Below are 115,343 nucleotides of genomic sequence, written 5' to 3' on the forward strand. Positions count from 1 at the left end.
GGCCGATGCGCTCAACAAGGTGCCGTCGGTGGCGGTCGATCCGGATGGCACGGTCACGCTGCGCGGCAGCACCAATGTGCAGATCATGGTCGATGGCAAGCCGTCGGCGATGTTGCAGGGCGAGAGCCGGGGCGCCAACCTTGCCGCCATGATGGCCGACAGCGTGGAGTCGATCGAGGTGATCAACAATCCCGGCGCCCAGTTTGGCACCGATGGCGGCGGCGGCCCGATCCTCAACCTGGTCACGCGGCGCAACCGCAAGCCGGGCGGCATGGCCTCGGTGGGCGCTAACGGCGGTACTGGCGGCCGGTACAACAGCTCGGCCTCGGGCACCTATAACGAAGGTCCATGGGGCGTCCAGGGCAGCATCAACGTGCGCCACGATGGCCGTAACAGCACCGGCGACATCGTGCGCGACCGCATTTCGCCATTCACCGGCGAGCGTTCGCACACGGTGCAGCGCGCGCGCCAGGAGGGGCTCAACGACTCGGCCGGCATCAACGGCGCAGTGACCTACAACCTGAACGCGCGCGACACGCTGCAGGCAAGCGCCTCGTACAATGCGCGCAGCAACGACAATCGCGGCATTGACTCGTATGTGCTCACCGACAGCCGCCCGGTCGTCACCAGCGATTACAGCCGCAGCAGCCGGCGCAGCGGCGACAACACCGGCTACAGCTGGGGCGGACGGCTCGATCACAAGGGCGATATCGACGGCGAGCTGCTCAAACTCGACCTGCGCGTGTCCGGCGCGGACAACAGCAGCAACAGCGCCTACGCCAATACCTACAGCGTGCGGCCGCCGGGCCGGCTCGACGCCCAGGCGCGCCAGGCCAACCTGAACGACAAGCGCGTGGCCGACTTCACCGCCGACTACGAGCGCCCGGTGGGCCAGTCGATGGTCAAGGCCGGCTTCAAGGCGGTCAGCACCCACAACGATATCGATGCCCGTTACTTCGACATCAATCCGCAAAGCCAGGTGGAAACCGTCAGCAGCACGCGCACCAACCGCTTCCAGCTCGACGAGACCATCGTCGCGCTGTACGGCACCTGGCAGACGCGGTTGAACGATCGCTGGGGCGCGATGGGCGGCTTGCGCGTCGAGCACACCGACCTCGACATCAACCAGGTCACTACCGGCGTGCGCGCCAACAACAGCTATGTTAACTACATCCCGAGCCTGTTCGCCACCTACAAGGTCTCGAGCGAGAGCAACCTGCGCTTTGCCTATGCCAATCGCCTGCGCCGACCCGGCGACTACGAGCTGAACCCGTTCGTGATCTATCTCGATGAATTCAATGTGCGGTCGGGGAACACGAAGTTGAAACCGACGCGCACCAACTCGTTCGAGCTGGGCTACGAAAGCCGTTTGTTCGGCATGGACGCCAATGTACGCGGCTACTACCGCAAGGACAGCGACGCCATTTTGTCGCGCCGCTACTTCATCAACCAGTCGGTGCTGCTGTCCACCAGCGACAACGGTCCCGGCTCTGCCGCCAGCGGCCTCGAATTCAGCCTCAGCGGCAAGCTGATGCCAACGCTCACGCTCAATGCCAGCGGCAACCTGGCGCGCAGCGAGCAGCGCATCCTCGACGAAACCGGGCAAAGCAACCGGCGCGCCACCAATTCGCTGAGCGGACGCGTACGATTGAGCTACCAGTTCACGCCGCAGACCACCGTGCAGTCGATGCTCAATGCCCAGGGGCGCACCCTGGTGGGCCAGGGCTACCGCGAACCGACCACCACCTTCAACTTCACCGTGCGCCACGCGTACACGCCGCGCCTCGACCTGCTGCTCGACATACAGGATGCCTTCAATGGCAACAAGATGGCGTTCATGAGCGACACCAGCACGCTCAAGGAAAACTCGCTGCGGCGCTACGACGGCCGCGTTATGTACCTGGGCATGCGCTACCGCTTCGGCGGCGCCACGCCCCCACCACGCCGGGCCGGTGGCGCCAATCCCGGGGCGCGGCCCGCAGCCGGGTCGAATGCCGGTGCGGGGACAGCCCCCGCCAGGATGCCGGGCGGCCGCTGACACCTGAGGCAATCAAACCAGGCGCTTGCCGGGCATCGGCTGACGTCGGCGCCAGCAGAACCCGGCGCATGCCCGGCAGTCGCTAACGCCGGCGCCAGCCGAACCAGGCGCAAGCCAGTACCGGTATGCCCAGCGCGACGGCGGACAGGTAGTCCCAGAAGCCGTCGCCCAGCAGCGCCGACAGCAGGCCGATCACGGTCAGCACGGCCATCACCAGCGGGCCGCCCCACAGGCGTCTGAAATGGTCGGTCATGACGGTTCTCCCGGGCTGATGGTCTGGACGCCGCGCTTGAGCCACAGGTAAATCCCGCTGCCGAGCACAATGATGGCGGCGATATCGAGCATCGCCCACAGGAACTGCAGCCAGCCGCCGCCGTAATCGCCGAAGTGCAGCGGCTGCGAGACCAGCAAGGCGGTCAGGTACCACGGCAGTTCGCGGCGGTCGGTGATCTCGCTGGTTTGCGCATCGACCAGCACTGGCTTATACAGGCGCGACGTCAGCGGCTGGTCGCCATGCATGAAGATGCCGTAATGGTGCGGACTGGAGAACGCGGTGCCGGGGAACGCCACGAAGCCGACCTGCATTGCCGGTTCGGCAGCGGTGGCGTTGGCCATCGCCGTTTCCATCGAGCCCAGCTTGCTTGGCGTGGGCATGCCCTGGTAGGGCGCAATCATGGCGGCCACCTCGGTGTACTGGTAGTACTTCACCAGCAGGTCGGCCCAGGTATTGATCATGCCGGTGGCGCCCACCACGAACAGCCAGGTGAGCGTGACAATGCCCAGCATATTGTGCAGGTCCAGCCATTTGACGCGCGGGCCACGGGTGCGCCGCACCTCGCCGAAATGCAGCTTGCGCATGAACGGCGCGTACAGCACCACGCCCGAGATGATGGCCACGATCAGCAGCAGCCCCATGAAACCGAGAAACAGCTTGCCCCACAGGCCCGCGTACAGGTCCACGTGCAGGTGAAACATCACGCCGAGAAACGTACCCTCGAAGCTGGGCTCGCCCAATACCGTGGCGGTGCGGGCATCGACCGCGATCGACTTGAACTGTTCCGACGTCGGTGTATCGCCCATGGTCAGGTACCAGATCTCGCGCTCGTCGGCCTCCTGCGACATATACATCATGACCTTGTTCGGATACAAGGCCTTGCCGGCGGCGATCACATCATCGAGGCTGGCCTTGGGCGTCGCCGCCGGCATGACCGGCGCCTCGATGGCGTTGCCGAGCAGGTGGTCGATCTCGTGGTGGTAGATCAGCGGCAGCCCGGTGATACACAGCAGCAGCATGAACACCGTACACACCAGGCTGCTCCACTTGTGGACCCAGGCCCAGCGCCGGACATTAATGGTTTTCATCGTTAAATAACATTCACGCAAGAGAATCGCAAATGATAATGCAAATCGTTACTGTTTAATAGATATTGCGGCGCAGGCGTTGCATGTGCAGGTCGTTCTGGTCGAGCCACAAGCGGGCGTCGTCGAGCTGGCGTTCCAGGCGGCGCAGGTGGTCCACCAGTTCGCGCCGCTCCTGTTCGCGGCGGCGGTTCTGCTTGTCCGATTCGTCGGTGGCCGGTTTCTCCTTGGTCGGCTGGTTGTTGCGGATGTCGCGGTCCAGGCGGTCGAGGCGCTTGCGGCCGTCGTAGATCCGCGCTTCGAGCTGGCGCGCGTCTTCGACTGCCTGGTGTTGCCGCACTTCGGCGCTGGCGAAGTCCTGGCCGCTGAAGTACGCGTGTTTGAGCTTGTCGCGCAGCGGCGGGCCGCAGACTTCGATCGCCATGCTGCGATTGGCGCGGCCGTGCTCGAAGGCGTTTTCCGGCACGCAGTAGCGGGCGTTCTCCGCTTCCCAGGCGCGGGTGTAGATGGAGCGGGTGTCGGGAATGGCGAACACGCCGTCGCGGCGGGCATTGGCAATGCGTTCTTCCAGCAGGAACGGTTTGCCGTAGCCGTCTTCCCTGCCCGCCTGCTCCCAGTATTCCATCAGGCGCTTTTCCCACGCCTGCCGGTACTCGGCTTCGAAAATCTTCAGGCCCTTTTGCCGCGCTTCGCGGCCGCGCACGCCGAATTCGGAACCGGTCACCGCATCGCGCGCGCCGAGGTTGCGCCAGTAATTGATGATCTCGCCGTTCCAGGCGGCGCGGTACACGTCTTCCTGCACTTGCACGCCAAGGCTGCGGGCGTTCGATGCACGCTTCTGCAGTTCGCTGTCAGGCACGCCGTTGCTGGCATCATTGGTGCCGGCGTCCTGCCAGAACTGGCGGTTGCCCACCTGCCAGCCGTTGCTGTAGGCGGCATCGTCGAAGCGGATCCCCGCTTGCGCGGCCTGGCTGCGGCCCGCGTCCCTCGCGGTCAACGGCTGGCCGGCCACGCCGTCGCGCTTGCCGATCCCTTCCCAGTACAGGGAATTACCCTTGAGCCAGCCGGCTTCATAAGCGCCCTGGTTGGGCGGGGTCTTGCGCTTACGCATGTCCTCGGCGGCAGCGCGCGCGGCAAACTGTTGCGGCGCGCCGCGCATGCCATCGGCCGCGCCCAGCCCCGACCACAGCTCGGCGTTGCCCTGCTGCCAACCGGTGGTGTAGCGGGCGGCGGCGTCGGTGGTGGCGGACTTGCCGCCATCGACGTGGTCATCGCAAAAATCCTTGCGCTCGGCAAAATTGGGCGGCGCCCCTTCCGCGCCGTCGGTCTTGCCGAAATGCTGCCAGTCGCCGACCTTGCAGGCGGCGATGCGCTGCTTGATCGCGGCGGAACAGCCGGCCAGCAGCACGGCAAGAATCAGGGGGAGTACACGGGTGGAGAGCGTCATGGCATTCAGATTTAAAGTTTCAGCTGCGCAATTATAGGGCCTGGAATCGCTATAATTGCCAATCTTTCACCGCATGGAACCTTACATGAGCTATCGATTGCGTTTTCTTTTCGGCGTTCTGGCGCTGGCCGGGCTGCACGGCGCGGCCGTGGCCGATACCTTCGAGGTCATCGAGTCCGCGCCGCTCAAGCAGGTGTGGCTCAATGCCGGCTTTTATTCTTACCATTTCGATCGCGACAAGGGGCTCAACAACAGCAATCCGGGACTCGGTGCGGAATATCGTTTCTCGACCGTGGCATCGGCAACGGTGGGACGCTTCTATAACAGCGACCGGCAATATTCGAATTACGTGGGCGTGTATTACCAGCCGTTCAGCATCGGGCCGGTGCGACTGGGCGCGGTAGTCGGCGGGTTCAACGGCTACCCGAAAATGCGCGACGGCGGCTGGTTCCCGGCCGCGATACCGACAGCCAGCTTCGAGTACAAGAGCGTGGGCGTGAACGTGGCGGTGGTGCCGAAGTACAAGGATCGGCTGTATGGGGCGTTGTCGATACAGTTGAAGTTGAAAGTATTCGAGTAAAAAAAATCCCCGCTTGCGCGGGGATCGCTTAGTTAAGCAGTTACTCAGTTGCGGGACTTCGACACGGCGATCTGGTCGAGGATGTGCTTGGGCACCGCCGCGTAGTGCTTGAACTCCATCGTGTAGGTGGCGCGGCCTTGCGACAGCGAACGCAAGGTGGTCGAGTAGCCGAACATTTCCGCCAGCGGCACCAGCGCGCGGATGATCTTGCCACCACCACCGGCAATTTCATCCATGCCCTGCACCATGCCGCGCCGCGACGTCAGGTCGCCCATGGCGTTGCCCATGAACTCTTCCGGCGTTTCCACCTCGACCTGCATCATCGGTTCGAGCAGCACCGGGTCGGCCCGGCGCATGCCTTCCTTGAACGCCATCGAACCGGCCATGCGGAACGCGTTTTCGTTCGAATCGACGTCGTGGTACGAGCCGAAGGTGAGCGTTACCTTGACATCGACCACCGGGTAGCCGGCCAGCACGCCGCTGCGCAAGGTTTCCTGCACGCCTTTATCGACCGCCGGAATGAACTCGCGCGGCACCACGCCGCCCTTGATCGCATCGACGAACTGGAAGCCTTTACCGGGTTCGAGCGGTTCGAGCGCCAGCACCACGTGGCCGTACTGGCCGCGTCCGCCCGACTGCTTGACGAACTTGCCCTCGACATCCGTGACGGCTTTCTGGATCGTCTCGCGATACGCCACCTGCGGCTTGCCGACCGTCGCTTCCACGCCGAATTCGCGGCGCATGCGATCGACCAGGATTTCCAGGTGCAGCTCGCCCATGCCGGACATGATGGTCTGGCCCGACTCTTCGTCCGAATGCACGCGGAACGACGGATCCTCCTGCGCCAGGCGATTCAAGGCAATCCCCATCTTTTCCTGGTCGGCCTTGGTCTTCGGCTCCACCGCCTGCGAAATCACCGGCTCCGGGAAGATCATTTTTTCCAGCACGATCACGTGGTCGGGGGAACTGAGGGTGTCACCGGTGGTGACGCCTTTCAGACCGACGGCCGCCGCGATATCGCCGGCATACACTTCCTTGATCTCCTTGCGCTCGTTGGCGTGCATTTGCAGGATGCGGCCCAGCCGCTCTTTTTGCGACTTGGTCGGGTTATAGACGGTATCGCCCGAATTGACCACGCCCGAATACACGCGGAAGAACGTCAGTTGGCCCACGAACGGATCGGTCATGATCTTGAACGCCAGCGCCGAGAACGGATCGCTGTCGGCCGGATGGCGCTCGATCGGCCGGTCCTGCTCGTCGGTGCCTGCAATGGCGGGCACGTCCACCGGCGACGGCAGATATTCGATCACCGCATCGAGCATGGCCTGCACGCCGCGGTTCTTAAACGCGCTGCCAGCGAGCATCGGCACGATTTCGTTGCGGATGGTGCGCAGGCGCAGGCCGGTCTTGATCTCGTCTTCGGTCAGCGGCTCGCCTTCAAGGTATTTGTCGAGCAGCTCGGGCGTGGCCTCGGCCGCCGCTTCCACCAGCTTGTCGCGCCATTCCTGCGCTTGCGCCTGCAAGTCGGCCGGGATGTCCTCGTACGTGAACTTCACGCCCAGGCTCTCGTCGTCCCAGTTAATCGCGCGCATTTTTACCAGGTCGATCACGCCGTGAAAATTGTCCTCGGCGCCCAGTGGCAGCTGGATCGGCACCGGCGCGCCCTTCAGGCGGTTGGCGATCTGTTCGCGCACGCGCAAAAAATCGGCGCCGACGCGGTCCATCTTGTTGACGAAGGCGATGCGCGGTACCTTGTACTTGTTGGCCTGGCGCCACACGGTTTCCGATTGCGGCTGCACGCCGCCCACCGCGTCATAGACCATGACGGCGCCATCGAGCACGCGCATCGAGCGCTCCACTTCGATAGTGAAGTCGACATGGCCCGGGGTATCGATGATGTTGATGCGGTGCTCGGCAAAGTTGCCGGCCATGCCTTTCCAGAACGCCGTGGTGGCGGCGGAAGTGATGGTGATGCCGCGTTCCTGCTCCTGCTCCATCCAGTCCATGGTGGCCGCGCCGTTGTGTACCTCGCCGATTTTGTGATTGACGCCGGTATAAAACAGGATACGCTCGGTGGTGGTGGTTTTGCCGGCGTCGATGTGGGCGCTGATGCCGATATTGCGATAGCGCTCGATAGGGGTTTTGCGGGTCATCACAGCTCCTCGTACACAACTGGTTTGGGTAGTCTCAGGTGCGGCGCACACAGAATATTTCAAGCAGTAAAGTTGTTTCCAAATGTGCGACGTACCGAACAGCAATTAATATAGTCTCTGGACTAAACTGCAAGCTTACATCTCACCGGGAATATCTGCATGACTGTCCGACCGAAAACCGCCCTTTTCCTATCCTTTGGCATGGCCCCCGTCCTCGCTTTGGCCCAGGTAGCCGCCACCGACACACCCGAACTTGAATTGCGCATCGAACGTTGCTCGGTGCTGGGCGACGCCAGCGCGCGGCTGGCCTGCTACGACGGCCTGGCACGCAAGACGCCGGGCGGCCAGGTAGCCGCCGCGCCGGCCACCGGCGGCCCGGCCACCGAGGCGGAAAAAGTGGCGGCGGCGGATGCTCCTGCCCGTACCCAGCCCGACGCCCCGCCGCCCCCACCGGAAGCCGTCTTGCCGCCGAAAGTGGCCGAGCTGACCACCATCCCTGCCGAAGACAAGGTCTCGCGCATGGTGCAGTCGTGGGAGCTGGACCGGTCGGCCAAGCGCGGCGTGTTCAATTTCCGTCCGCACCGCGACAGCTACCTGCTGCTGGCCAATTACAGCAGCGGCAATAACGACCAGCCTTTCAAGGAATTTTCGCCCGACGGCCTCGAAGCGCAGCACGTGGAACTGATGTACCAGCTCAGCTTCAAGATGAAGATGCTCGAGCAGGCGTTCGGCTACCCGGTCGATCTGTGGTTCGGCTACACCCAGGAAAGCTTCTGGCAGGCGTACAACCGGTCGGAATCGAGCCCGTTCCGCGAAACCAATTACCAGCCCGAGCTGATGGTGACCACGCCGCTGGCGCTCAACCTCGGTGGCGTCGATGTGCGCTTCCTGACCCTGGGCATGGTGCACCAGTCCAACGGCCAGACCTCGACGCTGTCGCGCAGCTGGAACCGGATTTACGCCCAGATCGGCGCCGAAAAGGGTAACTTCGCGGTCAACTTCCGCCTGTGGAAGCGCCTCGACAATTCACGCTCGGACAACGACAACATCGACATTACCGACTACCTCGGCCACGGTGACGTCACTGCCAGCTACCGATGGGATGGCCACGAAATCTCGATGCTGGCGCGCCGCAACCTGCACACCAACCACGGCGCGCTGCAAGTGGGCTGGGCGTTCCCGGTGGCGGCCAACCTGAAAGGGTATGTGCAGGGCTTCAGCGGCTATGGCCAGAGCCTGATCGACTACAACTATGCACAGAAGTCGATCGGCGTCGGCGTGAAAGTGGATTTCTAAGTCGTCTCAACGGCGCGCGCCGCCACCGAGGATGCGCGCCGGCAGCATGACCACGGCGCGCAGCAGCTCGAACACGCCCTCGACGCCGATGCCGATCAGGCGAAACGGCAACGTCAGCAGCCAGCACAGCGGATAGAGCACCAGCGCCAGCAGCGCCAGCGGCCAGCACACCAGCAGCAGGAACAGCCATAATAAAAAACTGAACATATAAAAACTCCCGGATCACAATGGTGTCGATGCTGATACTGTAGTGACCGGGAGTTTTTGCTGCAACGATGGTGCGACCGGTTGCAGCCAGGCGGGGATCAGGCGGGGAAAAGGCAGGATGAACGGCGTGGCGGACCGGGGTGGTGGACCGGGGTGATGGACCGGGTCGTGGACCTATTGTTTGTGGACCTGTTGGTTGTGGACCTGTTATTGGCCGACGCAGATGATCTTGGTTACGTACTCGTGCGCATTCGGCTTTTTCCTGGCCGACCACGCAATCGCCTCGTTGGCCTGGTCGATGGTCAGCACCGACGCCTTGTCCTTCGACTTGATGAACGAGACGCCCTCGAAGGCGCCTTCCTTGCTGCGCATCACCTTGGCAAACACCGGGGGCTTGGTGTCGCCGTCGGCAATCTTGTTTTGCTGGACGAGGTAGCGCTGGTCGATCTGTTCCATCTTCTTCAACTTAAAAATATAAAAGCGGAAGTATACGCTGTTCCCGTCCAGTCCACAGCAGCAACTTAGGCGAAAGCCGGCGCGTGTGCCACGGATTGCGTGGCCGCCTCAAAAACCAGCTCGGCCTTGAGCGACGCCTGCAGCGACGGAATCGAACCGCCGGCGCGGTACTGGAAGCTCACTTCCAGCACATCGCCCGCGCGGGCCTTGACCGGCAGCGCCAACGGCAAGGTCATGTAGTGGTTGAGCCAGTCGATGGTGGTGGCGCGGTCCTGCACCACGGCCAGCACATTCTTGGTCACGAAACGCATGGCATTGATCTCGCCGGTGCGCTCGACTACGAACTTGCCCTGCCACGTATAGGTCAGCTGGTTGGGCTGGCTGAAGTCGATGATACTGTACACGGCCGGATGGGCCATTTCCACGGTGCCCGGGTACACCACCTGGGTTTCCTGGAACTGCACGATCGGCGCATAAAAGCCTTCGAAATCGTATTCCTGCTGCAGCGGCTGCACTGCCATGATTACCGCTTCGGGCAGGAACACCGGCAGCGGGCCGCCAAAGCGTTCCAGGTAGCGGCGCTTGAACGATTCGATCACTTCCACCTGTTTTTCGCGCAGCATGGCCACGTGGATCATTTCGCAGATCACCACGTCCACCGGTTCCGGCGGCAGGTATTCGAAGGCGTCGGCGTGAATGACTTCCACTTTTTCGCCATTGGGATTGAGCGCCAGCATCTTGCGCGCCTCGCGCACCATGTCCGGGTTGAATTCCACGCAATACACTTTGGCAGCCTTGGCTGCCGCAAACCACGACAGCACGCCGGTGCCGCCACCGAGCTCGAGGACCTTGGCGCCGGGCCGGACCGCGTAATCGATCGCCGATTTGAACCCGTGCATGCGGTTTTGGTCCATCAACATATTGTGATGGTAGTGGACTGGAATGAATTGCCCCAGATAGCAGCTTTCGATCTCGCGTTCGTTCAGCATGGATGTCCTCGATTTCCTTCTATTAACAAACTATGAATCGCACTGTCCCTGGATGCAATGCGGATAGGCTCATTATCAAGAATTTCGCTTCGGCATGATGTTACGAGATGGACAGGAATTACCCGCCAATTCTCGATCTATCGGTATGATTCCAGCTAAATTACCTTTTAGTCACTATTGTCGGCACTTTCACCGTATACTGGGTGTTGCTTTCAAGGAGATAGTCATGTCGGTGCAGCAACGCAACAACGTCCATTGTCACGGCGATGGGGAACACACGATCATGTTCGTCCATGGCTATGGTTGCGACCAGACCATGTGGCGTTTCATCCACCCGGCATACAGCCGGCGCTACAAGATCATCCTGCTGGACCTGACCGGCCACGGTGGCTCCGACCTGTCCGCCTACGACCGCAATAAATACGCCGACCTGTACGGCCATGCCGAAGACATGCTTGAGATTATCGAACTCTATGCGAAAGGCAAGGTGATTTTTGTCGGGCACTCGGTGAGCGCCATGATCGGCCTGCTGGCCTCGATACAGCGCCCCGAGCGTTTCGCCGCGCAGGTGATGGTGGGGCCGTCACCCTGCTACATCAACGATGGCGATTACGTCGGGGGTTTCAATGCGGAAGACATCCAACAACTGCTCAAGCTGATCGACGACAATTATTTGGCCTGGGTCCGGCACATGGCGCCAGCCATCATGGGCGCGCCAAACCAGCCGCAGCTCACGCGCGAACTGCTCACGCGCCTCGAGCATAACGATCCCGAGATCGCCCGCCATTTCGCCCGCGTGACGTTTACCGCCGACCACCGTGCGGACCTGGTCAAGTCGACCATTCCGTCACTGGTCCTGCAATGCAGCGACGATCTGGTGGCGCCGCGCGAGGTGGGCGACTACCTGCGCGACCACCTGCCGCTCTCGACCGTAAAGGTGATCAGCAACGTGGGCCATTGCCCGCATTTGAGCGCCCCCGAGGACAGCTCGAACTATATCGACGCCTTCCTCGACGACATCGGCTATTGAGGTTTGATGCCCTTGGCCGCCAGGTGGGCGTCGATGGCCTTGGCGATCCACGGCTTGTCGGCCTTGCGCGCGAAGTCCGAAGCCGTCAGGTGAAAGCCGCCATCCTTGAGGGTCGCATTGGCCCCGCGTACGAGCAGCACCTTGACCGCGTCTTCCTGCCCTTCGCGTGCGGCCATCATCAGCGGCGTCATGCCTGAAGGCGACTCGGCATCGATCTGCGCCTTGTGGTCGAGCAGCAAGTTGGTGATCTCGGCGCTGCCGCCCGCCGCCGCGTAGTGCAAGGCGGTCCAGCCGGACTGGTTGACCTTGGCGCCGCGCCGTAGCAGGTCGATCACCAGTGGCTGGTTCTTGCGGTACGCAGCCATCATCAGGGCCGTGTTGCCGTTCGGCGCTTTCGCTTCGAGGTCGATGCCCTTCTGGTCCATCAAGACCGTGGCGGCGGCGTTGGCGTCGTTGCGGATGGCAACGATCAGCGCCGTTTCGCCGCCCAGGTCGCGTGCATTGGGATTGACGCCGGCCGCCAGCGACTTTTTCACGCTGTTGGCGCGGTCCTGCTCCACCGCGCGGAACAGGTCCACCTCGCCAGGCGGCAATGCTGCTGCCAGCGCCGGTCCGGACAACATCAAGGCAACGCTGGCCAACAGCCAGTGACGGCGTTTCATCAGGCGGCCTCTTTGACGTTGAACAGTTTGAAGAAATTGGCCGACGTCTGCGCTGCAACCTCTTCCACCGGGATACCTTTGAGCCTGGCGATGTACTCGCCCACGTGGGCGACATAGCCCGGCTCGTTGGTGCGGCCGCGGAACGGCACCGGCGCCAGGTACGGCGAATCGGTCTCGATCAGCATGCGTTCGAGCGGCACCTCCAAAGCCACGGCCTGCAACTCCTTGGCGCTTTTAAATGTGACGATGCCCGAGAACGAGATATAAAAGCCCAGTTCGATGGCGGCGCGCGCCACTTCCAGCGATTCGGTAAAGCAGTGCATCACGCCGGCGACGCCGCCGGCCTCCGGTGCGGCGCCTTCCTCGCGCAGGATGCGGATGGTGTCTTCACTGGCGCTGCGGGTGTGGATGATCAGCGGCTTGCGGGTAATGCGCGACGCCCGGATGTGGGTGCGAAAGCGCTCGCGCTGCCATTCCAGGTCGCCTTCCAGGCGGTAATAGTCGAGGCCGGTCTCGCCGATGGCAATGATCTTCGGATCGTCGGCCAGCGCGACCAGTTGTTCGACGGTGGGTTCGGGCGTGTCCTCGTAGTCCGGATGCACGCCCACCGACGCATAGATGTGCGGATACTGGTGGGCCAGCGCCAGCACCTGCGGAAAGTCCGGCAGGTCCACCGACACGCACAAGGCGTGGGTGACGCCGTTGTCGGCCATCTTGGCCAGGATCTCGGGCATGCGAGCAGCCAGCTCGGGGAAATTGATGTGGCAGTGGGAATCGATATACATGGTGCGATTGTACCGCGAGCAGCGTTACAAGGTGTGCGTGGCGCGGGCCGAGCGCAGCGCCGGCCCCAGGATATCCTCGATGCGCTGGCGCAGCTTCTGGCCGCCTTCGTCATCCGGGAAGTGGATGCCCACGCCCTGCGCCTTGTCGTGGTGGGCACCCGCCGGCGTGATCCAGGCCACCCGGCCCGCTACCTGGTATTTTTCGGGCTCGTCCATCAGGGTCAGCGCCAGGAACAGCTCGTCGCCGAGCTTGTACGGCTGCTTGGTGGCGAGGAACAGGCCGCCGTGCTTGAGGAACGGCATGTACGCGGCATACAGCGCCGCCTTCTCGCGGATCGCCAGCGACAGCACCGTCGGCCGGCCGGGCAAGCCCGGGGCGGCGGTGGAATCGAAGTGGCTGTCAGCGGGCATGGTCGATCTCTCAGTGGCTGCAGGCGGCGGTATAGTCGAGCAACATATCCTCCAAAAACAGCTTCGGCGACAGCGGGTGGTCCGACGTGGCGCGGCGGTCGTTGACGCCCTTGATCACCGCCAGCAGCCGGCTGATGTGAATTTTATCGGCCAGGCTGCCCAATTCGCGCTGATAGCGTGGATAGTAACGCACGTTGCCCGCCAGCTTGAGCGCACACACATCATACAGCCACCGCTGCAACCATGACACCTGCGCCGTGAGCGGCACTTTTTGCAGCTTGTCGGCCACTTTCAGGGCGCCTTCCACGCTGGGGCGGGCCAGCAGTTGCAGCAGGGTTTCCAGGTCGTCGCGGTTGCCTGATTCGGCCTGGGCCAAGGCCGCCAGCGGCGCCCCGCCCTGCTCGCGCAGCCAGCTGTCGGCGTCCGCGACGTTTTGCTGCTTGAGCCAGGCCAGCGCCTGGTCGTGCGACGGCATCGGCATGGCAAATTTGCGGCAGCGCGACAGGATGGTGGGCAGCAGGCGATCGAGACTGTTGGATGCCAGCAGGAACACGGTGCCCGCTGGCGGTTCCTCCAGGGTTTTCAGCAAGGCGTTGGACGCCGGCATATTCAGCGCCTCGGCCGGATACAGCACCACCACGCGCAGGCCGGCGCGGTGGGTGGAAACATTCATGAAATCGGCCAGGTTGCGGATCTGCTCGATCTTGATTTCTTTCGATGGCGTCTTGGTGGACTTGGCCGCCTTTTTGCCGCCATCGCCCTCCCCTTCCTCGCCCTCGGGCGGCTCGTCTTCGAGCGCTTCAGGCCGCACGCGGCGGTAATCGGGGTGATTGTGCTGGGCGAACCAGCCGCATGACGCGCACTGGCCACAGGCATGACCGTCGGCGCGCACGGCCTCGCACAGCAGCCCCTGGGCGAAGCGCTCGATAAAGTCGGCCTTGCCGATGCCGGCCGCGCCATGGAACAGGATCGCGTGCGGCAGGCGCTGGCGCAACTGCTGCAATTGTTGCCAGGATTCTTGCTGCCAGGGATAAATGGAATCGCTCATTCTTGGTATTGTGTTTTAAATCATGCGCATAAGCAAAGTAAAGATACTCCGCGCGGGTGAGCGATTGTACGCCACCGGGCGCCGTTTGCTTACTTTCTCTTTCTTACTTTCTCATGGGCAAAATGGTGTTCTATGCATCGATTCCGGCATCCACCGCCCAGCGCCTTACGGCCAGTTTCCACGACGCCCTGCCGCCGATCGATATCGACCAGGCGCCGCTGGTGTCGGAGGGCAGGGCTTTGCAGGCGATGCAGAAGCGACTGTCCGACATCGCCTCGCTTGGGTCGCAAGTGCGGGTGGGGCCGGCCGGTCAAACAACTGGTGCGCGACAAGCTGGTGTGGGTGGCCCTTTTCGAGCATAGCGGTTTCTTCAAATGGTTTGCCGACGGCGGCACGCCCGGCTACCTGACCGTCCACGCGCACGATCGGCGGACGTGCAACTGGTGATGGAACTCAATGGCAAGCCGCTCGGGCTGCGCTACCTGCTGTCAGCCTATTTCGGTGACCACGTCGAGCGCCACGCCTACCTGTCGGGCCGGGCCACGGTGGGCCTGATCGATTTCGAGCCGGAAATCGATGATGACGGCGTGCCATATTTCGTCGGCACCACGTACGAGCACAAGGTGGGCTTCTCCGGCAGCGAATCGACCGGCATCGTCACCGTCAATGCTGTCACTGGCGCCGTGGTGCGCTACAAGCCTATCGCTAAGCCCTGTTCTACAACTGTCATATTCAACCTAACCGTACAGGCAATCGCTGCTCATTCGACATTGTCAGCTGAAATGTACTACCCGGCGCGGCGGGACACCAGCCCAGAGCCAAGGCTCTCCGTACAGCCCTCTCAACGATAGCGGGGGAAACAATGCTAGCTTCAGCACACATCCAATTGTCTGGACGTGCCGAATCCAGACAAACCAGCAGGGTCGTTCGAGCTCCGTGCTCCAATTCAACGGCAAAGCTCATATTTTGTTGCGCTAATGCTTGGGAGTACGTCGGACGCGGCCTTACCATCCACCGATATGCCGTGGAATCTATAACAATCCGACGACTTCCTTTTTGCGGGATTGACACGATATTATTTCCTCTGCATGCTCATTGTGGGATGCTGCCCACAGGCCCAATAAGGCTTTTTAAGGCGCTCCTAATCCAGCAAAATATCCAGCATCCGCTTCGGATTGACCACGAAATCATGCATGACCTGAAAGTGCTCGGTCTCCTCGTACGTGACCTGGCGAATGCCGGTACCGGTGCACTGGTAGATCACGGCGTCCGGGTACGCCATCAGGATCGGCGAGTGGGTGGTGATCACGAACTGGGAGCGGTCTTTCACCAGGTCGTGGATGCGGGTCAGCAGCGAGAGCTGGCGCTGCGGAGAGAGCGCTGCTTCCGGCTCGTCCAGCACGTAGAAGCCGTCGCCGCCGAAGCGGTGCATCACCAGCGAAAAGAACGACTCACCGTGCGATTGTTCGTGCAACGACTTGCCGCCATAGGAATTGATGATCGGTGGTCCGCCCCAGGGCTCGTCATCGAGCTTTTCGATTTCGGTGGCCAGGTTGAAAAAGCTTTCGGCGCGCAGGAAAAAGCCGTCTTTCGGTTGCCGTACGCCTTTCGACAGCCGCAGGTACTGGTGCAGGACCGAATGCGAAGCGCGCGTGCCAAAGCCGAAGTTGCGCGTGCCGCCCTCGGCGTTGAAACCGAACGACACCGCGATCGCCTCCATCAGCGTCGATTTACCGGAGCCGTTTTCACCAACGATGAAGGTCACCTTCGGATGCAGGTCGAGCACGTCTAGATGGCGCACGGCAGGCAGCGAGAACGGATACCGGTCGAATCCCGGCACGTCGGACACGCGCAATCCTACCTGCGACACGAACTGGCTGGAGATCATGGTTGGCTCCGTGGGCGTGGGCGTGGGCTGCGGGATCTGCGGCTAGCGCTGCGCCAGCAGATCGTCGAGGATGCCGGTGATCTCCACCTCGATCTCGGCAATGGTGCGGGTGGCATCGACCAGGCGGAAGCGCTGCGGGAACTGCGCGGCGCGGCGCAGGTATTCGTTGCGGGTGGCGGCAAAGAAATCGGTCTTTTCCTGTTCGAACTTGTCGAGCGTGCGGGTGGCGTCCAGCCGCGCACGCGCCACGTCCAGTGGCACATCGAACAGCAGCGTCAGGTCAGGCTGCAGGTGCGGGTGCACCCACTGCTCGAGCGCGTCCAGCTTGGCCAGGTCCATGCCGCGGCCGCCGCCCTGGTAGGCAAAGCTGGCATCCGTAAACCGGTCGGAAATCACCCAGGCGCCGCGCGCCAGCGCCGGTGCGATTACCTGTGCAATATGTTCGCGACGGCTGGCAAACATCAGCAATGCTTCGGTTTCCAGGTGCATGGTTTCGTGCAGCACCAGTTCGCGCAGCTTTTCGCCGAGCTGGGTGCCGCCCGGTTCGCGCGAGCTCACCAGGTCGATGCCACGGTCTTGCAGGTACTTGCTGACAAACGCGATATGCGTGGACTTGCCGGCGCCGTCGATGCCTTCGAAGGTAATGAATTTGTTGTTGCGGATACTGGAATCGGTCATGGCTCTATCGTTGGTACTGGTTCACTGCCCGGTTGTGGTCGGTGAGGTTGTCTGAGAATTTGCTGGTGCCGTTGCCGCGTGCGACGAAATACAGGGCGGCGGTCTTGGCAGGCGCCATCGCGGCGGCCAGCGATTCCACGCCCGGCAGCGAGATTGGCGTGGGCGGCAGGCCGGTGCGGGTGTAGGTATTGAACGGCGTATCGGTCTCCAGATCGCGCTTGCGGATATTGCCCTCGAACTTGAGGCCCATGCCGTAGATCACGGTCGGGTCGGTCTGCAGCATCATGCCCAGGCGCAGGCGGTTGACGAATACGGCAGCGATCATGTTGCGTTCGGACTTTTGCCCGGTCTCCTTTTCCACGATCGAGGCCATGGTCAAGGCCTCGTACGGCGTTTTGTACGGCAAGCCGGCTTCGCGCTTGGCCCAGGCTGCCTCCAGGCGCTTGATCATCATCGCATGGGCCTGGCGATAGATCTGCAATTCGCTCGAACCCTTGGCGAACAAATAGGTATCGGGGAAGAACAGGCCCTCAGGGCGCTCGTACTCGGAGCCGATCGCTTTCATCAGCTCGGTGTCGCTGAGGGTGATGGTGTCGTGCTTGAGGCCCGCATGGGCGTCGATTGCCGCGCGCATCTGGCGGAAGCTCCAGCCTTCGATGATGGTCAACTGCTCCTGCGCGAATTCGCCACGCACCAGCTGCTCGATCAGCCGCGCCGGCGTGGTGCCGGGTTTCAGTTCATACGAGCCGGCCTTGATGCGGCTGCTCTTGCCGGTGCTGCGCGCCAGCAGGTTGAACAGCAGCGGCTGGATCGGCACGCCGGCTTCGGCGATTTGCTGGCCGACCGCGTGGGCGCCGCTGCCGGGCACGATGGTGAAAGCGATCGGTTCGGCGGCGCCGGTGAGGATGGGCGCTTGCTGCCAATACATGAAGTAACCGCCGACCGCGAGCGCGACAAGAATGCAGAGTGTGATTATTTTTTTAATAAAAGCCATTTCTACGCCATATTTGAATCAATCGACCAGCTTGCCACTTCCGGAGCCGATGCGCCAGTGTTCGGCACGCTTTTGCACCGTTGCCGACGCGATCGACGGGACATCACTATAATGAGCCCGTAATGATAATGCGTAATCGTCACCTACATCGTCACATACGTCGCTAAATATTGGAAATTATGTCATCCTGGACCGAACTGTTATCCGCCGCCGCGCCGGCGAGCCCGCTGACCACCGCCGCGCTTGCCGCCGGCTTTGTCGCACCGATCACCGACCAGGGCATCATTGCCCTCGATGGCGAGGAGTCGGCGAAGTTCCTGCATAGCCAACTGACCAACGATGTCGAACACCTCGGCGCCGACGACGTGCGCCTGGCCGGCTACTGCTCGCCCAAGGGCCGCCTGCTGGCCTCGTTCCTGATGTGGCGCAGCGCCACCACCATCTTCCTGCAACTGCCGCGCGAAATCCAGGCGCCGGTGCAAAAGCGCCTGTCGATGTTCGTGCTGCGTGCCAAGACCAAGCTGACCGACGCCACCGAACTGTCGGGCATGGAGGTGGTGCTGGGCTTTGGCGGCGACAAGGCCGAAGTCGTGCTGCAAAACTGGTTCGACACCCTGCCCGCCAAACCGTTCACCCGCATCGAGCATCCGCTGGGCACGCTGCTGCGCGTGGCCGACGCCTTCGGTGCGGCGCGGTACCAGTGGCTGATGTCGGCGGCCACTGCCGATACCATTGCCGCCGAGCTGGCTGGCAAGCTGGCCGTGGGCGGCGCCCAGGCCTGGCGCCTGGCCGAAATCCACTCGGGCGTGCCGCAGATCGACAAGGCTACGCAAGAACAGTTCGTGCCGCAGATGGTGAATTTCGAATTGCTGGGCGCGGTCAACTTTAAAAAGGGCTGCTACCCGGGCCAGGAAATCGTCGCCCGCAGCCAGTACCTCGGCAAGCTCAAGCGCCGTACCACGCTGGTCAGCATTGCCGATCCGGCCGCAGTGGCCGGCGCCGAAGTGTTTGCCACGGCCGATCCGGAGCAGCCTTGCGGCATGATCGTCAATGCCGCACCGAACGGGCAAGGCGGCGTCGATGCACTGGTGGAAATGAAGCTGGCGGCGATCGACGCGGCGTCGGTGCGCCTCGGCTCGGCCGCAGGCCCGGCGCTGACCTTCCTGGCGCTGCCATACGTGCTGGAACCGCTCGACCTCTAGCATGGATCTCTATATTTACTACAAGGTCAGGGATGCCGACGCGGCAGCCCTGCACTCGGCAGTTGCCGCCATGCAGGCGCAACTGGCCGAACAGTTCGCCGTATCCAGCGAACTCAAACGCCGTCCGGAAGCTGACGACGGCGTGCAAACCTGGATGGAAATCTATCCGGCCGCCCCCGGCAATTTCGCCGGCACGCTGGCCGCAGCAGTGGACCGGGCCGGCCTGTCGCAGTGGATCGTCGGCGCGCGCCACCTCGAAGCGTTCGTGGATGTTGTGCCATGTGCCTGATCGTCTTTGCCTGGAAAGTGTTGCCGACAGTGCCGCTGGTAGCTGCCGCCAACCGCGACGAGTTCTACCAGCGCGCCACCGCGCCGGCCGCGCCGTGGCCCGAGCATCCGCAAGTGTATGCGGGCCGCGACCTGCAGGCGGGCGGCAGCTGGATGGGCATCACCCATCCGGCCGAATGCCCCAACCACCACGGCGGCGCGCGTTTTGCCGCCATCACCAACATCCGCGCGCCCAGCGAGCACCGCGACGACACGCCGTCACGCGGCCAGCTGGTGGCCGACTACCTGGCCGGCTGCATGAGTCCGCAAGAGTACATAGCTGACCTGCGCCAGCGGGCTGATCAATACAATGGTTTCAACCTGGTGATCGGCGACCGCGACACCCTGATCTGGTACTCGAACCGGGGCGACACCGACCCGCGCAACGGCAAGCCGCTCGAGCCCGGCGTGTACGGCGTCTCGAACGCGCTGCTTGATGCGCCCTGGCCCAAAGTGCTCAAAACCAAGGCCCAGTTCGCCAGCCTGCTGTGCCTGGGCGCACCGGACGACGCTTTCTTCGAAATGCTGTCCGACACCACCCCCGCCCCCGACCAGCGCCTGCCGGAAACCGGCGTGCCGCTGGAAGTGGAACGCGTGCTGTCATCGGTCAAGATCGAAAGCCCCGGCTACGGCACCCGCACGTCCACCGTCGTCAAGCTTTACGCCGACGCCACCGCCACCCTGCAAGAAGAACTCATCCATTAACTTCGGGGTCAGTGCCGACATTTGGACACGAGCCCAACAGCCGTAAGGCCCAGCTCGTGTCTGAATGTCGGCACTGACCCCGAAGTGGGGTCAGAACTTGTGGTTCATATTGATGTGGCGGATGCCGGCCTCGAGGAATTCTTCGCCTTCGATGGCGAAGCCGTGGCGCTGGTAGAAGGCGGCGGCGTGGGTTTGGGCGCTCAGGGCGACCAGGCTTTCGCCGCGCGCGCGGGCTTGCGCCATCAGGCCTTGCAGCAGAGCACCACCGACGCCGGTACCGCGGCCCGACTTGCGCACGGCCATGCGGCCGATGTGGCCGTCGGGCAGCAGGCGGCCGGTGCCGATCGGCACGCCGGCAGCGTCGTACGCCACCGCGTGCAGGCACAGTACATCCATATTGTCCATTTCCAGTTCGGCAGGCACACCCTGCTCTTCGACAAAGACTTCGGTGCGTATCAGTTTGGCTTCGGCAGACATGGAGGCCCAGTCGCCGTAGCGGATCGTATGGTGGACGGTTTCGTTCATGGCTTCGGTTTGCTCAAGAAAAACAATGATTGTCGCACGCAAGGTGCTGTTCGAGGAAGTCCACGCACACACGCACTTTTGCCGAGCTTGCCAGGCGCTGCGGATACACGGCCCACACATTGGCTTCCTGCGTATAACCGGGCAATATTTGCACCAGTTCGCCGCGATCGAGATGCGGTTGCGCGTCCCACAGCGAACGCAGCACGATGCCGGCGCCAGCCACCGCCCATTGCAGCGCAATCTCGCCGTGGTTGGTCGAGAGCGGCCCCGTCACTTTCACCACCACGTCCTCGCCCGCGCCATGGCGCAGCTTCCACACGCCAAACGGCAGGTCGCGCTCCTTGATCGGCAGGCAATCGTGGCCCGACAACTCTGCCACCGCGCGCGGCGTGCCGCGCCGGGCCAGGTAGGCGGGAGCGGCGCACAGGATGCGGTGGTTGCTCATCAGCTTGCGGGCGATCAGGTTCGGCTCGATATCCTCGCCCACCCGGATGTCAAGGTCGAAGCCTTCAGCAACGATATCGACCAGCCGGTCGAGCACCTCGAAGCGCACTTGCAGCGCCGGGTGGGCGGCCACCAGTTGCGCGATGGCAGGCGCCACCACGTTGCGCCCGAAGCCGAAGCTGCTGCTCACCCGCAACTGGCCGCGCGGCACGCCCTGCCGTTCAGCCACCTCGTCGAACAGGCTGTCCAGGCTGGACAGGATAGCCAGCGCCCGTGCATACACCTGCTCGCCATCGGCGCTGACCACCACCCGCCGCGTGCTGCGGTGAAACAGGCGTACCCCCAGCGCTGTTTCCAGCACGGCAATGCGCTTGCTCACGTAGGCGGGCGACATGCCCAGCTCGGCTGCGGCGCCGGCAAAGCTGGCCTTGCGTACCACAGCGGCAAACACGCGCAGGTCGCTGTTCTCGATATCCTTATTCACGCTCATTGTTCACAATCTGTGATCCATGCATTTACAAACAACACCATTCTAAACGCGTTGGAATCACGCTATGCTGTTTTCCACACACAAGGAGATCGCCATGCACACCCATAAAATCGCAGTTATCGCCGGCGACGGCATCGGCAAGGAAGTCATGCCCGAGGGCATACGCGTGGTGGACGCCGCTGCGCGCCGCTTCAACATCAGCATCGAATGGACCACCTTCGAATGGGCCAGCTGCGACTACTATGTCCGGCACGGCAAGATGATGCCGGACGACTGGTTCGAGCAACTGAAGGGCTTTGACGCCATTTTCTTTGGCGCGGTCGGGTGGCCGGAACTGGTGCCCGATCATATTTCGCTGTGGGGTTCGCTGCTGAAATTCCGCCGCCAGTTCGACCAGTACGTGAACCTGCGCCCGGTGCGCCTGATGCCCGGCGTGCCGTGCCCGCTTGCCAACAAGCAGCCCGGCGACATCGATTTTTACATCGTCCGTGAAAATACCGAGGGTGAATATTCGTCGGTGGGCGGCAAGATGTTCGAGGGTACCGATCGTGAATTCGTGCTGCAAGAGTCGATCTTTACCCGCATCGGGGTGGACCGGGTGCTGAAGTATGCGTTCGAACTGGCGCAGTCGAGGCCCAAAAAACACCTGACGTCGGCCACCAAGTCGAACGGCATCTCGATCAGCATGCCTTACTGGGACGAGCGCTTTGCGCTGATGGGCAAGGATTACGCCGACGTGCGCTGCGACCAGTACCACATCGACATCCTGGCCGCGCGCTTCGTGCTCTCGCCCGAGCGCTTCGACGTGGTGGTGGCGTCCAACCTGTTCGGCGATATCCTGTCGGACCTGGGGCCGGCATGCACCGGCACCATCGGCATCGCACCGTCGGCCAACCTCAATCCCGACCGCACCTGGCCGTCGCTGTTCGAACCGGTGCACGGTTCGGCGCCCGATATCTACGGCAAAAACATCGCCAACCCGGTGGCCATGATCTGGTCCGGCGCCATGATGCTGGACTTTTTGGGCCAGGGCGACGCCAGCTACCGGGCCGCGCACGACGCGATTCTGGCAGCAATCGAAAGCACGATTGCCGATGGCGCCAGAACGCCTGATCTCGGCGGTTCGGCCAGCACGATCGAGGCGGGGATGGCGATTGCGGCGTTGCTGGAATAGATCTCATCCGGCAGTCGCTGCCGCGTCGTACCCGCGAAAGCGGGTACCCAGGTCGGCGATACTGCTTGCGATGCCTGGGAAATTGGATCCCCGCCTGCGCGGGGATGACATTTTGCGGCCCAGGTTACAACCGCAGCATGACGGCGCCGATTTATTTAGCCGCAGTAATCACACCGCAAGCGAGCCGGCCACCGGCATTGCCGGTCGGCTGGGTCTTCAGGTCGTCGGGCGCAGTGTGCACGATCACGCCGCGATTGAGGGCGTTGACCGGGCTGCCTTCGGTCAGCGTCAGCTGCGACAGCGGCACCTTGACGTCGAGCGTGGCTACGCCCTTGGCATCGGCAGTGATATTGCCGAAGTCGCCGCTGTGCTTGCTGGCGTGCGACGGATCGCCGTGCGGTGCGCTGGTCGGATTAAAATGGCCGCCGGCGCTGCTGCCGTCGGGCGCCGAGCAATCGCCTTTTTCGTGGATGTGGAACCCGTGCAAGCCGGGCGTCAGGCCTTCGACCTTGGCCTTGACGTGGACGCCGTCGGCGGTTTGCTCGAACGTGACCAGGCCGGACGTCTTGCTGTTGGCGGTTGGCGCCAGCTTGGCCTGGGCGGTGACGTTAGCTGCTGAAGCGGTCTGAATGGCGGCCAGCGCCAGGATGCAGCTCAAGCTTAGTGCGGCTGTTTTCATTGTGTGGTTCCTTGTTAACGTGATCGAACAAAATGCGCCGCCGGTTTGCGGCGACACAACGCGTTCAAATCATATCAACTTTACCAATTGCTTGCCAAAATTGAACCCCTGCAGTAAACCGATGAAAGCCTCGGGCGCAGCAGCGATGCCCTGCGCCACGGTTTCACGGTATTTGACCTGGCCGGATGCCACCAGTTCCGCCAATTCCATCAATCCCTGGTCCCACAATTCCATGTGCTCGGTGACGATAAAACCTTGCACCGTCAGACGGTTGATCAGCAGCAGGCGGGCATTATGCAGCGCCATGTCGGCGCCGCCGAAGCCGCCGATCAGGCCGCACAATGCCACCCGGCCGAAAGCGTTGGTGCGCGCCAGCGCCGCGTCCAGCATGACGCCGCCGACGTTCTCGAAAATGCCATCGACGCCATCGGGCGTGGCGGCCGCCAGGTCGGCCTCGAGCTTGCCGGCCTTGTAATCGATGCAGGCATCGAAACCGAGTTCATCGATCACGTACCGGCATTTGTCGGGGCCGCCGGCAATACCCACCACGCGGCAGCCTTGCATGCGTGCCAGTTGTCCCACCACGCTGCCCACCGCGCCGCTGGCAGCCGAGACCACGATGGTGTCGCCCCCTTTGGGCGCAATGATGCGGTTCAGTCCGTACCAGGCGGCCATGCCGGGCATGCCCACCGCGCCCAGGTAGGCCGATAAAGGCAACCTGGCCGCATCGACCTTGCGCAACCGGGCGCCATCGGTCACCGCCAGCTCGGTCCAGCCCAGCACGCCAACCACCGCATCGCCAACTGCAAAACCGGCTTGGCGCGACGCAACCACTTCACCGACGGTGCCGCCGATCATCGTCTGGTCCAGCGCCTGGGAGGCCGCGTAACTCCTGGCCGCGCTCATGCGGCCGCGCATATATGGATCGAGCGACAGGTAATGGTTGCGCACCAGCAGCTCGCCCTCCTGCAAGGCGGGCGTGGTCACCGTTTCGAGCCGGAAATTATCCGCCGTGACGGCGCCGCGCGGCCGGCTGGCGAGCACGATGCGCCGGTAGCTGTCCGGCATCGTCAAACCTCGTAGTCCATGCACTGGCGCTCCAGTCGGATGGCGCCGATGAATGGCTTGATGGCAACGTGCTCGGGATGGTCGAGGTAGGCGTTCAGTGCATCCTCGCCCGTGAACTCGGAGTACAGCACCACGTCGTAGGTCGCTTCCAGTCCAGGCTGGGCCAGCACGGCTTCGAACTTGACGATGCCCGGCACGATGGTGGCGCAGCCGTCGAGCAAGGCTTTCATCTTGATGGCATTGGCGGCGCGGTCGGCGCCTTCTGCGTGGTCTTTCAGTTTCCACATCACGATGTGTTTGAGCATAGTTTCTCTCCGGGCGAGGCGCCAAATAAAGGGCGACAAGAATAGCACAGTGCAAGCTTTCAACGACAGGTATGGCGGCTCGCTGGTTGTAAGTTTGGTGCAAGGTTCGGCGTTCACACTCGCTGCCAAGCTGTCGATTTGGAAACTGTCGAGCTTGTCTTCCGTTGGTTTGCTCAACCGGTTTTACCAGGTCTGCCGCTTAAAACAACACTAAAAAAGGAGACAAATAATGGCTTCATCGTCGGGTACCGCCGATCCGCGCAACCAGTCCAAGGGCGCGCCGATCACACCAGAGGAACGCAAGGTCATCTTCGCTTCGTCGCTGGGCACCGTGTTCGAATGGTATGACTTCTATCTGTATGGCGCGCTCGCGCCGATCATCGCCAAGCAGTTCTTCATCGGCGAACCCACCACCACCTTCATTTTCGCGCTGCTGGCATTTGCCGCCGGGTTTATCGTGCGGCCATTCGGCGCGCTGGTGTTCGGCCGCCTCGGCGACATGATCGGCCGCAAATACACATTCCTGGTCACCATCCTGATCATGGGCGCCTCCACCTTCATTGTCGGGCTGCTGCCGGGGTACGCGGCGATCGGCATCGCAGCGCCGATCATCCTGGTGTTCCTGCGCATCCTGCAGGGCCTGGCGCTGGGCGGCGAATATGGCGGCGCCGCCACCTACGTCGCGGAACATGCGCCGCCGGGCAAACGCGGTTCGTTTACGGCCTGGATCCAGACCACGGCCACGCTGGGGCTGTTCCTGTCGCTGCTGGTCATCCTGGGCACCCGCACCGCCATCGGCGAGGACGAGTTCCAGGCCTGGGGCTGGCGCGTGCCGTTCCTGGTCTCGATCCTGCTGCTGGGCGTGTCGGTGTGGATCCGCATGTCGATGCACGAATCGCCGGCGTTCGCCAAGATGAAAGCGGAGGGCAAGACGTCCAAGGCGCCGCTGAGCGAGGCTTTTGGCCAGTGGCGCAACCTCAAAGTGGTGATCCTGGCGCTGATCGGCCTGACCATGGGCCAGGCGGTGGTGTGGTACACCGGCCAGTTCTATGCGCTGTTCTTCATGACCGAAACGCTCAAGATCGACGGCGCCACCGCCAACATCATGACCGCCACGTCGCTGGCCCTGGCCACGCCGTTCTTCATCATCTTCGGCATGCTGTCGGACAAGATCGGCCGCAAGTGGATCATCCTCGGCGGTTGCATCATCGCGGCGGCCACCTACTTCCCGCTGTTCAAGGCGCTCACCCACTACGGCAATCCGGCGCTGGAAATGGCGCTGAAAAATTCGCCGGTGGTGCTGGTGGCCGACCCCGCCTCGTGCAACTTCCAGTTCAACCCCACCGGCCAGCGCAAGTTCCCGTCGTCGTGCGACATCGCCGCCGGCATCCTGTCGCGCGCCTCGGTGGCATACACCCACGAAGACGCACCGGCCGGATCGGTTGCCAAGGTCAGGATCGGCGACAAGGAAATTACGTCGTTCAACGCCGTCATGACGCCCGATAACCTCAACTTCAGTGCCGAAAGCAAGAAGACCGAGGCCACTCTCAAGAAAGACGTGGTGGACGCGATCAAGCTGGCCGGCTATCCGACCAAGGCCGACGAAGCCCAGATGAACAAGCCGATGGTGGTGCTGATCCTGTTCGTGCTGGTGCTGTACGTGACCATGGTGTACGGGCCGATCGCCGCCATGCTGGTGGAAATGTTCCCCACCCGCATACGCTACACGTCGATGTCGCTGCCGTATCACATCGGCAACGGCTGGTTCGGCGGCCTGCTGCCCACCATCTCGTTCGCACTGGTGGCGTTCAAGGGAGATATTTATTACGGGCTGTGGTACCCGATCATCATTGCCATCATCACGGTCGTGATCGGCGCCCTGTTTGTCGGCGAGACCAAGGATAACGATATTTACGCCAACGACTGATCGTCCAGGCTGACATCCGGGTGGCCGGTTCCGTGCGAGCGGGCTGGCCATTTTTTATTGCCGCAAATGGCGTCCGATTGACAAATACAGCGTCCAACACGTAGCCCGGCGTTGGCCTCGACGTCTGTAACGCAAAAAAAAAGCCGCCATCGCTGGCGGCTCAAACTCACTTTGTTGACTACTTGCTTGCTTATGCGCTGGCTTGCTTGTTCTTGCGGCGGCGGGCGATGAAGCCTACCAGGCCCAGGCCGCCCAGCATCATGGCGTAAGTTTCCGGCTCCGGTACCGCGGTCACGGCCGACTGACCGAATTCCACGCGCAGGCCGGTCGGGTTGCCGCTGTTTTGCGCCCAGTTGGTGACCACGAAGTCGAGCTGGTTGACGCCGCTCGTGAAACCGCTGGCTGCGGTGAAGTTGCTCCAGGTGGTGAAGCCGTTGCCACTGGCGATCTCGGTGTTGTTGAGCAAGACCTTGACCGTATTGTCGGACAGCACGCGGCCGGCGAACGACGCGGTGGCGGCGTCAAAACCGGTCAGGTCGAACGAGAGTCGGTAAGTATAAGTACCGTTATTCCAGGCGTCGTACGACTGGCCCTGGTTGGCCGTAGGCGTGATCCACTTCGACGTGCTGTCGTTGGCCAGCCAGGTATTCACCGGCCAGGTGTTGTCGAGGGTGATGACCGGGACGGTCGAGCCATTCCAGGTATCGCTCACAATGCTGAGCTGGTAGCTGGTGTCGTTAGCGCCGCCAGCGCCGATGCCGGTGTTGTTCAGGCCGGTGATGGACGCCGCATGCGCGGACACGAAGGCGGACAGGGAAATTGCTGCAGCGATAATGATGCGTTTCATGATGACCTCTAAAAAGTATATGGTTGTAACGAAGGCATCGAAGCGGATGCCGAACCGACGTTGCAACTCAAACCGTTTTTTAGGGTATCGCTGGCGGGTAGGTAGTGCCATTATAGCTTTGATTTGAAATAAATGCTCACATGCCATTAATTTTTCCTTAAGACATGTGAGAATACAACAACATTCACGATCAGCCGTTGAAGTTGCGGCCCTCCGCAGCCAATGTCACGAGCAAGGGCGCAGGCGTCCAGGCCTCGCCGTGGCGCCCGGCGGCATAGCGCTCGATGGCAGCCAGCACCTTGGGCAAGCCCACCGTGTCGGCATAGAACATCGGCCCGCCCCGGTACGGCGGGAAGCCGTAACCGGTCAGATACACCATGTCGATATCGGAGGCGCGCAAGGCGATGCCCTCTGCCAGGATGCGCGCACCTTCGTTGACCAGTGCATACACGAGCCGTTCCACGATTTCGTCGTCGCTGATGTGCCGGCGCGCCAGGCCCAGCTGCGCCGAGTGCGCCGCGATCATGGCATCGACGTCGGCGTTCGGATGCGGCGTGCGGTCACCGGCCCAGTAGTCGTACCAGCCGGCGCCGGTTTTCTGGCCCAGCCGGCCCATGGCGCACAGCAGGTCGGCGGTTTTTGAGTAGGCAAGATCCGGCTGTTCCACCGCGCGGCGCTGGCGGATGGCCAGTCCAATGTCGTTGCCGGCCAGGTCGGCCATGCGGAACGGCCCCATGGCAAAGCCGAACCGCTCAATCGCCGCATCCACCTGCGCCGGCAAGGCGCCCTCTTCCAGCAAAAAGCCGGCCTGGCGGCTGTATTGCTCGATCATGCGGTTGCCGATGAAGCCGTCGCACACGCGCGCCACCACGCCGGTCTTGCGCAGCTTTTTCGACAGCGCCAGCGCAGTGGCCAGCACGTCGATGGCAGTGTGTTCGCCCCGCACGATTTCCAGCAACTTCATCACGTGGGCCGGGCTGAAGAAATGCAGGCCCAGCACATCCTGCGGCCGGCCGGTCACAGCGGCAATCGCATCGACATCGAGCGTGGAAGTATTGGTAGCCAGGATGGCGCCAGGCTTCATCACGGCGTCGAGCTCGCGGAACACGGCCTGCTTGACGGCCAGGTTTTCGAACACGGCTTCCACCACGATACCTGCCTGCGACAAGTCGGCGTACGCCAGCGTGCCGCTGACCAGCGCCAGGCGCTGTTGCAGCTGCTCGGGTTTCAGTTTGCCCTTGGCGACGGCGTTGTCGTACAGCTTGCGCAGCGACGCCAGGCCCTGGTCCAGCGCCAGCTGCGAGGTTTCCAGCACCACCACCGGAATGCCGGCGTTGAGGAAATTCATGGTTATGCCTACGCCCATCATGCCGGCGCCGACCACGGCGGCCGAGGTAATCGGCCGCAACGGCGTATCGGCCGGTACATCGGGCACCTTGCCAGCGACGCGCTCGGCAAAGAAAGCGTGGCGCAGCGCCTTCGATTCGGTGCTCTGGATCAGGTGCATGAAACGTTCGCGCTCGAATCTCATGCCTTCATCGAATGGCATGGTGACCGACGCGCCGACGGTGGCAATGCATTCGAGCGGCGCCGGGTAGCCGGGCGCCCGGGTGCGGGCCTGCTCGCGCGCATACTGCAAGACCGCCTCGGCCTGCGGATGGTCAACCGACCGGTCGCGCACCTTGGGCAGCGGCCGGAGATCGGCAATGCCTTCGGCAAAGGCCACCGCCGAGGCGAGCAGATCCGCGCCGGGCTCGAACACGCGGTCGAACAGCGGCGTGTCGGCCAATGTCTCCGACAGCACCGGCTCGCCGGTGACGATCATGGAAAGCGCTTGTTCCAGCCCCAGCACGCGCGGCAGGCGCTGGGTGCCGCCGGCGCCCGGCAGCAAGCCCAGTTTAACCTCGGGTAACGCGATTTTCGCGCCCGGCAGCGCCACGCGGTAGTGGCAGCCGAGCGACAACTCGAGTCCGCCGCCCATGCAAATGGTGTGGATGGCGGCCACGACCGGCTTAATGGAGCTCTCCGCGGTGGCGATAAAAGTGTGCAGCGACGGCTCGGCCAGCGCCTTCGGGGAATTGAATTCGCGGATATCGGCGCCGCCAGAGAAGGCCTTGCCGGCGCCGGTGATGACGATGGCCTTGACGGCGACATCGGCGAGCGCGCGTTCGATGCCGGCCACGGCAGCGGTGCGCGTGGCCAGCCCCATGCCGTTGACCGGCGGATTGTTCAAAGTGATAACGGCAACGGCGCCGTGAACCTGGTATTCGGCAGTCATGTGTTGTCCCTGGATGGCCTGCTAGGCCCGGATCGTGATCGTACCTGAAAACTTGCCCAAACCGCCACCCGCTTTTGAATGCGGAGATAAAACTTATTCTGCGAGAGAATAATTCAACCGGTTTAATTCAGGCATTAATTCCGAGTGGAAAATAAAGCACATAAAACAGCGAAATTAATCGAACAGGCTTGAATTTGCGGGGCCAGACCTGAATAATGAAACGCTGTCGCAGATCGACATTGCGCGCTGTTGATTACCGTTTACATTAAATATTTGCCTTGAAATAATTCTCTCCAAATATAACAGGACTATTATGGACGCGCATACCCAGGTCATTCACTCCCGCGAACAGGATCTGCAAGCGATTAATACCGCGCTCAACCGTGTGCAGGCCTTGATCGAGTTCGACCTGGACGGCACCATCCTGCACGCCAACGAAAACTTCCTGGCCACGGTCGGCTACACGCTGGATGAAGTCCAGGGCCAGCACCATGCCATGTTCTGCGATCCCGAATACGTGCAGTCCGGCGCCTACAAGGCCTTGTGGGACAAGCTGGGGCGCGGTGAGTTCGACCGTGGCGACTACAAGCGCATCGGCAAGGGCGGCCGCGAAATCTGGATCAGCGCGTCGTACAACCCCATCATCGACGACCACGGCAAGCCCTACAAGGTGATCAAGTTTGCTACCGTGATCACCGACAGCAAGCTCAAGAATGCTGAGTACGAAAGCAAGGTCGCTGCCATCGGCAAGGCCCAGGCCGTGATCGAGTTCGACATGTCTGGCCATATTCTCAACGCCAACGATAACTTCCTCGGCGTAATGGGTTACGACATCGATGATATTCAGGGTGAACACCACCGCATGTTTTGCGAACCGGAATATGCCGCCAGCAGCGATTACAAGCGCTTCTGGCAAAAACTCAATCGTGGCGAGTTCGATACGGGACGTTATAAACGAATTGGCAACCATGGTAAAACAGTATGGATACAGGCCACCTATAATCCTGTGCTGGATCTGAACGGCAAACCGTACAAGGTCGTCAAATTTGCCAGCGACATTACCGCCCAGGTGGAACTGGAAACCTCGGTGGCCGCCAAGTCGCAAGCGGACAGCGTCAAGATCCACAGCCTGCTGCTGTCGGTCGAGCGCGCTGCCCAGGGCGACCTCACCAGCCAGATCGACATCTCCGGCGACGAAGCGCTCGACCAACTGGCCGAAGGCATCAGCAAGATGATCGCCGACCTGCGCAAGGTGATCGGCGATGTGGTGGCGTCCGCCAACGGCCTGTCCGACGCTTCGACCACCATTGCCGAGCGCTCCAACGCGGTGGCGGTCGGCACCCAGGCGCTGGGCGCCACGGTCGAGCAAATGAATGCGTCGATCGACGGCCTGAGCAGCTCGATCAACATCATCGCCGGCAACAGCACCAATGCCGACGCCCTGGCCAAGGACACCCAGCGCGAGGCCGAAGCCGGCGCCAAGGCGGTCGCCAAGTCGATCGAAGCGATGGACCTGATCAACCGCTCGTCCGAGGACATCGGCGAAATCGTCAAGGTTATCAGCGAAATCGCCACCCAGACCAATATGCTGGCCTTTAACGCCGCCATCGAAGCCGCCCGCGCCGGCGAGCACGGCCTGGGCTTCTCGGTGGTTGCCGACGAAGTGCGCAAGCTGGCCGAACGCTCGTCGCAGGCCACTAAGGAAATTTCCAAGCTGATTAATGAGTCCGTGAAACGCGTGTCGGCCGGCAGCGAAATTTCGCGCCAGGCCAGCGAAGCGTTCGACAAGATCGTCGCCGGCGTGGCCAAAACCACGGCCGCCATCTCCGACATCTCGATGGCCACCAACGAGCAGCAACTGACCGCGCGCGAAGTGGCCACCGCCGTGCAATACATTGCCGAAGAAGCGGAAAAATCGGCGGCGGCCTGCGACAGCATCGCCCGCTCGACCGAGGGCCTGAACCAGCGCGCTGGCGACCTCAACAAAACTGTATCCGGTTTCGTGGTGTAAGCGGGAGCGATGCGATGAACCTGGCCGCCGGCATCCAGCCCGAAACGCTGACTGCGCTCATCGCGCTGGTGCGCGAGCACACGGGGATTGCCATGTCCGAGCGCAAGAGCATCCTGCTCGAACGCCGGCTGCGTCCGCGCATGCAGGCGCTGGAGATCGGCAGCTACCAGGACTACCTGGACAAGGTGGTCCGGGACCGCGCCGAAGTGCCGCATTTTATCGACCTGGTGACCACCAACGACACCCTGTTCTTCCGCACCCAGCAGGTGTGGGATTACGTGGAGCAGGAATTTCTGCCGCAGTGGCAGCGCGACCACGCGGGCCAAACGCTGAAAATATGGTCAGCGGCGGCCTCGAGCGGTGAAGAGCTGTATTCGATGGCGATCCTGTGCGAAGAGTTCAAGGCCAGAACGCCGGGATTCACGTACCAGATTTACGCCACCGATATTTCGCAACAAATCCTGGCGCAGGCGCGCGCGGGGCGCTACGCGGGCCGCTCGGTGGAAAAAATCCGCACCAGCCACCCCGACTGGGTGAAAAAATATTTTCAGGCCAGCAGCCATGGCCTGCAAGTCGTTGAAGCACTGAAAAAAAATGTGGAGTTGGCCCAACACAACCTGCTCACTCCACTGAAGCACGCAAAACAGTTCGATCTCGTGTTCCTGCGCAATGTCCTGATCTATTTCGACCAGGAACACCAGGAGACCGTCCTGCAGCAAGCCCGCCACAGCATGGCGCCCCATGCCCGGTTAATCCTGGGTGAGTCCGAATCGATCTCTGGCCTCGACACCGCCTACCAGTTCGACCGGCCGATGATTTACAGGTTCGAAAAATAACGGCGCCGCCATGCACGCACAACCATCCCTCTTCCCCGCCGACCTCGCCTCCAGGGCGCCATGGTTCGATGCCGACGCCGCGCCGATTGCCGCCGCCGGCGGCCAGCGCTGCTTCCACGTCAATATCGGCGAACTGCGCGTGGGCGCCCGCACCGACCAGTTGCAGGCGCTGCTGGGCTCGTGCGTGGGCATTGCCCTGCTATGGAAAAAGCGCGGCCGCTGCGGCCTCGCCCATTGCCTGTTGCCCGAATCGCCGGTCGCGCCGACTGAGCTGGGCGCCCGCTACGTGAGCCAGGCGGTGCCATCGCTGCTGCGCCTGATGGGCGCCTGCGTGGCCGATTACGCCGATATCGAAGTGGTGGTGGCCGGTGGCGGCAATATGCTCGAAGCGTGCTCGGCGCGCTTCCAGATCGGCCAGCAAAATATCGACGCCGCCCAGAAACACCTGCGCCTGCACGGCCTGCACGTGCGCTTTGCCGAAGTAGGCGGCAAGTGCGGCCGCACCCTGACGGTCGATTGCGCCACCCAGGAAGTGCGCGTCAGCGCGATCCAGAAACCGGCGCGAGTGGTGCACCATGCCTGACACCGTGGAGAGCAGCATGGTGGTGACCAAGACACCGGCAACGGCGCAGGAACCGGGGCCGGGACCGGGACCGGGGCCAGAACTGTTCGGCTCTTTCCTGCTGGGCCCGGACGAATTCGCCCTCCCCGCCAGCTGCATCCGCGAAGTGGTCAATTACCCGGACAAGATGACGGTCGTGCCGCTGTCGCCGCCTTTCCTCGACGGCATGTTCAACCTGCGCGGCACGGTGATCCCGGTGGTCAATCTCAGCCGCGTGTTCGATCCCGGTGCACCCAAGGCCGACAACAGCCATAAAATCGCCATCCTCGATTACCAGGGGGTGCTGGTGGGCATCCTGTTTCACGCCACCGGCGAAATCCTGCGCGTGCGCCCCGAGCAGCGCAGCACGCTCAACTACGCCCCCGGCGCCGCCCACGCCGTGGTTGCCGGCACCATTCTGCTGGCCGACGGCGCCCGCCTGCTGCAAGTGCTCGACCCCGCGGCGCTGGTGCGCATTGAAAACGTGCCGCACGTGCTGGCATTGCAAAGCGCGGGACGCCAGGCCGCGCGCCGCCACCAGGGTGAGCGGCGCCAGTGCGTGAGCTTCCGCGCGGCTGGTTCCGCGTTCGCGTTCGACATGAGTGCGATCCAGGAAATCATTCGGGTTCCGGACATCCAGCCCTCCATCCTTAACAGCGCTCTGTGCCTGGGACGCATCAATTTTCGCGGCAGCCCGGTGGCCATCGTGTGCTTTGCCACCCTGCTTACCGCGCCCGGCGCCAGCAAGGAAGCTTCGAATGCCAGCTGCGCAGCCCGCGAGTTTTTGCCCGATCAGCGCATCGTGATTGCCCGCATCGACGACGCCACCATCGGTTTCCTGGTCGATTCGGTGGACAGCATCGTCAATTACCATGCCGAAGACCTGATGCCGATTCCGCTGCTGAGCCGGGCGCGCGCCGGCATGTTCGCCGGCTGCATTGCCCGGCCCGACCAGGCGGACGTGATCCTGCTCGACCACCGTCAAATCCTGTCGAGCGCGGAAATCGTCGAGATGCGCACCGGCCATGCCCGCCTCTACCCCACCGACGACACGGCAGCAGCGAGCCTGGCCGCGCGCGAAGCGCGGCGCAGCAAGCGCCAGGTCTATCTCACCTTTGCGCTCGAAAACATCTATGCGGTCGAAATCAAGCAGGTGCGCGAAATCATCGACTACACGCCGGACATCTCGCGCCCGCCCGGCATGCCCGACTTCATGCGCGGCATGCTCAACCTGCGCCAACAGATGATCAGCGTGATCGATCTGCGCAGCCTGTACGGCATGGCGCCGGCGGAAGCCACCGGCCAGACCAAGATCCTGGTGGTCGAGCGCGTGGGCGAACTGGGCGTGGAAAAATTCGGCCTGATGGTCGATGCCGTGCAAAACATCATGACCATCGAGGACAGCCGCCGCTTCACGGCGCCGCGCATCATGCGCGGCGCCGATAGCAACGGTCCCAGCAGTGACATGCCTGACGTGATCGACATCGAGTCCGACGGCGAAGGCCGTACCCAGCAACACCAGACGCTGAGCGTATTCGAATGCGACCGCCTCCTGCAACGGCTGGCACAGGAGCTGCCGGCACTGGCGGCATGAGCGCCGGTGGTTTACAGTAATGCAATCCCGGCGTTTGCCGGTTCTGCAAAACTGAAAGGTCGTCCATGTTTCCGTCCAAGTCCGTCGTCACCGCGCGCCGCGCGCTGGTCCTGCTTCCCCTCGGCCTGCTGACCGCCAGCGCCTTCGCGCTGTCGCTGTCCGACCTGAGCAACCAGGACGCGTCCGGCGGCGTGAAAGCCGCGCTCGAGCAAGGCGCAAGCTTGGCTGTCGCCAAACTGGGCGTGGAAAACGGCTTCCTCAACAACGAGCGCGTGCGCATCCCGCTGCCGAAAATCCTCGAACAGGCCAGGCCGCTGCTCAAGCTCACCGGCAAGGGCCAGCAGCTCGACGACCTGGTGATCCAGATGAACCACGCCGCCGAAGCGGCCGTACCGCTGGCCAAGCCACTGCTGCTCGACGCCGTCAAATCGATGAGCATCGCCGACGCCAAGAACATCCTGACCGGCGGCGACACCTCGGTCACCGACTTCTTCCGTGAAAAGACCTCGCCCAAGCTGGCCGTGCAATTCCTGCCCATCGTCAAAAAAATCACGGACCGCTCCAGCCTGTCCACCAGGTACAACAGCACCATGGCCATGGCCCCCAAGATGGGCCTGGTTACCAAGGAGCAATCCACCGTGGAAGGCTACGTCACCCAGCGCGCCCTCGACGGCCTCTACACGATGATCGCCGAAGAAGAAAAAGCCATCCGCGCCGATCCTATCGGTACGGGCAGCAAGTTGCTGGGCAAGGTGTTCGGGGCGATCAAGTAAGCGCCCTCCCTCGAAAGTCCAGGTCTCACCTCCTCAACCAGCCCCGACGCTGATTGCGCGGCAGTTTTGCCGCGTCCGCTTCTTATTCGAAACAATAATGCAACAAAGCAAACTGTCGCGGCGGTGTCATCTTCCTGTATTATTTGCCGTCGCCGCGACCCGGGACACGGGGTGCAATCCCGCCACCATAAAAATATCTGGAGCTTAATTTGAGCCTTTTTAGAACGAAGAACCTCGACGATATGATTGCCGGCGCCAACAAGCCCGGCGGTCTGGCCAAAGTACTCGGTCCATTCGATTTGATACTGATGGGCATAGGCGCGATTGTCGGGACCGGCATCTTCGTGCTGACCGGCACCGGCGCCGTGACTGCCGGCCCCGCCCTCACCCTGTCCTTCGTGGTCGCCGCCATCGCCTGCGGCTTTGCCGCCCTCTGTTACGCCGAGTTCGCCTCTTCGGTCCCCGTGGCCGGCTCCATCTACACGTATACGTATGCCACCTTGGGTGAACTGGCCGCCTGGATGATCGGCTGGGACTTGCTGCTCGAATATGGCCTGGCCTCGGCTGCCGTCTCGGTGGGCTGGTCCGGCTATCTGCAGTCGCTGCTGGCCAGCTATGGCTACCAGTTGCCGGTGGCGCTGACCGCTGCCCCGGGCGCCGTGCCGGGCGTGGCCACCATCGTCAACCTGCCGGCGCTGGCCATCATGCTGGTACTGACCGCCATGCTCGGCTGGGGCGTGCGCGAGTCGGCGCGCATGAACAACATCATGGTGGCCATCAAGGTCGGCGTGGTATTGCTGTTTATCTTCGTGGGCGCACCACACGTCAAGCCCGACAACTGGCAACCCTTCATGCCGTACGGCTACAACGGCATGCTGAGCGCAGCCGCACTGGTATTCTTTGCCTTTATCGGCTTTGACGCCGTGACCTCGGCAGCGGAGGAAGTCAAACGCCCCGAGCGCGATCTGCCGATCGGCATCATCGGCTCGCTGGCCGTGTGCACCATCCTGTACGTGATCGTGGCAGGCATCATGACCGGCATCGTGCCGTACAAGGAATTCCTCGGTGTCGATCACCCGGTCACGCTGGCGCTGCAATATGCCGGTGAAAACTGGATGGCGCGCGTGGTCGATGCCGGCGCCATCCTCGGCATGACCACCGTGATCCTGGTAATGGCCTACGGCCAGACCCGCATCATCTACGCCATGTCGCGCGACGGCCTGCTGCCGAAGAAGCTGTCCACCGTCCACCCGAAATACCAGACGCCGTTCTTTGCGACCTGGATGGTGGGCCTGTTCTTCGGCGTGGTGGCGGCGTTCGTGCCGCTCAACATCCTGACCGAGCTGATCAACATCGGCACGCTGGCAGCGTTCAGCCTGGTGTCGATTGCCGTGATCATCATGCGTAAGAAACGTCCGGACCTCAAGCGCACCTTCCGCGTACCGTTCGTGCCGCTGATCCCGGCGCTGGCAGTGATCTTCTGCGTGATGCTGATGACCTACCTGAGCTGGCATACCTGGGTGGCGTTCGCCATCTGGATCGTGCTGGGTCTGATCGTGTATTTCACCTACTCGCGCAAGCGTTCGCTGCTCAACTGATTCTCCCTGGAAACCGGCAAGCCGCTGCGGCTTGCCGGCATTTTTTTTAGTTCACGCTGATTTTCCCCGTCCCCGCATTATTCAATACCGATTGCTTGACCGACGAAGCCGACGCCGGATTGGCGGTGTACGGCGGCGTCCAGCCCACCGAGCTGCTGAAACTGCACTTGCCGGCCAGGTTCAGCGCCGCGCCGTTGAGCAAAGAGCCGGCATCGGTGATCGCGCCCGACTTGCTGGCCGAGCCCGGATTGTTGGCGATGTCCGCGCACGAACTGGCGCCGGCGATGTCAAACGCGTTGTTCTGCATGATGATCTTGGCCTTGTAGCCGACGCCCACGCTGTACTTCTGCGGATAGACTTTGTGCGAGCGGCTGCCTTCGAAATAATTGTTGAAGACGTGGACCTTGCCGAAGCGCACGCGCGGCGCCCGTTCCGAGATGTGCAGGAAATGATTGTTATTGAAGGTAACGGTCAGGTGGCCATCGTCCGAGGTGGTGCTGTCCGACGAGCCGATCAGGTTGTTCTTCTGGTGCAGCTCGAAGCGGTTGTTGGAGATGGTCACGTAGTCCGAGCCATTCTTGACGTCGAGCGCGGCATCATGGCACTGCTTGAGGCGGCCATTGGCGGTGGGCAGCTGGTCGTCGGTCTTGGGGGCGTCGGTAAACACGTTGTGGTCGATCCAGATGTTCTTCGAGTTTGCGATGTTGATACCGTCGTACTCGGAGTTCCAGTTGCCCGCACTGCCATCTTCCGGGTCCCAGATCGGGTTGATGTCGCACGGATTGACGATATTGAGATTGCGGATGATGACGTTCTGGATGCCGTTGAGGATCAGGCCGGCGTTGACGAGCTTGGTGTCGGAACCCATGCCGATCAGCGTGGTGTTGCTGGTCAGCTTGATTTGCAGCCGCGCTTTCTGGTCGGCAGCGCTCTTGTAGGGGCCGCCGTTGTCGGCCGTGGTTGGGTCGATGGTGCCGTACAGCTTGATAATCTTGGGTTTGTCACCCTGGGCCTTGATGGCGGCGAGCAATTGTGCTGCCGAGCTGACCTTGTAGGTCGCCGCCGACGAGGCGCCGGCGCCACCCTTGGTGCCGCCATTCTGGCCGGCCCAGCCGTTCGACGGTGCGGTTTGCAGGGTGTCGTCGGCAAAAGCCGGAGCGGCCGCGAAAGCTGCGAGGACAGCCAGGGCGGCGCCAGTCATATTGATGCTGATAATCATGTGTCTTCTCCGTTATTGTTATAGGGATAATTCCCTAAGGCAACGCTAGCAGAAAAAGACAACTGAAAGTATGAGAATATCTGTGTAGAAATAGATATCTTTTAAATAATCAATCAATTGATTGAAAGATTGCTCTAAATAACAACACTATATGACAACAAAGTCGAGCGCACGCAGGAAGCTGGCGGCCTGCGCATGCGAAATCACGGCGCCCTTGAACACGGCCGCATCCGACAGCTTCAGCCCTTCGATATCGGTCCCGCGCAGGTCGGCGCCCTGGAACTTGGCCAATTTGAGCGTGGCGTTGCGCAAGCTGCCGCCTTCGAACACGGACTCGCGGAAGTCGCAGCCGGCCAGGTAGGCGTCGGAAAAGTCGAGTTCCTTCAAGGTCGCCTTCTTGAACGAAAAGCCGCGCAGGTCGGCGCCCACCAGCAGGCTTTCCTCGAACAGCAGGCCCAGGTGCGCGACTTCCTCGAACGAGGCGCCGGTCAGCTTGCAACCGCGGTAGCTGACCGAAGCCAGCTTGGCGCGGCGCCACTTGGTGTTGTTCAGGTCGCAGCTATCGAAGCGGGCATCGACCGCGTCCACCGACTCGAAATCGGCGCCGCCGGCGCGGCAGCGCTGCCACACGGTGCGCGCCAGTTTGGCGGCAAACAGGTTGGCGCCGCCGAACGTGCAGCGGTCGAACGTACAGCCTTGCAGGTCGAGGCGCGACAGATCCTCGTCGTCGAACATGCATTGTTCGAAGTGGCGGGTATCTTGCACGAGGTGGTGTTCGAGTTCGGAGCGGTCCAGCGCAAGGCCGGAGACGGTGGAATTGTTTGATGCCATCGGATTGTCCTCAATGGCCGGCAGACGCAGGGTCAATGCACCAAGCGCACCACCACGCATCCCCGGACGGTTAGGAGAACCTGTCTCAGCAGGGAATGAGGCGCTGCTTGCGCGCCTCGGCAGCGGGGCCGGCGTTGCTCGTCATCGCATGGCCTGCCATGCTTCTTCCTCGCGCCTTGCCCCCGCTACCGAGGCATCGCAATCCGCTGCCCCATTCCTACCGAGACAGGTTCTCTGTCAAGATCGGCGCCGTGGGTCCGCTGCGCGGGAGCATCTCCCGTAGCGGGACACTTGCCGGGTTACCAACCGGCTTGCTCATTTTCGACTCGGCGCTATTTTACCCGCATCGGCGCCAGGTGTGTGCCCGGTCGCGCGCGCGCTGCCCTACAATGCAATCAAATTAACCCGGGGGAATACTCGTGGAACACGAAGTCGACATCATCCGCCAGCTCGACGACCAGGAAGAAGTGCTGCAACGCGCGCGGCTGCGCACCATGCAACTGGTTGCGCTGGGCCTGTTATTGATAGCCGCGCTGCTGTTCGCGCTGGCCCGCTCGCAACGCCACGCGCATCCTGCCTGGGGCTACCTGGAAGCGTTTTCGGAAGCGGCGATGATCGGCGCGATTGCCGACTGGTTCGCGGTGGTGGCGCTGTTCCGCCACCCGCTCGGCATTCCGCTCTGGCACACCGCCATCATCCCCAACAGCAAGGAACGCATTGGCAAGAGCCTGGGCCAGTTCGTCGAAAACCATTTTATTACCGAAGCGGCCATCAACGCCCGCCTGCGCGAGCTCGACATCGCTGGCAGGGCCGGCAACTACATGCAGCAGCCGGCCCACGCTGCCCGCCTGTCCCGGTGGACCGGTCCCGCGCTGGAAAAGCTGCTGCATTCGCTCGACCAGGACAAGATGCGGCGCATGGTGTGCGACACCGCCACCCGCGAACTGGCGCGCCTGGACCTGGCCAGCCTTGCCGGCGACTGCGTCGATGCGCTGATCGCCGAAGACCAGCCGCAGCACCTGGTGGACCTGCTGCTCGACCAGTTGGGCGAGTACCTGGCGCACGAGGAAAACCACGAAACCATCGGCAACATGGTGCAAAGTGCGGTCAATACCGACAGCTCGGTGGTCGAATACGCGCTGCACAAGGCCATGCCGCGCCTGATCCGCTCCACCATCCGCAAGGTGGCCGACGTGCGCGCCGACCGCAACCACCCGCTGCGCGCACGGCTGGGCGTCTGGATCGCCGAAAGCGCGCTGCGCCTGAAGGCCGACCCGCTATGGCAGGACGCCATCAGCCGCTATCAGCAAGACGCGCTGGCCAGCGACAAGATCCGGCAAATGCTCGAAGGCTTGTGGGATGCACTGCACGCGCGTGCACTGGCCGATCTGCACACGGAGACGCCAGGCGTGCCGGCCGGCGTACAAAAGCTGGTGGAAAAAGCGGGCCGCATGCTGACCGAAAACCAGTCGATGCGCGAAGGGCTGAACCGCCTGCTGGAAGCCGGCAGTGCGCAACTGGTGCGCAACTATCGCGGCGAAGTGGGCCTGTTCATCGAAACCCAGCTGGCCAGGTGGACCCGCGACGAAATGAGCAAGCGCATCGAACTGGCCATCGGCCGCGACTTGCAGTTCATCCGCATCAATGGGACGGTGGTGGGTGGACTGGCGGGGTTGGTGATTCATGTGATTGTGCAGTACACCGGGTAGCAGGTCGCCAGCCGAGGCAAGTGCTGACCCCTGTCCGCCTGTTGAACTGGCCCCGCCCGTCAACTTGCTTTACCATGCGGGGTCTTTCATCCCCGTGCGCTCCATGAGACCAGTTGCCGCCATACTCTTCAAACGCCGCCTGATGGTCACCGTCCTGCTGGCATTGCCACTAGCGGCGCTGGCCGATCCCGGCCACGTCCACGAGCTCACGCCTGCCAGCGCCGATACGCTGACCGTGGTCGGCCCGTGGGAGCTGACGGGCCTGGAGCCGTCGCGCAGCGGCTTCATGTTCACGCGCATGGAAGTGACGCAAACGCTGCTCGACGTCGACGACCAGGGCCGCTTGCGCGCCGGCGCGGCCAGCACCTGGGAAGTGTCGAACGACCAGCGCGAATGGCGGTTCTTCATCCGCCAGGGCAACCGCTTCCACGACGGCTCCGCGCTTACCGCCAATACCGCGCTGGTGTCGTTGCAGCGGGCGTTGAGCACGCCCGGCGTGCTGCAACTGGCCGGCATCGACGACCTGTACGCGGAGCGCGGCGCCATCGTGGTGCGGCTGCGCAAACCGTTTGCGCCGCTGCCGTACCTGTTCACCCAGTACAGCACGCAATTGCTGGCGCCATCGTCGTTCAATGCCACCGGCCGCGTGACGGCCATTGTCGGCAGCGGCCCGTATCGCATCAAGTCGATCACGCTGCCGCAGATGTTCGAGACCGAATTTGCCGAGACCTGGAACGGCGACGCCCCGGACGTGCGGCGCGCGCGCTACATCAGCGTGTCGCGCGCGGAGACGCGGGCGCTGATGGCGCAAAGCCGCCAGGCCGATCTCGCCTTTACGCTCGATCCGCCCAGCATCCGCCGCCTGCAACGCCAGCAAGGCGTGTCGCTGGTGGCGCAAAACCTGCCGCGCACCACGTTTCTCAAACTCAATGCCGCCCACCCGTTCATGCGCGACGAACGGGTACGCCGCGCGATCAGCCTGGGCGTGGAACGCGACGGCATTGCCCGCGCACTGCTGCGCGACGCCGACCTGGGCGCCACCCAGCTGTTCCCGCCCGCGCTGGCGCAGTGGCACCAGCCGGCGCTGGCGCCGTTGCGCACCGACCCTGCCGCCGCCCGCGCGCTGTTGAAGCAAGCCGGCTTCACGCCGGGCGCCGACGGCATCCTGGTGAAAGGCGGGCGGCGTTTCGCCATCACGCTGTACACCTTTGTCGATCGCCCCGAGCTGCCGCTGATCGCCTCCGCCATCCAGGAAGAGATGCGCCAGATCGGCATCGCCGTGCGGGTGGTGGTCGGCAACTCCAGCGACATCCCGGCCGGCCACCGCAGCGGCACACTGGACATGGGGCTGGTCGCCCGCAACTTCGGCACCACGCCCGACCCCACCGCCACCATGGTCGGCGACTACGCCAACGGCGGCGGCGACTGGGGCGCCATGAACTGGCGCGACACCGCGCTCGACGCCTCCCTGGCGCGCCTGGCCACGGGCGCCGCGCCGGCCGCGCAGCAGGCCGACCGCGCCATCGTCGCCGCGCGCCTGCAGGCATCGCTGCCGGTCGTGCCGATCGTGTGGTACCGGCAAACGATTGCCGTCTCCAGCCGCGTAAAAAACGTCACCATCGACGCCTTCGAGCGCAGCTACAGACTATCGGACATCAAATGGAATCCCTGACACCCTGGATCGATACCGCGCGGCGCTGGTCGCCGCTGCTGGGCCGGCGCCTGCTGCAGGCGCTGCTGGTCGCGCTGCTGGTGGGTACGCTGTGCTTCTTCATGACGCGCTGGCTGCCCGGCGACACCGCGTTCCGCATCGCTGCCGGGCGCTATGGCTACGACATGGTCGATGCCGCCGCCGCCGAGGCGGTGCGCGCAGAACTGGGCCTGAACCGCCCCGCGCTCGCAGCGCTGGCCGACTGGTGGGGGCGGCTGCTCCGGCTCGACCTGGGCCTGTCCCTGGTGACCGCGCAGCCGGTGCTCACCGAGATCGGCCTGCAACTGGGCCAGACCCTGCGCCTGTCGTTCTGGGCGGTGCTGCTGTCGGTGCTGCTCGGCCCCATCCCCGGCGTGCTGGCGGGCTTGCATCCCGGCGGCTGGTTCGACCGCGCCACGCTGGCGTTGTCGGTCATGCTGCGCGCGATGCCGCCGTTTGTGCTGGGACTGGTGCTGGTACTGGTGTTTTCGGTGGAACTGAACGCGCTGCCGGCCGCCGGCCACGTCGATTCCGGCAGCGTGGCGCTGCCGGCACTGACGCTGGCGATCGGCCTCGCGGCCGTATCGTCGCGGGTGGCGCGCGACGCCATGGTGGCCGTGCGCGGCAGCGCCTATTACGCGTTCGCGCTGACCAAGGGCTTGTCGCCATGGCAGGCGCTCATGCGCCACGGCGTGCGCAATGTCGGCGCGCCGGTGGTGGCCTACGTGGCGGTGCAACTGGTGTACCTGGTGGAAGGCGTGGTGCTGGTGGAGACCATCTTCGCCTGGCCCGGCATCGGCCACGCGCTGGTGCACGCCATCTTCGGGCGCGACGTGCCGATGATCCAGGGCACGGCGCTGGTACTGGGCCTGATGTTCGTGCTGTTCAACGCGCTGGTGGACCTGGCCTGCGCCGCCATCGACCCGCGCAGGCGGCCGCAATGAGCACCATGCCTGACACGCCCGACCTGCACGACGCGCTGCTGGCGGCCAGTCCCCCACGGCGCTGGCCGGCCGCGCGCGTGATCGGCGCGGCCATGCTGATTGCGATCGCCGCGTTCGCCCTGCTCGGACCCTGGCTGATCGGCGTCGATCCAGCACGGCAGACGCTGGCGCGCTTCCTGGAGGCGCCCAGCCTGGCGCACCCGCTGGGCCTCGACCACCTCGGCCGCAGCATGCTGGCACGCCTGGCTGACGCATCGCGCCTGTCGCTGTCGATGGCGCTGCTGAGCGTTTTGAGCGCCGCCATCCCCGGCACCGCGCTGGGGCTGCTGGCGGCCTGGCGCGGCGGCTGGGCCGAGCGCATGCTGACTGCGCTGGCCGACGCCATCCTCGCCCTGCCCGGCCTGCTGCTGGTGCTGCTGCTGGCCGCATTCGCGCCGGGCCAGTTCTGGCCCCTGTACGTGGGCATCTCGCTGGCGCTGTGGGTCGAGTACTTCCGCGTGGTACGGGCGGCGGCCACCATCATGCTGGCCAGCCCGCAGGTGGAAGCGTCGCGCCTGCTCGGCTTTGACGCCTGGTACATCGTGCGCCGCCACCTGCTGCCGGAACTGCGGCCGCGCATATTGACGCTGATGCGCTTCGGTTACGCGGGCGCCGTGCTGGCCATGGCGGCGCTGGGCTTCATCGGCGTGGGCCTGCAGCCACCGACGGCGGAACTGGGCGTGATGATGATCGAACTGCTGCCGTATTACAGCGAGGCGCCATGGCTGGTCGGCGCCCCCATTTTCATTTTGTTCGCCACCTTGCTGGGCATGATCCTGCTGGGTAGCGGGGGCACGCATGAACGATAACGAACCAATCTCCGCCCACCTGGCTGTCAGCGGCCTGTCGGTAGGCACGCCCGGCCATGTGCTGGTGCGGGCGGTGGACCTGCATATCCCGGCCGGCGGCGTGCTGACGCTGTTGGGCGAAAGCGGCTCCGGCAAATCGCTGCTGGCGCAAGCCATCATGGGCAACCTGCCGGCGTCGCTGTCATGCAGCGGCACCGTGGATGTGGGCGGTCGCCGGTCCGACGCGGCCGACCTGCCAGCACGCCGCGCGCTGTGGGGCCGGCAGCTGGCGCTGCTGCCGCAGGAGCCGTGGCTGGCGCTCGATCCGACCATGCGCGTGGCGCGCCAGATCGCCGAGGTGCACGAGCTGGTGGCCGGCATGGCGCCGGAGGTGGCGGCGCCCACCGCGCAGGCGGGGCTGGAGCGCCTGGGCATGGGCGGCGCCGGCGAAAAATATCCGTTCCAGATCTCGGGCGGCATGGCGCAGCGCGTGGCGTTCCTGGCCACCCACGCCGCCGGCGCGCCGGTGATGATCATCGACGAACCGACCAAGGGCCTCGATGCCGACCGCCGCGCCGACGTGCTGACCGTGCTGCGCGCGGCCATCGCCGACGGCCTCACCCTGCTCACCATCACCCACGACGTGTGGCTGGCGCGCCAGTTGCGCGGCCAGGTGGCGGTGATGCTGGGCGGCGAGATCGTCGAACGCGGCGACACCGCGACGGTACTGGTCGCGCCCGGCCACGCGTACACGCGGCGCCTGCTGGCGGCAGAGCCGGCCGCCTGGCCGCACCTGGCGCCAGTCAAGGCCGACGAAGGCGAGGTGCTCGTGCACATCGACAGCGTGGCCAAAAGCTTCGGCGCGCAGCACCTGTTCGCCGGCGTGACGGCGCAGATCCGGCGCGGCGAATTCATCGCCGTGACCGGTCCCAGCGGCTCCGGTAAAACCACGTTCGGCAATATCGCGCTGGGCCTGCTGCGTCCCGACAGCGGCACGGTCACGCGCGGCGCGGGCCTGGCGCGCACGGCATTCCAGAAGATTTACCAGGACCCGGCGGCGGCGTTCGCCCCGTCTGCAACCCTGCGCCGCTCGCTGCAGGACGTGGTCACGCTGCACCGGCTGGCGTGGCCCGAGCTGGAAGGCTTGCTCACGCGCCTGCGGTTGCGCCCGGCCCTGCTGGACCGGCTGCCGTCGCAGGTGTCGGGCGGCGAGTTGCAGCGCTTTGCGCTGGCGCGCGTGCTGCTGCTGCGCCCCGCGCTGATCTTTGCCGACGAACCGACTTCGCGGCTCGATCCCGTCACCCAGCAGGAAACCCTGGCGCTGCTGGCCGAACACGCCCGGGAGTACGGCTGCGCGGTGCTGCTGGTCACGCACGACGCCGATATCCCGGCACGCATGGCCACCCGGGTAATCAGCCTGTCGGCATCGCGTTCATCGGTGCCCTGACCCACAGACAGCCACGGTGATAGCGCCTACCATGTTCCATGGAGGCCACATGAAACATTACCGCAAACACGATTACGACCTGGCACAGATCCGCCGGCTGCTCGAGCCCGGCCCGGTCGTACTGGTCAGTTCCGCCCACGGCGGCCGGACCAATATCATGACCATGGGCTGGCACATGATGATCGGCTTCACCCCCGCACTGGTGGGCTGCTATATCGATCCCGCCAATCACAGCTACGACATGGTGGTGGCCAGCGGCGAATGCGTGATCAACATCCCCACCGCCGACCTGCTCGAGCAGGTGATCGGCATCGGCAACTGCAGCGGCAGCGACACCGACAAGTTCGCCCGCTTCGGGTTGACCGCCCGGCCGGGCGTGGAAGTCGCCGCACCCTTGGTCGCCGAATGCTACGCCAGCTTCGAATGCCGGCTGGCCGACGCCACGCCCAACCCGAACGCGCCGCTGTTCGTGTGGCAGGTGGTACGCGCCCACGTCGCCGCCGTTCCCAAGCTGCCCGAAACCCTGCACTACCGCGGCGACGGCCAGTTCATGATCTCCGGCCGCGAGATCGATACGCGCTCGCGCTACCCGGGCCAGACCCGTTGATTTTCAAACGTCGGCGCACCGTCACCGGGGAACAGGCATGACTTCCGTCCATTGGTTCATCCTGATCGGCCTGCTGATGCTGGCGCGCGGCATGGCCGCCACCACCATTTCGCGCTCGCCGTTCACGTCCGCCATCGTGTACCTGGGCGTGGGCCTGGTGCTCGGCCCCACCATCCTCAATCTGTTCCATTTCGATCCTGCCGAGGAGTCGGGTTTTCTGGAGGTACTGACCGAGGTCGCCATCCTGATCTCGCTGTTCTCGGCCGGGATCAAGATGCCGGTGCCGTTCAAACTCGCCAACTGGAAGGCTCCCATGCGCCTGGCCTGGATTTCGATGATCTTCACGGTGATGCTGGTGGCCGCCTTCGGCTTCTTCGTGCTGGGACTGCCCGCCGGTGCAGCGATCCTGCTCGGCGGCATCCTGGCGCCCACCGACCCGGTGCTGGCCACCGACGTCCAGATCCGCCACGCGGGCGACACCGACAGCCTGCGCTTCACCCTCACCTGCGAAGCCGGCATGAACGACGGCAGCGCCGCGCCGTTCGTCTTTCTGGGCCTGGGCGTGCTGGGGCTGGATGAAACGGCCGGCCAGCCGTGGCGCTGGCTGTTCGTCGATGTGTTCTGGGCGGCGCTGGCGGCCGTGGTGATCGGCGTGGCCTTTGGCGCCCTCACCGCGCGGCTGACCTGGCGCCTGCGCATGATCAAGCCGCGCCACGACATCATGGACGACCTGGTGGGACTGGGCCTGATCGCGATAGCTTACGGCGTGGCCACGCTGGTGCACGCATGGGGCTTCCTGGCCGTGTTCTTTGCGGCCGTGGCGCTGCGCCAGACCGAGTTGATGATGGCCGGCGCGCCGAAAGACCAGGAAGGACTGCTCGAACCCGATACCGGCAAATCCCAGGTGGCGCTCGATAGCGCACCGGGCGAAGGTCCGATCACGGTCAGCACCGAATCGCTGGTCTTCAAGGAACACCTCGAACGGCTGTCCGAACTGACGCTGGTGGTGCTGCTGGGCGGGATGATCTCGCTGCAGGAGTTCACCTGGCAGGCCGTATTCATGGCCGCCTTCCTGTTCTTCATTGCGCGGCCGGCAGCCGTGTTCCTCGGTCTGGCCGGCAGCGCCACGCCGGTGCGCTTGCAGGCGATGACCGCGTGGTTCGGCATCCGCGGCATCGGTTCGATCTACTACCTGGTGTTTGCCATCGAGGCCGGCCTGCCGCCCGACCTGGCCGCGCAGCTGACCAACATCGTGCTGTTTACCATCATGCTGTCGATCGTGGTGCACGGCTTGAGCGTCAAGCCTTTGATGAACTTCTGGAGCCGTTAGTTCAAATCCCTTCCAGGCTGAGCGCGCGCACCGCGCTGCGCAGCGACACGTAAAGCTGCGTGCGTTCTTCGGGCGTCATGTCGGGGAACATGCGCAGCTCCACCTCGCGCACCTTGCCGTCGCACTGGCCCAGGATCGCGTGCCCTGCTTGCGTCAACTGGATCTGGATGATGCGACCGTGCGACGGATCGGGCGAGCGCTCGATCCAGCCTTTCCCCTCCATCTGCTTGACCATTTCATTGGCCGATTGCGGCGACACCATCGTGCGCGTGGCCAGCTGCGCGTTCGACAGCGCGCCCTGGGCCCGGAACACGGATAACGCCGTGTACTGCGGCACCGTCACGCCGGCTGGCGCGCAGCAGTCGCGCAGCCGCTTGCCCAGCACGTGATCGAGGCGGCCCACCAGGTAGGCCAGGCCCAGCGGCTTGGTGTCGTCAGACGGGTTTGGAGCGTGTTCAACCATGGCGATAAAATTTTCTTGTAATTCGGAAGACGTGAGTATAGTATAAGTTACATATCAGGCAGCCTGATACTTCAACGCAAAACTTACATTGGAGATAAACATGTCGAAATACGCAGCGCGCTGGGAAACCGTCAAAGTGGACGTGGAGGCCGGCATCGGCTGGATCACCCTCAATCGCCCGGACAAGCGCAACGCCATGAGCCCTACGCTCAACCGCGAAATGATCGACGTCCTCGAGACGCTGGAACTCGACGAAGAAGCGCAAGTGATCGTGCTGACCGGGGCCGGCGACGCCTGGACCGCCGGCATGGACCTCAAGGAGTACTTCCGCGAAAACGACGGCAAGCCCGAGATTTTCCAGGAGCGCCTGCGCCGCGATTGCTCGCAGTGGCAATGGAAGCTGCTGCGCATGTACGCCAAGCCCACTATCGCCATGGTCAACGGCTGGTGCTTCGGCGGCGCGTTCTCGCCGCTGGTGGCCTGCGACCTGGCGATTGCCGCCGACGAAGCGGTGTTCGGCCTGTCCGAGATCAACTGGGGCATCCCGCCCGGCAACCTGGTCAGCAAGGCCGTCGCCGACACCATGGGCCACCGCCAGGCGCTCCACTACATCATGACCGGCGACACCTTCACCGGCCAGGAAGCGGCCGCCATGGGCCTGATTAACAAGAGCGTGCCGCGCGCCCAGCTGCGCGACGAGGTGACCGCGCTGGCCAACAAGCTGCTGGAAAAAGCCCCGGTCGTGCTGCGCATCGCCAAGAACGGCTTCAAGCGCTGCCGCGAACTCAATTGGGACCAGAACGAGGACTACCTGTACGCCAAGGTCGATCAGTCGAACTACCGCGATCCCGAAAAAGGCCGCGCCCAGGGCCTCAAGCAGTTCCTGGACGATAAGACCATCAAGCCGGGTCTGCAAACGTTCAAACGTGGTTAAACTCTACAAAAATAAAAAAGGAGACACCCACCATGTTTGACACCGATCTGCTCATCGGCGGCAGCACGCACGCCGCCCAGGACAACACCACCTTCGAGCGCCGCAATCCCGCCAGCGGCGACGTCGTCACCCGTGCCGCCGCCGCCCAGCTGGCCGACGTGGACAAGGCTGTCAAGGCGGCCAGCGAAGCTTTCCCCGCCTGGTCCGCACTCAACCCGGGCGCGCGCCGCACGCTGCTGCTCAAGGCCGCCGATGCCATGGAAGGCCTGCGCGCCGATTTCGTGGCGCGCGGCGTGGCGGAAGCGGGCGGCAGCCCGATGTGGTACCAGTTCAATGTGACGCTGGCGGCCAACATGCTGCGCGAAGCGGCGTCGATGACCACCCAGATCAGCGGCGAAGTCATTCCGTCCGACGTGCCAGGATCGCTGGCGATGGGCGTGCGCCAGGCCGCCGGCGTGGTGGTGGGCATCGCGCCGTGGAATGCGCCGGTCATCCTCGGCACCCGGGCGATTGCCATGCCGCTCGCCTGCGGCAATACCGTCATTCTCAAGGCCTCCGAACTGTGCCCGGGCCTGCACCGCCTGATCGGCACCGTGTTCGAGCAAGCGGGCTTCCCTGCCGGCGTGGTCAACGTCATCACCAATGCGCCGGCCGACGCACCGGCCGTGGTCGAACGCCTGATCGCTGCACCGGCCGTGCGCCGCGTGAACTTCACCGGGTCCACGAACGTGGGCCGCATCATCGCCCAGCACTGCGCCAGACACCTGAAACCGGTGCTGCTGGAATTGGGTGGCAAAAACCCGCTGCTGGTCCTGGACGACGCCGACCTCGATGAAGCGGTGGAAGCGGCAGCGTTCAGCGCCTTCTTCAACCAGGGCCAGATCTGCATGTCCGCCGACCGCATCCTGGTGGACAACAAGGTGGCCAGCGCCTTCCTCGACAAGCTGGCCACCAAGACCGCCACCCTCAAGGCCGCCCATGCCGATGCCCCGCTGACCGGCATGATCGACGCTGCTGCCGCCACCCGCGTGGCCGCCATGCTGGACGATGCGCGCCAGCGCGGTGCCACCGTCACCCAGTCGTCCAGCCCGGTGCAAGGCAACCTGCTGCAGCCGGCGATTGTCGATGGCGTCACGCCGAAGATGCGCGTGTACCAGGAAGAGTCGTTCGGACCGATCGTCTCGATCCTGCGCTTCGACTCCGACGAGGAAGCGATCCGCCTGGCCAACGACAGCGAATACGGCCTGTCCTCGGCCGTGTTCAGCCGCGACATCGGCCGCGCGATGGCCGTGGCGCGCCAGATCGAATCGGGCATCTGCCATATCAATGGCCCCACCGTGCACGACGAGGCGCAGATGCCGTTCGGCGGCGTGAAAGGCAGCGGCTACGGGCGCTTTGGCGGCAAGGCGGCCATTGCCGAATTCACGGAGCTGCGCTGGATCACGATCCAGACCACGCCTCGCCACTATCCGATCTGACAGGAGCTCCGCATGAATCAGTCTTTGAATGCGGAGCGGACCAGCGGTACAGTAAAACGGCGCCCGGTCAAACTGGGTAATCCCGAGATCGCAGCCTGGCAGCACGACGGGTTGTGGCACGTGGACGCCGTCACGCCGCTGGACGCCTATCCGCCGCGCTTTACCGACCGCCTGGAATCGGGCGCCGCGCGCCACCCGGACCGCACCGTGGTCGCCCGGCGCGGTCCGGACGGCGAATGGATACGCATCAGCTACGCGCAGATGCTGGACCGCGCACGCCGCATCGGCCAGGCGCTGCTCGACCTGGATTTGTCCGCCGAGCGGCCGCTGGTGATCCTGTCCGGGAACGACCTCGAACACTACCAGCTGGCGCTGGGCGCGATGTATGCCGGCGTGCCGTTTGCACCGGTGTCGCCGTCGTATTCGCTGGTGGCCACCGATTTCGGCAAGCTGGCCGACATGCTCGAACGCCTGACGCCGGGCGCGATTTATGCCAGCGACGGCGCCGCGTTCAGCCGCGCCATCAATGCCGTGCTGCCCGCGTTGCCGGCCGATGTGCAGCTGGTGTTGGCGCACGGCGACGTCGCGGGACAGGAAGCACTGCGCTTTGCCGCGCTGCTCGATGCCGTGCCAGCCTCGGTGGAGGCGGCCCACGCGGCCGTGAACGAGCACACCATCGCCAAGTTCCTGTTCACCTCCGGCTCCACCAAGAAGCCCAAGGCCGTCATCACCACCCACGGCATGTTGTGCAGCAACCAGCAAATGCTGCTGCAAAGTTTTCCGTTCATGGGCGACGAGCCGCCGGTGCTGGTGGACTGGCTGCCATGGAACCACACCTTCGGCGGCAGCCACAACGTGGGCATGGCGCTGTATAACGGCGGCACGCTCTACCTGGACGACGGCAAACCGACGCCGCGCGATTTCGGCGCCACGCTGCGCAACCTGGCCGAAATCGCGCCCACCATGTATTTCAACATCCCGAAGGGTTTCGAGATGCTGACCGACGCCATGGAAACCGATGCCAAGCTGTCCGCCAACTTCTTCTCGCGCGTCAAACTGTTCCTGTGTGCGGGTGCGGGCCTGTCGCAGGCGGCGTGGGACCGGCTCGACCAGGCGGGCATTCGCCAGACCGGCGAATCGATCCGCATCATCACGGGCCTGGGCATGACCGAGACGTCGCCGTCGTGCACCTTCGGTACCGGCAGCATCATCAAGGCCGGGTACGTCGGTGTGCCGGTCCCGGGCTGCAAGGTCAAGCTGGTGCCGGTGGGCGGCAAGCTCGAAGCGCGCTTCAAGGGACCGCACGTGATGCCCGGCTACTGGCGCGCGCCCGACCTCACCGCCGATGCGTTCGACGACGAGGGCTACTACCGCACTGGCGACGCGCTGCGCTTCGCCGAGCCGGAGCAGCCGGAACTGGGCTTCATGTTCGATGGCCGCATTGCCGAAGACTTCAAGCTCGATACCGGCACGTTCGTGAGCGTGGGGCCGTTGCGCGCGCGTGTGATCAGCGCGGCCACGCCGTATGTGCTCGACGCCGTGGTCACCGGCATCGACCGCAGCGCCATCGGCCTCCTGGTATTCCCGCGCCTGGAGCACTGCCAGCATCTGGCCTGCCTTGGCGAGGGCGCCACTGCCGCCGAGGTGCTGGCCAGCGCGCCGGTACGGGAATGGTTCCGGCTATTGCTGCAACGCCTGAACCAGGATGCCAGCGGCTCATCGATGCGCATCGACCGCCTGCTGCTGCAGGCGGAGCCGCCGTCCATCGATCACCGTGAGCTCACCGACAAGGGCTCGATCAACCAGGCGGCGGTGCTCACGCGCCGCGCGGCCACGGTCAACGCTTTATACGAAGGGTCCGATCCACAGGTTATCACCGCTGCTTAGCAACTGACAAAAATCGCCAACTATAACGGAGACACTATGAAAATCATCAAACTGGCTGCCATGAGCCTGACGGTAGGCGCTGCAATGCTCACAATGAATGCGGCATATGCCCAGGACACCATCAAGGTCGGCGTGATCGCCGCGCTGACCGGACCTTTTGCCAATATCGGCAAGCCGTTCGAGGACGGCATCAAGACCTATATGCAGCAGTACGGCAGCACCGTGGCGGGCAAGAAGATCGAGATCATCTACCGCGACGACGGCGGCAGCAATGCCGACCTGTCCAAGCGCGCGGCGCAGGAGCTGATCTCGCGCGACAAGGTGCAGTTCCTGGTCGGCTTCTCGCTCACGCCAAGCGCGTTGGCCGTGGCGCCGATTGCCACCAAGGCCAAGATTCCGATGATCGTGATGAACGCGGTCACCACCGGCATCACGTCGAAGTCTCCGTACATGCTGCGTACCAGCATGACCATGCACCAGATGACGGAGCCGTTCGGCACCTGGTCGGGCCAGAACAAGGTGGGCAAGGTGTACACGCTGGTGAGCGATTACAGTACTGGCCACGATGCGGAGGCCAAGTTCGTTAAGGGTTTCACGGCCGCCGGCGGCAAGGTGGTGGGATCGGCCCGTTCGCCGCTGGCCAATCCCGACTACTCGCCATTCATCCAGCGCATCAAGGATGAAAAACCCGATGCCCTGTTCTTCTTCGCACCGGGGTCGGAGGACGGCACCGCGCTATTGAAAGCCTTCAGCGACAAGGGGCTGGACAAGGCAGGCATCAAGTTCCTGGGCGTGGGCGACATGACCAGCGATTCGCCGACGCTCGAAGCGCTGGGCGACCGCGCGCTGGGCGCCATCACGGTACTGAACTACTCGACCGCGCTGGACAACCCGGCCAACAAGGCCTTCCTGGCCGCCTACGCCGCCGCTCTGCCCAACCGTCCGCCGCCGACCTTTGTCACCGTGGCCGCTTACGACACCATGGCCATGATCTACGAGACCGCCCGTAAGCTCAAGGGCGACATCAGCGGCGACGAAGCGGTCAAAGTGTTGAGCGGCATGAAGCTCGACAGCCCGCGCGGCCCGATCAGCATCGACCCCGCCACCCGCGACATCGTGCAGAACATGTACATCCGCGAAGTGCGCAAGGTGAACGGCAAGCTGCAAAACCAGCCGATCGGCACCCTGAAAGACGTCCCGCCGCAGTAACTTTCCACCCGTAGTCCACCCGAGGTCCGACGCAGCCACAGACGCTGCGCGGGCCGGCTCGTCCCATGCTTTTGCAATGACCCGAGGAGACACCATGCAACCCACGCTCAAATTATCGATCATCGCCGCCAACCTGCTGCTGCTGACCGCCTGCTCCGGCGGCAGCTCCAGCCTGGGCGCGAATACGCCCGCCACACCGGCCCTGCCGCAACTGGCCGCCGCCACCGGCGCCACGCTTGCGTCGTGCACCGACCTGGCGACAAAGATCCAGCTGGCCAACACCACCATCACTGCCGCCAATACTGTTGCGGCCGGTGCGCTCACCATCGCCGGCAAGCCGGTGCCGGCACACTGCCAGGTCACCGGTCGCATGTTCGACCGCGTGAGCACGGTCGATGGCCAGCGCTACGCGATTGGCTTCGAGATGCGTTTGCCCACCAACTGGAACGGCCGCTTCTTCTACCAGGCTAACGGCGGTCTCGATGGCTCGGTGGTGCCGGCGACCGGCCCGGTGGGCGGTGGCGGCCCGCTGGACAATGCCTTGAACCAGGGCTTCGCTGTCATCAGTTCCGACGCCGGCCATGGCGCACCCACGCCCTTCTTTGGCGCCGATCCGCAGGCGCGGCTCGACTACGGCCACCAGGCGGTGGGCAAGCTCACGCCGATGGCCAAGAGCCTGATCGAAACCGCGTACGGCAAAAAGCCGGACCGCTCGTACATCGGCGGCTGCTCCAACGGCGGCCGCCACGCGATGGTGGCGGCAGCGCGCTACGCCGACCAGTACGACGGCGTGTTGGTCGGCAATCCCGGCTACCGGCTGCCGCTGGCGGCGGTAGCCAATATCGCGGGCGGCAAGGCCTACGCATCGCTGGCAACGACCGCCGGCGATCCATCCACCGGCTTTACGGCGGCCGAGCGTACGCTGGTGTCCAACGCGGTGCTGGCCAAGTGCGACGCGCTCGATGGCGCCACCGACGGCATGGTACAAAACACGCAAGCGTGCCAGGCCGGGTTCGATCTCAATCGCGACGTCGCCACCTGCAGCGGTGCGCGTGACGGCAGCTGTCTGAGCGCAGCGCAAAAAACCGCCATCGGCGGCCTGTTCGCCGGCGCCACCACGGCAGCCGGCATCAAGATTTATACCAGCTTCCCTTACGATGCGGGCCTGGCCACGAGCGACTGGGCCAGCTGGAAGTTCAGCAGCCCGACCACGCGCGACTCGGGCGCAGTGGGACTGGTGTTCCAGGCGCCGCCGGAAAACGGCGCCACCTTCGACGGAGCGGCGTTCGTGCGCGACGGCGACCTTGCTGCCATGTTGGCCAAGGTGGGCGCCACCAGCGGGCTTTTCACGGAAAGCGCGCTGTCGTTCATGGTGCCGCCCAATGCCACCGATTTGTCGCAGCTGAAAAATCGCGGCGCCAAGATGATGGTCTATCACGGCACCAGCGATCCCATTTTCTCGAGCAACGACAGCGCCGCCTGGTACGATGGCCTGCGCACCGCCAACGGCGGCGACGCCGCCAACTTCGCGCGTTACTACCAGGTTCCGGGCATGAACCACTGCTCGGGCGGACCCAGCGCCGAGCAATTCGACATGCTGACGCCTTTGGTGAACTGGGTGGAAAAAGGCGTGGCGCCCGACAGCGTGACGGCCAGCGCGCGCGGCGCGGGCAATGCCGGTGGTGTGAACGCCAGCGTGCCGGCGGCATGGTCGCCGGCACGCACACGACCATTGTGCCCGTATCCGAAAACCGCAAAGTACAAGGGCAGCGGCAGCATCGAGGATGCGGCGAACTTCAGCTGTTCGTAGACTTTCGGTTAGCTGGCTAACAGAGCGCTGGAGTCACTACCGATTAAGCTGGTTGCTCCACTTTGACAATACGGAGAAATCATGACCAAGCGCATCGGCAACAAGCACATCGCCCAGCACCGGGGCAAGGACGAACGGCGCCTGATCAAGGCCAGCAATATCGCGGCGGAAGCGGTCAAACGCGACGCAGCACGGCTCAAGTACCGCAACTCCGTGAAAAACCAGCCGCCGGTGTGATCCGGCAGTCTGAATTCCTTCGTTCCCGCGCAGGCGGGAACGAAGCATCCAAAACCAGCTAACCAAGCATTTTTCGCAAATACGGCGCCGTCCGACTCCCCTTGCACTTTGCCAGCGCGTCCGGCACGCCCGCAAACACGATTGCGCCCCCCTCCTCGCCCGCCCCCGGCCCCACGTCGATCACCCAGTCCCCCGCCGCCAGCACCTGCATATTGTGCTCGACCAACACTACCGTATTGCCGGCATCGACCAGCCCATGCAATTGCGCGAGCAGCAGATCGATATCGGACGGATGCAGGCCGGTGGTCGGTTCATCGAGCACATATAAAGTGTCGCCCCGGCTGGCGCGCTGCAATTCGGTTGCCAGCTTGATGCGCTGCGCTTCGCCGCCCGACAGCTCGGTGGCCGGCTGGCCCAGGCGCAGGTAACCGAGGCCCACCGCGCGCAGCACGTCGAGCGCGTGACGTAGCGGCGGCTGGTCCGCAAAGAACTCGGCTGCCGCATCGACGGTAAGTTTCAACACGTCGGCGATATTGCGGTCGTTGTAGCGCACGGCCAGGGTCTCCGGGTTGTACCGCGCGCCCTCGCACTCGGGGCAAGGCGCGTACACGCTCGGTAAAAACAGCAGCTCCACCATGACGAAACCTTCACCGGCGCAGTTGGGGCAGCGCCCCTTGGCGACGTTGAACGAGAAACGCCCGGCGTCGAACTTGCGGGCGCGCGCCGCCCTGGTGGCGGCAAACAGCTTGCGCACGTGGTCGAATAATCCGGTGTAGGTGGCCAGGTTGGAGCGCGGCGTGCGGCCGATCGGTTTCTGATCGACCTGCACCAGCCGCCGCACGCCCTGCATGCCGTGGGCAATGCGGCCCTTGAGCGTTATTGCATAACTCGCATCGCTGGCGTCCAGCATCGGATCGGCGCCTTCCGCCTCGGCATCGACATGATCCTGACCCAGTTGTGCGCGCACCAGCTGCACCAGCGCCTGGCTCACCAGGCTCGATTTGCCGGAGCCGGACACGCCGCTCACGCAGGTCATCACGCCGAGCGGAATATCGACATCGACTGCACGCAGGTTATTGCGCTCGATACCGCGCAGTTGCAGGCTGCCGGTCGCTTCGCGCGGGGCACGGAGATCGCGTTCGATGCGCTCGAACAGGTAGCCGGCCGTACGCGATTCGGCCACGTCGCGCAAACCGTCCGGCGCACCGCTGTACAGCACTTTGCCACCGTGTTCTCCGGCCTGAGGTCCCACATCGACGATCCAGTCGGCGTGACGGATCACGTCGAGCGCATGTTCGACCACGAACAGCGAATTGCCTGCACCCTTGAGCCGGTCGAGCGCGCGCAGCAGCGCTTCGGTGTCGGCCGGATGCAGACCCGCGGACGGTTCGTCGAGCACATACACCACGCCGAACAGCGACGAGCGCACGGCCGTCGCCAGCCGCAGGCGCTGCAATTCTCCCGGCGACAAGGTGGGGGTGGCGCGCTCCATGCTCAGGTAACCGAGGCCCAGGTCGAGCAGCACACCGAGGCGCGCCACCAGGTCCTCGGCGATGCGCTGGGTGACGATGGCTTTTTCCGGATGCTTTGCGGCGTCCTTCGGTTTGACGGCTCGCCCTTCGGCAAACGGCAGCAGCAGTTCGGCCAGGCGCTTGAGCGGCAGCCGGCCGATCTCGGTGATGTCGTGGCCACAAAACGTGACCGACAGCGATTCGGTGCGCAGCCGCTTGCCGTGGCAGGTCGGGCAATCCATGCCGACCAGGTACTGCGCCACGCGTTTTTTCATGATCGCGCTCTCGGTACCGGCAAAGGTTTGCAGCACATATTTACGCGCGCCGGTGAATGTGCCCTGGTAGCTCGGGGTTTCCTTGCGCTTCAATGCCCGCTTGGTTTCGGCGGGGGTCAGGCCCGCGTACACCGGCACCGTGGGCTGCTCGTCGGTAAACAGTATCCAGTCGCGCACTTTTTTGGGCAGGTCGCGCCACGGCGTATCGACGTCGTAGCCGAGCGTGACCAGGATGTCGCGCAGGTTCTGGCCGTGCCAGGCGGTGGGCCAGGCGGCCACCGCGCGTTCGCGGATGGTCAGACTGTCGTCGGGCACCATCGATTGCTCGGTCGCTTCGTACACGCGGCCCAGGCCGTGGCACTGTGGGCACGCGCCCTGCGGCGTGTTGGGCGAAAACGATTCGGCGTACAGCAATTGCTGCCCGGCCGGGTAATCGCCGGCACGCGAATACAGCATGCGCATCGAATTCGACAGCGTGGTGACGCTGCCCACCGACGACCGCGTGGTGGGCGCGCCGCGCTGCTGTTGCAGGGCCACCGCCGGCGGCAGGCCGTCGATGCTGTCCACCTCGGGCACGGCCATCTGGTGGAACAGCCGGCGCGCATACGGCGACACCGACTCCAGGTAGCGGCGCTGGGCCTCGGCGTACAGCGTGCCGAAGGCAAGCGATGATTTGCCCGAACCGGAAACGCCGGTAAACACCACCAGCGCGTTGCGCGGGATATCGACATCGACGTTTTTCAGATTGTGCTCGCGCGCGCCGCGCACGCGCACGTGACCGTTGTCGATATTTTCTGTCGATGATTTTGTCTTGGACATGGCAGCGCAGTCAGGAAGGGGATGGCTGACATTATCGGCCAGTGGCGGCAGAGCTCCGCAGCGCATCACCGCCTAGCGTGCGGCAACGAACATACGATAAGCGGTGCACGCCACATGATCGGCCATCCACCTATACCAACCATCATACCGAGGAACCACGCCATGGCAAAAACAGTCGCGGAAGTCGTCATCGAGACCCTGCAGCAGGCAGGAGCAAAGCACTGCTGGGGTGTGCCGGGCGACTCGCTCAACTACGTTACCGACGCCATCCGCCGCAGCGACATCGACTGGGTGCACGTGCGCCACGAGGAAGTGGGCGGCTTTGCGGCCGGTGCCGAGGCCACGCTTGCCAACCGCCTCACCTTGTGTGCGGGTTCGTGCGGGCCAGGCAGCCTGCATTTTGTGAACGGCCTGTTCGAGGCGCACCGCAACCGCTCGCCGGTGGTGCTGATCGCCAGCCAGATCAAGCGCGACGAACAGGGTTTCGATTTTCCGCAGGAAGTCGATTACAAGCCAATCTTCGACCAGTGCAGCGTGTTCTGCCAGGAGATCCGTACGCCGGCACAAGCGCGCCGCGTGACCGCCATGGCAGCCCAGGCGGCGCTGGCCAGGCGCGGCGTGGCCGTGATCATTTTGCCGGTGGACGTTTCGCAGGAAGCAGCCGGCGACGAGCCGCCGTTCAGTGTGCACCTGGCGCAACCGAATATCCGCCCGTCCGAGAACGAACTCAATCGCATTGCCGAAATCCTCAACGCCGGCAAGAAGATCGCCATCTATGGCGGCTCCGGATGCGAGCACGCGCACGGCGCCCTGATGGCGCTGGCCGAACGCCTGAAAGCGCCGATTGCCCACACCTCGCGCGCCAAGGATTTTATTGAACCGAACAATCCGTACAACGTCGGCATGACCGGCATCTTCGGCGTGGAATCCGGTTATCACGCCGTGCTCGAATGCGACACCTTGCTGCTGTTGGGCTGCGACTTCGCCTGGCGCCAGTACTATCCAAGCCATGCGCGCATCATCCAGATCGATATCGACCCGGCCCACCTGGGCCGCCGCCATCCGGTCGAATTGGGCGTGGTGGGCGACATCGCCGACACCCTGCGCGCGCTGGCGCCGCGCATCCAGCCCCGTGGCGACAGCACCTGGCTCGACGACTGCGTGGCGCGCCACCACAAGGCCATGGCAGACCTCAACGAGCGCGCCACACCCGGCGACGGCGACACCATCCGCCCGCAATACCTGACCGCGCTGATCGACAAGCATGCCAGCGATGACGCCATCTTCACGGCGGACGGCGGCTCGCCGATGGTCTGGGCGCTGCGCCATACGCGCGCGCTGGGCACGCGCCGCACCATCATCAGTCTCTCGCACGGCACCATGGCCAACGCCATGCCACAGGCGCTGGGCGCCAAAAAGGCGTTCCCCAACCGCCAGGTGATCGCACTGTCGGGCGACGGCGGCCTGACCATGCTGCTGGGCGACCTGATTACCGCAGTGCAGGAAAATATCGCCATCAAGGTGGCAGTGTTCAACAACGGTTCGCTGGGCTTCGTGGAACTGGAACAAAAGGTCGAGGGACTGCTGGACGCTTACACCGAATTGAAGAACCCCGACTTCGCCCAGGTGGCGACAGCGATGGGCATCCACGGCACCCGCGTGGAATCGGCCGCTGCGCTCGAGCGCGCGGTGATCGAATGGCTGGCCCATCCCGGACCGGCGCTGCTGGACGTGACCACCGATAAATTCGAACTGGTGATGCCGCCGGCAGTGGAAGCGGCGCAGGTGCTGGGCACCGCGCTGTATTCGGCCAAGGCAGTACTGAGCGGTCGCGGTGGCGACGTGCTGGACCTGATCAAGGATAACTTCATCAAATAGCACGACCGTCCCGAATTCGCTTCACTTTTCGGGGCTACGTGCTAACCTGAAGTTTCAACTGACAGGAGGAGATATGAGCGCTTCACACGACACTTATGTTCGCCGGCAGGGTTTGAAGAAAACCTACGATATCGAGTACACGGCGCTGCGCTACAAGATTTCGCTGGCCGGCAAAGTCCTCAAGGACTGCAACCTGCCGCTGCAAGTGGGATCGATCAGCGATGCCGACGCCGTGTGGCAGAAGGCTGTCACCGACGTCGAACACCTGCGCGGCATGAGAGAGAGTTAATCCCGAATCACGGAATCAGGCGGCGAGACCGAGCCACACACCCGCGAGCGAAATGGCTGCGCCACCGGCGCGCAGCCAGTTGCCGCGCGATTGCACCGCGCGCGCCAGGCCCAGGCCCGACACGTGCAGTGCGGCGCTGGCGGCCACGAAACCCACACCGTACAACATGCCGCTGCCCATGGCCGGCATTTCCGCGCCGTGCGCGTAGCCGTGGCACAGCGCGAACATGCCCACTGCCAGCGCCGCCGGCGCGGCCTTGAGTTTCACCGCGAAGCCGATCAGAAGGCCCAGCAGCAGCACCGACGTGACGATGCCCGCCTCCGCCATCGGCAGCACGACGCCGCTGGCGCCCAGCACGCCGCCCACGGCCAGGAAGCCGACGAAGCTGGCCGGCAGCAGCCACTGCGCGCGGCCGCCCAGTTGCGCGGCCCACAGGCCCACCGCCACCATCGCCAGGATGTGATCGAGGCCGGTGAGCGGATGCATCAGGCCCGCGACGGCGCCTTCGGCGTGGCCCGGGTGCGCCATGGCGTTGCCGCTTGCGGCCAGTGCCATTACCGTTGACAGTACGAGTAACAGTTTGCTTTTCGAATTCATGGTTTCCCCTTTTTGATAAATTAAATTAGTGCTATTAGTGCTATCAGTGCCACTTGGTGCCGGTGCGTTCCGACAGCAGCGCGGCGATCTTGCCGCGATTGATGTGGTAGCCGATAAAGACCAGCTGCGAGCGCGGCGCCGTGGCGCGGTCACGGTCGCGGTGGACCGACACCCGCGTGCGCACGCCCTGCACCAGCATGGCGCCGTCGCCATCTTCGCTGTGCACATAGCCCTTGCTGCGCAAGATCGGTTCGGCCCTGGCGGCTTCCGACAGCGCCTGCGCCAGCTGGTCCGCATCCTGCGGCGCATCGCTGCGCAGCACGAACGACAGCCAGCCCGGATCCTGCTCGTGGAAGTGCTTGTGGGTGGCCAGGCCGTGACTGTGCGCGCCCAGGCCCGAGTGGGCATGGCCGTTGAGCCGCGTCTGCACCGCCAGCGGCGCCGCATCCTGGCCAGGCATGGTGGCCACTGCTGCATACACATGGGCGTGGTCGATGCGCGCAGGCTGGTGCAGCCGCAGTCCCAGCGCCAGGCGGATATCGAGCTGCGCGTTGTAGGCCAGTTCGAGGAAGCGCACCTTGGGGGCGCGTTCGCGCACCCGCGTTTCGGCGGCCAGTAGAGCGTCTTCATCGACGCCATCGATCTTGTTGAGCACCACCACGTCGGCATATTCGAGCTGCTGGTCGAACATGGTGGCGGCCGGTGCGTTGCTGCCACCGTGTTCGAAGCGGTCCGACAGCAGCAACGGCGTATCGACCACGGCCAGCGTGGCGTCGAGGATGAAGTGCTCGGCCAACTCGGCGCCTTGCAACTGCTCCATCACGGCCGTGGGCAGCGCCAGGCCGGACGTCTCGATCAGCACATGGTCGATCTGGGCGCGGCGCGCGGCCAGGGCCAGCATGGCCGGCACGAACTGCTCGTCGTCGCCGTAGGCGATCAGGCCGTGGGCGAAGTCCTGCACATATACCTGCGTGCTGGCGCCCACCGCATCGCGCACCACGGCGCCATCCACCGAGATCTCGCCGAACTCGTTGATCAGCAACGCCAGCCGGCGCGTCTGGCGGCGCTCGACCAGGCTGCGCAGCAGCGTGGTCTTGCCGGCGCCGAGAAAGCCGGTGACGATGGTGACGGGAATCAGCTGCTTCATGCTGCGGCTGGTCCTGGCTTGAGTGCATGCAGCGCATCGACGACATCGGCCACATTGGCCACCATGGCCGGATAAGCCAATTGCGGCCGCGCCACGACCAGCAGCGGAATGCCGAGCGCCTTGGCTGCCTGCACCTTGGCCTGGTAGCCGCCGGCGCCGCCGGAGTCCTTGGTCACCACGCAGTCGATGCCCCAGTCGCGCCACAGCGCGGTGTTGAATTCAGCCGAGAAGGGGCCCTGCATGGCGCAGATGCGCTCGCGCGGGATGCCCAGTGCCAGGGCGCGTTCGATCAGTTCCGGCTCCGCCGTCTGGCGCACGAACCACTGTTTGTCAGCCGCGCCCGCAGTCTGCATGAAGGTGGCCAGGTCTTTCGATCCCGTCGCCAGGAAGATGCGCTGGCCAGTTGCGACCGCACGAGCAGCGGCTTCCTCGATCGAGGCGCAGGCTTCGCCATCGTGCGGCGCGTACTCGCTGGGCCGCTCGAAGCGCAGGTAGGGAATCCCCAGCTCTTTTGACAACGCCATCAGTTGTTCCGACATATTGCGCGCATAGGGATGGGTGGCGTCGAGCAGCACGCGCGCGCCCTTGGCGTTCAACACGCGGCGGCGCGCTTCCACGCCCTGCCGGCCCGACCAGATGGCCACGCCCGGGCAATCCTGGCGCGCAATCTCGCCACCATGGTCGCTGGCGGCCGACACCACCACCGGGCCGATGTTGGCTGCGGCCAGGTCGGCGGCCAGCGCATTGCCGTCGCTCGTGCCGGAGAAGACCCACACGGCATTCCCGGGAAGTTGGTCCTCCTGCTGGGCGGCTTTTACAGCCAGCGGACCTTCAGGCTGCGCCCAGTCGTTATAGCCGCGCGGGGTAAAAATCTGGCCCCGCTTTTTTGCCGTAAACCGGTTGCCGACCACGATGGTGGTCAGCATGTCGAACTTCAGTCCCGGCAGCTCGTCGAGGCGATAAATGTCCACCTGCTGGCCCGGGCGGTACGCATTGCGCACCACGCCGCACAGCGTGCCCGGCGCTTTCGATTCGAGCATCAGTTGCAGCACCCGGTACACGCCTTCCTGGCGGCTGGCGCTCTGCACGTTGTACATCACGCAGGCCAGGTCGGCCTGGGCGATGTGGCGCGCGCGGTGTTCGATCCACTCCCAGGGGCACAGCAGGTCCGACAGGCTAAGCGTCGCAAAGTCGTGCGACAGCGGAGAGCCAAGCAGCGATGCACAGGCGTTGGCCGACGTCACGCCCGGCACCAGGTTCACCGTGTAGGTATCGTCCTCGCGCATTTCCTCGTACGCCAGCGCGGCCATCGCGTAGATGCCGATGTCGCCGCTCGAAATCAGGGAGACCCTGGCGCCATTGCGCGCATGCTCGATCGCCAGTTGCGCGCGTTCGCGCTCCTGCGTGAGCGGCGGGCTGAAAATCTGCTTGCCCTCGATATGGGGCGCGATCCAGCGCAAGTACAGTTCATAGGCGACGATCACGTCGCTGTCCTTCAAGGCCGCAATCGCACGCGGGACGATCAAGTCCTCGTAACCGGGGCCCACCGACACCAGATTCAAAACACCACTCATCAAATTTCCATCCATTTATCCAATACCACTGCAACGGCGACGCCGTCCAGGCTCATTTTCGGCACCAACAGCGCGCCACGCGGGCTCGCCACCAGGGCGCAGGGTTCGCACACCCCGTTCAATCCCACATTCCGTTGTACCCAGTCCGACGGCTTCGTGACCCACGGCCGCGCGGCCAGGGTGGCGCGCGCGAATACGCGCAGCGGCAGGTCATGCTGGAGGCAAAACGCCAGCAAGCCCGGCTCTTGCGCCTTCAGGTCCACCGTCGCCACCTCGCGCACGTCGCGCATGCCATAGTCGCCGGCAGCCAGCAAGGCCTGGACGACCGCCGCCTCAATGCGTGCGGCCGGCACGCCCTTGCGGCAGCCGATACCGACCGTCAGCGGCTTCAATGCTTCGGTAGCAGTGGTGACCACGGGCGCCGCGCCCACCACGTTTGCGACGCGGTACGCCAGGATATTGCCGCCGCCCTCGTGACCGGACAACAGCGCCACCGCGTGGCGCCCTGCTTCGTCGATCACCACCACGGCGGGATCCGTATGCTTATCGACCGGCAGTCCTTCGAGGAAGCGCACGGCGATGCCGCTGGCGGCCACCATGATCCATTGCGCATGGCGCCGATAGCTGGCGGCAAACTGGGTCTTTTGCGCCAGGTCCGGCTGCATCCACGGGCGGTAGATGTCGCCGCCAAGGCGTGCCTGCAAGGCGGCAGCCAGCGCTTCCCCTTCGGGACGCACCAGCCAGATGCCAAGCGGCGTCGGCGAACTCACGCGGCTTCCTCGCTCTTTTTCACCACCCTGAACAAGTGGGTGAAGTCTTTCGAATACAGGCTCGATTCGGCGGCGATGCCCTTGTCAAGCGCCGCGCCCACCAGCATCATCGTGGTGAGATTCCAGGCGCCGCGCTTGGTCTCTTCCAGGATCGTGCCCAGCGTGCCGGTGTAGCTGCGCTGTTCGGGCCAGGTGGCGCGGTGCACCAGGCTTACCGGCGTTTCCGGCGGATAGTGCAGCAGCAGGTCGGTGACGATTTTCTTCAGGTGCGGGCCGGAGAGGAAGATGCACATGGTGGCGCGGTGCTCGGCCAGCCGCGCGATCGATTCCAGTTCCGGCACGGCCGACGCGCGGCCCGAAACGCGGGTGAGGATCACGCTTTGCGACACTTCCGGCTTGGTCAGTTCGGTGCCGATGGCAGCTGCTGCTGCCGTAAATGAAGACACGCCCGGCACGATTTCATACGCGATGCCCAGCGCTTCGAGGCGGCGCATCTGCTCGGCGGTGGCGCCGTAGATGGCCGGGTCGCCCGAGTGCAGGCGCACCACGTCGATGTCCTGTTCCTTGGCGCGCACGTAACAGGCCTGCTGCTGTTCCAGGTCCATCTGCGCGGTGTCGAGCAGTTCGGTGTCGGGCGCGCAGTGGCTGAGCATTTCCACCGGCACCAGCGAACCCGCGTACAGCACCATGCGCACGCTGCCCAGCAGGCGCGCGCCGCGCAGGGTGATCAAATCGGCGGCGCCAGGGCCGGCACCTACAAAATACACTTTCATTTATCTGTCCTTTCGCGGGTTGCGGCGCACCAGCAAGGTGGCCAGGTAACCCATCGCATCATCGGCCACCAGGTCGGCCACGCCGGACGCCAGCAGTTCACCCGGCAAGCCGATCCGGCGCGCGAACGCGCAGTGATCGGCGATCCTCATGTCGCGGAGCAGGTCGAGCACCCACGGCAGGCGCGTACCGACCTTCATCAACACCACGATATCGTGGGTTTCGATCTCGTGGCGCAGCTCTTGCGGCGTCTCCGGGCATGGCAGGATCAGTACCCGCTCCTTGCCCTCGCCCAGCGGCCAGGCCAAGGCCGATGCGGCGGCGGCATAGCTGGTAATGCCCGGGAACGTGCGCTGCGGCAGGTCGGGAATCCGTTCGCGCAGACCGGCCAGTACGTAGCCGTAAGTCGAATACGTGAGCGAGTCGCCGATGGTCAGGTAGGCCACGTTGCGCCCTGCCCGCAATTCCAACGCCAGCGTATCGGCCAACTGGGCGTAATGCTCGCTCAGCACCGAGCGGTCCGGGTCCATATTGAACTCGATCTCGCGCAGCTTGTCCGGGTCGGGAATGAAGCCGGCGCTGGCCAGGCATTGCAGCGCCACCGAATCGGCTGCACCCCGCGCGCGTGGTGCGTAGATCAGGTCCGCGTGACGCAGCGCATCGAGCGCGGCCACCGGCACAAAGCCGGCCGGGCCGGGGCCGACGCCGATGCCGTACAATGTACCGAGCTTCATGCGTGCTCTCCGAGCAGATTGCCGGCCAGGTCGAACAGGCGCACCTCAATGCGGCGCGCCGAGGGCACACGTCCGCGCGCCAGCGCCGCAATGCGGTGTTCGATTTCACGCCAGAAGGCTGCCGCGCCCGGTTCCTGCCTTAATATATCCATTGCTGCTTCCACTGTATTGGCGTTTTCAATTTGCTGCACCATCGCTGGTGCGTATCCCATTTCCGAAGCCACGCGGGCCACGCCACCCATGGCCATCTTGCTCTTGCTCGAATGCGTATCCCACCAGCCGTCGAGCACCTTGGCCAGCTTGCCCGGGTGGCCGGCCAGCCACAACACGCCGAGCGTGCGCTGCTCTTCCACCAGCACCTGCTCGGTAAAATCGAGCGCGTCGCCAAGGAAGTTCGCGATCTGCACCGTGCGCTTCTCCGGCAATTGCAACACGTCGCGCGCGAACTCGCGGCCGATCTTGCCCGGCAGGTAGGCAACGCACTGCTGGTCGCCCGCCAGCGCCACCCGGATATAAACCTCCACCGACGCAATCCACGTGGACAGCGACATCGGCTCCACGATGCCGGACGTGCCGAGGATCGAGATGCCGCCCGCGATGCCCAGGCGCGGATTGAAGGTCTTGGTGGCGATGATCTCGCCGCCTTCGCAACCGATGGTCAGATCAAAACCCTGTTCTGCACCTTGCATCACGTCGGCCACGGCCTCGCGCATCATCTTGCGCGGCACCGGGTTGATGGCCGGCTCGCCCACCGCCACCCGCAAACCGGGCAAGGTGGCCGTGCCCACGCCACGACCGGCGAAGAACCGCACCTCGCCGGCGTCGTTGCGCCGCACTTCCGCGAAGATGGTGGCGCCGTGCGTGTTATCGGGGTCGTCGCCGCCATCCTTGATGACTTCGGCGCGCACCACCTGCCCCGGCTCCAGCCACTCCACGGCCTGGATCGGCACCGACAAATAGTGGGCGCCATCGGGCAGGCCGATATCGACTTTCGATACGCGCACGCCTTGCAGCAGCAGCCGTAGCGCCGCCTTGACGGCCGCCGTGGCGCAACTGCCCGTGGTGCGTCCGCGCCGCAAGCCGTTCAGGGCCAGGACGCCGAGGTCGAACGGCTGGCGTTCAGCCAGCGACATCTTCCCTCGGTACCGCCGCCGGTTCTGCTGCTTGTTCTGCTGCTGGTTCGGCCGCTTGTTCAGAAGCTTGTTGCGCCGACAGGCCGTTCAACGCATCGATCATCAGGCCATTGACCACGCTGGCCGCCCATGGCGAGCCGCCGCGCGTGCCGCGGTTGGTAATGCGCGGCACCTGCAGGCAGCGTCGCAAATCTTCCTTGGTCTCGCGCGTGCCGACAAAGCCCACCGGCAGGCCGATCACCAGTTGCGGGCGCCAGCCATGCTCGCGGATCAGGCGCGTGGCTTCGGCAATCGCCGTCGGCGCGTCGCCGATCGAGACCACCACGTCGTTGCCGAATTTTTCCCAGCCCCGGCGGATGCCGGCCGCCGAACGGGTGATGCCGTATTGTTCGGACATTAAATGTGTTTCGCGGTCATGCACGCCGCACCAGGTGTCGATACCCAGTTCTTCGAGCAGCGCGCGCTTGAGGCCAGTCTGCACCATGGTCACATCGGTGAGGATGCGCTTGCAGCGCAGGAGCGCGCGGATGCCGCTGTCCACGGCGCCCGGCGAGAAATACATGTCGTTGACGGCGTCGAAGTCGCCGCTGGTATGCACCAGCCGTTGCAGGATGGTCAGCTGGTCCTGCGGGAATGGCGTCCAGTCGCGGCCCTCGGCGATGATGCGGAAGCTTTCCGCTTCGATCGGATGCGGCAGGTAAGGTTTGTACCGGGAAGGCTGTGCCGCAAGCGGCTCGTTCAGCCTGGCCGATAGCGCGCGTACGGCCAGGTGATGCGCCTGCTGCGGCTCGCCCACCTGCTGCTCGAAGCCGACGATCTGCACCCGGTATTTGCACAGCGAGCAGTTCATCGCCGCGCGACCGGCCACCGCTTCGCGCGCGCGTTCGATCATCACGTCCGCCATCAGCGGATGCACGCCCAGGTAGCCGGCCTTGAGCACTTCCAGGCCCGGCTCGCGCTCGGCCAGGTCGTCTGCTGCGGCATAGATGCGCTTGACCAGCACACCGTCGAACAGGAAGAACGGCAGCACCACCACGCGCGCGTAGCCGAGCTTTGCAGCGCTGCGCAAACCATCGGCCACCAGCGGGCTGGCGGTGCCGGAATAGCAGACGTAGGCTGCGCCGAAGCCCAACCCCTCTTCGAGCATGCGCGCCAGCTTGGCCACTTCGCCGTTGGCGTCGGGATCGGTGGTGCCGCGACCGACGACCACCAGGCAGGTGTCCGAGCGGCGCACGGTATTGGGCGACAGGGCTTCGGCGGCGACGATGCGTTCCTGCGCCAGTTGCAGCAGCTTGGGATCGAGGTTCATCGGCGCGCCGAAATGGAAATCGATCTCGGGATAGTCGCGCGCCGCAGCCTGCATTTCGGCCGGCATGTCGTTCTTGGCGTGACGGGCGGCCAGCAGCACGCCGGGCACGATCGCCACCTGTCTGGCGCCGCCGGCCAGGTTGGCCGCCACCGCTTCCGCAATCGTCGGCGTGGCAAATTCGAGGTAGCCGTGGGTGACCACGTCCTGCGGCACGCGCAGCTTGATCAGCTCCACCAGCGCTTCGAACTCGCGCACGGCGTCCGGGTCGCGGCTGCCATGGCCCGCGATCACGATGCCGAATTGATCGCCACCGCTCATGCCACCACCGGCGCCGGTTCGATCTGGCTGGCCATCGGCGCCATGGTGCGGATCAGCATGATGCTCATGTCCGACACTTCGCGCTCGGCGCATTCGGCCAGCGTGCCATGCCACTCGGCTTCGCCACGGGTGAGGTTTTCCCACACTTCGGTGGGCTGGTTCGGCGGGATACCCTGCTCGATCAGGTACTTGGCGATATGCCATGGCATGAACGAGCGCGCCGCATCCCACGGACACGGGATGACGATGGCGTTGCGCTGGTCTTGCAGCACGTGCACCAGGTGGCGCTTGAACGGTTCCAGGTCGCCACGGCGATGGAAAGTGATGAACGTGGTCTCGTCGAAGCACACCTTGGCGCGCGACGCCAGGATCTGCGCCGATGAAATGCCGGGCAGCGACTCGACCGGGTGGCCGCAGGCGCGCTCCACGCGTTCGAGGTACTGGAAGCCGCTGAAGTGGATATCGCCCATGAACACGACCACGCATTTTTTACCGGCGTGGTGTTCCACTGCCACGTTGTCGAGCTGCTCGACCTGGTCGCGGTAACCCATGCTGACCACGCGCGCGGTCTCGGGAATCAGGCTGCGCACCACGTTGAGCACAGCCTCGAAGCCGGCCACCACGTCGGCGTCACGGATCAACTCCGCGCCGCGCTGGGTCAGGTAACCGATGTCGCCGGGGCCGGCGCCTATACAAATAATCATTACTGCTCCTGATAACTTTACGAGACCGGCGTCAAGCCAGTCGTGCCCGGACCGTCAGCGCCAGGCTGTCGGCCGATAATTCTTCCAGTGTCAAACACTCGGCGCCCAGCGCCTGCGCCAGTTGCGCGGCGCGTCCCAGGCGCAGATAGCCGTTTTCGGTATCGATCACCAGCGCCGGCACGCGGCGCTCGGCCAGCACCTCCGCCAATGCCAGCGATTCGCGCCACGGATCGCCGCCTTCGCTGATCGGCACATTGCCCTTGCCGTCCGTGAGCAGCACCAGCAGCGGCGGGTTTGCCCTGGCATTGGCGCTTGCGCGCTGCAAGGTTTCCAGCGCCAGTTGCAGCGCGTGCGGCAACGGCGTGCGCCCGCCCGTGGGCAGTTCGCGCAAGCCCTGCTCGGCCAGATCGACGCTGCGCGTGGGCGCCAGCAGCAACTCGGCACGCTGGCCGCGAAACGCCACCACTGCCACTTCGTCGCGCTGCTGATAGGCGTCGGTGAGCAAATTGACCACCGCGCCCTTGAGCGCCTCCATGCGCCGCTGCGCCGCCATCGAACCCGAGGCATCGACCACGAATAGTATCAGGTTGGCACTGGTGCCCACCCGTACCTGCTGGTGCAGATCGGCGCGCGTAACCTGAACGCCGCCGTCCGCGCCGCGCAGCGCGGCGCTGCGCAAGGTGGCGCCGATGGCGATGCTGGTCGGCTGCTCGTTGGGTACCGCACGCAGCACGTGGCCGCGCGATGCCTGCCGGGCTACACTGCGGCGGCCGGCCGCACCAGGAACCGACTGCGTCTCGACCGAAATGCGCGCGGTCGGCCCGACGGCCGCGGCGGCAAATACCTGTTCATCCTGCTCGCCCCCGGACTGCTCGTTCGCCTGCGGCTGCTGGTCACTGCCGTCAGCATTCGACGCGCCATCCTGCGGTGGAGGCGACTCGTCCTGCGCCTGCTGCATCAGGTCATCGAGCTTGTCCTGGTCCAGGCCCGGTTGCTCGAACGGTTTGCGGCGGCGCCGGTGCGGCAGCACCAGTTCGGCCGCGCCGCGTATGTCCTGTGGCGTGACCTGCGTGCGGGCGTCCAGCGCGGCAATCGCGCGTGCGGTCTTGTACATGACGATGTCCGCGCGCAGGCTGGCCACTTCCAGTTCACAGCACAGGTGGCTGATCAGATCGAGCAGCGCGTCGTCGAGCTGCACTTGCGGCAGCAGCTCCTGCGCCCTGGCCAGTTTGGCCTGCAAGGCATCCTGCTGCACGCGCCAGGATTCGACATAGGCGGCAGGACCGGCCTCGAAGCCGATACGGCGGCGTACCACTTCGGCGCGCACCGCCTTTTCGCGCGGGGCGGTGACTTCCACCATCAGGCCGAAGCGATCGAGCAGTTGCGGACGCAGGTCGCCCTCTTCCAGGTTCATGGTGCCCACCAGCGTAAAGCGCGCCGGGTGGCTGACCGACAGGCCCTCGCGCTGCACGCGGTTCACGCCCATGGCGGCCACGTCCAGCAGCACGTCCACCAGGTGGTCGGCCAGCAGGTTGACTTCATCGATGTACAGCAGGCCGCGATGGGCGGCGGCCAGCAAGCCAGGCTGGAATGCTTTCTGGCCGCCGTTCAGCGCGCGCGACAGATCGAGGCTGCCCAGCACGCGGTCTTCGGTGGCGCCGAGCGGCAGCGTGACGAACGGCACCGGCGACAGACTGGTCACGCGGTCGGTTTGGCTGCAGGTTGCGCAGTGCTCGCACGGCGCGTCCACCGTGCAGTTGAAGGCGCAGCCACGGACCAGTTCAATCGGCGGCAGCACTTCGGCCAGCGCGCGCGCGGCCGTGCTCTTGGCCGTGCCCTTGTCGCCGCGTATGAGCACGCCGCCGATGCCGGGATCGACCGCGCACAGCATCAAGGCCCTGCGCAGCTGCTCTTGCCCCACGATGGCGCTGAAAGGGAAATTCGTCATCTATCAGCCTTTATCCGTTACGCGGAGTTTCGCCGCGCTCTTCCAGCAGCGCTTCGCTGCGCAGGTACAGCTCGCGCAGCCGTTCCAGCGTTTCCGGCTTCGGCTCGGCCCACATGCCGCGCGTAGCCGCTTCCAGCAGGCGCTCGGCAATGGCGTTCTGCGCCCACGGGTTGGCCTCTTGCAGGAACTGCTGCATGGTGGAGTCGAAGCCGTACGACTGCGCCACGTCCTCGTACATCCAGTCGTCCATGACCTGCGCCGTGGCGTCGTAGCCGAACAGGTAATCGACGGTGGCGGTCAATTCCAGGCCGCCCTTGTAGCCGTGGCGCTGGATGCTGGCCAGCCACTTGGGATTGATCACGCGCGAGCGGAACACGCGCATGGTCTCTTCCTTGAGGTCGCGCACCTGGGCGCGCGACGGATCGTGGCTGTCGCCAAAATAATGGCGCGGCTGCTGGCCGCTCAGCGCGCGAATGGTGGCGATCATCCCGCCATGGAATTGCAGGTAGTCGTCGCTGTCGAAAATATCGTGTTCGCGGTTGTCCTGGTTGTGCAGCGCGATCTGCACGCCGTTCAGGCGGGTGCGGAAGGCATCGCACTGGTCCGAGCCCTGGGTGCCACGCGCATACGCATAGCCGCCCCAGTTGACATACGCCTCGGCAAAATCGCCATCGGCTTCCCAGTTGCGGTGCTGGATCAGCGGCAGCACGCCAGCGCCGTACGCGCCCGGCTTGGCGCCGAAGATACGGTAGGCAGCGCGCGTTTCCGCCTCACCCTGCGCCACGCCGTCGGTCATCAGGCCGGCCAGTTCGGCCAGGTAGTGCTTGCGCACGAAGTTGTGCGTGAGCGGTTCGTCAAGCTGGATCACCTGGTTGACGGCGTCGTCCACAAGGTCGATCAGCTGCGGGAAGGCGTCGCGGAAAAAGCCGCTGATGCGGGTGGTGACGTCGATGCGCGGGCGTTTCAGTTCGTCGAGCGGAATCACTTCCACCCCGCTTACCTGGCGGCTTTCGGCACGCCACACCGGGCGCACGCCCAACAGCGCCAGGATCTGCGCGACATCGTCGCCGTGGGTGCGCATGGCGCTGGTGCCCCAGATGCTGATTGCCACGCTTTCCGGGTATTTACCGGTCTCGCGCTGGTAACGCTCCAGCACTTCGCGCGCCAGCTGCTGCCCCACGCGCCAGGCCGATTGCGACGGCACGCTGCGCGGATCAACCGAATAGAAATTGCGGCCGGTGGGCAGGATGTGCGCCATGCCGCGCGTGGGCGAACCACTGGGGCCGGCCGGCACGTAGCCGCCTGACAGGCCGTGCAGCAGGTTGTCGATTTCGTCGGTGGCGCGGGTCAGATTCGGCACCAGGTCGGTGCAGGCGAATGCCAGGATCTTGCGCAAGCCATCGAAACGCGCAGTGCCGGACGACTTCACCGGCGCCGGCGCCGCAGGTTTGACAGCGGCCACTTTGGCACGCGGCTTACCCATCTGCGACAGCACATTGGCGGTGGCTTTCAATGCAGGCTGCAAAAGCGGTGCAGCCGGCGTGGCGGTATTGAGTCCGGCAAACACCGCAGCGAGCACGCCGTCGATGCGCGCGGCGTCGTAATCGGCCTCGCCCAGCGCCGTGAACAGGCGCGCGCACAGCAGGTCCACCGCTTCCAGCGCATTGGCGCGCGAGACCACGGCGCGGCCCGAGATGCGGGCCAGCGCCGGATCGACGTTCAGGCGCCGGCCCTGCTGGTCGAGCAGCATGTCCATGTTCAGGCCGAACAAACCGGCGATTTCCGCTTGCAGCCCCGGGATATCGAGGTTGGGCAGGCGCGTAAGCGAGACCAGCATGTCGGGCATTTGCGCGTCGTCCGGGCGGCGGCCCAGGATATGCAACCCGTCGCGGATCTGCGCCGAACCGAGTTCGCACAGGTAGCCGTCGAGATCCTCGATCAGGTGGGCGACGTCGGAGCCGCCCATGGCCGACAGCGCGGCCGGCAGTTCGCCGTCGCGTGCGTGATCATGGTCATGATCGTGGCCGTGGCCATGATGATGGTCGTGACCGTGATCGTGATGATGCCCATGATCGTGCCCGTGTTTGTGCCCATGATCGTGGTCGTGATGTCCGTGCGCGTGCCCGTGGCCGTGACCATCCCCATGATCGTGGTCGTGGTCGTGGTCATGATGCAGCAACCGCATCTGCAAATCCGCATCGAGGTTGGTCTGCTTGACCAGTTCCCAGATCTGCTGCTGCAACAACGGCAGCTTGGCGGGATCGAGCACTTCGACCTGGTAGTACTCGTCCACCAGTTGCGTCAGCTGCGCCAGCGCGCCGTAGGTATCGGCCGTGGTCATCGGCGGCGTCAGGTGATCGACCACCACCGCGTGCCCGCGGCGCTTCGCTTGTGAGCCTTCGCCCGGATCGTTGATGATGAACGGATAGAACAGCGGCAAGTCGCCCAGCAGCGCGTCGGGGAAGCACTCTTCCGACAATCCGACGCCCTTCCCCGGCAGCCACTCCATGGTGCCGTGCTTGCCCACGTGGACGATGGCGTCCGCCTGCCACACGTCGCGCAGCCAGCGGTACAGGGCATAGTAATGGTGGGTGGGCGGCAGGTCGGGCTGGTGGTAGATCGCGTCCGGGTCCATGCCGTAGCCGCGCGGCGGTTGCAGCGCGACGAAAGCGTTACCGAGCTCGATGCCGGCCAGCGCCACGTGGCCTTCGTGCACATAGGCCTCGCCGGGAGCGGCGCCCCACTGCCTGGTCATCTTGTCCTGCATGGTCTGCGGCATCTCGTCGAACCACTGCTGGTACTGGGCTGCAGGCACCCGGCCGATGGCGCCGCGCATCTGTTCTGCGGTCAGGTAGATATTGTCGTACGAGCAGCGCGCCACCAGGTCGTGGATCAGCGCGGTGCCGCTTTCCGGCAGGTCGCCGATCACGTAACCGGCCTGCTTCATCGATTCGAGGATGCGCATCAGCGAAGCTGGCGCATCGAGCCCCACGGCGTTGCCGATCTGCGACGCCTTGCTGCTGGAATTGGTAAACATGAAGGCCACGCGCTTCTCCGCGTTGGGCACGCGCTTGAGGCGTGCCGCGCGCCAGGCGATGCCGGCGATGCGCGCCACGCGGTCGGGCAGCGGATCATATTCGACCGCGTCGCCCGGCATGCCGGCGCTGCGCGCCTTGAACGACAGCGGCACCGTGATGATGCGGCCGTCGAACTCCGGCAGTACCACGTTCATTGCCGCGTCGAGCGGGTTGAGGCCTCGCGCGGACTGCTCCCACTGCGGCAGGGTCATGCCGCTGGTGATCGCTTGCAGCACCGGCACATCGAGTTGCTCCAGCACGCCCACCGACCAGCCGGCCGGCGTTGGGCCACCCGGCGTGATCTCGCCCATGGCGAACGACGTGGTGTTGATCAGGACATCGACGTGGGCGCGGGTCACAGCGCCTTCAACGCTGCCGAAGTAGCGCAAGGCGTCGGGCAGCTTGCCGTTACCGTCGCTGGCGCCGGCCCGCAGCGACGCGGTAAACACCGGCAGCACATTCATGCCGCGCGCTTCGAGGGCGTTCAGCAGCGCGTCGATGAAACGCGTGTTACCGCTCATCCAGTGGGCGCGGTAGAACACGATGCCCACGCTGGGGCGCTGCGGATCGGCCAGCGCCTGCCACGCGGCCAGGTCGGCGCCAGGCGCCAGGTCCGGGTGATAAATGCCATGATCGGGCAACGCGAGCGCCGGCTCGAAACCGAAGCCGGTCAGCAGCAAATGGTCGGAGAGGAAACGCAGCAGGTGCGCCAGGTTGGCGCTGCCGCCGGCCCGGAAGTACTGCAAAGTCATATCCAGCACGTCGGAACGGACGGTAGATACGGCGGCCAGTTCGGGATCGGGCTCGCCGGTACCGCTGACGACGATCAGGTGCCGGCCGTGGCGCCGCGCATGCTCGACCAGGTCCGAAAAGCCGGGTACGCCGCCCAGGCGGCCCAGCACCCGCACCACGATCACGCGCGCTGCGCGCAGTTCGCCGTCGAGCAGTTGTGCCAGCGTGGATTCTTCACCGAGCGCCTGCAGGTTCACACCCATCACGGGGCCGAAGCCTTCGGGCATTTGAGCCTGTGCCTGGTGCAGCACGGTCAGGTCGTTGGAGGCGTGAGTGAGCAGCGCGAGATCAGACTCACTGCGGCGCAAATTTAAAGATTCGGTCATTTCGGTCCAGGTTCGCAGGTGTCGCCCACGCCCAGGCGGTGGAAGACCAGGTCGGATACTTCGCGTCCGCCCAGCAGATGTTCGTGGACGATGCGCTCGGCGTTGGCTTCATTCACGCGCTGGTACCACACGCCTTCCGGATACACGACCACCACCGGCCCCTCGAAGCGGCACGCCACCATGCAATGGGTGCGGGTACGCTTGACGGCCAGCTCGGGATAGTCGTCGATCACCTTGCCCATGTGTTCGAACACGGCCTGTGCGCGGCCTTCTTTCGGCTCGCAGCGCGGACCGACGCACATGAAGATGTGGCGGTGGTGGGTTCTCATGGAATCGGCACGCTATCAGGCGAATTTTTTGTAGAAATAGCCGGTCAACCCGCCGAGGGCCAGCCAGAACACGGCATTGGCCAGCGCGGTGGCGATGATGAATGAGCCAACCAGTTCGGCCGGCGCGGCCATCGAGTGCACCGGCGGCTGTGGCGCGCCCACCAGGTGCGGCACGAACAGCAGCGCCACGGCGCCCACCTTGAACCACACGTTGCGGCTCCAGACCAGCACGCCGAGCGCGACGGCGGTGGAGAACGCGGTGCAGATCCACCAGGCCTGGCGTGCCGACACCGGCGCGGCCAAGGTGCCCGGCAATTCGGGCGGCAGGCCAAGCGACGGCGCGATGAAGAACACGGCGTAAGCGGCCGCGCCCCACAGCATGCCGCTGCGCCACGTCACCGCACCGCCGCGCAGGCAGATCATGGCAGCCAGCAGCAGCGCGTAGCCGACACCCATGCTGACATCGGCCAGCGCCGTGTAGGCGGTGCGCTCGAAACCGTCTTCCGGCTCCCAGCCGCCATGGCTATGGACTTCTTCCGTCGCACCATGACCATCGTGGCCATGCGCGTGCGGCGCCACATCGGCGGCATGGGCATGTTCGGCGGGGGCAGGAGCAGATTCAGATGCAGGAGCGGCCTCCTGCGCCTTTTCAAAGACCTCGGCCTGCTGAATGATGGGAATCACTTGCAGGTGCTGCACACCGGTCAGCAGCAAGCCGGCGACGATGCCGGCGGCGGCAGCCGTGCGCACGATGCCGTTGAAAATGCCGGCCGGCGCCCTGGCGCCATTGCTGGCGCGGCTTAGTGGCACGGGAAGCCCGCCGAGTGGCGGCTGTCGTGGGCGGCATTGTGCAGCGCTTCCATCGACGCGAAACCGGCGCCGAACAGCAGCACGGCGCCAAGTCCGGCGGCGCACAGCGCGGGGATCATTTTTTCGCGCAGGGTGACGAGGCCGTTTTCAGCTTCGTTCGAAACTTCGGCTTGACCGGAGACGACTGGGGTGACGGGCATGATCTTCCTTCCAGGGTGCGTGGATACGTGGAAGTACGCGGAGGAAGAATAGCGGGGAAGCGGCCGGGGATGCATCGGAACGGATGAACAGGGCGGCGCAGCACTCACCCGTATCGCCCTCCGCAATACAAACGTGTTGACGGCTACTGGCTGGTTTCCGGGCTGACGAGTGGATTGCTCCTGGCAGTGCGCCTTCCCATGCTTGCGCACAGTGGCTGTTGCACTTCCTTGGCCTCGACTACCGTTGCGGGGGCAGCGCCGGCATGGCCCTGGTCGGGCGCACCGGCTTCCCATTTAAATATGCGGAACCGGATTTAACCCGATGTCCGCGCATACCAGAAGCTTGACTACCGGCGAAGTATAGGGGCGGCACAGGGGAATTGCAAGGCGTTCAGCCGTCCACCGGTGCGGCGGGCGTGGGCAAAATCAGCTGGTAAAACGCCAGGTCCAGCCAGCGCCCGAACTTGAAGGCCGCATGGCGCACGGTGCCGGCGTGGACGAAACCGAGTTGCTCGTGCAGGGCGATGCTGGCGCGGTTGTCGGCGTCGATGCCGCCAACGATGGTATGCAGGTTGGCCTGCCCTGCTGCCGCGATCACCTGCTCCAGCAGCGCGCGGCCCAGGCCCTTGCCGCGCTGGTCGCCGCGCACATACACCGAATGCTCGACCGCGTACTTGTTGGCCGGGTAGCCACGGAAGGCGCCATAGCTGGCAAAACCGAGCAGCGTGCCGCTCGCGTCTTCATAACCGATCACCGGGTAGCCGCCCGCGCGCTTGGCCGCGAACCATTTGTTCATGGTGTCCAGCGTGCGCGGATGGTATTCGTACAGCGCCGTCGAATTGGCGATGGCGTCGTTGAAGATATCGAGGATAGCTTGCGCGTGGCGTTCTTCGGTACAGCTGACGAGGTGCATGGTTGCTCCGTAAAAGATAGCCGACATGATAGTCGAAAATCCCGCAGATACAACGCTACCGGCCCGATCGGCTACGTAGCTTCACTTATTTTCTTGCTATTGAGACACAAATTTTACCTGCTGCTGTAACATCGCAGGCAGCCCTTTATCATCAGAACCAGAAGAACCATGCGCGCACCCTCGATCCGATCCCGCCTGCTGTACCTCGTGGTGGCGTGCATCGTGCCGGCATCGCTGATGGCGATCCTGCTGATCGCTTACGATTACACGCAGGCGCGCGCCGCCTTCATCACCGGCGCCATGGCCACCGCGCGCGCCAATGCGACCGACGTGGACAAGGAGTTCGCCACCGTGGAGGCGGCGCTGCGCGCATTGGCCACCTCGCCCGACCTGGCGCGCAACGACCTGGCCGCATTCTACGCGCAGGCGCGCGGCCTGGCGGCCGCCCAGAACATGCTCAACATCGTGCTGGAAAATGCCGGCGGCCAGCAACTGCTCAACACCTTTGTGCCATACGGCGCCGCACTGCCGCCGTCCAAGGTGGGGCCGGCGCTGCGCCACATCCAGCAGCACGAGGCGACGGCGATATCGAACCTGTTCGTGGCCGCCGTCTCGCAGCGCCACGTGGCGTCGATCGGCATACCGGTGCGGTACCCGGCGGACCGGCCGGACACCGTGGGAGCGCTCAGCGCCTCCGTCACGGTGGAGCGCTTCAACGCCCTGCTGGCCCAGCAAAGCTATCCGCAGCACTGGATCACCAGCATTCTCGATCGCGAAGGCATCGTGGTCGCACGCAGCCAGGACATGCAGCGCTTTGTCGGCCACCAGGCGCTGCCCGAAGTGATGAAGCGCATGCACGAAGGTTTCGAAGGCGCGATCGAAACCAGCACTCTCGATGGCAAACCGATCCTGGCCGTGATGACACGCGCGGGCGCTTCCGGCTGGACGGTAGGCATCGGCATTCCGCTCGAAGTGCTGAACGCGGAACTCAATCGCAAGCTATGGCTGCTGGTACTGGTGACCGTCGTCATGCTGGTGGCAAGCCTGCTCACTGCCTGGCGCATCGGCAACCGCATCACGCAGTCGATCGGCGCGCTGGTGGCGCCGGCCATGGCGCTGGGGCGCGGCGAACCGGTGGTCGCAGCCAGATACGGTCTGCGCGAGGCCAACGAGGTGGGCAACGCGCTGGTCGATGCGGCGCGCATGCACGCGCTGGCGCGCCACCAGGCCACGCACGATCCGCTCACCGGCCTGGCCAACCGCGCCATGTTTTCCGAGTTCCTGGAGCGGCAGGTGGAATTGTGCGCGCGCTCGGGCGCGCCCTTGTCCCTGCTCTACCTGGACCTCGACCGCTTCAAGCATATCAACGACACCTACGGTCACGGCGCCGGCGACGTGCTGCTCACCGGCGCCGCTGCGCGCCTGGGCGCGGAACTGCGCAAGTCGGACCTGGCGGCGCGCCTGGGCGGCGACGAATTCGCCGTGGTACTAGTGGGCAGCGACGCTGCCGATACCGCGCTCGTGGTGGCAAAACTGGAAACCAGCCTGGGCCTGCCGCACCGCATCGAAGGACACGACCTGGTGGCCGGTGCCAGCATCGGCGTGGCGATGCTGCAGGCGCCGGGTAATACGCCGCGCAAGCCGGTCACCGCCGCGGAACTGGTGGCCGACGCCGACGACGCCATGTACCGGCGCAAGGCCGCACGCAAGCTCGCCGTGCAGAGTTAATTTGGTCCGGCCGCTTCGATGTAGATCTCGTCGGCACAGCCCTGCACCCGCGCCGGCGCCGGCTGGGCGTTGCCCACCATGGCCGCCAGGTCGCGGTCGGTGCCGAATTCCAGCGGCAGCGACACCCGGATCTCCTGCAGGTACTTGCGCTGGCTGCACACCAGCGTCAGACTGGCGGCTACCTTCTCGCCATGGCGCGCTTTCACGCGTGCGAAAAAGTCGTCCACCCGGATGCTCTTGCCGGTGCTGCCCAGGATGATTTTGCCCACTTCCGAATCGTTGACCACCCGCACCGCCGATACGGCCTTGATGAAGTAGTCGTCCGGGCCCAGTTCCTGGCACTTGCCATGCTTGTTCCATTCATACGCCCCGAAGGTGCGCTCGTAATAGAAGTTGGGCATCCACGGCGCCACCTTGGCAATGGTGTCCTTGGACAGCGAGAATGGCGGGCCTTCGCAGCTGCCATAGCGCGTGCCGCACTCCTTCTTGTTGGGCCACAGGCCGTGCAGGCTCAGCGTCTTCGCTTCCAGCTTGCCGCCGTTCATGGCGTCGCATTCGGGCTTGGTGCCCTTGAACGGGAAGTGTTCGCAAAAGCCCGGCTGCCAGGTCACGGCCAGCACGTAGCTGTCCTGGCGGTTCGCGATGCTGCACGACCCGCCGTCTGCCGCCGGATCGCTGCCGCGCGGCTGCCGGGTGGAGCGCGCCTCCATCGGTTCGAGCACCGCCGCGCCGCAGTCGCGCTGCACCCAGCGCAGCTTCGGCTCGGCGCCCGGCACTTCCACCCGCACCCAGTCGTAGTCCGCCTTGTTGATCTCGCGCACCGTGTAGCCCTGGCCTGCCGTCACCTGCGCGGCACCCGGATTGGTGCGCTTGGCAAACGACGCGTAGGCCTCGCAGCTCCTGTTGGCAGTGAAAGTGCCGGTAGCCGCTTCGCTGGCGGCGGCGCCAGTGGCAAAGCACGCAAGCAGGATGGTCAGGGTAATGCGCAACATGGATAACTCCGCAGGAATGGTAGCCGGCATTGTAGCCGAGCGCCGGCGCACCGAAGCCGGCGTTGTCGATTAGCCACGCCGCGAGCAAAATGGTAGCGCATGACATTTTGCGAAATCTTTCTGTTGACAACAACTTGGCAACGCTTCTACACTCAAATGGTCGCGGTACCATAACAAATACAGGGCTGCGGCAGATAACAAAAAAGCAGTCAAAAAAACCATTAGGAGACAGCAATGCCCAGTACCCTCACCCCAACCGGCGGTGGCCGCCGCGTGCCTGCCCGCCTGGCCTGTGGACTCACCATGATGGCCGGCCTGATCGCCCAGGCCTATGCCCAGCAACCCACCGCACCCACCGCCCCGGTGGACGAAGCGACGATCCAGAAGGTGGAGGTGAGCGGCTACCGCAACAGCCTGATCTCGTCGGCCAAGGACAAGAAGGAAGCGGTAGGCTTCCAGGATTCGATCAACGCCGAGGACTTCGGCAAATTCCCGGACAAGAATATCGCCGAGTCCCTCAGCCGCATTCCCGGCGTGGGCGTCTCGCGCGACGTCACCGGCGAAGGCATGAACATCCAGATTCGCGGCCTCGGTTCGAGCTTCACCAAGATCCTGCTGAACAATGCGCAGATCGCGGTGGCGTCGTCCGGCCCGATCGATGGCCAGAACAGCAACCGCGAGGTCGATCTCGATCTGCTGCCCACCGACCTGTTCACCAAGCTCACGGTGAGCAAGAGCCCATCGGCCAGCATGCTCGAAGGCGGCGCCGCCGGCGTGGTGAACCTGCGCAGCGCGCGCCCGTTCGACAAGGAAGGCCGCACCGTGGCCATGAGCGTGACCGGCACCCGCAACCAGATCGCCGACAAGACCGGGGGCCGGGGTTCGCTGCTGGCCAGCCAGACCTGGGGCAAGACCTTCGGCATCCTGGGCGGCATTTCGGTGTCGCGCCAGGAGATCCGCACCACCGGTTTCGAATCGGTGGGCTGGACCAACCCGAACCTGAGCGCCACCCAGAACACGTCGCCCACCCGCAACAACACCGGCGGCGGCAACTGGAACATCCCGGCCGTGGTGCCGGCCAACGCCGGCAACGGGCTGGTGCCGGGCACGGTGATCGACCAAGCCTTCCTGCTGCAGCACAATCCGGGTCTTACCATCGAGCAGATCGACAACGCCATCCTGCCGCGCCTGGGCCGCACCATGGACTACTTCGGCACCAAGGACAAGCTCTCGGCGATTTTCAGCAGCGAATACCGCCCGACCGACGACCTGCACTTCTACGTCGACACGATGTACAGCAAGCGTGACGACAAGGCCCAGCGCGTGGCCTACAACTGGGCCGTGCGCAACAACGGCGTCATCCCGCTCAACATGACCGTGGACCGCAGCGATTGCAGCGCCGGCTGCACCGTCACCGGCGGCACTTTTGCCAACTCGCTCAACTTCATCGAGTACGGCCCGCGCCGCGACAAGGTGGACCTGCTGGGCATCAACCCCGGCATGGAATGGACCATTACGCCCAAGCTGAAACTCGACGCGCAAGTGAACTACACGCGCAGCCGCTTTACCCACGAAGCGCCGACGGTGATGCCGATCACGCCTGCCAACAGCGGCAACACGGTCACCTATGACAACAACGGCGGCGGCATCCCGAACATCACCTCCAGCCTCGATCTGAACAACCCGGGCAACTATGCGTGGGCCGGCGGCCGCGTGAACATCGCCAACGAGCTGCGCGAAACCCGCACCAAGGGCGCCCACACGGATCTGACCTGGGGCGACCGCGCCTTCAACATCAAGGCCGGTATCGCCTACGACGATATCAACCGCCGCATCCGCGCCCAGGAAAATTCGGCCGCGTGGCAGGCCGCCGTGTGCGGCAACAACCCGAGCGTGCTGCTGGCCGGCCCCAATGGCGGCCCTGCCTGCAACGGCGCCAATACGCCGGGCGCCAGCGCCGCCGCGCTGTACCCGGGCTTCGGCACCGGCTACACCGCCGGCCGCACCGACGCCCTCACCTACGGCGGCTCGCTGATCCCGCAAAGCGCGCTCGCCAGCTACATCGTGCCCGGCCCGTACGGCCGCCCGATCATCGACTGGGACCGCTTCCGCAAGGATTCCAACTACGACACGTACAACAACAACGCACCGTACGCCACGTCGTCGTCCACCGGCGCCAGCGCCGGCTTCATCGCCGAAAAAACCACCGGCATCTACACCGAACTCAATGGCGAAGCCAAGCCGTGGGGCCTGGACCTGCGCTACAACGCCGGCATCCGCTACGTGCGCACCCGCCAGGAGGTGGGCTCGTACAATTCGTTTGCCGATCCGCGCAACGCCACCCTGCCGCTCAACGGCAGCAAGTACCCGAACGTGGACCAGTGGGTGTACCAGGAGACCACCTACAACAACACGCTGCCGTCGGCCACCGCCGCCCTCAACCTGCGCAGCGACATCGTGGCCCGCGCCGCCGTCTCGCGCAGCATGACGCGCGCCGACCCGAACGCGTTGCGCCCCGGCATCAACTTCTCCTCGCCGTCGGCGGACATCGGCACCATCGGCAATCCCACCCTGAAACCGTACCTGTCCGATAATATCGACCTGGGGCTGGACTGGTACACGGGCCGCGAAGGTTACGTGAGCGCCACCGTGTTCCAGAAAAAGGTGGACGGCTTCACCGCCAACGAGAACCTGACGCTGCCGTTTTCCGACCTGGCGGCCTTCGGCATCAACTACAACAACCTCACGCCCAACCAGCAAAGCGCGATCAACGACCGCGGTGGCCCGAACGCCGCCAACGTGGTCATGACGCGCACCCGCAATGCCAGCGGCAAGCTGCGCATCCGCGGCCTGGAACTGGGCTGGGTGCAGCCGCTCGACAAGCTGCTGCCGTTCAAGGGCCTGGGCTTCAACGAAACCGTCACCTTCATCACCCAGCGCGCCAGTGGCGAAGGCAGCGAGGGCTTCGTGGCGCTGGGAGTACCGAAGCGTACCAACAACTTCTCGCTTTTTTACGAGAATTACGGCTACTCGGCGCGCCTGTCGCACACGTTCTCCAAGGGCAGCCAGGTCTCTACCGGCAACCAGAACGGCATCACGCTGGCCAACCTGTACGTGAACGACTACAAGCAGCTCGATTTCTCGTCGAGCATCGACCTGGAACAGGTGCTGGACCGCGACGGCTGGCCGACGCTGACCTTCGACATCGTCAACCTGAACCGCGACGCGAAGCAGACCTACTTCCAGTTTTCGAACGCCCGCTTTACCGAGTACGCTCCCGGCCGCACCTATTCCTTCGGCTTGCGCAAGAAGTTCTGATGTGTCGCTCCCTGCTCCCTTGTTGACTCAAGGAGCAGTTTATGGGCACCGCCGCCGGGTGGCGGCGGTGCTTCTTTTTTGACAGACTCCGAGGATAACCACGATGACCCTGTGCGCATCGACCCGCCGCGCCTTTTATGCGTTGTGCGCCATTGCCGTAATCGGCATTTCTACCGACACAGCCGCCGCTGCGTCCAACCCGCCGCATCTGCGCCAGCAAGGCACGGCTACCCAGCTCATGGTCGATGACCGGCCATTCCTGGTGCTGGGCGGCGAACTGCATAACTCGTCCGCCTCGCACCTGCCCTACCTCAACCGGCTGTGGCCCGCCCTGAAAAAAGCGGAGCTCAACACCGTGCTGGCGCCAGTGCAGTGGGACCAGGTGGAACCGGAGGAAGGCCGCTACGACTTCACGGTGCTGGACGGCATGCTGAAACAGGCCCGCGCCAACGACATGCGCCTGATCCTGCTATGGTTCGGCGCCTGGAAAAACTCGATGTCCACCTATGTGCCGCCGTATGTCAAGCGCGATACCAGGCGCTTCCCGCGCGCGCAGAACCGCGCGGGCGCCGCTCAGGAAATCCTGTCGCCTTTCGGCGAACAGACCTTGCAGCGCGATACCGCTGCTTTCCGCGCGCTGCTGGCGCACCTCAGGCAGGCCGACACCCAGCACACCGTGGTCATGGTGCAGGTGGAAAACGAGATCGGCATGTTGCCGGACGTGCGCGACTTCGGCCCGCTGGCCAATGCCGCCCTGGCCGGCCAGGTGCCGAAGCGCCTGCTCGACTACCTGCAAGCCCATCGCACCACCCTGCATCCGTCGCTGCTGGCCTTGTGGAATGCGCAGGGCCAGCGCACCAGCGGTACCTGGGCCGAGGTGTTCGGGACGTCAACCGGCGCCGAAGAGGTGTTCCAGGCGTGGGCATACGCGGCGTTCGTGGAAATCATGAGCGCGGCCGGCAAAGCCGCGTACCCGATTCCGCTGTACGTGAACGCTGCGCTCAACCGGCCGGGCAAGAAGCCGGGCGAGTACCCGAGCGCCGGTCCGCTGCCGCACCTGTTCGATGTCTGGAAGGCGGCAGCGCCATCGCTCGACCTGCTGGCGATCGACACCTATTTCCCCAACTTCACCGACTGGGCGCCGCAGTTCAAGCGCCACGACAACCCGCTGTTCGTGCCGGAGGCCGACAACGCCGGCCGCCACGACGCCGCCGCCAAGGCCTTTTATGCCATCGGCGAGCACGACGCCTTCGGCTTTTCGCCGTTCGGCATCGAGGACAGCACCGGTCTTGGCGATGACACCCTGCCCGCCGCCTACCGCCTGCTGCGGCAACTGGCGCCGGTGATCAACCAGCACCAGGGCGCCGGCCGCACGCGCGGCTTCAAGTCGCGTGTATCGTACGACGGCGTGGTCGATGCAGCCCCGCAGCAGGCCACCATGGGCGGCGTCACTTTGAACGTGGCCTTCGGTAATCCGTGGGCCAAGGCCGACAACAAGGACATCGAATCGTTCGGCGGCCTGGTGATACGTCTGGCCGACGACGAATTTCTCATCGCCGGCAAAGGCCTGACTGTCACCTTCAAGGACGCCACCGGCGCCGGAGAGAGCATCGGCCTGGAACTGGTCACCGAAGGAAGCTACGAGAACGGCAAATGGGTGCCGGGACGCTGGCTCAATGGCGACGAGATCCACCAGGGCCGCCAGGTGATGCTGGTAACGGGCGCCTTTACCGCGCAACGGGTCAAGCTGTACCGCTACAAGTAGCGCGTAGCGCAGCAGTTGTACGACGACCGGAAGCAAACGGTGGAAATATGCTAAAGTGTTACCGCAACCATCGGTCGATGGTTGCCTAACATTTCCAGTGATATTTTCCAGCTAAGGTAGTCCCGCAATGAATAAATTGGCGCCAGAAGAGCGCAGCCAGCCGACGATGCACGACGTGGCGCGGCTGGCTGGCGTGTCGCCGATGACGGTATCGCGCGTCATGAATGGCAAGGACACGGTCCACGCCAAAACCCGCAAGAAGGTCGCCGACGCGGCGGCCGCGCTCAACTACATGCCCAACCAGGAAGCGCGCAAGCTGGCCGGCGCGCGGCCGATGCGCATCGGTTTCTTGTACAGCAATCCCAGCGCCGGCTACCTGAGCGCCTTGCTGGTCGGCCTGTTGAACCAGTCCAGCATCCACAATATGCAGCTGTTCGTGGAAAAAGGCGATGGCCAGGCTCACCAGCTCGAACAGATCGAACGCCTGATCGGCAACAACCTCGATGGCATCATCCTGCCGCCGCCGCTCGGCGACGATCCGGCCATCCTGGCGCGCCTGAAAAGCGCCGGCGCGCCGGTGGTGACCGTGGCCTGCGGCCAGCCCGATCCCGACGTGAGCCCGGTCAGTTCCGTCAGCATCGACGACTACCTGGCTGCCTACCAGATGACGCGCCAGCTGATTGGCCTGGGCCACCACCGCATCGGCTTCATCGCCGGCGACGGCAACCAGACCGCCAGCGCGCGGCGCCTGGCCGGCCACCAGGCTGCGCTGCAGGAAGCGGGCGCCGATACCGCGCCCGAGCTGGTCGTGCCAGGTTTGTACACCTATCGTTCGGGACTGGAAGCGGCGGAAGCGTTGTTGGCGCTGGCAGAACGTCCTACCGCCATTTTCGCCAGCAACGACGACATGGCGGCAGCCACGGTGGCGGTGGCCCACCGGCTGGGCATGGACGTGCCGGGAGACTTGACGGTGGTCGGCTTCGACGATACCGCGCTGGCCACCACCATCTGGCCGGCATTGACCACCGTGCACCAGCCGATCACCGACATGGCCGGCGAAGCGGCACGCCTGCTGCAACGGCAAATCCGCCGCCAGCGCGACGGCGCACCACTGAAACCCGAACACCTGTTGATGAATTTCTCGCTGATCCGGCGCCAGTCCGACGCCGCCCCGCGCGTGCGCCCGCCGGCGCACTTCATGCCACCACAGGCGCCGCGCCCTGTGGACGCGGAAATGGCGTCGGCTACCCCACCATCAGCTTGACGGATTTGAGCAGCGCCGAATCGGGGCCGGCGTGGATGGTGAAGCTGCCAGGCTCCACCAAGCGTTCCATCCGCACATTGTAGAACGACAGGTCCGCCGGCTTGATATCGAACGACAGCGTGCGGCGCTCGCCCGGTTGCAGGGTCACGCGCTTGAAGGCCTTCAGTTCCAGCACCGGCCGCGTGACCGAGCTGATATCGTCGCGGATGTAAATCTGCACCACCTCGTCGCCGGCGACCTTGCCGGTATTGACCACGTCCACTTCCACCGTGGTGCTCTCGCTGACGCCGATACGGGCCTTGCCCAGGCGCGGTTCCGAGATGGAGAACGTGGTGTAACTGAGACCGAAGCCGAACGGGAACAGCGGTTTGGTCGAGCCGTCGATGTAACCGCGCCGCGCCGACGGCTTGTGGTTGTAGAAGATCGGCAGCTGGCCCACGCTGCGCGCGATCGACACCGGCAGCTTGCCGCCCGGGTTGGCGCGGCCGAACAGGATGTCGGCAACCGCGTTGCCGGTCTCCTGCCCCATGTACCAGCCTTCCACCAGCGCGTCGGCCTTTTCCGCCAGCAGGTTGACCGACAGCGGCCGGCCGTTGAGCAGGAACACCACGGTCGGTTTGCCCAGCGCGAAAATGGCGCGCGCCAGGTCGTTCTGCTGGCCCATCAGGTCCAGCGTCTCGCGGTCGCCCAGGTGATTGTCGGCCCACGCTTCGCGGCTGGTCTGCTCGTTGTCGCCCAGGACCATGATGATGGTGTCGGCGTGCTTTGCCGCCGCCACCGCCTCGGCGATCAGCTTCGCATTGACTTCCGGCGCAACGAACTTGATCTCGTCCTGGCCCCAGATGCGGCTTTCGGTGATGCGCACGCCTTCGGCATAGGCCAGCTCGAAGCCCTGGGCCCGGCTCTCGGCCTGCAAGCCCTCGTACACCGACACCACGTGGCGCGGAATGTCGGAGTAGCCGCCGATCGGCGTGTCCTTGGCATGGGTACCGAGCAGCAGCACCTTGCCCACCTTCTTGCCGTCGAGCGGCAGCAGGCCCTTGTCGTTTTTCAGCAGCACCGGCGTGCGAGTGGCGGCCAGGCGCGCCAGTGCTACCGCGTCGGCAGTGGCGGTCAGGCTGTCGGCGCGGTTGGCGTCCACGTAAGGCTGCTCGAACAGGCCGGCCTGGAACTTGAGTTTTAAAATGCGGCGCACCACGGTGTCGATTTCCTTGACCGCCACGCGCTTTTCCTTGACCAGCGCGGCCAGCGACAGGTAGCCCAGCGGGTCCGGCGTTTCGATATCGACGCCGGCCTTGATCGCATAGTAGCCCGCCTCTTTCGGATCCGCGGCCAGCTTGTGGCGCGTGACCAGTTCATTGATGCCGAAGTAGTCGGACACCGTCACGCCCTGGAAGCCCCACTCCTCGCGCAGCACCTTGTGCAGCAGCCAGTGGCTGGCGTGCGACGGAATGCCGCCGATCTCGTTATACGACGGCATCACTGCCGCCACGTTGGTCTCGCGGATCAGGCGCTCGAACGGCGGGAAAAAGTCTTCGCGCAGGGTGCGCTCGCTCACTTCGGCGGGGCCGATGTTGGTGCCGTTTTCCGGCTGGCCGTGACCGGTCATGTGCTTGAGCGTGACGAACACCTTGTCTTTGGCCAGCACCGGGTCTTCGCCGGCAAAGCCGATCACCGCCGCCTTGCCGATTTCGGCGCACAGGTGGGCGTCTTCGCCGTAGGTTTCCTCGATGCGGCCCCAGCGCGGTTCGCGCGCCACGTCCACCACGGGCGCCAGCGCCAGGTTGGCGCCGCGCGCGCGCATCTCGCGCGCCGCCACGCTGAACACCTGTTTGGTGAGCTCCGGGTCGAACGACGAAGCCAGGCCGATCGCCTGCGGGAAGCTGGTGGCGTCGCGCGCCACGTAGCCGTGCAGCGCTTCTTCGTGCATGAACAGCGGGATGCCGAGGCGGGTCTGCTCCACCGCCCATTTTTGCGCGGCATTGGTGTACACGGCGGTTTCCAGCGCCGTGCGGTTCTTGACGCCGCCGGTATCGCCGGCGCCGGCGGCCTGGCCCAGCTGGCGGTCGGACGGACGGCCGATCATGCCGATACCGTGCGGGTAGGCCTGTTTGGCTTTCGCAGCGGAGAACTCGCCGCTGGCATCCTGGATCTCGGTCTTCTTCTGCCATACGCACAGCATCTGGGCGATTTTCTCTTCCAGCGTCATGCGGCCCAGCAGGTCGTTTACCCGGCGGTCCAGCGGCAAGGCGGCGTCCTTGTAGGGTACGTTGACGGACGTGGCAGCGAAGGCCATCGGCGCCGACACCATGGACAGGCCGGCGACGCCGGTCATCGAGGACAGGAAGTCCCTGCGGTTGGTTTTCATGCTTGTCTCCATATTTTTTATGTGGGTACTACAAACGCTCAACGTCCCCGGCTGGGTTTATTGGGGGCATAGGTCCAGCCAGCTGGCGGTGATCTTGTCCGGCGCGGCGGGATTCCGCCTTGGTCTCGCGGCCAGAGTAGCCGTTCTCGGGACGGCGTGCCCACCACCAGCGTGAAGTAAGGCGCGTGCGCGCCGCACAGGTTGAGCGGCATGCTGCCATGGCCGGCTACCGGGATCACGCGCATGGCCGTGACGACCGGTGTCATGCAATACGGGGAGGAATGCGGTAAATGTGTTGCCTGTACCATGCCTTTATCCTAAAATGATTAGCGCTACCATTTACTCAGTGTGAAGGATTTATGGGATCACGTCAACAAGGCAAGCGCGGCACGATTGCTGCGGCAGTGGCTATCATCTTCACGGTGGGTGCGCTTGGCGGCTGCGCCACGGCGCCGGGCACCGCCAGCGACCCAGGCCAGCACTGGGTCGCTTCATGGGGCGCGGCGCAAATGCTGCCGGAAACCGCCAACGAACTGCCAGCGGCCGACTGGCGCGATGCCAGCATCCGCCAGGTCGTTCACCTGTCGCTCGGCGGCAGCCAGGTGCGGGTACGCCTTTCCAATGCATACGGCACGGCGCCGCTGCTAGTCGATGCGGCCAGCGTGGCGCGCGCCGTGGCGCCCGGCCGCGCCGCCATCGACGCCGCCACGTTGCAGGCCCTGACCTTCGATGGCCGCAGCGCGGTCACCATCCCCGCCGGCGCCGAGTATTACAGCGATCCCGTCTCCATCGAGGTTCCGGCCGGCGCCGACCTGGCAATCTCTCTGCACTTCACCGGCGAACCGGCGCGCCAGACCAGCCATAGCGGCGCGCGCGCCAGCAGCTTCCTCGCCGCCGGCAACCGCACAGCGGACGCCGACTGGCCGGGCGCCGCCACGGTGACGCGCTGGTTCGCGATCGCGGATGTCGATGTGCTGGCGCCGCGCGCGGCCGGCGCGCTGGTGGCCATCGGCGACTCGATCACCGACGGCTATGGCGTGACCACCGATGGCAACGACCGCTGGACCGATGTGCTGGCCGCGCGCCTGCGTCGCGATAATGTTCCGATTGGTACGGTCAACGCCGGCATCGGCGGTGGCCGCATGTTGAAAGACGGCCTGGGGCCGAACCTGGTCTCGCGCTTCGAGCGCGACGTGCTGGGCCGCGCCGGCGTCACCCACGCGCTGGTGCTCATCGGCGTCAACGACCTGGGGAACCTGCACCGCAACACGCCCGACCTGCCGGCCGACCGCCGGCAACTGCTGGCCGACCTGCGCCTGGCGCACCGCCAGCTGGCAAGCCGCGCCAGAGCGCGCGGCGTGTGCCTGATCGGCGCCACCGTCACGCCGTATGTCGGCAGCGACTACTACCACCCGGAGCCGGCCAACGAGGCCGACCGGCAGGAACTCAATGCGTGGATACGCGAAGCCGGCGTGTTCGACGCGGTGGTCGATTTCGACGCCGCGCTGCGCGATCCGGCGCAGCCGCAACGGCTGGCGCCGCAGTACGACTCGGGCGACCACCTGCATCCGTCGCTGGCCGGCTACCGCGCCATGGCCGACGCGGTGCCGCTCGAGATGCTACGACGGCGATGTCGAAGTCGGCCCTGAGCCAACACCGTACCACCTGCCATAAAAACGGAAAAATACAATAATGAGACAACCATTGATCGCTGCGGCGGGAGCCATCCTGGCCGCCGCCCTGCTCTGCTGCACCCTGCCCGCCCAGGCACTGGGCCAGAAACGGCTGGTGCTGTTCGATTCCCCTCCCGCCAACGCGGTCGCCATCGCGCAAGCCGGCAAGGCCGCCACGCTGTACGTGGATGCCGCCGACCATGCCGGCGTGCTGCGCGCCGCGCGCGACCTGCAGGCCGATATCGGCCGCGTGACCGGCGTCACGCCAGCGCTGCAAACCGGCGCACCGGCCGGCGCCGACGCCATCATCATCGGCACCGTGGGCCGCAGCCCGCTGATCGACAAGCTGGTGGCGGCCGGCAAGCTCGATGTCGCCGCCATCCAGGGCAAGTGGGAAGGCTGGCAGGTGCAAACCGTGCTGCGGCCCCTGCCCGGCGTGGAGCGCGCGCTGGTGATTGCCGGCAGTGACAAGCGCGGCGCCATCTACGGCATCTACGAGTTGTCGGAGCAGATCGGCGTGTCGCCCTGGTACTGGTGGGCGGACGTGCCGCCGCCAAAAAAGTTGGCGTTGTATGCCTATGCGCCGGCCGCCAGACACGATGCACCAGTGGTCAAGTATCGCGGCATCTTCCTCAACGACGAGCAGCCGGCGCTGACCGGCTGGGTGCAGCAGACCTACGGCGGCTACAACCACCGCTTTTACGAGAAAGTGTTCGAGCTGCTGTTGCGCCTGCGCGCCAACTACCTGTGGCCGGCGATGTGGAACTCGGCGTTTTATGACGACGACAAGCTCAATGGAAAGCTGGCCGACGACTACGGCATCGTGATGGGCACCTCGCACCACGAGCCGATGATGCGCGCTCAGAAGGAATGGACGCGCCAGGGCAAGGGGCCGTGGGATTACCAGCGCAATGAGAAAGTGCTGCGCAGTTTCTGGACTGGCGGCATGCGCACTACGCGTGACTTCGAGAAGATGATCACCATCGGCATGCGCGGCGACGGCGACGAGCCGATGTCGGAAGAATCGAACGTGGCGCTGCTCGAACGCATCGTGGCCGACCAGCGCGCCATTATCAGCAAGGAACTGGGGCGCGATGCGGCCACCGTGCCGCAAATGTGGGCGCTGTACAAGGAGGTGCAGGACTACTACGAAAAGGGGATGCGCGTGCCGGACGACGTCACGCTGCTGTGGTGCGACGACAACTGGGGCAATATCCGCCGCCTGCCCACGACCGAAGAACGCAAGCGCGCCGGCGGTGCGGGCGTGTACTACCACTTCGATTACGTGGGCGGCCCGCGCTCGTACAAGTGGCTCAATGTGACGCCGCTGCCGAAAATCTGGGAGCAGATGCACCTGGCGTGGCAGTACCAGGCCGACCGCATCTGGATCGTCAACGTGGGCGACCTGAAACCGATGGAAGTGCCCACCGAATTTTTCCTCGCCTATGCCTGGAACCCCGCCGCCTGGCCGGCAGAGCGCCTGCCCGAGTACCTGACACTGTGGGCCACGCGCGAATTCGGCCCACAGCACGCCGATGACATCGCCGACATCGTGGCCAGCTACGCGCGCTACAACGGCCGCCGCAAGCCCGAGCAACTGGAACCGGGCACCTACCACCCGGTCAACTACGACGAAGCCGAACGGGTAACGGCCGAGTTCCAGTCGATCGCCGCGCGTGCTGAGCGCATCGCCGCGCAACTGCCTGCGGCGCAGCGCGATGCCTTCTTCCAGCTGGTGCAGTACCCGGCGCAAGCGAGCGCCGTGGTCAACGAACTGTATACGACAGCTGCCCGCAACCGGCTGTACGCAGTGCAAGGCCGCACCTCGACCAACGACCTGGCTGCCAAGGCGCGCAGCCTGTTTGCGCAGGATGCGGAGCTGACGCGGCGCTATCACGAAGACATCAGCGGCGGCAAATGGAACCACATGATGTCGCAAACCCACCTGGGCTACACCTACTGGAACCAGCCGCCGCGCAACGTGATGCCGGCGGTGAGCGAAGTGCAGGCGCCGCTGGCGGCCGACATGGGCGTGGCCGTGCAAGGCAATGCGCAAGTGTGGCCGGGACCCGACGGCGACAAGCTGGCCCTGCCCGCCCTCGATGAAATGACCGGTGCGCCGGCCTTCCTGGAAGTGTTCAATCGCGGCCGGCAGCCGTTCGATTACCGCATCACGGCCAGCGCGCCGTGGCTGGAAATCGACCAGCCCGCCGGCCAGGTCGAACGCGACCGCCGCGTACACGTCAAGGTGCGCTGGGCCGACGTGCCGCGCGGCGCCGACCATGCGACGCTGACGGTGCAAGGCCCCAATGGCGCCAAGGTCACGATCAAGGCCCCGCTGCGCCGGCTGGCGAAGGGAGCGGTCGCGGGCGACTTTGTCGAGACCGGCGGCGTGGTCGCCATCGAAGCTGCCAACTTCGCCAGGGCCGTGGCCCCGGCGGGCCGCCAGTGGCTCACCATCCCCGGCCATGGCCGCACGCAGTCCGGCGTGACCGCGCTGCCAGTCGATGCGAAGTCAGCTGAGACACCGCAGATGCGGCTCGACTACGCGCTGCACCTGCAAACCGCCGGCAAGGTCGTGGTGCACGCCACGCTGGCGCCCACCCAGAAATTCCAACCGGGCACCGGCCTGCGCTACGCCGTCTCGTTCGATGACGAGGCGCCGCAGCTGGTGAATGTGCACGCAGACAGTTCCGAGCAGGCATGGGAAAAGAGCGTCTCGGACGGCGCCACCGTGCTGACCTCGCGCCACACCATCGCCACGGCCGGCCGCCACACGCTCAAGTTCTGGGCCGTGGATGCGGGCGTGGTGCTGCAAAAAATCGTGGTCGATACGGGCGGGTTGCAGGACAGCTACCTCGGGCCGCCCGAAAGTCCACGCGCACGATAATCCAAAAAAACAGACGGAGACAACATGCATAAATTATTGACCACCGTGCTGGCGGCGCTGCTGCTGGCCGTCAGCCCTGGTTCGGCCAGCGCCGCCACTCATCCAGTCGCGGCGCCCGCAGACGAAGATGGCTATAACCTGTGGCTGCGCTATCAGCCGCTGGCGCCACCCGCCCAGGCAAAACTGAAAGGTCAGGCGCGCAGCATCGTGCTCACCGCTGCGGCCACCCCCACCACCCGCGCCGCTGTCGCCGAGCTGCAACGTGGCGTGGCCGGCATGGGCGGCGGCCCGGCACCGGCGCAGGCCACCGCCATCGCCGACGGTGCGCTGGTGCTGGGCACCACGGCCAGCCTGCCGGCGCTCGACGCAGCGCTGAAGACCGAACTTTCAAGGCTTGGCAGCGAAGGCTATTTGTTGCGCGCCACGCGGCTGCAAGGCCGCCCGGTCACGCTGATCGCCGCCAACACCGACATCGGCCTGCTGTACGGCGCCTTTGCCTGGCTGCGCGCGACCGCTGCCGGCACCGCGCCGGTAGCGGCATCCTCGCCAAAGCTGCAACTGCGCCTGCTCAACCACTGGGATAATCTCGACCGTCACGTGGAGCGCGGCTACGCCGGCGCGTCGATCTGGGACTGGTGGGCGCTGCCCGAGATTACCGACAGCCGCTATACCGACTACGCGCGCGCCAATGCGTCGCTTGGCATCAACGGCACGGTGCTCAACAACGTCAATTCCAAGCCGGAGGTGCTCACGCCCGCGTACATCGCCAAGGCGGCGGCCGTGGCCGACGTGCTGCGCCCTTACGGCATCAAGGTGTTCCTGTCGGCGCGCTTTTCCACGCCGCTGGAACTGAAGGAGACCGATACCGCCGATCCGCTCTCGCCCGCCGTGCAGGCATGGTGGAAGAAGAAGGCCGACGAGATCTATCGCACCATCCCCGACTTCGGCGGCTTCCTGGTCAAAGCCAATTCCGAGGGCCAGCCCGGCCCGCAGGATTACCACCGCAGCCACGCCGACGGCGCCAACATGCTTGCCGCTGCGCTGGCGCCGCACCATGGCATCGTGATGTGGCGCGCTTTTGTCTATGCCCCCGAGGCAGGCAAAGAAACCGATCGCGCCCGCCAGGCGTACGAAGAATTCAAGCCGCTCGACGGCAAGTTCGCGGCCAACGTGATGGTGCAGGTGAAGAACGGCGCCATCGACTTCCAGCCGCGCGAACCGTTCCACCCGCTGTTCGGCGCCATGCCCAACACCCCGCTGATGATGGAATTCCAGATCACCAAGGAGTACCTGGGCTTTTCCACCGACATCGCCTACCTGGGCACGATGTTCGAAGAGGTGCTCGAGAGCGACACCATGCAAGGCGCAGGAAAAGGCCCGACCGTGGCGCAGATCATCGAAGGCGCCCATACGCTCGGTGGCCAGCCGGCAGCGACCGGCATGGCTGGCGTGGCCAACATCGGGGTCGATCGCAACTGGACCGGCCATCATTTCGACCAGGCCAACTGGTACGCGTTCGGCCGCCTGGCGTGGAATCCGCAGGCCTCGGCGCGCGCCATCGCCATCGAGTGGGCCGCGCAAACCTTCGGCAACGACGCCCGCGTGACCACCCCAGTGGTGGACATGCTGATGCTGTCGCGCGAAGCCGTGGTCGATTACATGACGCCGCTGGGACTGCACCACATGATGGGTACCGCCCACCACCACGGCCCGGCGCCGTGGGTAAACGACCTGGAACGCCCGGACTGGAACCCCGTGTACTACCACCGCGCCGCGCGCGACGGCATCGGTTTCGACCGCACCGCCAGCGGCACCAATGCACTGGAACAGTATGCGCCGGCGCTCGCTCGCCTGTACGCCGATCCGCGCACCACGCCGGAAAAATACCTGCTGTGGTTCCACCACCTGCCGTGGACATACGCGATGCCGTCCGGCCGCACGCTGTGGGCCGAGATCATCCACCACTACGACCGTGGCGTGGCCGCCGCGCGCGACCTGCAAACCCGCTGGGACGCCCTGCGCGGCGTGGTGGATGCGCGCCGCCATGCCGAAGTGGCGCAGCGGCTGCGGCGCCAGGTGCAGAACGCGCAGTTGTGGCGCAATGCCTGCATCGCCTACTTCCAGTCGGTGTCGGGCCTGCCCTTGCCGGACGGCGTGGCGCCGCCACCGCAGCCGCTGGAGTACTATAAGGGCATCCACTTCCCGTATGCGCCGGGCCGTGGCTGAACCATTCACCACACCAATCACCATGACCAGCAAAGCCCATCCCACCATGAGCGACGTCGCCCGCAAGGCCGGCGTCTCGCCGATGACCGTCTCGCGGGTGCTCAACGCCGACACCCGCGTGCGCGAAGCGACGCGCCAGCTGGTGGCCGACGCCATGACAGCACTCAGCTATGTGCCCAACCAGGCGGCCCAGCGCCTGGCCGGCGCGCGGGCCATCCGCATCGGCTTTTTGTACTCCAACCCCAGCGCCGGCTACCTGAGCGAATTCCTGGTCGGCCTGCTCAACCAGGCCAGCCCCCACAACGTGCAACTGGTGGTGGAAAAGTGCGAGGCCGACGAACACGGCGTGGAACAGGCGCGGCGCCTGATCGACAACGGCGTCGATGGCATCATCCTGCCACCGCCGCTCTGCGACATCGCCGAACTGGTGGACTTGCTGGCCCAATCGGGCACGCCGGCGGTCACCGTGGCCTGCGGCCAGCCCGACGACCGCCTGAGCGGCGTGCGCATCGACGACTACCAGGCCGCCCATGCCATGGCCTGCCACCTGATCGCGCTTGGCCACCAGTGCATCGGCTTTGTCGCCGGCCATCCCAACCAGACCGCCAGTGCCCGCCGCCTGCAGGGTTTTAAAGATGCGCTGGCAGAGCACCACCTGCCGCAAGCGCCCGAGCTGATCGTGCAAGGCCTGTTTACCTACCGTTCCGGCCTGGACGCCGCCGAACAGTTGCTGGCGCAGGAGCCACGTCCCACCGCCATCTTTGCCAGCAACGACGACATGGCCGCCGCCGTGGTGGCCATCGCCCACCGCCTTGCGCTTGACGTGCCCGGCGATCTGACGGTGGCCGGCTTCGACGATACGGCGCTGGCCACCACCATCTGGCCCGAGCTGACCACCGTGCGCCAGCCGATTGCCGAGATGGCGGAAACGGCCGTGCGCGCGCTGGTGCGGCAAATCCGCGAACGCCGCGACGGCGCCCCGGCCGCGCCGCAGCAGGTGGTGATGGACCATGCGTTGATACGGCGCCAGTCGGACGCCGCGCCACGCGTACGCCCGTCAGCGCGGGTGGTAACCCGCTTGCGTATGTAGCAGAGGCAACAATCCGGCGCCTGCGTGTGCAAGCGAACATACACGGCAGCGCATCGCGGACATGATGGCAGGACGATATCTTTCTGCGACCGCTATCATGCCCCTCACCGCCCATACGACTCAATCGCGCCCGGAATTTCTGCCCGCTCCGGCCAGGGTGCCGCCCATGCTGGCGCAGTTTCTGGCCGGCGTCACGGATGGCGACGCGGCGTCTGCGCTGCATGGCGCCGTGGCTGCGGGTCTCGACCGCCTGCCTCTGCCCGGCAGCGGCGCAACGCTGGCGCGATGGCAGGCGTTGTCCATCGCCGGCGGCCACGACCTGTCGTTCGCCAAACTGTACGAAGGCCATACCGACGCCCTCGCCATCCTGGCGGAATTGAACGGCCCGGAAGTCGCCGGCGCCACCTGGGGAGTCTGGTGCGCGGAGCCGCCGGGGCCCGGCGTGGCGCTGCGCATGAGCGGCAACGGACGTTACACGCTGTCCGGCCGCAAGCAGTGGTGCTCGGGCGCGGCGGCGATCAGCCACGCGCTGGTGAGCTGCCGCGACGCGGCGGGCCGCCGCATGCTGGCGGCCGTCAGCCTGCGCCAGCCCGGCGTGGAAGTGACCGACCAGGGCTGGCATGCCGTCGGCATGGCCGGCAGTGCCAGCGTGGACGTGGTATTCAACGATGCGCAGGCCGTACCGGTCGGCGAACACGAGTCTTACCTGACCCGGCCCGGCTTCTGGCTCGGTGGCGCCGGCGTGGCCGCATGCTGGTATGGCGCCGCCCGCGCTATCGGCGAGCGCCTGCTGGCCACCACCCACACCCAGGCCGCCGACAGAAACAGCAAGGCCGATCCGCACCGGCTGGCGCACCTGGGCAGCGTGGATATCGCGCTGTCGGGCGCCGCCGCGCTGCTGATCGACAGCGCAGCGGCCATCGATGCCCACCCGCAAGCCGACCACTGCGCGCTGGCGCTGCGCGCGCGCCTCAACGTGGAAGCCGCAGCGACCACCGTACTGGAACACGTCAACCGTGCGCTCGGCGCCGGCCCGCTGTGCCGCGACGCCGCTTTTGCGCGGATGGCAGCCGACCTGCCCGTGTTCCTGTGCCAGAGCCACGCGGAACGCGACCTGGCCACGCTGGGTTCGCAACTGGCCAAGAAGGGAGCATCGCCATGGGCCTTATGACAGAAAAATTTGCCCCCGCCTTTGCCAATGAGGGGGTAGCGCACCCGCGCCAGATCGCCGGCGAAGGAACGCCCGACGCCGCATGGCAGGCGTGGCACGGCCTGCGCCAGTTGCCACCGGTGGCAGCCCACGAGCTGGTGACGCCAGGCCAGCGCGCCATCATCGTCGCGCCGCATCCTGACGACGAGGTGCTGGCCTGCGGCGGGCTGCTGCAACTGCTGGCGGCACAAGGTACCCGCACCGTGGTGGTGGCCGCCACCGACGGCGATGCCAGCCACCCGGGATCGGCCATGTACCCGCCGGCGCAACTGGCGCGCTTGCGCGCGAAAGAGACCGAGGCCGCGCTGCGCGCCTTGCTGCCAGCAGGCCAGCCAGTGCCGCAGGTGATCCGCGCGCGCCTGCCCGATGGCGGCGTCACTAGCCAGGTGGGCGCGCTGCAAACCTTGCTCGAACAGTTGCTGCGTGCCGACGACGTGGTGTTTACCACCTGGCGCCAGGACGGCCACCCCGACCACGAAGCCTGTGGCTACGCCACCGCGCAGGCCGCACGCCAGTGCGGCGCCACCGTGGTGGAACTGCCGGTGTGGACCTGGCACTGGGCCGAACCGGGTGACCGGCGCGTGCCCTGGCACCGCGCGCGCCGGCTGGCGCTCGATGCCGCAGCGCTGCAACGCAAGCGCGACGCCATTGCCTGTTACGCCACCCAGCTCCATCCAGATCCCAGCACCGGCCAGCCGGCAATCCTGCCGCCGCATGTGCTGGCGCGCCTTACCCATCCTTACGAAGTCTGCTTCCTATGACCATCACCAACCGGCACACCCATTTCCAGCAGCTCTACACCCAGGACGCCGATCCGTGGAAAGTGCGCCAGCGCTGGTACGAACAACGCAAACGCAGCCTGCTGATGGCGTGCCTGCCGCTACAACGCTACCGGCGCGCGTTCGAGCCGGCCTGCGGCAATGGTGAACTGACCGCCGCCTTGGCCCATCGCGCCGAATACGTGCTGGCCACGGATCTCTCGCCCGAGGCAGTTAGACTGACGCAGCAGCGCATCCACAAGGAGCATCCGAGCGACGCATCGCGCGTGACGGTGCGCCAGCAGATCGTGCCGCAGGACTGGCCCGAGGACAGTACCTTCGACCTGATCGTCATCAGCGAAATGGCCTATTACCTGCCCGAGCACGAAGTGGTCAATCTGCGCGATCGCTGCATGGCGTCGCTGGCCGACAACGGCACGCTGGTGCTGTGCCACTGGCGCTGGCCATTTGCCGACCGCCAGATGGACAGCGCCGACATCCACGCCCGCTTCGACGGCACGCCGGGCATGCACCGCCTGATGCAGCACAGCGAGGCCGACTTCCTGCTCGACATCTGGTCGCGCAATCCGTCGTCCATCGCGCAGCTGGAGGGCCTGGTGCCATGATCGGCATCGTCATCCCGGCCCACAACGAAGAACGCTATCTTGACGGCTGCCTGAACGCCATCCGGCTCGCTTGCGGTCATCCCGAACTGCGCGGCGAATCGGTCAACGTGGTGGTGGTGCTCGACCATTGCGGCGACGGTTCGCGCGCGATCGCCCTCGCCCATACCCACGCCCTGCAAGGCGCGGGCTACCGGGTGGAAGCAATCGAGGTCGATGCCCGCAATGTTGGCGCCGCCCGTGCCGCCGGCGCCGAACGCCTGCTGGCGCACGGCGCGCGCTGGCTGGCCTTTACCGATGCCGACACCCGCGTGGCGCCCGACTGGCTGGCGGCGCAACTGCGCCTCGGTGTGGACGTCGTGTGCGGCACCGTCTCCGTCGATGACTGGGCGGCACACCATGAAGAACCGGCCCTGCTGCGCCAGCATTTCGAGCTGACTTACACCGACAGCGACGGCCATCGCCACATCCACGGCGCCAACCTGGGCGTGTGCGCCAAGGCCTATCGCTGCGTGGGTGGCTTCGCGCCGCTGGCATGCAGCGAAGACGTCGCGCTGGTCGAAGCATTGGAGCACTGCGGCGCCAGCATCGCCTGGAGCGCGGCGCCGCGCGTGACCACCAGCGCCCGCTGCGATGCGCGGGCGCGCGGCGGTTTCGGCGATACGCTGATCCAGTATGCGGCGGCGGCATTGCTGCCACCGGTACTGCTTTAAGCGGCATCCTTGCGGCGCGGCGCCACGCGCTGCTGCGCTTGCGGCGCGCGCAGCACCTTGTAGGCGATAAAGCGCGGAATGCCGCGGCTCATCGCATATTCTGCGGCGGGATCAATGCCCATCGCGGGGAGCAACTGCTTGGCCTCTTCAATGATGGCGGCGGTGGCGGTAGGTTTGCGGCGGTCTGAAAGTGGCATGGTGAACTCGCGGTTGCATAAAGTTACAATTTACGCCGCTGGCCTGGCGCCGACTGTACGCCTCCTCACCCACGCTTCCAACCAGAACTATTTTTGACGGTACTGCGCCCGGAATGCACCCGGCAACATCGCCGCCTCGCGCTGGAAGAACTTGGTGAAATTGGTCGGTTCATCGAAACCCACGTGGCCACCCACCACCGCCACCGGCAGCGCGGTGTGGGCCAGCAGGCGCTTGGCCTCGAGCATGATGCGCTCGACGATCATGACCTTGGCGGTGCGGCCGGCGGCGGCCAGCACGGCGCGGTTGAGGGTCTTGTCGGAGCAGCCCAGCGCCGCCGCGTAATCCTGCACCTGGTGCCAGTGGCGAAAACGCTGGTCGAGCAGTTGCTGGAAGCGCCGGTGGCGCTGCCGCTCGACCGCGCGCACCGGATGGTCGGCGTTGGCCGCCTCGCGCTCGCCCCAGGCCATCGCCAGCCGTATCAGCAGCGCGTGCAACTGGTGGCGCAGCAAGGCGTGCAGGTCGCCGCGCTGGGCCGGCAGTTGTGTATCGCGGTGCAGCTGGCCGATGGCCTCGGCTACCAGTTGCTGCATGGCGGCGTCGAGCTGCATGGGCTGACCGCGCCAGGCCAGTTCCGACCCACCGCTGAGGCTATCCGGTGCAGCGCTGGAAGGCAGCAGGAAGTCGGACTGGAACAGCACCAGCCAGCCGTCCCAGGCGCCGTCCACTTCGAATTGCTGGGCCTGGCCCGGCCGGGCCATCAATACCGTGCCCGCTACGCAGGCGACCGGTTCGAAATCGACGGTGTGCGTGCAGCGCCCGGAGGTGAGCAACATCAGCTGGTTGAATTCGATGCGGTGTGCGCGGCGAAAGTGCTCTGCCTTTTGGCGGGGCCACAGCTCCGACACACGGAAGACCTCGATGTCCAGATTATATTGTTCGGGCGGCTGGTAATTCACCCGCTCCATCACCTCCACCGACTTCGGCCCGGCCATCGCATGTCCCATATTGATCATTACTGGTACGGATTCTACCGTGAGTTGCGGCGCCAGTTCGCCTATAGTCGGCAGGCACACATCACCCACTCAAAACAGGACAAATCATGAGCAAGGTTGTTATCGTCTTCCATTCCGGCTACGGCCACACCCAGCGCGTTGCCGAGTATGTCGCCGAAGGCGCGGGCGCCGGCGCCGAGCTGCTGCAAATCAGCGCCGACGGCGAACTGCCCGAAGGCGGCTGGGACCAGCTGGCTGCTGCCGACGCCATCATTTTCGGCACCCCGACCTACATGGGCAGCCCGAGCTGGCAGTTCAAGAAATTCGCCGACGCGACGTCGAAGGTATGGTTTACGCGCGGCTGGCAGGACAAGGTCTTCGGCGGCTTCTCCAACAGCGCCAGCTTCAATGGCGACAAGGCTGTCTCGCTGATCGCCCTGCAAACCCTGGCCTCGCAACACGGCGGCATCTGGGTCAGCCTCGGCATCCCGCCCGCCAACACCAAGGCCGCGCAACGCACCGACCTGAACAACCTGGGCGGCTCGGTCGGCGTGCTGGTGCAATCGCCATCGGATGCGAGCGTCGATGAAATTCCGCAGGGCGACCTCGATACGGCCAAGGCGTATGGCAAGCGCGTGGCGGAGATTGCTGGCCGGTTGGCTTAACGCCAGGTGCGAGACCCCGGCGCCGGTTGGATTGGCGCCGGGGCCACAGTTATCGCTGCTCCCTCGTGTGCCACAATCTGAGCACGAAAACCGTCGTTCCCTTGATTTCGTACCTCATCTCGTACTGACCGACAAGGATGCGGCGGACCTCTGCTGGTGCGAATTCATCCAGCTTTTCGCCGATACGCGGATTTGCCGCAAGCCCTGACGGCGTACTCACCAATGACTTGACAACGCGTGCCGCAGCAGGCCTGTTCACTGCGGCCAGAAACTCGTGCAAACGCGCCAGATCGGACAGCGCCTTGCTGGTCCACTGCACGCGCATCATCGCACGGAGGGTACGGGTAGCGGGGTGTCACTCTCGAGACTTTCAGCCCAGGCCAGCACCGCTTGATGATCGATGACATTGCCGGCTTGAACGTCCGCCATTGCCTCGCGCGTCAGCCGGCTGCGCTCTTCCTCCTGATCGACCCACGCACTGAGCGCCTGCTTGACCACCCAACCACGAGAACGCTCGAGCCGCGCTGCCAACATGTCAACCTTGTCGGCCAACGGCAAGGGTACATGAGTCGTCAATACTTTGGTTTCGGTTACCATGGAAGATACCTCGGGATGGATAGCAACGGGCCCATGATCCCATGGCGAAGTTTCAGAGTCAATCAGCCTTGATCAAACTTAATCAAACTTAATCAAGCTTAATCAAACCGCAGCACCCCTCAACGACCACCGCCGCGATGTATTCCCCACCCTCGGCCCCACTTCGCGGTCCCCTGCCCTGACCGCCCCCTCGAACACCACCCGCTCGATCAGTTCGCGGTCCGCGCCCACGGTTTTCAGGTATTCGATGGCGGCGATGACGCCTACCTGCTGGCGCAGCGCGACGGCCTTGCGCACGTCGTTTTCCAGGCTGTGCTCTGCTGGTGGCAAAACACCGGCCGGCTGGCGGCGGTCGATGGTTGGGTCGGCTAAGGCTTCTGTCATGCTGTTCTCCTGATTCAATCAGCCATGCGCACGCAATTGCGTCCGCTGCGCTTGGCGCGGTATAGCGCCTGGTCGGCGCGGAAGTACGCTTGCTCGAAGGTGCTGCCGCGCGCGCTCCAGCTCACGCCCACGCTGGCAGTGACCGGGGCCGTGATCGGCGCCGGCCATTCGGTATTGGCAATCGCCTGGCGCAGCCGTTCACCCAGGGCCAGGCCCTGCACCTGGTTCAGGCCCGGCCACACCACCGAGAATTCCTCGCCGCCCACGCGCCCGATGAATGCCTGGCCTTCGACCATCTCGGTCAGGCAGGCCACCACGGCCTGGATCACGGTGTCGCCGGCCGGGTGGCCGTAGGTGTCGTTGACCTGCTTGAAGAAGTCGATATCGAGCACGACCAGCACGATATCGTGCAGCAGCAGGCAGCTGCGCGCGTGTTCGATCACGGCGCCGCGATTCAAGGCGCCGGTCAGCGGGTCGTGGGTGGCGCGGTATTCGAGCTGGGTGGCCATCTCTTGCAAGCGGGCGTTGAGCTGGTTCATCTGGCGTTCGGCGCGGTCGCTGCGCTGGACCAGGCGCCGGCTTTCGCGCAGCAGCCGTTCGTAATGCGCCACCAGTTCGCGCAGCGCGCACTGGTGATTGTGTTCGTGCGCGGCGGCGCGGCGGGCCTGTTCCAGCGCGTGCTGCTCGGCCGCGAACAGGTCGGGTTCGGCGTCGGCCACTGCGCCGAAGATCGGCACCGGCGCTGTCATATCGGCCGGTCGGTGAAATGCAGCGCGGCGAAATCGTCGCGCAATTCTTCGCCGAATTCCATGATGGTATCGTCCTCTTCGTCCCGGTACCAGTTGAGCAGCACGTCATTGCCGGCCAGGGCGGCATCGTTCAGCGCCTCGAACAGCGCGAACAGCATCTTGGTCGATGAGCTGTTGAAGTACGCCAGCGAGACGTGGACCGTGATGGTCTGTTCACGGCAGTCTTCCAGGTAGCGGCGCAGGCGCTCGATCACCGGGCCATAAAAGGCGGCGGCGTTTTCCGGGTACGACTCGCCCTTGAGCGAAAGCGTGTGCTCGGGGAAGCGGAAATCCACTTCGGGCGAGGTGGGAGTTGCTGCGATAAATAAGGCGTCCATGGCGGTCAGATGATGGCTTTGATGCAGAAAATGGTGGTGTCCGGCTCGTTCGGTGACGGCGCAAACTCGAATTCCAGCGGCTCGCTCGCTTCGCGCGCCATGGTCAAGAACCCCAGCCCGGCGCCCTTGCTGTCGGCCGGCACTTCGGCGCGCAGCGCCTGCTTATAGGCGGCCTTGATTTCATCGACGGTCATGGTACGCAGTCCTTCCAGGCGGCTGCGCAGTCCCGGCACGCGGTCGGTGGATACCGGATTGGCGCACAGCAGGAAGAAATGCTCGCCGCTGGTGCCGATGCAGAACGAGCCGCGCCGCATCTGTGCGTCGCGCTGGTCGGCCGGCGTGAGCGCCTCGGACGAATAGTGCATGATGTTTTGCGACATCTCGACAAACGCCGAGAAGATGCGGCGCCGCGTGGGACCGGCCGCGCCCGCGCTGTCCATGCGCGCGCGGATGGTTTCGGAGATGGCGGCCACCACCGGCTGCGAAAAATAGCCGGCATAAAAGAAAATGACCTGGCGCTTTTGCGCCACTTGCCATAGTTCGTCGAATTCCTCGTACAACACGGTGCTACTCCTTAGGGACGGCAACAAAAGAAAGTGAGGTCGTCGCGGCGCGGCTGTGGCCCTTGCCACGCCGCCAGCGCCTCGAGCACGCCGCCGGACAGCGCCGGGGCGCTGGCGTCGGCGTTTTCGGACAGCAGTTCGCGCACGCGGCGCTTGCCGAAGGCGATCGATTTCGGCCCGCCGATCTGGTCGATCAGGCCGTCGGTGGTGACAAACAGCAGCGTACCCGGCGTCAGCTCCACCACGTGGGTCGGCCACTGCTGGGCGGGATCGGTATCGACATAACCGAGGCCGGCGCGCTCGCCTTCGACCACCAGCAACGATTCGCCCGGGGCCAGCAGGTGCAGTGCGATGCGGGCGCCGGCGAAATACAGGCGCCGGGTACGCGGTTCGAACCACAGGAAGGCGGCATCGAGGCCGTCGTCCGATTCGGCGACGGCGCGCTGCTCGGTGGTCTGGCCCAGCAGCGCCTTGATGCCGCCGCTGACCTCCTGCAGCAGCCGGCCCGGTGTGCGCGGTCCCACGCGCAGCAGGGCGCCGCTGAGCACCTGCGAGGCGATCAGCGTCATGAAGGCGCCCGGCACGCCGTGGCCGGTGCAATCGCCCAGCGCCACGAACCAGCCGTCGTCGTGTTGCTCGACCAGGTAAAAATCGCCGCCGACCAGGTCGCGCGGCTGCCATTCGAGGTGGGCGTCGGCGAGTTTGGCCAGTGCGTCGCGCGACGGTTTCAGGACCGCGCGCTGGATCACGCTGGCGTACTCGATGCTGTGCATGATCTGGCGGTTGCGCTCGGCCTGCATATTGGCCACCACGTTCATCAGTTGCAGGCCGAAGCCCACGCCGGCCAGTTCGCCTTCGCGGGTGATGATGAAGCCGTCGGCCAGCGCTTTTTCGCCGGAAGCGACGGCGCGGAAGGTCAGGTCTTCGATGCTGACATCGCATTCGACGATCAGCGGTTCCTTGTCCATGAAGGCGATGCAGCTCTTCTTGCCGTACAGTTCCTGGTAGAACGGCTTGGACATTTGCGACATGAAGATGTTGCGGCTGATCAGGCCGATCGGGCGGCCGCCGTCCAGCACGGGCAAACTCATCAGATCGCGGCGCTCGGTGAACAGCGCGTGCACATCGGCGTTGCACGCTTCTGCCGCGATGGCTACCGACTCGCGGCACAGATCGGCCGCAGTCGACTGGCGGTAACGCGGCAAATGCTGGCGGGAGGCGTCGAATTCCACAGTTCACCCAATCAAATAAAAATGCATACTAGCAATTCAATATGACCTCGATATGACATTACCGTGACCACTAGCTCACTAATGAAAGCTTCACACGGTTGTCGAGTTCAGCCAGCGAGGCCGCCATGGCCGCTGCCGATACGGGCCGTCCCAGCAGATAGCCCTGGGCCTGGTGGCAACCGAGCTCGCGCAGCAAGGCCATCTGGGCCGGGGTTTCCACGCCTTCGGCGACGACCGTCATGCCCAGCGCGCGCGCCATCGAGACGATGGCCTGGAAGAACACCCGGCCCTCGTGCGAACGGTCGAGTTCGCGCGTAAACGCTTTATCTACCTTGAGGCCGTCGAGCCGCAGCCGCTGCAATTGCGACAGCGACGAGTAGCCGGTGCCAAAGTCATCGACAAACACGCGCACGCCCAGCGCCCGGATCGCGGTCAGCTCGGCCTGCACATCGACCTGGTCGGCCACCATCGCCGATTCGGTGATTTCCACTTCCAGCAGGTGGGCGTCGAGTTCGTACTGCGCCAGGTGGCGCGCCAGCTGGGCGGCCACGCTGCCGTAACTGAACTGGCGCGGCGACACATTGATCGATACCGGCACCAGCGGCAACCCCTGGTCGCGCCAGGCAGCCAGTTGCGCGCAGGCCTGGCGCATCACCAGCTCGCCCAGGCGGTTGATCAAGCCGCTCGCTTCGGCCAGCGGAATGAATTGCACTGGAGGCACCATGCCCAGCGTGGGATGCTGCCAGCGCAGCAGCGCTTCCATACTCACCGGCTGGCCGCTGACCACGTCCACGCGGGCCTGGTAGTGCAGGCTCAGCTGGCCGGTGTCGATGGCCTTGGCCAGGCTGTGTTTCAGGTGGGCGCGGGCGCTCAGCAGCACGTACTGCGATGCGTCGAAGAAGCGGTAATGGCCTTTTTGCTCGCTCTTGGCGGAAAACAGGGCAATGTCGGCGTGGCGCAGCAGGGCTTCGTGGTCGGCGCTTTCGCCGCAATAGCGCGGATAGCAGCTGATGCCGATCGACGCCTCGATGCGGTACGCTTCCACGCCCAGCGATACCGGCTCGGCCAGCACGGCCAGCACCCGTTCGGCCAGCAAGGCCAGCTCGGCGAGGTCGTTGCCTTCGCCCGCCGGATCCACCAGCAGCAGGAATTCGTCGCCGCCCATGCGCACCACGCGGTCGCCGGTGCGCATCAGGGCCGCCAGGCGCTGCGCCGCCACTTGCAGCAACTGGTCGCCCACGCCGTGGCCCAGGGTGTCGTTGACATGCTTGAAATCGTCCAGGTCCACCAGCAGCACGGCCAGCGCGCCGTAACGCTCAAGGGTGGCCGCCAGGCGGCGCGGCAGCTCGCGCACCAGCCATTGCCGGTTGGGCAAGCCGGTGAGCGGATCGTGCAGCGCCAGGTGTTCGATGTCGCGTTCGTGCAGCTTGCGCTCGCTCACGTCCTGCAAGGTGATGGCCAGGCAGTCGCCCACGCGCACGATGCTGCGCCGGCCCCAGCAGATATTCAGGCGGCCATCGCCGGCCATCTGCCGCTCGTCTTCGTAGTTGCCGTCCTGTAGCGCCTTCAGATAGACCGGCAGCAGCGTCGTGCCGAACACGCCCTGGTCGAGGGCGGAGATGCGGCGGCCGATCAATTGGTCCCGTTCGAGCCCATAGAAATAGGCGCCGCGCGCGTTGCAGTCGATGATGTCGAAATCGATGACCGCGCCGGTGCCGTCGCGCACGGCGGCGGCCAGGTAAAAGCCGTCGCTGCCGTGCTCGGTGGCCATGCGGTAGGCCTGGTGCGCGGCCTTGCGGCGCACGCGTTGGCGCTGGATGCCGCGGCTGTAGTGCGTGGCCAGCGCGCCCAGCAGCAGGGTCAGCAAGCCGAGCCAGAAGGCGCGGTTGCGCCGCCGGGTCCAGTCGGTGGCGGCTGGCGCCAGCGCTTCAAGCGCGGTCATGCCAGCCACTGCCAGCACCGGGTAGGCGCTGGAATGGCGCCAGCTCACCAGCCGTCCGGCGTGATCGTAAAAGGCGGCGCCCGGCAGCAGGCGGGTGCCAACGCCGCTCCCCAGTTCGGGCGCCGTGGCAAACAGCGATGCGCCGGGCGCCAGCGTCACCGTATTGCCATGTTCTTCCATGCGCAAGGTGCTGGCGTCGCCGAGCACGGCAACGATGCCGTTGCCGCCCAGCAGGCGCTGGTTGTAGAACGAGGTCAGATAACGGGCGTCGAGCGTGAGCGCCAGCACGCCGGCAAAGCCGTCGTCGCGGGCGTCCAGGCGGCGCGTAAATTGCACGAATTCCTGGTTGGCCTGCAATGCTCCGTCCGGCACGATGATGCGCAGCGCCGATGAGTTATTCGTCTGATGAAACGGGAATGAGGCTGGCACGCGGCCGGGGGTGCTGTGAGTGCGTCCGGCGTGGCGACGTCCGACGCGGCTGAGCAGGCGGCCGTTGGCGTCGTAGATAGCGATCTCGGCAAACGCGGGATCGGTAAACATGCCGTCGCGGTACAAGGCATCGAGCTGCAAGGTGCCGCCGCTCTGCTCCCAGCCGTGCTTGAGCTGCATGGTGACCTGGTCCATCTGGGCGATGCTGCGGGTCAGGTAGTGCTCGAACGCATCGACGTGCGCGGCCAGCTCGCGCCGCGCCGTCTGCTCGACGTCACGGTGGGTGCGTTCGGCGCTCACCACGGCGTGATTCCAGCAGGCGGCCGCTGCCAGCATGGCCAGCAGCAGCCAGGCCCAGGGCCAATATCGTGAGGCGAACGAGCGCAACATAACATCCAGGGGAACAAAAGTTTCCTGATGTTATCTCAGCAGTATGTCACCCGCGTGACATTGTGTGATTTTGCGGCAGTTATCCCGCCGCTGCCATCAACCGCACTGAAATTGCCTTGGCGGCCGGCACCATGCTCTCGAGTGCATGGTGTTCGAGCGGCAGCAGCGGATTGCATTCCGGGTAATAGCCGGCGATGCAGCCTGGCGGCACGTCATAGCCGACCAGTTTCAAACCCGGCACGGTGCGGACCACCCCGTCATCGGTCACGCCGTGCACGTCCACCATATCTCCTTCCGCCAGGCCCAGGCGGGCAATGTCTGCCAGGTTGACCAGCAAGACCTTGCGGCCGCCATAAATGCCGCGGAAGCGGTCGTCCTCGTTGTACACGGTGGTATTGAACTGGCTGTCGCTGCGGATGGTAAACAGGCGCAGCACGTCGCCGTCAATTGGCCTTTGGTCCGGGTCTTCCTCCAGCGTGGCCGGGGCAATGAAATTGGCGCGGCCGTTCGGGGTTTTCCATTCGCGGTGCGCAGCCGGCACCGGACGGCGAAAACCGCCCGGCTGCCACATGCGCGCATTGAAATCCTTGAAAATGTCGGGGAAGGTCACCGCGATGGCGTCGCGGATGCGGCTGTAATCGGCCACCCAGTCGGCCCACGGCACCAGCGCGGCGCGTTCGGGCGGCAGCATCGCTTGCGCCAGTCCGGCCACGATGGCCGGTTCCGACCACAGCGTGTCGGCGGCCGGTTCGGCGCGGCCGCGCGAGCCGTGCATGTAACCGGTGCTGTCTTCCACCGCCACCGACTGCTCACCGCCCGCCTGCCGGTCGATCTCGATCCGGCCCAGGCAGGGCAGCAGGTAATTGACGGCGCCCGGCACCACGTGGCTGCGATTGAGCTTGGTGGCGATCTGCACGTTCAGGCGCAGTTGTGACCACGCCGGTTCCAGGCGGTCGGTATCGGGCGCGGCGCGCAGGAAGTTGCCGCCCAGGCCGACGAACGCCTTGACGGAACCATCCATCATGGCGCGGCAAGCGGTCACGGTATTCAAGCCCTCGTCACGCGGCGGCGCGAAGCCGTACTGTTTTTCCAGCTGATCGAGCGGCGCCAGCTTCGGTTTCTCGGTGATGCCCACCGTGCGCTGGCCCTGCACATTGGAGTGGCCGCGCACCGGGCAGATGCCGGCGCCCGGTTTGCCGATATTGCCGCGCAAGAGCAGCAGGTTGGACACCATCTCGACGTTCTGCACACCGTGCCGGTGCTGGGTGAGGCCCATGCCATAGACCGCGATCACGCGCTTGGCAGCGGTATAGGTGGCTGCCGCTTCTTCCAGCGCCGCGCGCGCCAGGCCCGACTCGCCCTCGATGGCAGCCCACGACGTGGCGCGTACCGTGGCAGCGAATTCGTCGAGGCCGGCCGTGTGCTCGGCAATGAACGCGGCATCGAGCACGCGCGCGCCGCCGGTTGCCTGCGCCGCGTCGTCGCGCTCGATCAGCACCTTGCACAGGCCCATGAGGGCAGCGCTGTCGCCGCCTGCTTTCACTTGCAGGTACTGGGTGCTGATCTGCGTTTCGGCGGTGCTCAGCATCTCGGCCGGCGATTGCGGATTGGCGAACGACAGCAGGCCGGTCTCGCGCAAGGGATTGAAGGTAATCACGGGCACGCCCTGTTTGCGGGCGGCCTGCAACTGGTGCAACATGCGCGGGCTGTTGGTGCCCACGTTCTGACCGAAGAACAGGATGCAGTCGGTCTGTTCGAAATCGTCGAGATTGACCGTGCCGATCGGCACGCCGATAGTCTTGGGCAGCGCCACCGAGGTGCTTTCGTGGCACATGTTCGAGCTGTCCGGCAGATTGTTGTTACCGTACAGGCGCGCGGCCAGCTGGTACATATACGAGGTTTCCAGCGAGGCGCGGCCGGATGCGTAAAACACTGCGCTCTTGGGATCGAGCGCCTGTAACTCGCGGCCGATTTCGTCGAACGCCGATTCCCACGCCACTTCCACGTAGCGGTCGCTGGCCGGGTCCCAGCGCAGCGGCACGGTCAGGCGGCCCACGGCCTCGAGCTGGTGGTCGGACCAGGTGCGCAATTCAGTGAGCGTATGCTGATGGAAGAAGTCGATGCCGACGCTTTTGCTGGTGATTTCCCAGGCCGTGGCCTTGGCGCCGCTTTCGCAAAATTCGAATGGATGCGGATTGGCGGGCTTGGCCCAGGCGCAGCCCACGCACGCATAGCCCTCGGCCTTGTTTTGGTGCAGCATGATGTTGCCGCCCTTGAGCAGCACACCTTCTTCGAGCAGTATGGTACCGACTTCCTTGACGGAGCCCCAGCCGCCGGCGGGATGGGGATAGGGTTCGGCGTGCGTTACTTTGGTCATCGGAGGTCCTGGGCTTAGTGATCGGCTTGGTTGGATTCCAGTGTGCTGTACCGCCCTTCCCGCTTCCGTGCGCGTGCGCACCGACCGCAAAATGCGCTGGCGGCGACCATGCGCTTATTGCCACCAATTGTTAAATCCATGACTACCACCACCATCGATCAGGATGACCCCGTCGCCCGTAACCGCCGCCAAATCGCCCTGCGTGTCAAGCAGGGTGGCCTGTCTGCCTGGCTGTACGCGGTCGCGCAGATGGCCAAGTCGGCTGCCATGGCCTGGCTCGACCGCCGCGCCGCCAGCAAGGGCGCGGCGCTGACTTTGTACGTGCTGTTTTCGCTGGCGCCGATGCTGATGCTGGTGGTGGCGCTGGCCAGCCTGTTTTTTGACGAGGACGTGGTGCGCACCGCGCTGCTGACGGAACTGGGCGGCCTGACCGGCTCCCAGGGCAGCGAAGCTCTAAAGGTGATCATTGCGGGTGCGCGCCAGGCCGATGGCAGCCTGGCGGCCAGCATCATTTCCGGCGTGATCGTGCTGGTCACGGCCACCAGCGCGTTCGCGGAACTCAAGGAAAGCCTGGACGAACTGTGGCAGATTCCGCCGTCGCAGGGCTCGGGCGTGTGGCTGTTCATCCGCGAACGCTTCCTGTCGTTCGGCCTGTTGATGGTGCTGGCGCTGATGCTGATGATGTCGCTGTCGATCAATGCCGGCCTGGCGGCGTTCCAGAGCAGCTGGGCCGATCCCACCGATCCGGGCAAGATCCTGCAATACGCGTTTTCGGCGCTGTCGATGATCATCATTACCGTGGTGTTCGCGTTCGTGTACAAGTACCTGCCCGCCACCCGCATCGCCTGGGGCGACGTGATCGTGGGCGCCATCCTGACCGCGCTGCTGTTTTTGGTCGGTAAAGTGCTGATCGGGCTGTACCTCGGCCACGGCGACTTCAGCAGCTCTTACGGCGCAGCCGGCTCCATCGTCGCGCTGATCACGTGGATTTATTATTCGGCGCAGATCTTCTTTTTCGGCGCCCTGTTCACCCACGAATACGCGACCACGCTGGGCAGCCGCCGCATTGACGGCGGGCCGGGCAAGGATGGCGGTTCGGGCGTGCGTTAAACATGACCGTAGGGTGACCGAGATAAAAAACTGCTAACATCGCCCTTTGTCTGTCGATCCCGTTTATGCGCCTGGCTCTTCCGCTGCTGCTCTCCTGTCTGCCACTGTCCACCCAGGCCACCGACTGGCAGGCATTCCACTGGCAGATGGGCAGCTTGCAAGGCGGGCCGGTGGAGCGGCTGGGCGTGGTGCTGCCGGTCACCATCGACGGCATCGATTGCTACGCCCAGCTCGACACCGGCGCCAATGGCGGCGTGATCTGGCACGCGCAGCCGGGCGCCCCCCAGGCGCCGGCCGCTGCCGAAGCACGCAAGGTGCTGGTGGAAATCGCGGGGGCGCGCGCATACGCCAGTGCCGAACCGGCCATCCTGGCGCGGCTGACCACCGCGCTTTGCAAGCAGACCGTGATCGCCAGCCTGGGCAACGCTTTTTTCGAACAAGGCACGCTCACGCTCGACCTGGGCGGCGCCCGCCTGTCCTATGCGCCGCAACCGCTGCTGGCGAACGACGCCAGCGCCCAGCCGCTGTTCTACGCGCGCTGGACCGGCACCGGCGGCCATCCGCTGGTCGAGGTCGCGCAGCATGGCCGCGCACCCGGCTACGCCCTGCTCGACACCGGCGCCACCCGCTTCGGCCTCACCGCCACCAGGGCCGAGGAATGGGCAGCGCTCACCGGCAACGCGCCGCTCCAAGCCAGCGACAAGGTACGCAAATACTCGGTCAGGAGCTGGGGCCGCGAGGTCGATTGCTACGAGACCGGGGCCGCTGGCGACTTTAGCGTGGGGGCCGTCGCAGTGGGCGCGGTGACGGCTGCGTATTGCGTGAACCAGGGGTTTGACGCGCCCGTGCGGCTGATCGGCGTGCTCGGGTTGAAGCCGCTGGGAGACCGGGTGGTTACCATCGACTACCCGAGCCGGCGGTGGAAACTGGCACAATCTTCGACCGTCGCACCGTGATCCATTTTCCTGACGACGGATGCATCGCCCGCGCGGCAGCAACGGCGCCGAACCAGTGACAGAGGAATCCTTATGAAGCTCGCTGCTGCACAAATCGCGTCGATGGCTGGCGATATCGATAAAAATATCGTCAAGCATGTGCAATTGGTGGAACGCGCTGCCGACCACGGCGCCGATGGCATCTATTTTCCGGAACTTTCGCTGACCGGATATGAGCCCGGGCTGGCCGAAACGCTGGCGCTGCAGGCGTCCGACCGGCGCCTCGATGAATTTCAGCGCCTGAGCGATCGCCTCGGCATGCTGATTGCCGTCGGTGCGCCCATGCGCGCCAACGACGGCATCGAGATCGGCATGATCGCCTTTCAACCGGGCGTGGCGCGCCGCGTCTATGCCAAGCAGCTGTTGCATGCCGATGAACTGCCATTTTTCGTACCTAGCACGCGGCAGCAGCTATTCACTTTCGGGCACCAGGTATTGGCGCCGGCCATCTGCTACGAGTCGTTGCAACCGAACCATGCGCAGCAGGCGGCAGACGCGGGCGCGCACATCTATTTCGCCAGCGTGGCCAAGTCAGCACGCGGCGTCGCTGCCGCGTATGCACATTATCCGGCTATCGCCAGGCAGCACGCGATGACCGTATTGATGGCCAATTGCGTGGGGCCGGCCGATAACTTCGTGGGCGCCGGACAATCGGGTATCTGGAATACCGCCGGTGAACTGGTCGTGAGCGCAGAGGCAACCGGCGAGGCGCTGCTGATTTATGATTTTATAACTGGCGCAGGTGACTTGTTGGCGTTATAGCCTGCCGTGCGTTACGATGGCGGCCTCCCCCGTTTTATCAAGAAAATCATCGATGCATAGCAAAATATTTGTGCCGGCATTGGCCGGCGTTTTATTGATCAGTGGCTGCAGCAACCTGGCCGAGCAGCGCGCCCAGCGCCTTGCCGCGATTCCCGAAGCAAAACTCGCGTATGTGATCGGCACCTATGCAGTCGGCTGCGAACGGAACAAGGACCAGTGCCGCCAGTTGTTCAATTCCATTTCGACCTCTTACCGCAATGTGGATGACAAGGACTTTGATTCCGGGTTTGGCATCGTTACCGGAAAAACGTTCGGCGATGACACGGCGCTTGACTTCGCCAACATGGAACGACGCGAAAATGGCATCTATTTTTGCCACACCCTGCCGGCTGGCCGGTACAGCGTGTTCGCCTACAATTTCTACAATTTTGCAGGGGGCGGCAGCGGCTATTCGATGAGCAAGGAACAGCAGTTCAACGTGCCCTTCACGCTCGCTGAAGGGGAAGTGGTCGATATCGGCACCCTGAAGATCACCGCCGCCAGGGGCAAGAACCTGTTCGGTATGAGTTTGCCCGCGCCGGGCGTGCTGCTGCTGTCCGGTGCGCGGGACGGCGCGGTTGCCAAGGCACTGCAGAAATGCCCGGAAAGCGTCCGCAACCGCCCCGTGCGCACTGTCACCCTGCGCGCCGAGGGTGTTACGCCGTACGTCATG

At 64.8% G+C, this 115,343-nt stretch carries 102 protein-coding genes and 1 riboswitch (2 of these 103 cut by a window edge); of the genes, 49 read left to right on the forward strand and 53 right to left on the reverse strand.

Annotated elements, in window-relative coordinates; translation table 11 throughout:
- Positions 1-2,038 carry the 3' portion of an outer membrane beta-barrel family protein gene (locus SR858_RS12905; RefSeq protein WP_019921205.1) on the forward strand. It extends 368 nt beyond the left edge of the window, so 2,038 of the gene's 2,406 nt are visible here — the last part of the coding sequence; the start codon falls outside the window, past its left edge; it ends in the stop codon at positions 2,036-2,038.
- Positions 2,039-2,120: 82 nt separating this feature from the next.
- On the opposite strand, the gene SR858_RS12910 is transcribed toward SR858_RS12905, so the two are convergent.
- From SR858_RS12910 to SR858_RS12920, 3 genes are read right to left on the reverse strand one after another with little or no spacing between them, the layout of a single operon-like run.
- The gene (locus SR858_RS12910; RefSeq protein ID WP_019921206.1) at positions 2,121-2,291 is read right to left on the reverse strand and encodes a hypothetical protein; all 171 of its coding nucleotides are present in this window, start codon (positions 2,289-2,291) and stop codon (positions 2,121-2,123) included.
- Positions 2,288-3,400, reverse strand: coding sequence for a PepSY-associated TM helix domain-containing protein (locus SR858_RS12915; protein ID WP_019921207.1), 1,113 nt, complete (start codon positions 3,398-3,400; stop codon positions 2,288-2,290). The genes SR858_RS12910 and SR858_RS12915 overlap by 4 nt, the downstream gene beginning before the upstream one ends.
- Positions 3,401-3,455: 55 nt before the next feature.
- Complete coding sequence (locus tag SR858_RS12920; RefSeq protein WP_019921208.1) at positions 3,456-4,844, reverse strand: DUF2799 domain-containing protein; 1,389 nt, start codon at positions 4,842-4,844, stop codon at positions 3,456-3,458.
- A gap of 85 nt (positions 4,845-4,929) precedes the next feature.
- Here SR858_RS12920 and SR858_RS12925 point away from each other — a divergent pair, with 85 nt between their 5' ends.
- Positions 4,930-5,424: a hypothetical protein gene (locus SR858_RS12925; protein ID WP_026637177.1), complete on the forward strand. Its 495-nt coding sequence runs from the start codon at positions 4,930-4,932 to the stop codon at positions 5,422-5,424.
- A gap of 44 nt (positions 5,425-5,468) precedes the next feature.
- Here the strand turns inward: SR858_RS12925 and fusA are convergent, their stop codons facing one another.
- Complete coding sequence (gene fusA / locus SR858_RS12930; RefSeq protein WP_019921210.1) at positions 5,469-7,577, reverse strand: elongation factor G; 2,109 nt, start codon at positions 7,575-7,577, stop codon at positions 5,469-5,471.
- A 201-nt stretch (positions 7,578-7,778) separates the two neighbouring features.
- On the opposite strand from fusA, the gene SR858_RS12935 reads away from it, so the two are divergent.
- Positions 7,779-8,873 (forward strand): phospholipase A, encoded by a 1,095-nt coding sequence (locus tag SR858_RS12935; protein ID WP_040377590.1) that lies wholly within the window; start codon positions 7,779-7,781, stop codon positions 8,871-8,873.
- A 6-nt stretch (positions 8,874-8,879) separates the two neighbouring features.
- Here the strand turns inward: SR858_RS12935 and SR858_RS12940 are convergent, their stop codons facing one another.
- From SR858_RS12940 to SR858_RS12950, 3 genes are all read right to left on the reverse strand, one after another.
- Entirely contained in the window at positions 8,880-9,080 is a 201-nt protein-coding gene (locus tag SR858_RS12940; protein ID WP_019921212.1) for a hypothetical protein, read from the reverse strand.
- Positions 9,081-9,287: 207 nt separating this feature from the next.
- Positions 9,288-9,536 (reverse strand): hypothetical protein, encoded by a 249-nt coding sequence (locus SR858_RS12945; RefSeq protein ID WP_019921213.1) that lies wholly within the window; start codon positions 9,534-9,536, stop codon positions 9,288-9,290.
- 65 nt (positions 9,537-9,601) lie between these two features.
- Positions 9,602-10,525 carry a methyltransferase domain-containing protein gene (locus SR858_RS12950; protein WP_019921214.1) on the reverse strand — a complete coding sequence of 308 codons (924 nt, stop codon included), beginning with the start codon at positions 10,523-10,525 and terminating at the stop codon, positions 9,602-9,604.
- Between the two features lie 226 nt (positions 10,526-10,751).
- On the opposite strand from SR858_RS12950, the gene SR858_RS12955 reads away from it, so the two are divergent.
- Positions 10,752-11,555, forward strand: a complete 804-nt coding sequence (locus tag SR858_RS12955) for an alpha/beta fold hydrolase (protein ID WP_019921215.1) — start codon at positions 10,752-10,754, stop codon at positions 11,553-11,555.
- Here the strand turns inward: SR858_RS12955 and SR858_RS12960 are convergent.
- From SR858_RS12960 to SR858_RS12975, 4 genes are read right to left on the reverse strand one after another with little or no spacing between them, the layout of a single operon-like run.
- The gene (locus tag SR858_RS12960; RefSeq protein ID WP_019921216.1) at positions 11,549-12,217 is read right to left on the reverse strand and encodes an ankyrin repeat domain-containing protein; all 669 of its coding nucleotides are present in this window, start codon (positions 12,215-12,217) and stop codon (positions 11,549-11,551) included. The genes SR858_RS12955 and SR858_RS12960 overlap by 7 nt on opposite strands.
- Positions 12,217-13,002, reverse strand: a complete 786-nt coding sequence (locus SR858_RS12965; RefSeq protein WP_019921217.1) for a TatD family hydrolase — start codon at positions 13,000-13,002, stop codon at positions 12,217-12,219. Before SR858_RS12965 ends, SR858_RS12960 begins: the two co-directional genes overlap by 1 nt.
- A gap of 24 nt (positions 13,003-13,026) precedes the next feature.
- Positions 13,027-13,413 (reverse strand): PilZ domain-containing protein, encoded by a 387-nt coding sequence (locus tag SR858_RS12970; RefSeq protein WP_019921218.1) that lies wholly within the window; start codon positions 13,411-13,413, stop codon positions 13,027-13,029.
- 10 nt (positions 13,414-13,423) lie between these two features.
- A complete protein-coding gene (locus SR858_RS12975) occupies positions 13,424-14,461 on the reverse strand; it encodes a DNA polymerase III subunit delta' (protein ID WP_019921219.1) in 1,038 nt (345 codons plus the stop codon).
- A 279-nt stretch (positions 14,462-14,740) separates the two neighbouring features.
- Between SR858_RS12975 and SR858_RS12980 the strand changes: the two genes are divergently transcribed.
- Positions 14,741-14,908: a hypothetical protein gene (locus SR858_RS12980; protein ID WP_019921221.1), complete on the forward strand. Its 168-nt coding sequence runs from the start codon at positions 14,741-14,743 to the stop codon at positions 14,906-14,908.
- Entirely contained in the window at positions 14,908-15,312 is a 405-nt protein-coding gene (locus SR858_RS12985) for a hypothetical protein (RefSeq protein ID WP_019921222.1), read from the forward strand. The genes SR858_RS12980 and SR858_RS12985 overlap by 1 nt, the downstream gene beginning before the upstream one ends.
- Before the next feature lie 290 nt (positions 15,313-15,602).
- Here SR858_RS12985 and SR858_RS12990 read toward each other — a convergent pair whose 3' ends face one another.
- The 3 genes from SR858_RS12990 to mltG are packed head-to-tail and all read right to left on the reverse strand — an operon-like array spanning position 15,603 to position 18,021.
- Positions 15,603-16,349 (reverse strand): AAA family ATPase, encoded by a 747-nt coding sequence (locus SR858_RS12990; protein WP_019921223.1) that lies wholly within the window; start codon positions 16,347-16,349, stop codon positions 15,603-15,605.
- A gap of 42 nt (positions 16,350-16,391) precedes the next feature.
- Positions 16,392-17,027 (reverse strand): dTMP kinase, encoded by a 636-nt coding sequence (gene tmk / locus SR858_RS12995; RefSeq protein ID WP_019921224.1) that lies wholly within the window; start codon positions 17,025-17,027, stop codon positions 16,392-16,394.
- Positions 17,028-17,031: 4 nt separating this feature from the next.
- Complete coding sequence (mltG, locus tag SR858_RS13000; protein WP_019921225.1) at positions 17,032-18,021, reverse strand: endolytic transglycosylase MltG; 990 nt, start codon at positions 18,019-18,021, stop codon at positions 17,032-17,034.
- A 179-nt stretch (positions 18,022-18,200) separates the two neighbouring features.
- Here mltG and ygfZ point away from each other — a divergent pair, with 179 nt between their 5' ends.
- From ygfZ to SR858_RS13015, 3 genes are read left to right on the forward strand one after another with little or no spacing between them, the layout of a single operon-like run.
- A complete protein-coding gene (gene ygfZ / locus SR858_RS13005; RefSeq protein ID WP_019921226.1) occupies positions 18,201-19,223 on the forward strand; it encodes a CAF17-like 4Fe-4S cluster assembly/insertion protein YgfZ in 1,023 nt (340 codons plus the stop codon).
- 1 nt (position 19,224) lies between these two features.
- Positions 19,225-19,512 (forward strand): DUF4936 family protein, encoded by a 288-nt coding sequence (locus SR858_RS13010; RefSeq protein WP_019921227.1) that lies wholly within the window; start codon positions 19,225-19,227, stop codon positions 19,510-19,512.
- Positions 19,503-20,255 carry an NRDE family protein gene (locus SR858_RS13015; RefSeq protein WP_019921228.1) on the forward strand — a complete coding sequence of 251 codons (753 nt, stop codon included), beginning with the start codon at positions 19,503-19,505 and terminating at the stop codon, positions 20,253-20,255. Before SR858_RS13010 ends, SR858_RS13015 begins: the two co-directional genes overlap by 10 nt.
- Before the next feature lie 90 nt (positions 20,256-20,345).
- On the opposite strand, the gene SR858_RS13020 is transcribed toward SR858_RS13015, so the two are convergent.
- Positions 20,346-20,780, reverse strand: a complete 435-nt coding sequence (locus tag SR858_RS13020) for a GNAT family N-acetyltransferase (protein WP_019921229.1) — start codon at positions 20,778-20,780, stop codon at positions 20,346-20,348.
- A 13-nt stretch (positions 20,781-20,793) separates the two neighbouring features.
- The gene (locus SR858_RS13025; protein ID WP_407654710.1) at positions 20,794-21,708 is read right to left on the reverse strand and encodes a LysR substrate-binding domain-containing protein; all 915 of its coding nucleotides are present in this window, start codon (positions 21,706-21,708) and stop codon (positions 20,794-20,796) included.
- Positions 21,709-21,808: 100 nt separating this feature from the next.
- On the opposite strand from SR858_RS13025, the gene SR858_RS13030 reads away from it, so the two are divergent.
- Positions 21,809-22,888 (forward strand): tartrate dehydrogenase, encoded by a 1,080-nt coding sequence (locus SR858_RS13030; protein ID WP_026637179.1) that lies wholly within the window; start codon positions 21,809-21,811, stop codon positions 22,886-22,888.
- Positions 22,889-23,039: 151 nt separating this feature from the next.
- Here the strand turns inward: SR858_RS13030 and SR858_RS13035 are convergent, their stop codons facing one another.
- The 3 genes from SR858_RS13035 to SR858_RS13045 all read right to left on the reverse strand — a co-directional run bounded on the left by SR858_RS13035 (position 23,040) and on the right by SR858_RS13045 (position 24,940).
- Positions 23,040-23,567, reverse strand: a complete 528-nt coding sequence (locus SR858_RS13035; RefSeq protein ID WP_040377593.1) for a superoxide dismutase family protein — start codon at positions 23,565-23,567, stop codon at positions 23,040-23,042.
- Between the two features lie 69 nt (positions 23,568-23,636).
- Positions 23,637-24,635, reverse strand: a complete 999-nt coding sequence (locus SR858_RS13040) for an NADP-dependent oxidoreductase (RefSeq protein WP_019921233.1) — start codon at positions 24,633-24,635, stop codon at positions 23,637-23,639.
- A 2-nt stretch (positions 24,636-24,637) separates the two neighbouring features.
- On the reverse strand, positions 24,638-24,940 hold the full coding sequence (locus SR858_RS13045; protein ID WP_019921234.1) for a Dabb family protein: 303 nt from the start codon (positions 24,938-24,940) through the stop codon (positions 24,638-24,640).
- Positions 24,941-25,169: 229 nt separating this feature from the next.
- Here SR858_RS13045 and SR858_RS13050 point away from each other — a divergent pair, with 229 nt between their 5' ends.
- A complete protein-coding gene (locus tag SR858_RS13050; protein WP_019921235.1) occupies positions 25,170-26,867 on the forward strand; it encodes an MFS transporter in 1,698 nt (565 codons plus the stop codon).
- A gap of 190 nt (positions 26,868-27,057) precedes the next feature.
- Here the strand turns inward: SR858_RS13050 and SR858_RS13055 are convergent, their stop codons facing one another.
- Together SR858_RS13055 and SR858_RS13060 are read right to left on the reverse strand one after the other, a co-directional pair.
- Complete coding sequence (locus tag SR858_RS13055; RefSeq protein WP_019921236.1) at positions 27,058-27,714, reverse strand: FxDxF family PEP-CTERM protein; 657 nt, start codon at positions 27,712-27,714, stop codon at positions 27,058-27,060.
- 190 nt (positions 27,715-27,904) lie between these two features.
- Positions 27,905-29,992: a 3-hydroxyacyl-CoA dehydrogenase NAD-binding domain-containing protein gene (locus tag SR858_RS13060; RefSeq protein WP_019921237.1), complete on the reverse strand. Its 2,088-nt coding sequence runs from the start codon at positions 29,990-29,992 to the stop codon at positions 27,905-27,907.
- Between the two features lie 313 nt (positions 29,993-30,305).
- Between SR858_RS13060 and SR858_RS13065 the strand changes: the two genes are divergently transcribed.
- The 6 genes from SR858_RS13065 to SR858_RS13090 all read left to right on the forward strand — a co-directional run bounded on the left by SR858_RS13065 (position 30,306) and on the right by SR858_RS13090 (position 37,405).
- Positions 30,306-32,003 carry a methyl-accepting chemotaxis protein gene (locus SR858_RS13065; RefSeq protein ID WP_019921238.1) on the forward strand — a complete coding sequence of 566 codons (1,698 nt, stop codon included), beginning with the start codon at positions 30,306-30,308 and terminating at the stop codon, positions 32,001-32,003.
- A gap of 14 nt (positions 32,004-32,017) precedes the next feature.
- Complete coding sequence (locus tag SR858_RS13070) at positions 32,018-32,839, forward strand: CheR family methyltransferase (RefSeq protein ID WP_019921239.1); 822 nt, start codon at positions 32,018-32,020, stop codon at positions 32,837-32,839.
- A 10-nt stretch (positions 32,840-32,849) separates the two neighbouring features.
- On the forward strand, positions 32,850-33,422 hold the full coding sequence (locus SR858_RS13075) for a chemotaxis protein CheD (protein ID WP_019921240.1): 573 nt from the start codon (positions 32,850-32,852) through the stop codon (positions 33,420-33,422).
- Positions 33,415-35,034: a chemotaxis protein CheW gene (locus tag SR858_RS13080; protein WP_322534588.1), complete on the forward strand. Its 1,620-nt coding sequence runs from the start codon at positions 33,415-33,417 to the stop codon at positions 35,032-35,034. Before SR858_RS13075 ends, SR858_RS13080 begins: the two co-directional genes overlap by 8 nt.
- Positions 35,035-35,099: 65 nt before the next feature.
- A complete protein-coding gene (locus SR858_RS13085) occupies positions 35,100-35,807 on the forward strand; it encodes a DUF4197 domain-containing protein (protein WP_019921242.1) in 708 nt (235 codons plus the stop codon).
- 209 nt (positions 35,808-36,016) lie between these two features.
- Positions 36,017-37,405 carry an amino acid permease gene (locus tag SR858_RS13090; RefSeq protein ID WP_040377595.1) on the forward strand — a complete coding sequence of 463 codons (1,389 nt, stop codon included), beginning with the start codon at positions 36,017-36,019 and terminating at the stop codon, positions 37,403-37,405.
- A 46-nt stretch (positions 37,406-37,451) separates the two neighbouring features.
- On the opposite strand, the gene SR858_RS13095 is transcribed toward SR858_RS13090, so the two are convergent.
- Positions 37,452-38,624: a pectate lyase family protein gene (locus SR858_RS13095; protein WP_019921244.1), complete on the reverse strand. Its 1,173-nt coding sequence runs from the start codon at positions 38,622-38,624 to the stop codon at positions 37,452-37,454.
- A gap of 147 nt (positions 38,625-38,771) precedes the next feature.
- A complete protein-coding gene (locus SR858_RS13100; protein ID WP_040377723.1) occupies positions 38,772-39,455 on the reverse strand; it encodes a pentapeptide repeat-containing protein in 684 nt (227 codons plus the stop codon).
- Between the two features lie 419 nt (positions 39,456-39,874).
- Here SR858_RS13100 and SR858_RS13105 point away from each other — a divergent pair, with 419 nt between their 5' ends.
- The 7 genes from SR858_RS13105 to SR858_RS13135 all read left to right on the forward strand — a co-directional run bounded on the left by SR858_RS13105 (position 39,875) and on the right by SR858_RS13135 (position 48,009).
- Complete coding sequence (locus tag SR858_RS13105) at positions 39,875-41,164, forward strand: DUF445 domain-containing protein (RefSeq protein ID WP_019921246.1); 1,290 nt, start codon at positions 39,875-39,877, stop codon at positions 41,162-41,164.
- 103 nt (positions 41,165-41,267) lie between these two features.
- Complete coding sequence (locus SR858_RS13110) at positions 41,268-42,836, forward strand: ABC transporter substrate-binding protein (protein ID WP_154819826.1); 1,569 nt, start codon at positions 41,268-41,270, stop codon at positions 42,834-42,836.
- On the forward strand, positions 42,824-43,798 hold the full coding sequence (locus SR858_RS13115; RefSeq protein WP_019921248.1) for an ABC transporter permease: 975 nt from the start codon (positions 42,824-42,826) through the stop codon (positions 43,796-43,798). The genes SR858_RS13110 and SR858_RS13115 overlap by 13 nt, the downstream gene beginning before the upstream one ends.
- Positions 43,795-44,646 carry an ABC transporter permease gene (locus SR858_RS13120; protein WP_019921249.1) on the forward strand — a complete coding sequence of 284 codons (852 nt, stop codon included), beginning with the start codon at positions 43,795-43,797 and terminating at the stop codon, positions 44,644-44,646. The genes SR858_RS13115 and SR858_RS13120 overlap by 4 nt, the downstream gene beginning before the upstream one ends.
- Entirely contained in the window at positions 44,636-46,072 is a 1,437-nt protein-coding gene (locus SR858_RS13125; protein WP_019921250.1) for an ABC transporter ATP-binding protein, read from the forward strand. Before SR858_RS13120 ends, SR858_RS13125 begins: the two co-directional genes overlap by 11 nt.
- Positions 46,073-46,121: 49 nt before the next feature.
- Complete coding sequence (locus tag SR858_RS13130; RefSeq protein ID WP_019921251.1) at positions 46,122-46,679, forward strand: flavin reductase family protein; 558 nt, start codon at positions 46,122-46,124, stop codon at positions 46,677-46,679.
- Positions 46,680-46,716: 37 nt separating this feature from the next.
- Positions 46,717-48,009, forward strand: a complete 1,293-nt coding sequence (locus SR858_RS13135) for a cation:proton antiporter (RefSeq protein WP_019921252.1) — start codon at positions 46,717-46,719, stop codon at positions 48,007-48,009.
- Between the two features lies 1 nt (position 48,010).
- On the opposite strand, the gene SR858_RS13140 is transcribed toward SR858_RS13135, so the two are convergent.
- Positions 48,011-48,472, reverse strand: coding sequence for a MarR family winged helix-turn-helix transcriptional regulator (locus tag SR858_RS13140; RefSeq protein WP_019921253.1), 462 nt, complete (start codon positions 48,470-48,472; stop codon positions 48,011-48,013).
- A 100-nt stretch (positions 48,473-48,572) separates the two neighbouring features.
- On the opposite strand from SR858_RS13140, the gene SR858_RS13145 reads away from it, so the two are divergent.
- From SR858_RS13145 to SR858_RS13170, 6 genes are all read left to right on the forward strand, one after another.
- On the forward strand, positions 48,573-49,406 hold the full coding sequence (locus tag SR858_RS13145; RefSeq protein ID WP_019921254.1) for a p-hydroxycinnamoyl CoA hydratase/lyase: 834 nt from the start codon (positions 48,573-48,575) through the stop codon (positions 49,404-49,406).
- A 32-nt stretch (positions 49,407-49,438) separates the two neighbouring features.
- The gene (locus SR858_RS13150; protein ID WP_019921255.1) at positions 49,439-50,884 is read left to right on the forward strand and encodes an aldehyde dehydrogenase; all 1,446 of its coding nucleotides are present in this window, start codon (positions 49,439-49,441) and stop codon (positions 50,882-50,884) included.
- 12 nt (positions 50,885-50,896) lie between these two features.
- The gene (locus tag SR858_RS13155) at positions 50,897-52,771 is read left to right on the forward strand and encodes a feruloyl-CoA synthase (RefSeq protein WP_019921256.1); all 1,875 of its coding nucleotides are present in this window, start codon (positions 50,897-50,899) and stop codon (positions 52,769-52,771) included.
- Positions 52,772-52,807: 36 nt separating this feature from the next.
- Positions 52,808-53,980 (forward strand): ABC transporter substrate-binding protein, encoded by a 1,173-nt coding sequence (locus SR858_RS13160; RefSeq protein ID WP_019921257.1) that lies wholly within the window; start codon positions 52,808-52,810, stop codon positions 53,978-53,980.
- A 94-nt stretch (positions 53,981-54,074) separates the two neighbouring features.
- Positions 54,075-55,790, forward strand: a complete 1,716-nt coding sequence (locus SR858_RS13165; RefSeq protein WP_019921258.1) for a tannase/feruloyl esterase family alpha/beta hydrolase — start codon at positions 54,075-54,077, stop codon at positions 55,788-55,790.
- An 81-nt stretch (positions 55,791-55,871) separates the two neighbouring features.
- Entirely contained in the window at positions 55,872-56,027 is a 156-nt protein-coding gene (locus SR858_RS13170) for a hypothetical protein (RefSeq protein ID WP_019921259.1), read from the forward strand.
- Between the two features lie 58 nt (positions 56,028-56,085).
- Here SR858_RS13170 and SR858_RS13175 read toward each other — a convergent pair whose 3' ends face one another.
- On the reverse strand, positions 56,086-58,632 hold the full coding sequence (locus SR858_RS13175; protein WP_019921260.1) for an excinuclease ABC subunit UvrA: 2,547 nt from the start codon (positions 58,630-58,632) through the stop codon (positions 56,086-56,088).
- 162 nt (positions 58,633-58,794) lie between these two features.
- On the opposite strand from SR858_RS13175, the gene SR858_RS13180 reads away from it, so the two are divergent.
- On the forward strand, positions 58,795-60,510 hold the full coding sequence (locus tag SR858_RS13180) for a ubiquinone-dependent pyruvate dehydrogenase (RefSeq protein WP_019921261.1): 1,716 nt from the start codon (positions 58,795-58,797) through the stop codon (positions 60,508-60,510).
- A 73-nt stretch (positions 60,511-60,583) separates the two neighbouring features.
- Positions 60,584-60,799, forward strand: a complete 216-nt coding sequence (locus SR858_RS13185; protein WP_154819827.1) for a hypothetical protein — start codon at positions 60,584-60,586, stop codon at positions 60,797-60,799.
- 15 nt (positions 60,800-60,814) lie between these two features.
- On the opposite strand, the gene SR858_RS13190 is transcribed toward SR858_RS13185, so the two are convergent.
- The 15 genes from SR858_RS13190 to SR858_RS13260 form a co-directional block, all read right to left on the reverse strand.
- Positions 60,815-61,354 (reverse strand): HupE/UreJ family protein, encoded by a 540-nt coding sequence (locus SR858_RS13190; RefSeq protein WP_019921263.1) that lies wholly within the window; start codon positions 61,352-61,354, stop codon positions 60,815-60,817.
- Between the two features lie 85 nt (positions 61,355-61,439).
- The gene (locus tag SR858_RS13195) at positions 61,440-62,543 is read right to left on the reverse strand and encodes a CobW family GTP-binding protein (protein ID WP_019921264.1); all 1,104 of its coding nucleotides are present in this window, start codon (positions 62,541-62,543) and stop codon (positions 61,440-61,442) included.
- Entirely contained in the window at positions 62,540-64,117 is a 1,578-nt protein-coding gene (gene cobJ, locus SR858_RS13200) for a precorrin-3B C(17)-methyltransferase (RefSeq protein ID WP_019921265.1), read from the reverse strand. Before cobJ ends, SR858_RS13195 begins: the two co-directional genes overlap by 4 nt.
- Complete coding sequence (locus tag SR858_RS13205; RefSeq protein ID WP_019921266.1) at positions 64,117-64,887, reverse strand: cobalamin biosynthesis protein; 771 nt, start codon at positions 64,885-64,887, stop codon at positions 64,117-64,119. Before SR858_RS13205 ends, cobJ begins: the two co-directional genes overlap by 1 nt.
- Positions 64,884-65,660, reverse strand: a complete 777-nt coding sequence (gene cobM, locus SR858_RS13210) for a precorrin-4 C(11)-methyltransferase (RefSeq protein WP_019921267.1) — start codon at positions 65,658-65,660, stop codon at positions 64,884-64,886. Before cobM ends, SR858_RS13205 begins: the two co-directional genes overlap by 4 nt.
- A complete protein-coding gene (gene cobI / locus SR858_RS13215; protein ID WP_019921268.1) occupies positions 65,661-66,392 on the reverse strand; it encodes a precorrin-2 C(20)-methyltransferase in 732 nt (243 codons plus the stop codon).
- Positions 66,389-67,525, reverse strand: a complete 1,137-nt coding sequence (gene cbiD / locus SR858_RS13220) for a cobalt-precorrin-5B (C(1))-methyltransferase CbiD (RefSeq protein WP_019921269.1) — start codon at positions 67,523-67,525, stop codon at positions 66,389-66,391. The genes cobI and cbiD overlap by 4 nt, the downstream gene beginning before the upstream one ends.
- On the reverse strand, positions 67,512-69,152 hold the full coding sequence (locus tag SR858_RS13225; protein ID WP_019921270.1) for a precorrin-8X methylmutase: 1,641 nt from the start codon (positions 69,150-69,152) through the stop codon (positions 67,512-67,514). The genes cbiD and SR858_RS13225 overlap by 14 nt, the downstream gene beginning before the upstream one ends.
- Positions 69,149-69,856 carry a cobalt-precorrin-7 (C(5))-methyltransferase gene (locus SR858_RS13230; RefSeq protein ID WP_019921271.1) on the reverse strand — a complete coding sequence of 236 codons (708 nt, stop codon included), beginning with the start codon at positions 69,854-69,856 and terminating at the stop codon, positions 69,149-69,151. The genes SR858_RS13225 and SR858_RS13230 overlap by 4 nt, the downstream gene beginning before the upstream one ends.
- Before the next feature lie 31 nt (positions 69,857-69,887).
- Entirely contained in the window at positions 69,888-71,804 is a 1,917-nt protein-coding gene (locus tag SR858_RS13235; protein ID WP_019921272.1) for a putative cobaltochelatase, read from the reverse strand.
- Between the two features lie 10 nt (positions 71,805-71,814).
- Positions 71,815-75,999, reverse strand: a complete 4,185-nt coding sequence (locus SR858_RS13240; protein WP_040377600.1) for a cobaltochelatase subunit CobN — start codon at positions 75,997-75,999, stop codon at positions 71,815-71,817.
- On the reverse strand, positions 75,996-76,328 hold the full coding sequence (locus SR858_RS13245; protein WP_040377602.1) for a (2Fe-2S) ferredoxin domain-containing protein: 333 nt from the start codon (positions 76,326-76,328) through the stop codon (positions 75,996-75,998). The genes SR858_RS13240 and SR858_RS13245 overlap by 4 nt, the downstream gene beginning before the upstream one ends.
- Before the next feature lie 15 nt (positions 76,329-76,343).
- Positions 76,344-77,138, reverse strand: coding sequence for a CbtA family protein (locus tag SR858_RS13250; protein WP_019921275.1), 795 nt, complete (start codon positions 77,136-77,138; stop codon positions 76,344-76,346).
- Positions 77,129-77,338 (reverse strand): CbtB domain-containing protein, encoded by a 210-nt coding sequence (locus tag SR858_RS13255; RefSeq protein WP_019921276.1) that lies wholly within the window; start codon positions 77,336-77,338, stop codon positions 77,129-77,131. The genes SR858_RS13250 and SR858_RS13255 overlap by 10 nt, the downstream gene beginning before the upstream one ends.
- A gap of 131 nt (positions 77,339-77,469) precedes the next feature.
- Positions 77,470-77,676, reverse strand: a riboswitch (cobalamin riboswitch).
- A 53-nt stretch (positions 77,677-77,729) separates the two neighbouring features.
- The gene (locus tag SR858_RS13260; RefSeq protein WP_019921277.1) at positions 77,730-78,251 is read right to left on the reverse strand and encodes a GNAT family N-acetyltransferase; all 522 of its coding nucleotides are present in this window, start codon (positions 78,249-78,251) and stop codon (positions 77,730-77,732) included.
- A gap of 168 nt (positions 78,252-78,419) precedes the next feature.
- Here SR858_RS13260 and SR858_RS13265 point away from each other — a divergent pair, with 168 nt between their 5' ends.
- On the forward strand, positions 78,420-79,979 hold the full coding sequence (locus SR858_RS13265) for a sensor domain-containing diguanylate cyclase (protein ID WP_019921278.1): 1,560 nt from the start codon (positions 78,420-78,422) through the stop codon (positions 79,977-79,979).
- Here the strand turns inward: SR858_RS13265 and SR858_RS13270 are convergent.
- Positions 79,976-80,971 carry a ribonuclease T2 family protein gene (locus SR858_RS13270; RefSeq protein ID WP_019921279.1) on the reverse strand — a complete coding sequence of 332 codons (996 nt, stop codon included), beginning with the start codon at positions 80,969-80,971 and terminating at the stop codon, positions 79,976-79,978. The two genes, SR858_RS13265 and SR858_RS13270, sit on opposite strands and share 4 nt — an antisense overlap.
- A gap of 234 nt (positions 80,972-81,205) precedes the next feature.
- Between SR858_RS13270 and SR858_RS13275 the strand changes: the two genes are divergently transcribed.
- From SR858_RS13275 to SR858_RS13285, 3 genes are all read left to right on the forward strand, one after another.
- Positions 81,206-84,289 (forward strand): TonB-dependent receptor, encoded by a 3,084-nt coding sequence (locus SR858_RS13275; RefSeq protein WP_019921280.1) that lies wholly within the window; start codon positions 81,206-81,208, stop codon positions 84,287-84,289.
- A gap of 103 nt (positions 84,290-84,392) precedes the next feature.
- The gene (locus SR858_RS13280) at positions 84,393-86,054 is read left to right on the forward strand and encodes a GH35 family beta-galactosidase (protein ID WP_019921281.1); all 1,662 of its coding nucleotides are present in this window, start codon (positions 84,393-84,395) and stop codon (positions 86,052-86,054) included.
- A gap of 127 nt (positions 86,055-86,181) precedes the next feature.
- The gene (locus SR858_RS13285; RefSeq protein WP_019921282.1) at positions 86,182-87,318 is read left to right on the forward strand and encodes a LacI family DNA-binding transcriptional regulator; all 1,137 of its coding nucleotides are present in this window, start codon (positions 86,182-86,184) and stop codon (positions 87,316-87,318) included.
- On the opposite strand, the gene SR858_RS13290 is transcribed toward SR858_RS13285, so the two are convergent.
- Positions 87,299-89,686 carry a glycoside hydrolase family 3 N-terminal domain-containing protein gene (locus SR858_RS13290; RefSeq protein WP_019921283.1) on the reverse strand — a complete coding sequence of 796 codons (2,388 nt, stop codon included), beginning with the start codon at positions 89,684-89,686 and terminating at the stop codon, positions 87,299-87,301. The genes SR858_RS13285 and SR858_RS13290 overlap by 20 nt on opposite strands.
- A gap of 359 nt (positions 89,687-90,045) precedes the next feature.
- On the opposite strand from SR858_RS13290, the gene SR858_RS13295 reads away from it, so the two are divergent.
- From SR858_RS13295 to SR858_RS13330, 8 genes are all read left to right on the forward strand, one after another.
- Positions 90,046-91,335 carry an SGNH/GDSL hydrolase family protein gene (locus SR858_RS13295; protein ID WP_154819828.1) on the forward strand — a complete coding sequence of 430 codons (1,290 nt, stop codon included), beginning with the start codon at positions 90,046-90,048 and terminating at the stop codon, positions 91,333-91,335.
- Positions 91,336-91,378: 43 nt separating this feature from the next.
- Positions 91,379-94,249, forward strand: coding sequence for a glycosyl hydrolase 115 family protein (locus tag SR858_RS13300; RefSeq protein ID WP_026637189.1), 2,871 nt, complete (start codon positions 91,379-91,381; stop codon positions 94,247-94,249).
- 24 nt (positions 94,250-94,273) lie between these two features.
- A complete protein-coding gene (locus tag SR858_RS13305; RefSeq protein WP_019921286.1) occupies positions 94,274-96,475 on the forward strand; it encodes an alpha-glucuronidase family glycosyl hydrolase in 2,202 nt (733 codons plus the stop codon).
- Positions 96,476-96,497: 22 nt separating this feature from the next.
- Complete coding sequence (locus SR858_RS13310) at positions 96,498-97,565, forward strand: LacI family DNA-binding transcriptional regulator (protein WP_040377730.1); 1,068 nt, start codon at positions 96,498-96,500, stop codon at positions 97,563-97,565.
- A gap of 166 nt (positions 97,566-97,731) precedes the next feature.
- Positions 97,732-98,736, forward strand: a complete 1,005-nt coding sequence (locus SR858_RS13315; RefSeq protein WP_019921288.1) for an acyl-CoA dehydrogenase family protein — start codon at positions 97,732-97,734, stop codon at positions 98,734-98,736.
- A complete protein-coding gene (locus tag SR858_RS13320) occupies positions 98,733-99,536 on the forward strand; it encodes a PIG-L deacetylase family protein (protein ID WP_019921289.1) in 804 nt (267 codons plus the stop codon). The genes SR858_RS13315 and SR858_RS13320 overlap by 4 nt, the downstream gene beginning before the upstream one ends.
- Positions 99,533-100,159 carry a class I SAM-dependent methyltransferase gene (locus SR858_RS13325; protein ID WP_019921290.1) on the forward strand — a complete coding sequence of 209 codons (627 nt, stop codon included), beginning with the start codon at positions 99,533-99,535 and terminating at the stop codon, positions 100,157-100,159. Before SR858_RS13320 ends, SR858_RS13325 begins: the two co-directional genes overlap by 4 nt.
- Entirely contained in the window at positions 100,156-100,869 is a 714-nt protein-coding gene (locus SR858_RS13330; protein WP_019921291.1) for a glycosyltransferase, read from the forward strand. Before SR858_RS13325 ends, SR858_RS13330 begins: the two co-directional genes overlap by 4 nt.
- Here SR858_RS13330 and SR858_RS13335 read toward each other — a convergent pair.
- Together SR858_RS13335 and SR858_RS13340 are read right to left on the reverse strand one after the other, a co-directional pair.
- Positions 100,866-101,066 (reverse strand): hypothetical protein, encoded by a 201-nt coding sequence (locus SR858_RS13335; RefSeq protein WP_019921292.1) that lies wholly within the window; start codon positions 101,064-101,066, stop codon positions 100,866-100,868. The two genes, SR858_RS13330 and SR858_RS13335, sit on opposite strands and share 4 nt — an antisense overlap.
- A gap of 87 nt (positions 101,067-101,153) precedes the next feature.
- The gene (locus SR858_RS13340) at positions 101,154-102,059 is read right to left on the reverse strand and encodes an AraC family transcriptional regulator (protein ID WP_026637191.1); all 906 of its coding nucleotides are present in this window, start codon (positions 102,057-102,059) and stop codon (positions 101,154-101,156) included.
- Between the two features lie 107 nt (positions 102,060-102,166).
- Here SR858_RS13340 and SR858_RS13345 point away from each other — a divergent pair, with 107 nt between their 5' ends.
- On the forward strand, positions 102,167-102,724 hold the full coding sequence (locus tag SR858_RS13345; protein WP_019921294.1) for a flavodoxin family protein: 558 nt from the start codon (positions 102,167-102,169) through the stop codon (positions 102,722-102,724).
- A gap of 49 nt (positions 102,725-102,773) precedes the next feature.
- On the opposite strand, the gene SR858_RS13350 is transcribed toward SR858_RS13345, so the two are convergent.
- The 9 genes from SR858_RS13350 to SR858_RS13390 all read right to left on the reverse strand — a co-directional run bounded on the left by SR858_RS13350 (position 102,774) and on the right by SR858_RS13390 (position 111,764).
- The gene (locus tag SR858_RS13350; protein ID WP_026637192.1) at positions 102,774-103,049 is read right to left on the reverse strand and encodes a type II toxin-antitoxin system RelE/ParE family toxin; all 276 of its coding nucleotides are present in this window, start codon (positions 103,047-103,049) and stop codon (positions 102,774-102,776) included.
- Complete coding sequence (locus SR858_RS13355; protein ID WP_019921296.1) at positions 103,049-103,321, reverse strand: CopG family ribbon-helix-helix protein; 273 nt, start codon at positions 103,319-103,321, stop codon at positions 103,049-103,051. Before SR858_RS13355 ends, SR858_RS13350 begins: the two co-directional genes overlap by 1 nt.
- Positions 103,322-103,423: 102 nt before the next feature.
- Complete coding sequence (locus tag SR858_RS13360) at positions 103,424-103,705, reverse strand: hypothetical protein (RefSeq protein ID WP_019921297.1); 282 nt, start codon at positions 103,703-103,705, stop codon at positions 103,424-103,426.
- 14 nt (positions 103,706-103,719) lie between these two features.
- Positions 103,720-104,454 (reverse strand): GGDEF domain-containing protein, encoded by a 735-nt coding sequence (locus SR858_RS13365; protein ID WP_019921298.1) that lies wholly within the window; start codon positions 104,452-104,454, stop codon positions 103,720-103,722.
- Complete coding sequence (locus SR858_RS13370; RefSeq protein ID WP_019921299.1) at positions 104,451-104,831, reverse strand: DUF1987 domain-containing protein; 381 nt, start codon at positions 104,829-104,831, stop codon at positions 104,451-104,453. The genes SR858_RS13365 and SR858_RS13370 overlap by 4 nt, the downstream gene beginning before the upstream one ends.
- A 5-nt stretch (positions 104,832-104,836) precedes the next feature.
- Positions 104,837-105,394 (reverse strand): SiaB family protein kinase, encoded by a 558-nt coding sequence (locus SR858_RS13375; RefSeq protein ID WP_019921300.1) that lies wholly within the window; start codon positions 105,392-105,394, stop codon positions 104,837-104,839.
- Positions 105,395-105,405: 11 nt separating this feature from the next.
- Entirely contained in the window at positions 105,406-106,626 is a 1,221-nt protein-coding gene (locus SR858_RS13380; protein ID WP_019921301.1) for a SpoIIE family protein phosphatase, read from the reverse strand.
- A gap of 70 nt (positions 106,627-106,696) precedes the next feature.
- A complete protein-coding gene (locus SR858_RS13385; protein WP_019921302.1) occupies positions 106,697-109,387 on the reverse strand; it encodes a bifunctional diguanylate cyclase/phosphodiesterase in 2,691 nt (896 codons plus the stop codon).
- A gap of 79 nt (positions 109,388-109,466) precedes the next feature.
- Positions 109,467-111,764, reverse strand: a complete 2,298-nt coding sequence (locus SR858_RS13390) for an FdhF/YdeP family oxidoreductase (protein ID WP_019921303.1) — start codon at positions 111,762-111,764, stop codon at positions 109,467-109,469.
- Between the two features lie 138 nt (positions 111,765-111,902).
- On the opposite strand from SR858_RS13390, the gene SR858_RS13395 reads away from it, so the two are divergent.
- The 4 genes from SR858_RS13395 to SR858_RS13410 all read left to right on the forward strand — a co-directional run.
- Complete coding sequence (locus SR858_RS13395; protein WP_019921304.1) at positions 111,903-112,874, forward strand: YihY/virulence factor BrkB family protein; 972 nt, start codon at positions 111,903-111,905, stop codon at positions 112,872-112,874.
- A gap of 65 nt (positions 112,875-112,939) precedes the next feature.
- Positions 112,940-113,830, forward strand: a complete 891-nt coding sequence (locus tag SR858_RS13400; protein WP_019921305.1) for a hypothetical protein — start codon at positions 112,940-112,942, stop codon at positions 113,828-113,830.
- Positions 113,831-113,902: 72 nt separating this feature from the next.
- Positions 113,903-114,631 carry a carbon-nitrogen hydrolase family protein gene (locus SR858_RS13405; RefSeq protein WP_019921306.1) on the forward strand — a complete coding sequence of 243 codons (729 nt, stop codon included), beginning with the start codon at positions 113,903-113,905 and terminating at the stop codon, positions 114,629-114,631.
- 52 nt (positions 114,632-114,683) lie between these two features.
- A protein-coding gene (locus tag SR858_RS13410; RefSeq protein WP_019921307.1) for a hypothetical protein crosses the window boundary here: on the forward strand, positions 114,684-115,343 show its 5' portion. Its footprint extends 18 nt past the window's final position; only the first 660 of its 678 coding nucleotides appear in the window; its start codon is at positions 114,684-114,686; its stop codon lies beyond the right edge, outside the window.

Origin of the sequence: Duganella zoogloeoides (assembly GCF_034479515.1) — a bacterium.
GTDB lineage: Bacteria > Pseudomonadota > Gammaproteobacteria > Burkholderiales > Burkholderiaceae_D > Rugamonas > Rugamonas zoogloeoides.

Coding starts and splice junctions, on each gene's coding strand:
- SR858_RS13275 (WP_019921280.1), top strand. CDS start 81,206: ATGCCCAGTACCCTCACCCCAACCGGCGGTGGCCGCCGCGTGCCTGCC.
- SR858_RS13050 (WP_019921235.1), top strand. CDS start 25,170: ATGGCTTCATCGTCGGGTACCGCCGATCCGCGCAACCAGTCCAAGGGC.
- SR858_RS13045 (WP_019921234.1), bottom strand. CDS start 24,940: ATGCTCAAACACATCGTGATGTGGAAACTGAAAGACCACGCAGAAGGC.
- SR858_RS13130 (WP_019921251.1), top strand. CDS start 46,122: ATGAAACATTACCGCAAACACGATTACGACCTGGCACAGATCCGCCGG.
- SR858_RS13100 (WP_040377723.1), bottom strand. CDS start 39,455: ATGGCATCAAACAATTCCACCGTCTCCGGCCTTGCGCTGGACCGCTCC.
- SR858_RS12935 (WP_040377590.1), top strand. CDS start 7,779: ATGGCCCCCGTCCTCGCTTTGGCCCAGGTAGCCGCCACCGACACACCC.
- SR858_RS13405 (WP_019921306.1), top strand. CDS start 113,903: ATGAAGCTCGCTGCTGCACAAATCGCGTCGATGGCTGGCGATATCGAT.
- SR858_RS13185 (WP_154819827.1), top strand. CDS start 60,584: ATGAGCGCTTCACACGACACTTATGTTCGCCGGCAGGGTTTGAAGAAA.
- SR858_RS13355 (WP_019921296.1), bottom strand. CDS start 103,321: ATGGTAACCGAAACCAAAGTATTGACGACTCATGTACCCTTGCCGTTG.
- SR858_RS13370 (WP_019921299.1), bottom strand. CDS start 104,831: ATGGACGCCTTATTTATCGCAGCAACTCCCACCTCGCCCGAAGTGGAT.
- SR858_RS13145 (WP_019921254.1), top strand. CDS start 48,573: ATGTCGAAATACGCAGCGCGCTGGGAAACCGTCAAAGTGGACGTGGAG.
- SR858_RS12940 (WP_019921212.1), bottom strand. CDS start 9,080: ATGTTCAGTTTTTTATTATGGCTGTTCCTGCTGCTGGTGTGCTGGCCG.
- SR858_RS12950 (WP_019921214.1), bottom strand. CDS start 10,525: ATGCTGAACGAACGCGAGATCGAAAGCTGCTATCTGGGGCAATTCATT.
- SR858_RS13195 (WP_019921264.1), bottom strand. CDS start 62,543: ATGAAGCAGCTGATTCCCGTCACCATCGTCACCGGCTTTCTCGGCGCC.
- SR858_RS13335 (WP_019921292.1), bottom strand. CDS start 101,066: ATGCCACTTTCAGACCGCCGCAAACCTACCGCCACCGCCGCCATCATT.
- ygfZ (WP_019921226.1), top strand. CDS start 18,201: ATGTCATCCTGGACCGAACTGTTATCCGCCGCCGCGCCGGCGAGCCCG.
- SR858_RS13120 (WP_019921249.1), top strand. CDS start 43,795: ATGAGCACCATGCCTGACACGCCCGACCTGCACGACGCGCTGCTGGCG.
- SR858_RS13340 (WP_026637191.1), bottom strand. CDS start 102,059: ATGGCCGGGCCGAAGTCGGTGGAGGTGATGGAGCGGGTGAATTACCAG.
- SR858_RS13085 (WP_019921242.1), top strand. CDS start 35,100: ATGTTTCCGTCCAAGTCCGTCGTCACCGCGCGCCGCGCGCTGGTCCTG.
- SR858_RS12970 (WP_019921218.1), bottom strand. CDS start 13,413: ATGCCCGCTGACAGCCACTTCGATTCCACCGCCGCCCCGGGCTTGCCC.
- SR858_RS13390 (WP_019921303.1), bottom strand. CDS start 111,764: ATGACCAAAGTAACGCACGCCGAACCCTATCCCCATCCCGCCGGCGGC.
- SR858_RS13180 (WP_019921261.1), top strand. CDS start 58,795: ATGGCAAAAACAGTCGCGGAAGTCGTCATCGAGACCCTGCAGCAGGCA.
- SR858_RS13055 (WP_019921236.1), bottom strand. CDS start 27,714: ATGAAACGCATCATTATCGCTGCAGCAATTTCCCTGTCCGCCTTCGTG.
- SR858_RS13075 (WP_019921240.1), top strand. CDS start 32,850: ATGCACGCACAACCATCCCTCTTCCCCGCCGACCTCGCCTCCAGGGCG.
- SR858_RS13140 (WP_019921253.1), bottom strand. CDS start 48,472: ATGGTTGAACACGCTCCAAACCCGTCTGACGACACCAAGCCGCTGGGC.
- SR858_RS12920 (WP_019921208.1), bottom strand. CDS start 4,844: ATGACGCTCTCCACCCGTGTACTCCCCCTGATTCTTGCCGTGCTGCTG.
- SR858_RS13325 (WP_019921290.1), top strand. CDS start 99,533: ATGACCATCACCAACCGGCACACCCATTTCCAGCAGCTCTACACCCAG.
- SR858_RS13265 (WP_019921278.1), top strand. CDS start 78,420: ATGCGCGCACCCTCGATCCGATCCCGCCTGCTGTACCTCGTGGTGGCG.
- SR858_RS13160 (WP_019921257.1), top strand. CDS start 52,808: ATGAAAATCATCAAACTGGCTGCCATGAGCCTGACGGTAGGCGCTGCA.
- SR858_RS13400 (WP_019921305.1), top strand. CDS start 112,940: ATGCGCCTGGCTCTTCCGCTGCTGCTCTCCTGTCTGCCACTGTCCACC.
- SR858_RS13020 (WP_019921229.1), bottom strand. CDS start 20,780: ATGAACGAAACCGTCCACCATACGATCCGCTACGGCGACTGGGCCTCC.
- fusA (WP_019921210.1), bottom strand. CDS start 7,577: ATGACCCGCAAAACCCCTATCGAGCGCTATCGCAATATCGGCATCAGC.
- SR858_RS13310 (WP_040377730.1), top strand. CDS start 96,498: ATGACCAGCAAAGCCCATCCCACCATGAGCGACGTCGCCCGCAAGGCC.
- SR858_RS13135 (WP_019921252.1), top strand. CDS start 46,717: ATGACTTCCGTCCATTGGTTCATCCTGATCGGCCTGCTGATGCTGGCG.
- SR858_RS13285 (WP_019921282.1), top strand. CDS start 86,182: ATGAATAAATTGGCGCCAGAAGAGCGCAGCCAGCCGACGATGCACGAC.
- SR858_RS12945 (WP_019921213.1), bottom strand. CDS start 9,536: ATGGAACAGATCGACCAGCGCTACCTCGTCCAGCAAAACAAGATTGCC.
- SR858_RS13300 (WP_026637189.1), top strand. CDS start 91,379: ATGAGACAACCATTGATCGCTGCGGCGGGAGCCATCCTGGCCGCCGCC.
- SR858_RS13235 (WP_019921272.1), bottom strand. CDS start 71,804: ATGACGAATTTCCCTTTCAGCGCCATCGTGGGGCAAGAGCAGCTGCGC.
- SR858_RS13315 (WP_019921288.1), top strand. CDS start 97,732: ATGCTGGCGCAGTTTCTGGCCGGCGTCACGGATGGCGACGCGGCGTCT.
- SR858_RS13015 (WP_019921228.1), top strand. CDS start 19,503: ATGTGCCTGATCGTCTTTGCCTGGAAAGTGTTGCCGACAGTGCCGCTG.
- SR858_RS13240 (WP_040377600.1), bottom strand. CDS start 75,999: ATGACCGAATCTTTAAATTTGCGCCGCAGTGAGTCTGATCTCGCGCTG.
- cobM (WP_019921267.1), bottom strand. CDS start 65,660: ATGAAAGTGTATTTTGTAGGTGCCGGCCCTGGCGCCGCCGATTTGATC.
- SR858_RS13095 (WP_019921244.1), bottom strand. CDS start 38,624: ATGATTATCAGCATCAATATGACTGGCGCCGCCCTGGCTGTCCTCGCA.
- SR858_RS13070 (WP_019921239.1), top strand. CDS start 32,018: ATGAACCTGGCCGCCGGCATCCAGCCCGAAACGCTGACTGCGCTCATC.
- cobI (WP_019921268.1), bottom strand. CDS start 66,392: ATGAAGCTCGGTACATTGTACGGCATCGGCGTCGGCCCCGGCCCGGCC.
- cobJ (WP_019921265.1), bottom strand. CDS start 64,117: ATGAGTGGTGTTTTGAATCTGGTGTCGGTGGGCCCCGGTTACGAGGAC.
- SR858_RS13060 (WP_019921237.1), bottom strand. CDS start 29,992: ATGACTGCCGAATACCAGGTTCACGGCGCCGTTGCCGTTATCACTTTG.
- SR858_RS13280 (WP_019921281.1), top strand. CDS start 84,393: ATGACCCTGTGCGCATCGACCCGCCGCGCCTTTTATGCGTTGTGCGCC.
- SR858_RS13295 (WP_154819828.1), top strand. CDS start 90,046: ATGGGATCACGTCAACAAGGCAAGCGCGGCACGATTGCTGCGGCAGTG.
- tmk (WP_019921224.1), bottom strand. CDS start 17,027: ATGACCGATTCCAGTATCCGCAACAACAAATTCATTACCTTCGAAGGC.
- SR858_RS13165 (WP_019921258.1), top strand. CDS start 54,075: ATGCAACCCACGCTCAAATTATCGATCATCGCCGCCAACCTGCTGCTG.
- SR858_RS13190 (WP_019921263.1), bottom strand. CDS start 61,354: ATGGCACTGGCCGCAAGCGGCAACGCCATGGCGCACCCGGGCCACGCC.
- SR858_RS13385 (WP_019921302.1), bottom strand. CDS start 109,387: ATGTTGCGCTCGTTCGCCTCACGATATTGGCCCTGGGCCTGGCTGCTG.
- SR858_RS13290 (WP_019921283.1), bottom strand. CDS start 89,686: ATGAAAACCAACCGCAGGGACTTCCTGTCCTCGATGACCGGCGTCGCC.
- SR858_RS12955 (WP_019921215.1), top strand. CDS start 10,752: ATGTCGGTGCAGCAACGCAACAACGTCCATTGTCACGGCGATGGGGAA.
- SR858_RS13260 (WP_019921277.1), bottom strand. CDS start 78,251: ATGCACCTCGTCAGCTGTACCGAAGAACGCCACGCGCAAGCTATCCTC.
- SR858_RS13350 (WP_026637192.1), bottom strand. CDS start 103,049: ATGCGCGTGCAGTGGACCAGCAAGGCGCTGTCCGATCTGGCGCGTTTG.
- SR858_RS13115 (WP_019921248.1), top strand. CDS start 42,824: ATGGAATCCCTGACACCCTGGATCGATACCGCGCGGCGCTGGTCGCCG.
- SR858_RS13320 (WP_019921289.1), top strand. CDS start 98,733: ATGACAGAAAAATTTGCCCCCGCCTTTGCCAATGAGGGGGTAGCGCAC.
- SR858_RS12925 (WP_026637177.1), top strand. CDS start 4,930: ATGAGCTATCGATTGCGTTTTCTTTTCGGCGTTCTGGCGCTGGCCGGG.
- SR858_RS13040 (WP_019921233.1), bottom strand. CDS start 24,635: ATGCCGGACAGCTACCGGCGCATCGTGCTCGCCAGCCGGCCGCGCGGC.
- SR858_RS13010 (WP_019921227.1), top strand. CDS start 19,225: ATGGATCTCTATATTTACTACAAGGTCAGGGATGCCGACGCGGCAGCC.
- SR858_RS13065 (WP_019921238.1), top strand. CDS start 30,306: ATGGACGCGCATACCCAGGTCATTCACTCCCGCGAACAGGATCTGCAA.
- SR858_RS13245 (WP_040377602.1), bottom strand. CDS start 76,328: ATGAGAACCCACCACCGCCACATCTTCATGTGCGTCGGTCCGCGCTGC.
- cbiD (WP_019921269.1), bottom strand. CDS start 67,525: ATGTCGCTGGCTGAACGCCAGCCGTTCGACCTCGGCGTCCTGGCCCTG.
- SR858_RS13255 (WP_019921276.1), bottom strand. CDS start 77,338: ATGCCCGTCACCCCAGTCGTCTCCGGTCAAGCCGAAGTTTCGAACGAA.
- SR858_RS13395 (WP_019921304.1), top strand. CDS start 111,903: ATGACTACCACCACCATCGATCAGGATGACCCCGTCGCCCGTAACCGC.
- SR858_RS13305 (WP_019921286.1), top strand. CDS start 94,274: ATGCATAAATTATTGACCACCGTGCTGGCGGCGCTGCTGCTGGCCGTC.
- SR858_RS13230 (WP_019921271.1), bottom strand. CDS start 69,856: ATGATTATTTGTATAGGCGCCGGCCCCGGCGACATCGGTTACCTGACC.
- SR858_RS12990 (WP_019921223.1), bottom strand. CDS start 16,349: ATGATCTCCAGCCAGTTCGTGTCGCAGGTAGGATTGCGCGTGTCCGAC.
- SR858_RS13225 (WP_019921270.1), bottom strand. CDS start 69,152: ATGAGCGGTGGCGATCAATTCGGCATCGTGATCGCGGGCCATGGCAGC.
- SR858_RS12965 (WP_019921217.1), bottom strand. CDS start 13,002: ATGTATATCGATTCCCACTGCCACATCAATTTCCCCGAGCTGGCTGCT.
- SR858_RS13365 (WP_019921298.1), bottom strand. CDS start 104,454: ATGACAGCGCCGGTGCCGATCTTCGGCGCAGTGGCCGACGCCGAACCC.
- SR858_RS13175 (WP_019921260.1), bottom strand. CDS start 58,632: ATGTCCAAGACAAAATCATCGACAGAAAATATCGACAACGGTCACGTG.
- SR858_RS13155 (WP_019921256.1), top strand. CDS start 50,897: ATGAATCAGTCTTTGAATGCGGAGCGGACCAGCGGTACAGTAAAACGG.
- SR858_RS13345 (WP_019921294.1), top strand. CDS start 102,167: ATGAGCAAGGTTGTTATCGTCTTCCATTCCGGCTACGGCCACACCCAG.
- SR858_RS13125 (WP_019921250.1), top strand. CDS start 44,636: ATGAACGATAACGAACCAATCTCCGCCCACCTGGCTGTCAGCGGCCTG.
- SR858_RS13035 (WP_040377593.1), bottom strand. CDS start 23,567: ATGAAAACAGCCGCACTAAGCTTGAGCTGCATCCTGGCGCTGGCCGCC.
- mltG (WP_019921225.1), bottom strand. CDS start 18,021: ATGGCTTTTATTAAAAAAATAATCACACTCTGCATTCTTGTCGCGCTC.
- SR858_RS12985 (WP_019921222.1), top strand. CDS start 14,908: ATGGAACTCAATGGCAAGCCGCTCGGGCTGCGCTACCTGCTGTCAGCC.
- SR858_RS13110 (WP_154819826.1), top strand. CDS start 41,268: ATGAGACCAGTTGCCGCCATACTCTTCAAACGCCGCCTGATGGTCACC.
- SR858_RS13170 (WP_019921259.1), top strand. CDS start 55,872: ATGACCAAGCGCATCGGCAACAAGCACATCGCCCAGCACCGGGGCAAG.
- SR858_RS12910 (WP_019921206.1), bottom strand. CDS start 2,291: ATGACCGACCATTTCAGACGCCTGTGGGGCGGCCCGCTGGTGATGGCC.
- SR858_RS12960 (WP_019921216.1), bottom strand. CDS start 12,217: ATGAAACGCCGTCACTGGCTGTTGGCCAGCGTTGCCTTGATGTTGTCC.
- SR858_RS13330 (WP_019921291.1), top strand. CDS start 100,156: ATGATCGGCATCGTCATCCCGGCCCACAACGAAGAACGCTATCTTGAC.
- SR858_RS13080 (WP_322534588.1), top strand. CDS start 33,415: ATGCCTGACACCGTGGAGAGCAGCATGGTGGTGACCAAGACACCGGCA.
- SR858_RS12975 (WP_019921219.1), bottom strand. CDS start 14,461: ATGAGCGATTCCATTTATCCCTGGCAGCAAGAATCCTGGCAACAATTG.
- SR858_RS13150 (WP_019921255.1), top strand. CDS start 49,439: ATGTTTGACACCGATCTGCTCATCGGCGGCAGCACGCACGCCGCCCAG.
- SR858_RS13030 (WP_026637179.1), top strand. CDS start 21,809: ATGCACACCCATAAAATCGCAGTTATCGCCGGCGACGGCATCGGCAAG.
- SR858_RS13360 (WP_019921297.1), bottom strand. CDS start 103,705: ATGACAGAAGCCTTAGCCGACCCAACCATCGACCGCCGCCAGCCGGCC.
- SR858_RS13270 (WP_019921279.1), bottom strand. CDS start 80,971: ATGTTGCGCATTACCCTGACCATCCTGCTTGCGTGCTTTGCCACTGGC.
- SR858_RS12915 (WP_019921207.1), bottom strand. CDS start 3,400: ATGAAAACCATTAATGTCCGGCGCTGGGCCTGGGTCCACAAGTGGAGC.